This is a genomic window from Paraburkholderia caribensis (assembly GCF_002902945.1).
Taxonomy (GTDB): domain Bacteria; phylum Pseudomonadota; class Gammaproteobacteria; order Burkholderiales; family Burkholderiaceae; genus Paraburkholderia; species Paraburkholderia caribensis.
The window spans coordinates 2,469,512-2,582,894 of record NZ_CP026101.1 but is presented as its reverse complement, the minus strand read 5'-3'; the positions used below and the strand labels follow the sequence as shown (position 1 = coordinate 2,582,894).

The window sequence follows — 113,383 nt, the reverse complement described above, 5'->3', positions numbered from 1 at the left end:
TTCTGCGCATCGGCGAGCGGGGTGCCGATCCACACGCTCATCGAATCGCCGACCGTCACGGGTTTCTTCACGCGCGACATCAGATGCGGATGCGGCAGTTCCACCGCCTTCTCGGCCAGAATGAACGCGCGATACACGGCGTTCTTCAGTTCGCGCACGTTGCCGGGCCACGACCAGGTGCGCAGCGTTTCCATCGAACGCTTGCTGAACACCTTGTTCGTGCCTTCCTGGCGGTTGAGCTCATCGAGGAAATGCACCGCCAGCAGTTCGCGGTCGCCTTCGCGCTCGCGCAGCGGCGGCGCGCGCAGCGGGAACACCGCGAGCCGGTACATCAGGTCTTCGCGCAGGCCGTTTTCCTTCACCGCCACGGCGGGGTCGCGATTGGTCGCGGCGATCACGCGCACGTCGCCGCGAATCAGCTCGGTGCCGCCGACGCGATAGAACGTGCCCGTCTCCAGCGCGCGCAGCAGCTTCACCTGCCGCACGGGCGCCATTTCGGTGACTTCGTCGAGAAACAGCGTGCCGCCGTTCGCGTGCTCGAAGTAGCCGATGCGGCCCTGGACCGCGCCCGTGAAGCTGCCTTTTTCATGGCCGAACAGTTCTGCTTCGATCAGTTCGTCGGGTATCGCGCCGCAGTTGACGGCGACGAACGCGCCGCTTTTGCGCGCGCTATGGTCGTGAATCGTGCGGGCGATCAACTCCTTGCCCGTACCCGATTCGCCAATGATGAGCGCGGTCGCATCGGTCGCGGCCACGCGGTCGATCTGTTCGTAGAGATCCAGCATGACGGGCGATGAGCCGTACAGCGTGCCGTACGACTTCAGTCCCGGGACGTTTTCCGCCGCGCGTTGCTTCGCCGGAGACGCACCGCCGCCATCGGCTTCGGTGGCGGGCGAGTCCAGATCGGTTGACGACATAGGCAAGGGTGTCCTGTGCAATTTCGGGTGGGTGTCGTGAATGGCGCAGGCCAGTATCGAGAGCGTGGATGGCCTTGTAAGAGTGGTCCACTATCTCACAAAAGGCAATTTAACCACTCAGGCGCCATTTCCGGCAAGGCGCATGCTGGTCTGCCGTTCGCTGGCAGTTCGCAAACGTTAACGTACGATCGTGACGTGATGCGGAAAGATTTGCTCGGCAGCAAAGCGCGTCGGGAACTTTGCCCGCATCGTATCTGCCTGCGTCCTGTCCGGAGGACGCCCTGTTTTGCGGAACTCGATGGGAAGCCGTGCGTCGCACGAGGATGCCGGGAACGGCCGTTGCGACGCTCGGGACATGGCGCATGACGCCGGAGCGGTTCATCGACAGATGAGACAAATCCGGTCCCCGCGCCGGAACAGGAGATTGCAATGACGGAAACCACTGAACAGCTCGCGTTGGGGCGACAGAAACTTGTCCAGGATCTCAACGTGCTGTTGACTGATTCGGAAGAAATGCTGCGGCTTGCGGCAGCCGTGCCGGGCGAAGGCCTGGACGCGCTGCGTGAGCGGCTGCGCACGCATGTCGATTCCGTGCAGAACGCGCTTGCCGACGCGCAGACCTCGGCCCAGCGGCGCTATCGCAGCGCCACCGTCCAGACCGAGCGATACGTGCGCCAGAATCCGTGGCAGGCGCTGGGCATCGCTGCCGGCGTCGGCTTCGTGCTCGGCGTGCTTGCCGCGCGCTGAGCGGCGCCATTCCGGCATGGCGGCGGCGTGGCGGCCGTCGTCTCCATTCACGACAACAAGGAGTTCAACATGGCACGACCCAGAATCGGCATATTCGGCGCCCTGTTCGCCGTGGGCAGCGTCCTGGCATGGCGCTGGGTGCAAAAGCAGCGCGCCGCGCAGCCGCCGCTCGCACGTGATCTGACGCGCTGGGAAGGCGAGGGCGGCACGGTGACCGAGCCGGCGCAACCCGCGCCCGGCGCGCAGGTCGCGCCGGCGACGCATCTGCGCAATGGCAACGGTGCGGATCACGGCGACGCCTGGCCGTTTCCGCGCAGCTAGACGGGCACCGACCCGCACGGCGGAAAGGCGATTTAACACGACCGTGCCTGCCGCGTATGCGGGTTGATGCTTTTTCCATCTGAGGCTTTATAATGACCAAAAATCACAACAATAAGTGCTTTTAATAGCAAAATTTACAGTAATTGTTGCGCGGCCGCGTTAATTCGGAAAGTTTTCCCGGCTGAGGCGTTCGTCGTTGCGATGCGAGCGTATGCTTGAAGATCGCAGCGCGCGGGCGCTTTTGTCGTTCGCCAATTCCGGCGAAGCGCAGGCTGCGCGTATTCATGACCAGCACTTACGAGCTTTCCATACGCGATGCCACATGTATTGATTGTCGATGACGATCCGAGTACCCGCGAGGCGCTGGCGGCCATCATCGCTGAAGACGGGCTGACGACGGCCACAGCGGGCGATCTGCGCGAGGCCCGCATCCAGCTGGTGCGGCAAACGCCTGACGTCGTGTTCACCGATCTGAAGCTGCCCGATGGCTCGGGCGTCGATCTGTTCGAGGATCTCGATCCGCGCTCTGGCGTCGAGTTCGTCGTGATCACGGGGCATGCGACGGTAGAGTCGGCGGTGAGCGCGCTCAAGATGGGCGCCGCCGATTACCTCGTGAAACCGATCAACATGCAGCGCGTGAAGGCCATCTTGAGCCGCCTGCCGCGCGCGGGCGACCTGAAGGCCGAAATCGGCACGCTGCGCGGCGAGTTGCGCCGCATGGGCCGCTTCGGCCTGATGCTCGGCAACTCCCCCATCATGCAGCAGGTGTACGACCAGATCAGCCGGGTCGCGCCCACGGCCGCTTCCGTGATGCTGGTCGGCGAATCGGGCACGGGCAAAGAAGTCGCCGCGCAGACGCTGCATCAGTTGAGCCTGCGCCGTAAGCACGCGTTTCTCGCGGTCAATTGCGGCGCAATCTCGCCGAATCTGATCGAATCTGAGATGTTCGGCCATGAGCGCGGCGCGTTCACGGGTGCCGACCGTCAGCACAAGGGCTATTTCGAACGGGCGAACGGCGGCACGCTGTTCCTCGACGAAATCACCGAAATGCCGATCGAATTGCAGGTGAAACTGCTGCGCGTACTCGAGACGGGCATGTTCATGCGTGTCGGTACGACGAAGGAAATCGAAACCGACGTCCGCCTGATCGCCGCGACGAACCGCGATCCGGAGCAGGCCGTGCTCGAAGGCAAGCTGCGCCTCGATCTGTATCACCGTTTGAACGTGTTCCCGATCAGCCTGCCGCCGCTGCGCGAGCGCGGCAAGGATGTCGAACTGCTCGCGCAGGCGTTCCTCGACGATCTCAACGAGCAGCACGCCACCAGGAAGCACTTCCCGCCCGCCGTCAAGGAGATGCTGCTGTCTTACCCGTGGCCGGGCAACGTGCGCGAACTGAAGAACTACGTGCAGCGCGCGCACATCATGTCGGGCACGGATTCGGACAGCACGGCCACCGTGCCGCTGCAGATTTCGCTGTCGAAGCCGACCGCGGGCACGGCGATCACGATTCCGTTCGGTACGTCGCTCGCCGAGGCCGACCGTCAGCTGATTCTGGCGACGCTCGAACAGTGCGGCGGCGTGAAGACGCGTGCCGCCGAGATTCTCGGCATCAGCCTGAAAACGCTATATAACCGGCTCGTCGAATACGGCAACGATGCCGGACGTGCCGACGGCGACGACATCAGCGACGAGCCGCAGGCGCTCGGCAAGGCGGACGCGTGACATGAGGTAACGGGATGTCGGCCGCTGCTGCGGGGACAGCGGACAGCGGCACGAGGGCACATGCCTTGCTGGTTTGGTTCAACAGTCGCTTGCGCGCGAAGCGCTGGCGATATCGAACGAAAACAGGGAGCCCAACCATGCCGGACCATGACGCCGTCCACGCTGTCCACGACATCCACGCGCACCGTCCCGAACCCACTACGCCGGGCACGCCGCCCGAGCCCAATCAGCCCGATACGGTGCCCGATCCGACGCGCGAACCCACCGACCCCGATACCCCCGCTATCGGCGACCCGCCGTCGCAGCCATCCCAAACCCCGCATACGGGCGCGCGCATGACGCTGCTGCCCGAATTCTGACCTTTTCATTTCGACATGGCGCCTTTTGCAATCGACGGGCCCGCGCCCTGTACGCGTTACAAAACCGCCGAACTTTTTACCGGCAATTTACGTTCATCGGCCTAGACTAGTGTGATGCGGCCCGGGCAAACCCCGCCCGGGCACTGGCCTTCCCCTGGAGGCGTCCATCATGAGACATCCCGCATTGCGGCGCTCCGCGCGCCATTCGAAGCGCGACCAGCGCCCCGCCGGCGGCACGGGCAATCCACCCGTTGGACCGGACCCGGCGCAGCAGAACCGCGCGGCGCCCGGAGCGCCGCCAGACGGGGATCACAACCAGGGCGGCACGCGTCAGGAAGGGCTGGAATATCAGCGCGACCTGGGTTCCGAGCAGGACGCCTGAAGTCCGTTTTCCGGCCGGTTCCGGCCGAATCGTCGAGCGAAAAATCTACTGCGCGTGTGCCCGCGCGCAGTTTCTTTTTGCTCGTCTGTCACATTTACATACATTTTTATTCCGTCTTTTCGGGTGCGACGGCATGGGACTTGCGTGCCGTAAGGTGGAGTATCACCGCATGTACAGTCAACTGAATGAGGTGGAGCCGCAATGAGCAGATTGATCGTCGTTTCAAACCGCGTCGCGCCGACTCAGGAAGGACGCCCCGCAGCGGGCGGTCTCGCAATCGGAGTGCTGGACGCCCTGAAGGAAACGGGAGGCGTGTGGTTCGGCTGGAGCGGCGAGACCGTCGCCGAATCGTCGCCGCCCGTCATCGAGAAACAGGGCAATGTGACCTACGCTACCGTGGGGCTGACCAAGCGCGACTACGACCAGTACTACCGCGGTTTTTCGAATGCGACGCTTTGGCCGACCTTCCACTACCGCAATGATCTGTCGCGCTACGACCGGCAGGAATATGCCGGCTATCTGCGGGTGAACGTGACGCTCGCGAAGCAGTTGAAGGAACTGCTCAAGCCCGACGACATCATCTGGGTTCACGACTATCACCTGTTGCCGTTCGCACGTTGCCTGCGCGATCTCGGCGTGAAGAATCCGATCGGCTTCTTCCTGCATATTCCGTTTCCCGTGCCGGAAGTGATGCGCACCGTGCCGCCGCACGAAGAACTCGTGAAGTGCATGTGCAGCTATGACGTGGTCGGCTTCCAAACGGACGCGGACCGGCAATCGTTCGTCGACTATATCGAGCGCGGCCATCACGGCACGTCGAGCGACGAGAACATGATTCACGCGTACGGCCGTTTCCTGAAAGTAGCGGCGTACCCGATCGGCATTTATCCCGACGCGATCGCCAAAGCCGCGGAGCAGTTCACAGACCGCAAGCCGGTGCGCAGCCTGCGCGACGGCATGCGCGGCCGCAAGCTGATCATGAGCGTGGACCGGCTCGATTATTCGAAAGGGCTGGTCGAGCGCTTCCAGGCGTTCGAGCGGCTGTTGCAGAGCGCGCCCGGCTGGCATGGCCGCGTGTCGCTCGTGCAGATCGCGCCGCCGACGCGCGCCGACGTGCAGACCTATCAGCGCATCCGGCAGACGCTGGAAGGCGAGGCGGGGCGTATCAATGGCCGCTTCGCGCAACTGGACTGGACGCCTATCCAGTATCTGAACCGCAAGTACGAGCGCAATCTGCTGATGGCGCTGTTCCGCCAGTCGCAGGTCGGCTATGTGACGCCGCTGCGCGACGGGATGAACCTCGTCGCGAAGGAATACGTTGCGTCGCAGGACCCGGCCGATCCCGGCGTGCTGGTGCTCTCGCAATTCGCGGGTGCGGCCGAGCAGTTGCCCGGTGCGCTGGTCGTCAATCCGTTCGATCTGTCGCAGATGGCCGAGGCATTGGAGCGCGCGCTGTCGATGCCGCTCGCCGAACGCCAGGCGCGTCACGCGGACATGATGGCGCCGCTGCGCGAGAACAATCTGTCGGTATGGCGCGATACGTTCCTTGCCGATCTGCGCAACGTCGCGACCGCTTCGTCGGTGACGGAGAAGGCCGTCAAGCGCGCGGACGTGACCGTCTGAGACAACGTGAGGTGAGTCAGATTGCGCGGCCTCGCGGGACGCGCAGGTTCACGAACGGCAGCCCTTGCAGGCTGCCGTTTTCGTTTCGTGCAAGGCATCGCGCGAGCTGTCGAACGCGTCACGCCTGCTGCTGGTTCAGGTCGGTGAGCGGCACGGGCGTCTGGCGCGGATCGAAATCCGCCCATCTGCCGCGCTGCCAGTGACCCGTGGCGCGCTCGATATCGGCGCCGCCCGCTTCGCGCAGAATGCGCGCCGCTTCCATCTGGTTCTCCGGACTCACATGCACGGCGACGAGCACGCCCGAATTGCGCATCTCGTGATGCACGACGTCGTGATGCTCGTGCGGACCGCTCTGCGCATGCACCATCTTGCCGACCACCAGGCCGAGATATGCGCCCACGCCTGCCGCGATCACGACGACGGGCATCGACGCCGAAAACGCGGTGAACACGGCGGCGCCGATCACGGCGCCCGCGACGGCACCGATGCTCATCGCGCGGTGATGGCGATGGAGCGTCGGCGGCGGCGCGGATGAGATCGTGGGTGCGGCGGCGTGTTCGTCGAGCGGATGGCGCGCGTGCTGGCCGCGCGGATTGACGAAAAACAGCGTGACGTCTTCACCGGGAAAGCCGTTGTCGAAGAGCGTTTGGGCGGCGTCTTCGGCGGCGGGGAAAGTGGTGAAACGCCCAGCGACGATGAGTGACATGGTGCCCCCTATCGTTCAGAGGCCAGGTTCGAAGGCCAGAGCGAAACCCGCACCGGACGTCGCGACGCACGTCGGCGGTTGAAGGCTTCGTCTACAAGAATAGGCGGAAAGCGGGGCGTTGGAAGGGGTGCGTTACGCGGACCCCGGCGCGCTGTGCCGGACACGCATCGTGCTGACGAGCGCGCCCGCGCCCGCGAAGCACGCCGCCACGTAAAGCGCGAGCACCGGGCCGTGCTGCGGCGCGATGCCGAAGATCAAGGCGACCAGCGCCGAGCCGAGCGTTTGCCCCGTCAGGCGCGCGGTGCCGAGCATGCCGCTCGCGCCGCCGCTGCGATGGCGCGGCGCCGCCGACAGCATGGTCCGGTTGTTCGGCGACTGGAACATGCCGAAGCCGAGGCCGCACAGCGCCATGCGCCACACGATATCGAACGCCGTGGGGTGCGCGCCGAGCGTCGCGAGCAGCAACAGGCCGAGCGCCAGCGTCGCGAGTCCGAGGCCGCCGAGCCAGCCCGCCGACAGACGGTCCGACAGCACGCCCGAGAGCGGCGCCGCGCCGACGATCACGAGCGGCCACGGCGTCATCAGCAGCCCTGTCTCGACCTGGGACAGGCCCAGATTGTTTTGCAGCAGAAACGGCAGCGACACGAACGCCAGCATTTGCGCGCAGAACGAGCATACCGACGTGCCCACCGACAACGCGAAGATGGGAATGCGCAGCAGGTCGACAGGCAAGAGCGGCGCGGGCTGCGTGAGTTGCCGCCGCACGAAGAAGTAGCCGATCACGATCGCGCCGATCAATTCGGCGGCGACGAACCCGTAGCGCTCGCCGTGACCGAAGCCGTCGACGGCGAAGATCAGTAGCCCGAACACGAACGCGTTCATCACGGCGCCCGGATAGTCGTACGGCGACGGATGGCCTTCGTTGTGCGGCAGCGCACGCCAGCCCACGGCGATCGCGGCGACGCCGATCGGCACGTTGATCGCGAAGAGCCACGGCCATGCCGCGACGGCAAGTACCGCGGATGCCACCGTCGGCCCGACCGCGGACGAGATGGCCACTACCATCGCGTTGATCGCGACGCCGCGCCCGAGGTGCGCGGGCGGATAGATCATCCGCACGAGCGCGGTGTTGACGCTCATGATGCCCGCCGCGCCGAAGCCCTGGATCACGCGGGCGAGCGCGAGCGTCGGCAGCGACGTGGCGAGCGCGCAGCCGAGCGAGGCGATCGTGAACAGCGCCAGCCCGCCCATATAGACGCGCCGGTAGCCGATGCGATCGCCCAGCGACGACAGCGGCAGCAGCGAGATCGTCACCGACAGCTGATAGGCGTTGACCACCCAGATCGAGCTCGCGGCGCTCGCGCGCAGGTTTCGCGCGATGGTCGGCAGCGCGACGTTGGCAATCGCGCTGTCGAGCACGGCGAGCGTGATGCCCAGCGCGACGACGAGAATCGCCCAGTAGCGTTGCGGGATCGGCAGCCCGAGTTCGGGTTCGGGAGAGGCAGCAGGGTGGGACGCGCCCGATGGATGGCGGTTGGTCGACGAAGAAGCTTGCATTGTGTTGTTGTGATGAGCGGCGGGCGGGCGAGTCCAGAAGTGTGCTTCCCGTTGTCGCGACAGCTTGCGCGACAACGGGCAACCGCTTCGGCCCGCGGCACGGCACGCGCATCGCGCGGCTGCCATGGCGGGCCGTGGAGAGCGGAACGCCGCCCTTACTTCAGTTCGTACAGGCCCGTGTACGTGGCCGAATCGATTTCGTTCAGGTGCGTCATGTAGCGCGCGACGGCGTTCGTCGTGTCGGCGGTGAGCGGCAGGGTCGCCACCTTCAGCGCGTGAACGCGGAAGATGAAGCGATGCGGCTTGTCGCCGCGCGTGGGCGCTGCGCCGCCAAATCCCACCGTGCCGTAGTCATTGCGAAACTGCAGCGCACCCGCTGGCAACAGGCTGCCGTCGGCTTTGCCTGCGTTGCGCGGCAGCGAGCGTGTGTCGGCGGGAATGTTGACGACGACCCAGTGCCAGAAACCGCTGCCCGTGGGCGCGTCGGGATCGTAGACGGTCAGCGCCAGGCTTTGCGTGTCGGCGGGCGGCGCGTCCCATTGCAGCGCGGGCGACGCGTTCTCGCCCTCACCCGAGACGCCGAACGATTTGTCGTTCATCTCCTGGGCCTTCGACATGAAGCCGTTGGCGGGGAAGTCGTCCGACCAGATTCGAAAATCAGCCATCATGCGCCTCCTTCGGTGGATGGTTCCAGGATGGGCGGGAGCCGTGCAGAGACCGCTCGGAAGATAGCCTGGAGACTCCCGGTCAGCTAATCGAGTGTAGCACCGGCATCTTGCAAAATTCGCCGCATCGCTTGAAGACGCAACTGAAGACGCAACCTCATGCGCGTTCGTTATGCGCGCTCTTCATGCAGCGGCGCATCGCCGTGCAGCCAGTCGATCAGCCGTTGCAGCACGCCCTCGATGTCCCGGTTCGCTCCGCGCAAGGCGCATTCCCACACCGTCGCGACGCGCCAGCCGGCTTCGAGCAGCGCGGCTTGCGCCTTCGCATCGTTGGCGCGGTTGCGGCCGATCTTGTCGCGCCAGAACTCCGGACGCGTCTGCGGCCATTTGAAGAGATGGCAATCGTGGCCGTGCCAGAAGCAGCCGTGCACGAAGATCACCGCGCGATAGCGCGGCAAGACGATGTCGGGCCTGCCGGCCAGATCGCGCGCGTCGAGCCGGAAGCGGAAGCCGCGTCGATGCAGCAGGCTGCGGATCAGGATTTCAGGTTTCGTGTTGCGGCCGCGAATGCCGGACATCATCCGGCTGCGCGTGGCCGCATCGACGATATCGACCATCAGTGCGCGACCATCAGTGCGCGCGCCCCGCCGCGCTTTGTTCCTGCGCCGCGTGCGTGAGCGCGCGCACATGCGGCAGCATGATGCGCGCGACTTCGCGCATCACGGGCACCACGACGCTATTGCCGAACTGGCGGTACGCCTGGGTGTCGCTGACGGGGATGCGGTAAGTGTCGGGAAAACCCATCAGCCGCGCGCACTCGCGCGGCGTCAGACGGCGCGGGCGCTTTTTCTCGCCCTGATAGACGAGGATCTCCGAGCCATCCTTGTGATAACGCGCCGACAGCGTGCGCGTCACGCTTTGCGGATACGCCATGCCATAACCGAAGCCGTTGCCCGCCGCGCGATGCTTTTCCGCGTAATTCTGCAGGTAGGTCCAGAGCTTGGGCGTCAGCGTGTATTTGGGCTGCGTTTGACGCCCGGCATGATCGAAGAAACGGTCGCCGTCCCACGGCAGGACGGGCTCGCTGCCGTCCGTCCGATGCAGGATCGACGCGAGCCGCGGACCTTCTTCCGGCAGGCGCAGATCGTCCCAGGAGAACGATGTCTTGCCCCGAAACCCGACGATGATGATCCGCTCGCGATGCTGCGGCGTGAAATGCGCACCGTCGATCACGCGGTAATGCACCTCGTAGCCGAGTTCGTCGCGCAGCGTCTGAAGGATCACGTCGAACGTGCGGCCTTTGTCGTGCGACAGGAGGTTCTTCACGTTTTCGAGCAGGAACGCGGCCGGGCGGCGCGTGGCAATGATGCGCGCGACATCGAAGAACAGCGTGCCCTGCGTCGTGCATTCGAAACCGTGCGGACGCCCTAGCGCATTCTTCTTGCTGACGCCGGCGATCGAAAACGGCTGACACGGAAAGCCGCCGAGCAGAATGTCGTGCTCGGGGACGGCCTCGGCGGGAAACGTGACGATGTCGCCGATCAGCGCGTGCTGCGCGGTGCCGTCGCGGAAATTCTCCTGATACGTTTTCTGCGAGAAGTCGTTCCACTCGCTGGTGAACACGCATTGCCCGCCATGCGCCTCGAAACCCATCCGGATGCCGCCGATGCCGGCGAACAGATCGATGATGCGCGTGCCAGTTCCGTTGCCTGCGTGCGCGCCGGCGTTTCGTGTCGTGGCGGGATACAGCATGGCGTGCAACGCCGGTTCGAGCATCGCGGGGCAGGGCGTTTCGCCCTTTTCCCAGCGGCGCACCGTCTTGATGTCCTTGCCGACATGCGCGGCGATTTCTTTTTGTGTGAAGCGGGTGCGCGCCTGCTTCAACAGGTCAAGCGGTGAAGCCTGAGTCACAGGAATCCTTGCTGGGAATTTTTGCGGACATTATGACCTACGAATGTCCCTAATTTGCGATTCCGGCGCGTTCCGTGGGCAAATTTTCCTGGGTCGACTGGGCTCGACTGGGCACGAGAGTTCCGGGGAGAGGAAAGGCAGCCCCGGCGACGCGCCAGATCATCCTGTCGCCGTGTCGCCGGGTGTTCGCGCTGCTTGCTGCAGCATCGTGGAAGGACGCGCGGCGGGTCAATGAATGTTAAATAAGCGGCGCGTCCTGAACCGCGCGGCATGGCGCCGCCGCCGGGTGCTTCGGGTTTGCTCAGCGCTTGCGGCGCACGCGATGACGGTTCGCGTCACGCGACGCAGCGGGTCGCGTGGTCGTGACGGGCAGCGGCGCCAGATCTTTCGCGCATAGTTCGTCGAGCTGCAACAGCAGATCGTCGATCGAGCAGAGCTGCGAATTGGTCAGATGGTCGGCGTCGAGCAGTTCTAACAGGCGTTTGCGCCAGTAGGTGGCGGGGAGGATCGCCCCACCCAGGTCTCCATGCATCGAAGGCCGCATGACGCGGGCAATGTGCGCGATGTCCTGATCGATCAGAGTCGATTTGAACGATCCCGCCGACGAAGTGAGGTAATGGTCCATGCCCCGCACTACGGCAGGGTTTCGGAAAACTTTAGGGTCGGCTCGAAAATATTTTGTGCCGCGCCGGGCCTTATGCGGATGGGAACTGCGCGATACCGGTCCGGGCAGCGGGCGGTGGGCCGCGGGTTCGAGGCCCGCGAGCCGGTCGATTCACGTCAGCGCGAGCGCCAGGCTGCAGGCGAGCACGACGATCATCAGGCCGGCGGCGACTGCAAGGTTGTACGGGTAGGGCATCGGTCAACCTACTGACGTATCCGGGGAGTGACGAGATGATAAGAGGGCGTCGCGAGTCCGTCCGCAGACAAATGGTGCGTTAGGTGGGAGAGCGCACACTGGCTCGCGACCCTCGCGCGCAAGCCACGCGGGACGGCCTTCTGGCGTGTGCCGTGGCGTTGCTTCGTGTGGCTTTTTTGCGTCGCGCGACGCGTGCTGCGTCAGGCAGGTTGATCGGGGCTCGGCGCCGGCTTGGCCGCGCCTTCGAGAAAACGGCGCGTCGCTTCGAACGATTGCAGCATCTGGTCCGGCCACGGTGTTTGCAGCATGACGGCCTGGTGATTCTCGAAGGCGGTGCTCAGCAGCTTCGACAGCTCCGGCGAGTTCAAATGACGCAGCAGCACGCTGACGGCGATGGCCGTCGCCTGGCTGGCGCCCGCCGTTTGCAGTTCGGAAGTGGTGAGCGCGGCAAGTTGCTTGTTGATGTCCATGAATTGTCCTTCGATGTGCTGGCGTGTGTTGCGCGAAATGCGTGATTTTGTCACGGCCGGGCGAGGTCGGTCCGACCCGGCTGGTGCGGGAAAAGCTCGTCCGGCCGGGCCTCGCGGGCGCAGGCTCGATTCCCTTTCAAAAAAGCGAACTGTGTTTTGGCGATTCCGATGGTTTTCTTTGTTGAACGCGGGGGTACACTCGATTCAAACGTTTTCGCTCTGGAGTCGATCATGCTCGCTACCTTCTTTGTGCTCTGGCCGTTTGCCGCTGCGTCACTGTTCGCGCTGGCCAAATTTTTCGATCAGCGCGACCAGCAACTGGCCAGGGTTCAGGTGGTGGTGCGCCGCCACCGGTGAGCGGCTGATCCTTCTGGCTGTTGGCCGCGTTGTATTGCAATGAGGCTGTAGCAAACAAAAAACCCGCAAAGCGCGAGCTGTTGCGGGTTTTTCTATAGCGTCGTCCGTCGCCGATGTGGTCCCCCCGACAGGAATCGAACCTGTATCTAGCGCTTAGGAGGCACTTGTTCTATCCATTGAACTACGGGGAGAGCAAACTTTTCACGGGGTGCATCGATGCCTTGCTACTATTGGCTACGGCCTTAACCCGTGGGCGTCTCCAGCATTTTTGCTTCTTCCTAAATGAAGCGCCGTGACAGCCTGTGAACCGTAATTTACCGCCATCCCTGCTACACTTCTGCTACAAATTTACCCTGTAGCACCCAAAACTGATCTGGCACTGCTACAGTTTTTTCGGGACGGGGAAATCCATGGCTTCCATCTTGCCAGTTGGCAAGCGCTGGCGTGCCCAAGTGCGCAAGCGCGGGCAGAGTATAGCAAAAACGTTCAAGACCAAAAGTGCAGCGGAGGCTTGGGCTCGCGAGAAGGAGGTCGAGATCGAGAAGGGCATCAACGCTGCGAGCGCTGAGACGGTCACCGTCGGCGACCTGATCAAGAAATATCGCGAAGCCCGGACTGATTCGGGGCGACCCGTAAAGCCGAAGTCAAACGAGGATTACATCCTTTCCCGGCTGGATGATGCGTTCCAAAGTAACTTGGCGGCTAGGCTGACGACGCAGGATATCGTCAAGTTCGCCCAAGGCCGTCGCAATTCCGGCGCGGGCGGCTATACGGTTGATATGGATATCTCGAAGCTCGGGACCGTGATGCGGCATATGGCATCACTGCTGTCCATTACATTGCCGGATGCGATCGGTGCCGCCCGTCCCACGCTGCACCACCTTCGGCTCATCGAGCCGGGCAACAAACGCGACCGGCGACCGACAGCAGAAGAGATCGAGCAAATCTTCAGTTGGTTCGCGGAGCATCCGGAACGACAGCAGGCGATGCCGGATCTGCTACGCGTAGCGATACAGTGCGCATTCCGGCGCGGAGAGTTGTTCCGGCTGAGATGGGACGATGTCGACGTCGAGCGTCACCTTGCGTTGGTACGGGATCGCAAGCATCCCCGGCAGAAGATTGGCAACAACGAATGGATTCCACTGATCGGTGACTCATTCGAGGTCATCACGCGCCAACCGCGTTACCCGGTGCCAGATGGGTACGCGGCGAAGCGGGCAGCTGATCCAACATTACCGCCCCACAAGAACGAGTTTATTTTCCGTTTCTCGCCGAGCACGGCCAGCAAGTATTTCAAGGAGGCATGCGATTCGAAGGGAATCGTAGACCTGCACCTTCACGACTTACGCCACGAGGCGACGAGCGCACTTTTTGAGGCGGGCTGGGAGATTCCCGAGGTGGCCACTGTGACGGGGCACAAAGATTGGCGCAATCTGAAACGCTACACGAACTTAGACCCTGCGCAGATCGCAAAGAAGGGGCGAGTCAAACTGGTCAAGGTCGCGTAGTCTTGGGGTGCAGGCGTCCGATTCGAGCAAGCTAGCCTTAACTTGTCGTGATTAGGCTAAATTCGCAAGGCCGGGCGGGAGTCGCCCAATTCCGGTGGCTCTAGATATGCTTATGGCGCGCCACTTATGCACTGATGTCCCTATAATTGGCCCACTCTTACAAAACGAGGGCGCCAGTCGTGAGCTTTGAATACAAGCAGTTCAAGGATGCGAAACTTGACGATCCTTTTTTCGATTCCCTTCGAGCGGACTATCGAGAATTTGAGGATTGGTTTGGTCGAAAATCGGAAAACTGGGCTTATATTTTTGAGCAGGACGGCTCAAAGGCCATCGACGGTTTTCTTTACATGAAAATCGAAGATGGTGTTGTGGACGATGTCGTGCCGCCGCTGCCCGCCAAGAAACGACTTAAGGTCGGGACATTCAAGATCAACGCGCACGGCACAAAACTGGGCGAGAGATTTGTAAAGAAGATTTTTGACCACGCTGTGGACGGCGGCGTCGCTGAGATTTATGTGACAATATTCCCCAAGCATGCAGGGCTTGTAAACCTCCTGAATCGCTACGGATTTGAAAAGGCCGCTATCAAGACTACCGTGAATGGTGTGGAGGACGTTCTGATCCGCTCTATGCATTGGCGTGACAATTTAGATCGTGATAAAAACTATCCTTTGATTAAGATGGACGGTGATTTTTATCAGGTTGGGATATATCCAGATTATCATACACGGTTACTACCCGATTCGATTCTAAATAACGAAGACGTGGAAATTGTGAAGGATATTTCTCACGCGAACAGCATCAACAAGATCTATATCGCTGCGATGAAAGGACTGATGTCCTTAACGCCGGGTGATAAGATAGTGATCTATAGAACTGGTGACGGCAAGGGGCCGGCAGAATATCGTGCGGTTGCGACCTCCATATGCGTAGTCGAAGCGGTACGGACTTTGGATTCATTCGGCTCGGTCGATGCATTCCTGAATTATGCGCGTCCGCACAGTGTATTCTCCGATGCCGAGTTGTCTGGTTTTTATAAATCTAGAAGATATCCGTTTATTATTAGTTTTACGTATAATATTGCTCTACGACATCGACTCACTCGGCATCATTTGATAGAGAAGATTGGAATAAATAGGGATGCTTACCCGGGTTTTTTGCGGCTTACCCCGCAGCAATTCAAGCAAATCGTGATTGATGGAGGGGTCAATGAGAGTCTTATTGTCGATTAAGCCAGAATACGCCGATCGAATACTGAGTGGCGAGAAGAAGTTTGAATTTAGAAAATCCGTGTTCAAAAATGAGCATGTGAAGACGGTGGTTATATACGCGACAATGCCAGTTGGTAAAGTGGTCGGTGAGTTCGATGTCGGAAGTATTATCAAAGAACGACCGAGCAAGCTATGGTCCACCACCAAGGCATACTCCGGAATTACGAAAGCATTCTTCGAGGAGTATTTCAGGGGCAGGGAAGCAGGGTACGCAATCTCTGTAAAGACGGCACGGCGCTACGCGAAACCGCTTGATCTCGAAGCTTTAATGCCGGGATGTGTGCCTCCACAATCATTTCGGTATCTGGACGCGATTGCGTGAACTTCGTCGCCTCGTGGCCAAAGGCCGCGCGGCGACAGCTCAAATCGATAGTATCGCAAGGGCTTTTCAATATATGGCGTCGAGACCGTGCGCTGCAGCGTCGTGGGGTGCTCAGCGAGCCCCGCTCTGCTTATCTGTCGGGATCGGGAATGTCTCAGCACTTGCATTGGCATCTTTCCAGCGCCGGTGCCGCTCTATTACCTTCTCCGCTTCATAAAGGCGCCTGGCCCACTTGAGTTGGTCAGAAAGTAACTTTTGGGGTGGCCGGACGACTCGATTCGGTAATCGGGTCTAAACTGCCCGCCTCACATCGCTACAACTCGCGAAGGGTATGCAAATATATGGATAACACTACGCCCAGTTCCGCTCTGCACGAGGCTCGGGCGACTGCCAGTAAGTTACTTGACTTGATGGAGACACAGGTTCTTCCGGTGGAACAGTACCTTATGCTTGCGAAGCGATTGGCGCGGCTCGTTCGAGACACAGATGCGCAACTTTGGTTTGATCTGGAGATGCGCGGATACCCGGACAAGTTTCACGCCGCGCAGCTTGGAGATTGCGCGGGATATGCGAAGGGAGCAGGGAGACTTACCGATGACGGGCAGTATTATTTTGCAAGTCTGCCGAAACTGGAGGCGGATCTCGCGGCTCAGAAGGCGCGTCTCGATGCCGCAGTGCCGAAAGCGACTGGAAGCAGCGCGGTAGACTTCTCGGCGGCTAACGCGACAAAGAAGCTCTATGAGATGCAGCTATCGAAGCATGGCTCTTTAAAAGGCACGTACATCGCGGCGGCCGCCCAATTCGCATCGTTTAAGAGTGCAATACATAATTATGCGACGGATACGTTAATATCGATTCAGTTTGGCGACGTCGCGGAATCGATTTTTGATCAGTTGCGTTTTGAAGTCGACTCATTCGTGCGAAGGCGCGCTCCAGCTGCCGCAGCAAAGCTCCTTGCTATTGCTGAACGAATGGCCGAGGGGAATCCAGAGTCGCTCGCGGAAGCGATGACATCGTGCCGTCGGCTTCTCTTGACGCTGGCAGATTCACTTTTTCCTCCATCGCAAACCGAATGGCTATCGGCTAATGGAAAGCCGCGTAAAGTTGGTGTCGACCAATACAAGAATCGCCTGATTGCATTCATTGAAAAAAGCATTACCTCGGAAGGTACGAAGGTTTTGCTTGCTAACGATCTCGAGCATCTCTGCGCTCGACTAGACATAGTCTATGAAAAGACCAGCAAAGGTGTCCATGCAGATGTGACGTTAGATGAAGCGCGCTTAACTATCATTCAAGCGTATATCTTCATGGGCGAGCTGGCTCGCGTTGCGAAGGGGGAGGCTGCAGCGTAGAAGCATGCCGCACGGGCGACGAAGAATCAGGTCGCTCTGATCATGACGGAGCCTCCGTTGCCGACGTGTTCCAGCAGAATATGCGCGCGTCAGGCGATCTAGGATCGAATGGATACACATAGCTCGTTCGTCGCTTTTGTGCGCGCCTGCTCGGACATCCGATCGAGATATTCGGCGACTGCATCATAGGGCGCATAGCGAGCAGCACCTTCCTTGTATGTTGGTATGGGAAATGTCTCGGCGCTGACCTGATTGCGGATGGTCCCTTCGGACATGCCCAACAGGATAGCGAGCTGGCCCATCGTTAGGCGGACACCGAATTTTTCGAGAATGTATGCGCGGGTGAGCAGGCTCATTCCAACGCTCCGTAAAGCTGTGTCGCGTGTGTCTGCATGGCGGCCAATGTGGCTGCGGCAGGAGTCTTGAAGGTGGTTGGTCGTGCCGGTGACTGGCCCCAAAGGCACCAGTGTCCGTCCATCCGGCCACGTTGGCTGAGAGCTTGGTAACGCTCGACGACTTGCGCTTCGAGCAGCGCTGCGAGCTCCGTGTCGATTGCAGCCAGCGCCGCGCTGAGACCCGTGATGATGCGTTTCTTCGGCAACGCGCCGACGCGAGTCAGCAGGTCAACGATGTCGGCTTGCAAAGTTACTTGGTCGGCGATCCACAGGCGTCGACTGCCACCGTCGACGGGTACGTATCGCCCTTCGTTGCCCGCGAAAGGCCGCATACCGCGTGGCGTGAGTGCGCTGATGCGTTCCGCTTCGACTTTGCTGTTCTCGCTCATACGAATCCTCTAAAGTTTTCACGACGAGTGCCGATGTAGTGGCGATAGTCAACTTTGCGAGCAACGCAACCATGGATCGCGCAGAAGCCAAAGTCATCGTCGAAACGGCACATCAAGTGTTCGAAATACTCGCTGAAGAGCGAGGTATTGAGATCGAATCGCCCGAAGGCGATGCGCTGTACGACCAGATCGTCGTTCGAACTGTCCAGCGCAAGGCAAAGACCGCCAGCGACCTCGCGCTGATGTTGGAAGTCGCTTAACGCGATCACGCGTTATCCCCCTTCTCTGCGGCTTCCGCGATAGTGGCGCGATCGACGCGCTCAATCTCCGCGAGGATCAGCGCTGCGGCTTTGACGAGTCCGCGCCGAGGCTCGCCGGGCTTCCACCAGCGCGAGCTGAATGGCCAGAAGAGGGGTTCGTGCCGGTCAGCCGGATCTGTCCGTGCGAAGAGATCAAGTGTTTCACCGGCATCGAGCGCGTACGCCACTGCGGCGAATGCGAGCGCGCCTGACCGGTGCTCGTCGTCCTGTTCGGGCGTGAAGCCCTCCACCGCGATCTGACGATGTCGTTCCGCGAGGACGTCGAGTGCGGCATCGTCAAGTACACCGTCGCAGATGCGAGCAGCGAGATAAACCGCAACATCACCGTCGAGTTGGCTGGGCCCAAACTTTGCGCTTCGGAGATTGGCGTTGTGGCCGGAGCACAGCCGAGCAACCTCGTTCGCCGGCAGATAGCCTATCGGCGGATTAGCGGCCGCGTCGTCGAAGTGGAGCGCCGCCTGCAGGTACAGCCGCCAGAAGGCGTCGACGTCAGGTGTGAGCGTCCGGTCGATCTGTATAACGGCTGCGCAAGCATGTGCATGGATTGCTCGCAGTTTTTCTTCGTTCGTGATCATGGTCGTTCCTCATTTCCCTGTCGACCGCAGCGCGCGGTCGAGCATCGTGCGTCCGGTTTCAATCAAGATCGCGCAGTTGAATTAACGCTTCCTCGACGGTGCAGCAACTACCCCAGAGGTAGAACAGTTCCGCGCGCTCCTTGCCGGTAAACGCGCGTCTGACTTGTCGTTGAGCCTTGTCGAGCCAACATTCGAACTCGCCGGGTTGAACGAACTGTGCGTCGCAGAGCATGGTCTTCTCCTTTGGAAAAGCGGAGAGGATGCTTAAAACGCGGTGATACCGGGTGCCGACGGGCTGGGTCGTAATGACGCACATGTAGGTCGTGGTCATCGCCCCTCCTGCGAGTCAGCGTTGAGCGCACGATTGAGTTGCATCAAGCCGGTCTCGATGGATAGACGAGCCTGCTCGGCCCACGTGCGCGCTTCCTGTGCGGCTTTGTGCCGGCTATAGCTGCCTACCTCGTCGCGCATGAGGTCGAGCAGCTCAATGTCGGCGCCAAGGGCGATGACTTCGATCAGCTGGCGGATCTCGATACGAAGGGCTGTGATCCGCGCGAGGGTGGCCAGTCGGGAATCCGACTGGCCTTCGTTCGTCTGGATTGGTTTGCGCCGCGCGAGCGGCGCTTCGTCCTTTCGGATCGCTTTGATGGGCGTGAGCCCGCTGCTATTGACGTCGCCGTTCGATGTGTGCGCCGAAACGGCGCCAGCGACGGGACGCCGTGGGCGTGTTGCAGCGTGTTCCCGCTTACGCGGCAGCGGACATGGGGTAGAAGTGGCCGGGCGAACCATCACTTAGCCACCTCCGCTGCCATTTCCTCGGTCCAATCTGGATCGAGGGTCTGCCACAACCTGGTCAGCCAAGAATGAATTCCAGGCGCTTCCTTGGCGTTGCGTTTGCGCGGGTCTTCCATTTCACGCGTAATGTGCATTACGGCTGCGCGGATCGCTTGACCCCGCGTGGGGTAGGTCGGATCGCCGTCACGCAGGACACACGGGCTCGATCCACTCCCGTTGCCGATCGAATACGACGTGCTGAAGATCCATTGCCCTGTGGCGACATGGGCGAGATGAATCTCATACGGGTATTTGCCCGACCGTTTGAAAAGGGGTGCTTTGATCGTCTCGTGCCGGGTGTACACACCATGCTCGTTGGGAGTCGAAATCTTGCGATGCTTCGCTTTGGTCGGCAGTGCATCAAGCAGGTCCGTGAGAGGCGTTAGCGCCGCGTGCACGCCAGCTATCGTGCCGGGCGAGAGCTTCCCGAACAGTGGGTCGTGCAGAACGGACTGGAGAGCCTGCAAAAGTTGCTTTGCCTGCACCTCTGTGATCTTCTTTTGCGCTATGCCCGCTATGGGCTTTCCAAGATGCTTCTTGGTGACCTTGGTCTTGCCCGCTGCCTTCGCGTCGACGAGGCCTTTCTGGAGCCGTTCAAGCGCTTTTTCTCCTCCGTGCGCGCGGATCTCCTCGATGGCGAGTGTGGATGCGACGGCATTATCACGAACCAGCTTGTGAACAGCGGCGGGCGCATTCGCCAGCAGCAAGCAATCGCGGATGGTCTGTTCCGTGATCGTCAAGCGGGCGCAGATAGTCGCGTTGTCCTCACCGAGCGCCTGCAACTCGACGATCTTCTCGGCCAGCTGGAGGGGCGTGAGCTTCTCGCCGTCGTTGTTGATGATGCCGGCGTAAATCAGGTTCGAGCGCGTAACCGACTTTGCGTCGTCAATGACGAGCGGGAGGCGCTCGATGACCGTGCCCTCGCTGATCGCAAGCAAGGCTCCGTGGTACCGATGCTGGCCTTCATAGACAAAGATGCGATCTTCGCCACCTACCTTCCGGACAAAGCATCCGAGCGGCTTCTTGCGGTCATAGCCGTTCGCCTTGATCGAGTCTGCAACCTTACGTACGCGAGTGGGATCGAGCGGGCGGACATTGTCGCGCGGGTCGTAATGAATCTGATCAGGCGGGACGGTCCAGAGGTCGGACGACCCGCCGCCGGCTGCCTTGATCGCGGCCTTCGTATTGCCGGTAACGATCATCGCGTCGAGGACGAGGGGATGGGTTTTAACCATGGATTCCTCCAACATCAGCGAAGGTTGCGTCGGGGTAGACGAGACGGGTGTGATGGAAGGGGGCGACGCGTGCGCCGGAAAGCCAGTAGACGAGGCACTCGTCCTCGTAGCGCGCGGCTTGAGAGACAACGTCGACGCGAACAAGCATCTGCAGTTCGGAGCGTACGGCGCGGAGATCCGCACCGGGCAGTGCCGCCTCGATGTTGTCGATTGTCTGCGGCGTCGGCTCGCTGGCAAAGAACGAAATCAGCGCTTTGCAGATCGGGGAAAGTTCACTATTCATGACCTCTCCCGAAAGAGCTCACCGTACGCCGACGCAGTAGCGGGCGCAGGAAGCACACGGCGCAAAAGGCGGCGATGAGGGTGACCGCTGTTCTGCCGGACATGACGCCGGCGACGAGCCAAAGGATCGAATCGGTAAGGCCGAACAGGGCGCCTAGTGCCCGATCGGGCTGGCGAGCCGTGAGCAGCAAAGCCGTCATGCACGTGGCGATCGCGATCAGGGACGCGTAGATCATGCGGCCTCCGGCGCTGCCTCGTGCAGCAGTTGCCTGGCGAGCTCCTCGCTGCATTCCAGCTTGAGCCGGATGCGCGTCTTCGGACGGCGCAACAGGATCTTGGTATAGCGCCCTTCGAGCTTCGCGTCTTCGGCGATCCAATCGCGGGCAACAAGAGTCGAAACAAGGCGATCACCGTATTCGCCCCACATGCTGCAACCGAGGTACAGCGCTTTTTTCGTAACAGTACCTTTCGCTCCGTACCAGTCCTGGAGGTACATCGAATGGACGCCGGTGGAGTAGTAGATTCCTTGCGCGGTCAGTGCCGCGAGATCCTGCTCGATCGCGAGAATCATTTTCGCCGCCGCTCTCAGTTCGCCGATGCGCTTGGCGTGATCCCGATTGGCGGCCTCGACGATCTCTGTGTAGGTCGAGGGGTGCTTGTAGACGGGTAAGGGAGTGGTGCGCTTCATGCTGCCACCTTCGCGCGGCGAACTTTCGCCTTGCGCCCTTGCGCGTTGGCGATCACTTCATCCGCCGCCCGCTTTGCTGCAGCTGCGTTGCGTCGGCGGCTCATGGCCGTAGCACAGTCGCCTTCGCTGGGATGGGATATCCACGAAGCGACGACGTCGCCCCCATCCATCAGCATGTAGAGGGTGTAGATGCTGTCGAGCAACGGGCGCCGAGCAACGACGTATTTCCCGACCATGATCGGAGTCGTGGGGCGCGGCGCCATCGGATCGTAGTGAAAGCTCGTGCGCAAACCGATTGTGTCTCGGCGTGGGGGCTCGATCGGAGCCAGTTGATTGGATCTTTTCATGTGGCGTTATTCCTTATCGCCAGCGGCAAGACGTTTGCCGTCCAGCGTGGGTTCTTCTGGCAGCGTGCGTTTTTTGCGGAGCGCGGCACAGTTAGCTAGGCAGATGCGCAGCGCCGGGTTCGTGAGGGCGTCGGCAGCAGAGCCACGCAGGTGACGGAGGCGGTGTTCCCGAGCGATGTCGGCATCGGTGATGGGAATCCGCTTGGTCATCGCGCGGCTACACCGTGGGGCGGACGACTGCGTGCGTCGGCTTAGGCGTTGGATCGGGGCTGAGCAGGTTGAGGCCGATCACAAACGCGGCGACGAGGAACGTTAGGCGGAGGGCGAACGAATTTTCAAAGTCGCTTTGCGCAGGTTGCTGATCGATGGGGGATTGCTGTTGTTGCCGAAGCAATCGCTTGCGGACAGCTGAATGATGGTCATGGATGATCATGGCGGTAACTCACAAGTTGATGTGGTAACTACAGTTACCGGACTCTAGGCGTGTTCGTTTTGATTGTCAACTATAGTTACCGACCGAGCACAAAAAAAACCGAGCGGTTGTTGCCGTCGGTTTTTGTGTCGCTAGAAGACTAAATATTGGCGTGATCCGTCAGCGTATTGTGAGCGTCAGGTCCTCTTTGGGAACATGTAAATGACCGCTTCCTTACTGGAAGTTACTAACTGGCTTTCCTGCGCTGGTCAGCCTTATGCGCGTTTCGTGACGGCGTACAGCCAGCGACGAACGCATCCATGATCCGGTTGAGTTGTGCAAGGTCATGCGGTTTCAGGTTCTCAATGACATCAACGGGGACAGAGAACGGCCATTTGCTGTTCGGCTGTAGACGTGTCACTCCCTCTGAAAAACTAAAGCGCTGTTCTCCATATAACAGGTACTGAGGCTCAGTTTTCAGCGCGACTGCGAGCTTGTACAGGTTGTCCGCCGAGGGCGACTTCGACTGATCTTTCTCCAGTTTAGTGACGGCTGCGTTCGATATGCCCACTGCCTCGGCGAGCTGCCGAGTGGACATATTCAGGATCTCCCGCTGTCGTTGTATGCGCGTGCCTATCGTGTTCATGTAACTCAAGTTACCACTCTATGCACCAACTATGGTTGACTGCATAAGAAACTATAGTTACCATCGCCCTGCGAAAAGCGAGGGTGCCATGACCAAATCTGAACTCATCAACCGCGCAGGCGGGGTCGCGAGACTCGCCAAGCTCCTGTGCGTCTCCAGCCAGGCAGTGTCCAAATGGCCAGATGCCGGAATTCCGCCGCTACGTTTGTACCAACTGCGCGATCTGAAACCTGAATGGTTCGCCGGTCGTATGGAGCACGGGGCATCTCTCAATCCGACGCTGAATACCGTGAACAATCAAGAGGGGTAAGCGAGACCATGCACAAACCTGCACGCGCCGGCACCGTGCGTTCCAAGACCGCGCCTACATCTGACCACCAGCTAGATCCTGCTCTCATCCACACGACCGGTTCTTTGAAGACGCGCGTCTTCTTCGATCAGCCGGCGAGGCCGCTTGAGTGTGCGGGGTTCGTCAAGGCGCACGACGCGTCCGATCCGCGCTGGAAGACCAGGTAACGCCGCCTGCAACACGGCGAATTCCCTGTGCCGTCGAGTACGAATAGTGCAGCGTTTGACGCCGGGTAAACAGGATGAAACGCCGTATCCATAAAGAGCTACCGGGGATCATATGACCTGCAGATACAGCGGCACAGAATGGCTCGACGTGCTGTACACGTCAGTCCGCAGCACACCAGGGGGCGTAGCAGATGCTGCGGCATTCCTGACCAACCGCCGTGGGAAGAGCATCGGGGCCGAATCGCTCCGCCTGCGTTTGCGCGGTGAAGGCGAAAACCGCCTTTCCATGGAGATGTTCGAGCTGCTGATCGAGTGGATGGAAGAGAAGCGTCAGTCGCAATACCTGGACGCACTCTGCGCGCTCAACGAGCGCTTTGGTTTGAGCGCAAGTCCAACGCCCGGCGACGAGTCGGTCGATACAGTCAAAGCTGTTGCGGAGGCCGCATCGGAAGCCGCACGGCTATCGGGCGATGTGTCGAGCGTAGTGATCGAGGCGATCGAAGATGGTCGCATCACACAGCAGGAGGCCGACGACATTGCCGTGGCCGCTCGGGCTAATCAACGGTTGCTCGACCGGCTCCTGCGCACTGTGCAGGCTGTTAGCCGGCTCGGACGTCGCCAGGCATGAGGTTTTCCCCCGGAATGTCTTGCTGCAACCCGCAGCGCGAGCGGATTGAACTGTCATGCGACATCGATCAGCAGCTTGCGTGCGGCATGTCCAGGCTGCAATGGATCGCGGACAGCGATCCGGAGCGAATCTCGCACTTTCTGGCGTCGCTCATCAACACATTTCCCAGCAACCTCGCGCTGATTCGCCAGGCGGCACTGCGCGCGGCGGTTGTCCCCTTGTTCGTTACGCAGGCCGCGCTGATCTGTGCAGCCCTTGCGACAAAAGCCGAACGGCATGACTTCAGGCGCCAGCTGGAGGGCGGGCTCGCGTCTGCCGATCTGGAGCGCTTCGACCAGCTCATGGCGGCGGAATGGCGCCGCCTTCGCGGCAAGTAATCAGGAGATCACAAAGTGACTTTGCGCGGTGCGAGTTCCTTGCTTCGCCGTAGTAATCCTTCGTTCGGACGCTCGCCGTCCGGTTCTCAGGTGTACGTCGCAGGTCGTGCCGTCTGGCGCGCATTTTCCCATCTACGTGAACGTGAACGGAGGATTGCAGAATGCAATCGATCCGCGAATACAGGAGGATTGTAGATGTCAGACCTTGCGGGGATTGTTGGTCAATTGATGGCACACGGGCATCCAAAACTGCCCGATGGACATCCTGTAGCGGACGGCAAGCCGCACCGATACGGCCCGAAGAAGAAGCACTGGTATTCGCTCCACGAGGTCGTCAAGGCCGGCAAGGTGATCGGCTACACCGGGGCGTTCGGCTGCTGGTCAGGTAACGACAATGGCGCACAGGCGTTCGCCTGGCATGGCGAAGCGCTTTCGCCGGAAGACATCGCAGAGACGAGGGCCCGTCAGGATGCGCTCGCGCGTGAAGAGGAGCGAAAGCGTCAGCATGCGGCGAAGCTGGCCGCTAACCGCGCGCGGCAGCAGTGGCATGAGGGCAGCGACGTGGGCGAGTCTGACTACCTCGCGCACAAGCAGATCACAGCCGAAGGCGTGCGTTTTGCCGCTGACGGAGATGTGCTCGTGCCGATGTTCAACTATTCGGACGGTTACCGGCTCGCCGGTCTGCAGAAGATCACGTCCACGGGCGCGAAGCGCTTCAACAAGGGCATGGAGAAAAAGGGCGCGCTGTTCCTGCTCGGCGACATCAACGCCGACAGCAAGGTCGTGCTTGTCGCGGAAGGCTATGCAACGGCACGTTCGATCCGCATGGCGACGGACGGCGTGGTGCCTGTGATGGTGTGCTTTGACGCTGGCAACATCATGGCCGCTGCCCGCTATCTGCGCGATACGTATGCGGGCATCCACGTGATGTTCTGTGCGGACGACGACTGGCACATCGAGCGGCGCCTGCGCGATCATCTGGCGGAAGAATTCGGCTATGTCGGCGAGATCGAGATCGGCGGCGAGGCTATCCGCATCGAATCCAGCAAGACGTGGTACATCGTACGCATCACACGCGACACCGATCGCCACGGCGTCGAGTCCCTTACATTGACGTTCGGCAACGACGTGATCCCCGAGCGAACGCGTCGCTTTGAGAATACTGGCCTTAAGCATGCATTCGATGCGGCGTCGATGATCGACAACGCAAGCGTCATCTATCCGAGATTCAGCGCACGCGGTGACCGGAAACTAACCGATTACAACGACCTGCACGTCGACGAGGGGTTGCACGTCGTCAAATCTCAGATTACGGCAGCGATCCTGGCGGGCCTTACGCCAGCTGACATCAAACATCCTGCTGCCGAGTCGGCCGTCGACGCCGCTCAGGACCCGCTTTATGACAAGGCGGTCAGGCTCGTTTCCGAGATGAAGCGGGCGTCGATATCGGCCGTTCAGCGCAGTCTGCGGATCGGCTACAACCGTGCCGCAAGATTGCTTGACGCGATGGAGCAGGCCGCGATTGTCTCTCCGGCTTCTCAAAGCGGATCCAGGAAAGTATTGGCAGCACACCCAACGTCCGCTGGCGCTGCGCGCCAGACAGAGGACGATCCCCCTGATATCGAGGCGGAGAACGGCGCATACACCTGGATGCGCGATCTACGTCGTGCGGAGAAATCCGGCGCAATCCTGCCGACGATCGACAACGTTTTCCTGATCCTTTCGAATGACAAGCGCTGGTCGGGCGTGCTTGCATTCGAACAGTTTGCGCTTCGTATCGTGAAGCGCCGTGCGCCGCCTTTCGAGGGCGGAGAAGTCGGTGAATGGACTGATGCCGACGATTCTCGCCTCGCGCTATGGCTGGGTCAGGGATGGGGATTCAGTCCGCGTGCGGACATCATCGCGCAGGCGGTATTTCTTGTCGCCGATCGCAACCGCTATCACGAGGTGCGCGACTATCTCGACGGCCTGACGTGGGACAGCACGCCGCGTCTGCACTTCTGGCTACATCGATGGCTGCATGCCGAGGATACCGAATATGCAAGGCTCGCCGGCTTCAAGTACCTGCTCGGCGCTGTCGGCCGCGTCATGCAGCCCGGTTGCAAGATGGACAACGTGCTTATCCTCGAAGGCGCGCAGGATGGCGGCAAATCAAACGCGTTTCGCACGCTGTTCGGCGAACGGTGGTTCACCGACGCCAACATCGTCATTGGCGACAAGGATTCCTACGCAGTGATGGCTGGGAAGTGGGTCATCGAGCTCGCCGAGCTTGATGCACTCAACAAAAGCGACTCCTCCAGCTCAAAGCGATTCTTCACTGTCGCAGTGGATACGTATAGGCCGCCATATGCGAAGCGTGCCGTCGACGTGCCCCGTCAGAGTGTCTTTGGCGGCACGGTCAACTTCGATGTGTACCTGAAGGATGAATCAGGCGGCCGCCGCTATTGGCCCATCCGCTGCGGCGACGTTCTCGACATCACCGGCCTGGCTGAAAACCGCGATCAGATCTGGGCTGAGGCGGTGCACGTGTATCACCGATGGCAGCGTGAGAATGCCGAAGCAGGCGGCCAGATCTGGGCGCCGTGGCGCGTTACACATGAGGAGAAGCCGCTCTTCCAGGAGGAACAGGAAGCGCGCTTTGAGGGCGACGTGCTCGAGGTGAAGATCGCGCGCGAACTCAAGTACAGGCCACGCGTGACGATGGAGGAAGTCCTCGACGACATCCTCAAGATCGAGATCACGAAGCAGACGCCTGCCGAACAGCGGCGCGTTGGCAAAGCACTGAAGCGGCTTGGCTGGGCGCGACAGCGGGAGACGACAGGTGACCGTGAGTGGTATTACGTGCCGCCTCGGGAAAAGCCAGTCCAGATGCCGACCCGCGCCGCGTCGAGCGGCGGCAGCGAAGACGACGATGCGCCTCTCTGATCGCATCCACTTTCCCGCCACGAAATGGCGCGCCACATGCCAATCATCGGCGCGCCGTTGCTCGTCCCATGTCCCAACGTCCCAACGCATGCGCCTCGTGCGCGTAGGCCCGTATGTGCGCGACGTGCGGGTGTGGGCGCATGGGGGTGCGCACGTCGCGGATGCGCGCCCGCGCACACACAACCGAATTCGTTGGGACGTTTGGGTCTTGGGACGGAAGAACGTTCGGATCGACGAGGAGGAGCCGTGAACATCGACCTGAAAGAGCAAGCCGGTATTGCGATGAATGTTCGCGGACAGTTCTCCGATCCGATTGCCGATCCCCAAGTAACTTTAGGCGCACTCGCGTTCGCTGACGATCTCGGGCGTCTGTTATGGCGTATGAAATACGGGCAGGATGTGAAACGCTCGGGCTTGCATCGGGCGACGTTGCTTCTCGCCAATCGCATCCGATGGTCAGGCAAATATGCGCGAAAGAAATTCACTGGCCTCGATCAGGAGGAAGTTCGGTTGAAGCGAGCCGGCAAGAAAGTCGAGCGGGCACTCGCCGACATCGTCGAGCGTTTCGCTCGCCGCGTCATCATCGAATGGGTGGCGGATCTTTGCCCTGACTGCAACGGTAGTGGCGTAAAAGGTCGCGTGCAGCGGCAGCGTGCTCCGCTCGTCGTGACGGTTACGTGTCCGGCGTGTCATGGCACACGATTCAACGTGCTCAGCGAAGAACGCATACCATTCGCGCACAACGGACGCGCACCGATGGTGTTTCTCGAAACCCAGCGCTGCGACACATGCAACGGTGAAGGATCTACGCGCGTCGAACAGAAGCCGAAGCGTGATGGTAGGCAGATCTGCGACGCGTGCGGCGGCAATGGCCGAAGTGCGATCGACGAACCAGCGCGCGCGCTCGCGCTCGGTGTATCGCTCACGAGCTATCGCGCTCACTGGGCACAGCATTTTCGCGGGTTGCTTGCGTCTCTCGATGCAATTGACGGGCGAGCAACAGATGTCGTGCGTCGACAGGTGCAACGATGAAAAGCTTGCGTTCCAAGAGAGACCGTGTCTATACTTCGCGCCATCCTTTACTGTGTTACTGGATAAACGCAGCGCCCGCGCAAAGGTGGCGCAACCCTGTCCCGGCAGTCGCACAATATCGCGCGAGCGGCGTGATCAACGACAACAAAAGCCTGTCGGGAATCGTTCGGGAGGCGTTCGCCTTCACGAAACTCAAAGAACATCGAAGCCTCGAGTGCGAAAGCCCTCGGGGCTTTTTGCATTGGACGTCCGATGGCACGAAGCTCGTTTTCAATCACGATGGACAGGTCGCAACTGGATGCGGCGGTCGAAGTGAGCATCAATCGCCAGATGCCGTTCGTCATCTCGAAGGCGTTGAACGACACGGCGAAGAATGCGCGTGACGCATTGCGCACGGCAATGCCGCAGTACTTTGATCGGCCCACGCCGTACACGATGAACTCGCTGCGTATCACCTACGCGACGAAGTCCAGTCCGATCGCGACGGTCGGATACAAAGACGAGTCGTACAAGGGGACGCCGGCAACGAAGTATCTACTGCCAGAAGTGGAGGGCGGTAATCGTAACGTGAAGCGCATGGAGCAGAGCTTGCGCCGTATCGGTGTATTGCCCATCGACATGTACCTCGTGCCGGGATCGGCCGCGAAGCTCGACCAGTACGGCAATGTGTCGCGAGGCCAGATCGTACAGACCCTCGCGTACCTGCAGGCGTTCGGTGAGCAGGGCTATAGAGCGAACACAACAGCGAAGCGACGCGATCGGTTGGCGCGTGGCATCAAGGGGGCGCGAGGTTACAGCTACTTCGTGCTGGTTCGGCGCGAGGGCAAGCTGTTGCCTGGCATCTATCTCCGCCAGCACTACGGCAGCGATCCGCGCATCGCCCATCTGGCGTATGGCGCTGCGAAACCCGTGTTCATCTTTGTCAACACGCCCCGGTATCCGAAGCGCTTTCCGTTCGACGACATCGTGAACACGACGGTCGAGGAGAAGCTCGCCGCGAATGCGGCTGCTGCGTTCGCGCTGGCCATGTCGACCTCGCGATGATGAGCGCCGATTCGCACCATGCTGGTGTGGAATCAGCCGAACGACGGCTCGTGCCGTCGAAAACGTGGCAGGACCGGACGGGGAGCGAACCTCGGGGGGCTCTGCACTGCGATTGGGCTTGGGTCCTTCCGCGAGGTTGCGCGATGAGGGTAATTCGAGCCCCATTGGTCGTGCGGTCAAAGCAACTTTTCAGGGTAGCCACATCGGTAGCCGGGTAGCCGCTCCGGTAGCCATTCTGGTAGCCACGGAAGCTTCAGTCGTCTTTGACGCCGCGAATCTTCCAGTCTGTCTTTCCGGGTAGCCACATGAGCGAGATGAGCATGCGCGCATTCGCCCGTCATATGGGAGTGACCCATAGGGCGGTGCAGAAGGCGATCCAGGCGGGCCGCATTGCACTGAACGCCAACGGCAAGATTGATGCCGCGACTGCAGAGGCGGCATGGCGGCGCAATACCGACGAATCCCGTCGTTCGTTCACCGACCTGTCGCGCCCGTCACTAGCCAACGCGGGGTCGGCAGCCGCCTTGCCGCCGGCTGATCTCGACGATGACGAACTTCCGGCTGTCGCGAGCACGAGCGAAGACCCGCACATGATCGCGTATCGCGCTGCGCGTGCAGCGAGAGAACAGACGCGGCTGGAGCGCGAGCGCATGGATCTTGAGCGCGAGCGCGGAACCACGCTGTCGCTCGCGGAGGCACAGCGAGTTGCGTTCACCGCGTTTCGCACAGTGCGCGACAACGTGCTGAACATTCCGGTTCGCATGAAAGACGCACTCGCAGCGGAAACGGATCCCATACGGATCGAATCGATGCTCGAAGCGGAACTGGGCAGAGCGCTCGCATCCGTCGACGCGAATGCGTTGCTGAGCGAAAACGAAACGGATGATGCCGATGGGAGCGATCGAAGCATTCCTGAAGAAGATTGAGGAGGCGATACGGCCCGACAAGAGGATCGGAATCGCCGAGTGGTCAGAGCAGCATCGCGTCCTTCCCGAGAGCAGCCCCGAGCCCGGCAAATGGCGTAACGAGCGCACGCCCTATCTGGTCGGCATCATGGATGCGCTGTCAGGGATGTCCAGCACGGTCACGCGTTACGCCCACGATGACGATCGACAATTCGACAACAGCCGGGTCATCACTGTCGGCCTGATGAAGGGACACCAGCTTGGTGGCTCTGCACTGGGGGAAAACTTCATCGGGCGTGCGATTACGACGGCGGCGGGCAACATCCTCGCCGTATTCGCAACACTCGATGACGCGGAGAAGTGGGAGCTGGACCGCTTCGAGCCGATGCGCCATTCGACGAAGGCGTTGCGTCGGCGTGTTCGGGATAGCAATAAAAAGGGCAGCGAAAACACGAAGCTGCGGAAGAAGTTTCCGGGCGGCTTCATGAATCTGATCAGTGCGACGCGTGCTGGCCGGCTGAAATCAACTACGGTTCGCTATGCGTTGCTGGAAGAGATCGACGAGTACGAACTCAACGTCGACGGGCAGGGCAATCCAATCGACCTCGCGACGAACCGCACAAGTAACTTTGGCCGTCGCGCGAAGATCTTTGCGAACAGCACGCCGACGATCAAGCGCCGTTCCCAGATCGACAAGCTCTATCAACGCGGTGATCAGCGACGTTATTTCGTGTTGTGTCCGGATTGCCGTTCTCCGCAGTTTTTCGACTGGCACAAAGGCATGCGTCGCTCGCCAGCGGATCCTGGCGTCGTGCTGTACTACTGCCAGACAGGATGCGGCGCAGGCAATCCAGAAAGCGTGTGGAAGACGCGCGGCTTTGAGGGCGCGTACTGGATGCCGACGGCAGCCGGCGACGGGAAAACGGCGAGCTTCCACTTGAGCGCGTTGTATGCGCCACTCGGGTGGCGTCCATGGTCCGAGCTGATGGATGATTTCGAGGCCGCGCAGGGCGATACGGAAAAGATGATCGCGTTCGTGAACAACGCGCTTGCGGAATGCTGGGAAGACAAGAGCGCGGAGATGAAGTGGGAGACCATTAAGCGCCGCGCAGAGTCCTACAAACTGCGCACCATCCCGCTCGGCTGTTTGATCCTGACGTGCGCGGTCGACACTCAGAATGATCGCCTGGAAGTCGAGATCTCGGGCTGGGGGCGTGGCCTTCGCAACTGGACGATTGATCACGTTGTGCTGCGTGGTGATCCGGCTTTGCCCGATGTGTGGGAGAAGCTCGACAAGCTGCTCGATACACCGATCACGAACGCTTTCGGCGTGTCGATGCGAATTGAATTATGCGGCGTGGACTCGGGTGGTAGCCGTACGCAGGACGTGTACGACTATTGCCGGCTGCGTCGACATCGCGGCGTGTTTGCATTGAAGGGCGCGAAGGACAGACATAAGCCGATCATCGGGCGCCCGACTGATCAGGACGTAACGGTCAAGGGCAAGACATACAAAAACGGTGTGAAGCTGTGGCCGGTCGGTACAGATACGGCCAAGAGCCGGATTTTCGGCGCGCTCGTTGCCGACGATGAGCGCGACATTGTCGACCGCCGGATTCATTTTTCCGTGGATCTCGACGACGAGTACTTCGAGCAGCTCACGGCGGAAGCGTACAACCCGTCAAAAGATCGCTGGGACCGCCTGCGCAAGCGTAACGAAGCGCTTGACCTGAAGGTCTATAACTTCGCATGTGCCTACCACCCGCGCCTGCGCCTCAACACGTATTCCGATGCGGACTGGGCAGCGTTGGAGGCGGTCATTGAGCCACGCGTGCGGGACCTCTTCGCTGCTGTCCCGGTTGAGTCTGCCGACGCAGCGCAACCGGGTGGCGCGGCCCGTAGCGATCTGGCGAAGGGGATTCTGCGCGACGTCGCAGAGCGTCTCGGGCCGGATCATCCAAAGCATGACGTGTTGATTGGACTGGCGAACAAGCCTGCCGAAGATCCACCGCCCGTCGCGCCGGCGCCTGCTGTTTCTGAGCCGGTGGCGTCGCCGGGTGGGTGGATTCCACGGCGCGATAACTGGTTGAGGCGATAGATATGGCATTCACGCAGCAGAACCTTGACGCGATCGAGGCGGCGATCTCGTCTGGTACGTTGACGGTCGAGTACAACGGCAAGCGGATCACGTATCAGTCAACAGCGGATCTGATGCGCGTGCGCAATCTGATCAAGTCCGATCTCGAAAACCGGTCAGGTCTTGGTGGTTCGCGGTCGAGCATTGGCACCTATAGGCCGTACTGATATGAAAGCAAACATTCTCGATCATGCAATCGAATGGATCGCGCCTCGGCATGGCGCCGCGCGCATGCGGGCACGCATGGCGCTGGCGGCGGTGCGTGGATTCGATGGCGCGAAGCGCGGCCCCCGAGCGGCCGGGTGGCCGACGTCAGGGGCCAGTTCGCTGGCAAATCTGATGCCGTCGCTTGCGACCCTGCGCAATCGCGCCCGTGACCTTGTCGTCAACAACTCGCATCTGCGGCGTGCGCTGCGTGTCATGGTCGCGAATGCGATCGGCACTGGCATTCAGGCGAAGTTCGCATCGAAGCGTCAGCAGAAAGTGTTCAAGCGCTGGGTGAAGTACTGCGACGCGGACGGCCTGCTCGACTTCTTCGGCCTGCAAGCCAAGGCATACCGTGCGATGAAACTGTCGGGCGAAGTGCTGGTCCGCTATCGCCGTCGGCGACCGGGCGATGGTTACGAGGTGCCGCTGCAAATCCAGATCCTCGAAATCGATTATCTCGACTCGCTGAAGGTCGGGGAGGTCGACGGTGGGTTCGTTCTGGCCGGCGTGCAGTTCAATCTGATCGGGCAGCGCACTGGATACTGGTTGTTCGATCAGCATCCCGGCGAAGTCGCTCAGGTGCCCAGGAACATGATGAGTCGGTTTGTACCGGCGAGCGAGGTGCTGCATATCTTCGATGCGATCGACAGGCCGAACTCCGTACGTGGTTTCCCGTGGTTAGCGTCTGCCATATGGGCTGCGCGCGATCTCGACGAATATCAGGACGCAGAGCGCATCCGGAAAAAGATCGAGGCGTGCTTCGCGGTGTTCGTCAAATCGAACGACGAGCAGTTCCGCGCGGGTATGCCGGGTGTGGCCAGTCCCGGCGATGGCCGTCGGGTCGAATCTCTTTCACCGGGCATGATCGAGTATCTGCGAAACGATGAGGAGGTGCAGTTTGCGGCGCCGCAGACGAACGATGGCTATGAGGCTGGCGTGCGGATCGATTTGCGCGCGATCGCGGCAGGGACCGACACGACGTACGAACAGCTCACGGGCGACTACTCACAGGTCAATTTCACCAGCGGACGCATGGGCAAGATGGAGTTCAACCGGATGCTCCTGCAGGAACTGTGGTTGATCTTCATTCCGATGTTCTGCGAAGCAGTCGCGGGGCAGTTCGCTGCAACAGCATATCTCGCCGGAGTGACATCGTCGCCCGACTATGACGTGACCTGGTCGCCGAACCGGATCGAGATGATCGACCCACTGCGGGAAGCGAACGGCATGATCGCATTGATCGAGGCGCGGCTGAAGAGTCGGCATCAGATCATTCGCGATCTGGGCGACGATCCGGAAGAAACCGATGCAGAAATCAATGCCGATCCGCTCAATACGTCGGAGCCAGAGCCCGCCGGCACTCCCGATGCTGGCCGTATGTTCGAGCGGGTCATGGCCCGCCTTCGCCGCCTCGAGGTGCTGGTGATGTCGGCAGAACGATAGCCCGCCAAAGTGACTTTGACCATATAACGCCCGCTTCACGCGGGCGTTTCCATTTGGAGTGAATCATGCCCGTTCCAGCACAGGGGCATCGCGGCGGCGCCGGGGCGACCGCCGATTCGATGCCGCTACTTACGCGTCTGCAACCTGTTTCGTCGGTCAACGCGGAGAGCCGTTCCATCGCCGTGACATGGACGACCGGCGCGCAGGTGCAGCGTTACGACTGGTGGCGCGAACGCAGCTACCTCGAGGAGTTAAGCCCGGACCCGTCTGCTGTACGGATGGGACGGTTGCAATCGGGTGCAGCGCCTTTTCTGCGGGATCACGACACGTGGGACGGCATTGATTCCGTTCTCGGTGTTGTGGACAGCGCGACGCTCGACGCCGCGACGGGTACGGGCGACGCGATGTGCCGGTTTTCCGCGCGCGACGACGTGCAGCCGTACTTTCAGGACGTCGTCGACAGGATCCTGCGGAACATCTCGTTCGGCTACCGCGTGTACGCGATCGACATGATTCCGCCGGGTCAGGAGGGTAACGACACGTGGATCTACCGCGCGACCGACTGGGAGCCGTACGAGATTTCGCTTGTGTCGATTCCCGCTGACCCGAACGCAACTGTGCGAGGCGAGGGCGGCCAAGCCGTCGCGGCGCAGCAGCAACGTTTCTTCCCCTGCACCTTCACTGATCGCAGTGCAGGGGGTTCTTCTGACGGCGCACGCGCCGCGCACACTGACCAAGGAGCCGTAATGCCCGACGATGAAAACAACCAACCGACGTCCGCCACCCGCACCACGCCTGTTCAAAATCCGCCGGCGACACAGTCGCCTGCAGCGTCGACCGAAGCAACCGACGCCGCTCGTGCCGAAGCCGTTGCGTCGGAGCGTCAGCGTGTGATCGACATTCGCACTGCAGTCCGTGCGAGCGTGCTGGAAAACCAGCAGCAACTGATTGACGGCTTCATCGAGCGCGGCGTGACGGCTGACGCCGCCCGTATTGAAATCCTGCGCTTGCAGGCGGAGCGTTCGAACGCGAATTCGCAGCGCGGGGCGGCGGACATTCAGACGGTGCGTGACGAGGCGCAGACGCGTCGTGCCGCGATGACGGACGCACTGTTGCATCGTATCAACCCGCGCCACGAGCTCGACGATGCCGCTCGACAGTATCGCGGACTGAACCTGCGAGAGTTCTGCCGGGTCGGCCTCGAAGCGGTAGGTGTCGATGTGCGTGGTCTCGATGTGCGCGAGCTGGCTGGTATCGCACTGGGTATGCAGCAGCGTGGCGGCTTCAGCTCGACGTCGGATCTGCCCGTGGTATTCGGCAACGTGATCAATCGCACGCTGCGTGACGCCTACACGGCAGCGCCCCGCAGCTTCCAGTCGTGGGCACGGCAGGGCGTGCTGACGGACTTTCGCGCGGCGACGCGCGTGATGGTCGACGGCGCGATCAAACTGGAAAAGGTCAACGAGTCCGGTGAATACAAATACGGCCAGCTGGTCGACTCGGGCGAGACGATCCAGCTCGGCACGTACGGCAAGATTGTCGCCTTTACCCGCCAGATGATCATCAACGACGACCTGTCGGCGCTGGAGCGCGTTCCGCTGTTCTTCGGTCGTGCTGCCGCCAATCTGGAATCGGATCTCGTGTATGCCGCGCTCACGGGTAACCCCGTTATGGGCGACGGCAAGGCACTGTTCCATGCGGCGCATAAGAACCTCGCCGCCGCCGGCGGTGCAATCGGCGTCGACACGCTATCGACGGCACGTGCGGCAATGCGCGTGCAAGCCGCGCCGGGCGATGGCACGCCGCTGAACCTGACACCGACGTTCCTGCTGGTGCCGGCAGCGCTGGAGACGGTCGCGTATCAGTACACGAGCAACCAGTACACGCCGACGCAGGCCACGCAGCAGAACCCTTTCATCGGGACACTGACCCCGGTCGTCGAGCCGCGCCTCGATGCGAAGAGCACGAAGTCGTGGTACCTGGCTGCTGATCCGGCGATGGTTGATACGGTCGAGTACTGCTACCTCGAAGGCGAGCAGGGGCTTTACACCGAGCAGTCGCTTGACTTCGATGTCGACGGCCTGAAGGTCAAGGCGCGACTCGATTTCGCGGCGAAGGCGACCGACTATCGCGGCCTGTACCAGAACCCGGGTCAGTAGACGGCGGTGAGGTAAGGCGGGGGCGATCGTCGCGTCCGTTTCTCATTCAACAATTCAGCACAGGAAAATTCTCATGAAGAACTTTATCCAGAGCGGCAAGACGCTGACGGTGACGCTTGCCGCTGCTGTTGTTTCGGGCCAGTTCGTGCAACTGGGCAATGCAAAGCTGCCCGCCGTTGCGACGGCCGATTTCGCGGCGAATATGCCCGGCGAATATCGTCTCGATGGTGTGTTCGAGCTGCAGGCGGATGGTCCCTCGGTGGGGGCCGTTGGCGACTTCGCATACTGGGACCCGGCGAATGCTGTCGTGACATCGACCGTCGGGGCGAACGCGAAGGCTGGCGTCTATGCCGCACCGAAGGCCGCAAACGATCTTACGGCGCGAGTGCTGCTCTGCTCGCCGTCTGACCTTGCTTGACCTCCGCGTGTTCTGGCCGGCATTCGCGGCGGCAGGGATGCTGAAAAATGCGCAGGTCGAGCTGGGCGATGGCTCGGTTCGACCTGTGCAGGTCGGCTTCGAAACGCCCGACATGCTGGACCTCGGCGGGCGGGTGACGACTGCGGACTATCGGGTCGAGTATCAGACGGCCGATATGCCCGAGCTTGCTCGCGGTTCCATGCTGGAAATTGATGGCACACGCTACAGGGTCCGGCATCCACCCCGCAGGAAAGATGACGGTTACTTCAGCGTCGCCGATCTGGAGAAGGCTGTATGACGACGATACGTGAAACCTTCGTGTCTTCGATCATGGATGCGCTGAAATCTGACGCGCAGTTGCAGTCGAGCGGCGTCGTGGTCGAGCGGTCGATCTATGAGGCGGTGGACCGCGAAGAGCCGAAGGTCGTCGTCGTGAGCAGGGGCCGCGATATCGTCCTAGCGTCGACGATCGGGCGCACAACGCGTCAGTGCGATCTTCTCGTCTCGGCGGTCGTCCGCGATCCGGCGCCTGACCGGGCGGCGGACGTGATCTTCGAGCGTTCGCATCCGATCGTGATGGCGTTCGACGGCCCGGAAATTGTCGGCGTAGAAGAAGTGACAACCGACGAGCCGGAAACCGCCGATATTGATGGCGGCGTGGGCATCGTGACCATGCGCTACACCATCCAGTATCAGACGCCTCCCAACAGCCTGCTGTAAATCCAACGAAATCCAACGCGTACGCCGTGCGTCATGCAGGGTGTTTCGCGCCCTTTTGCCAAGGAGCAGACATGGGTGCAAAGTCCATGAAGAAGTCGGTCGTGCTGGCGGCGCTGCAGATCGCCATTGGCACGGCCGCCGTGCCGACGAGTGCGGCCGATGCGATGCTCGTCAGCAATATCTCCGCGAAGCCGGTCGCCGCCGATTACGTGTCGCGCGATACGATCCGGCCATACTTTGGAAACGATCAGCAACTTCCGGCGGGCTGTCATGCCGAGCTCGATTTCGAGATCGAGATTGCCGCATCGGGTGCGGCCGGGACGCCACCCGCGTGGGGCCGGCTGCTGGTGCCGTGTTATTTCTCGGAAACCGTGACCGAGGATACGAGTGTGGTCTATGCGCCGGTCAGCGATCAGCCGCAGACGCCGCTCACCATCTATTACTACCTCGATGGACTGCTGCACAAGCTGACCGATGCATACGGCACAGTGTCCGTCGACTTCACGGTCAAGCAGGTTCCCAAGCTCAAGTTCCATTTCATGGGTGTCTATAACCCCGTGACGGATTCGCCGGTTCCCGCCGGCACGGACTTCTCGAAGTTCCTGCAGCCGAAGATCGCGAGCACCCAGTTCACGACGTGGTCGATGCACGGTTTTACGGGGCCGCTGCAGGCTCTGTCGCTCGACGTTGCCAATACGCTCAACTGGGCGCAACTGATCGGCTACGAGCGCGCGGAAGTCACGGATCGCAAGCCGACGGGCAAGATCACCATGCAACTCGGGTCGGTGGCCGACAAGGACTGGTGGACGGCGACGAAGGATGCGCTCCTCGGCACGCTGACGATTACGCACGGTGTCGGCGCTGGCAATATCGTGCAATTCGACGCGCCACAGGTGCAACTGACCGATCCGTCATACACGGATCAGGACAACAAGGTCATGCTCGATGCGACGCTCACGGTCACGCCGCTCACCGGCAACGACGAGCTGGTCATCACGGTCAAGTAACTTTGCTGCAAACCGGAACGGGTCGCTGATGGCGGCCCGTCGTCATTTGAGGATCACAGCATGCCCTACGTTCTGGCAAAAAATCCGACCTTCAAGGCGAAGGTTATGGTCGTCGAGCCTGGCAACACCGACGATGGCGCAGTGGAGGCAAGTGAATTCACCGCCGAGTTCAAGCGCCTGAAACGCGACGAGGCAGAGACGCTGATGAAGGCGAATCAGCCCGTCTATGTTGCCTTGGCCGACGTGCTGGTCGGCTGGTCTGGCCTCAAGGGTGATGACGGTGGCGAGCTGCCGTTCTCTGCCGAATACCGCGATGCACTGCTGCAGATCCCGCACGCTGTCGTCGCACTGTGGGACACCTTCCTGCAAGGTACATCGGGAGCCACGCGAAAAAACTGATCGACGCGGCACGGCTATGGGCAGGCGTCGATGTCGACGAGAATCCGATCGATGCCGGTGTTGCTGATGCACTGGCCGCGTTCGGTGCGCGTGCGGAGGATGTCGCGCAGGCACGCACGCAGCAGAGCGAGCCCGAATTCGGGGTCTATCCCGAGAACTGGCCTACCGTTCAGGTGTTTCTCGCGCTGACCACGCAATGGCGCACAGTCGCTGTCTCCACATGGGGCAGCGCGAGACTCATTCAGACGGGCCTCGATTACAGCGCTATCGAGCCGGTCATGAAACTGACCGGTGTGAAGCCGAAACGCCGTGCCGCGATCTTCGAGAAAGTGCGGATCATGGAGGAGGCAGCGCTCGACGCGCTGTTCCCGACGTAGTCCGCTTGATAGTGCCCCGCTCACGCGGGGCTTTTTTATTGCGGGTTCGCTATGGCCGGAACGTCTAGATCGTTGGGGCAGCTCGTTGTACAGATCACCGCCGACCCGTCGTCCTATCAGGCGGCTGCGCGCAGTCTCCGATCAGACGCCCAGGGCGTCGGCTCAGCGGTCGGCAAGGCGGGCGACGACGGCGCGGCAGGCATGGACAAGATCGGCACGCACACCGCGAGCGCGCGTCGGGAACTGCTTGTCATGGCGCACGAACTTGCCACAGGCAACATCAAGAATTTCGGCGGTTCGCTGATGGTCTACGCCGAGCAGGTTGATTTCTTCGCCTTCGCGCTTTCGCCAGTCGGTGCGGCCATCTCGGCGGTAGTAGCCGGTCTCGGCCTGTTCGCGGTTGCTGCCTACAAGGGGCACGAGGAAGCCGATACGCTGACGAAGTCGCTGCAAACAACCGGTAATTATGCTGGCCAGACGGCGAGCAGCTTCGCTGCGTTGACCCAGGCGATCGCGGCAAGCACGGGCAACAGTCTCGGGACTGCACGTGAAGGGCTGCAGGCGCTTGTATCGTCGGGGCAGATCACCGGACAGTCGCTGCAGGTGCTCGGTGAGGATGTCGTGCGCATGCACGACCTGACCGGCGAGAAGCTCGAAGACATCGCGAAGGATTACGCGCGGATGCCGGAGGGCGTGGCGAAGTGGGCCGAGCAGCACAATCAGAGCATGCACTTCATCACGACGTCGACCTACGACTACATCCGTCAACTCGAGGATGCAGGTGACAGGCAGGGTGCGATGCTCGTGGTTGCGAAGGCACTCGACGACCACCTGCGCATGGAGTCGCTGCCTAACCTCGGTTACCTTCAGACGGCCTGGCACGGTGTCGGTTCGGCAATCCAGAGCGCGTGGGAATGGATGAAGTCGATCGGGCGGGCGGAGACGGCCGCCGAGCAGATTGCGAACGCAACGGCAGAGGTGCAGCGGCTGCAGAACGCGCTTAATGCGCCTTCTGGTGCGATGAACACTGACCTTCTGCAACCGCAATTGCAGGCGGCACAGGCAAGACTGGAATCGCTCAATCGGGACGCATTGCGCGAGCAGGACGCCGCACTCGACAAATCGCAGCAGGCTCAGGTTCAGCAGGCGGGCATCGCCGCTTCGGATTTTCTGAAAAAATTGCGCGACGAAGAGAAGGGCATCAACCGGGTCAACGATGCGCTCGACGACTACCGGCGCAGGGTCGCCGAATACAACCAGGCCAATCCGGGAAATGCCGTCTCCAAACAGCAGCAGGCAACCGACGAGGCTTACCTGCGCAAGCAATACACGGATACGTCGGGGGCGACGGAGGCGAACAAGGTCCGCAAAAGCCTGCTGGATGCCGCATTGCAGGACACGAAGAACGGTCTGGAACTGATCCAGTCGGCGTATAAAAATGCCGATGATCAGCTGCAGGCACTGCACAAAGCGACTTTGATTTCCGATCAGACGTTTTACACGGCGGAAATCACACTGGCCGATGACGCGGCTCAGAAGACTGTCGCGGCCTATGAGCAGGAAAGGTCGACGCTGCAGGCGGCGTACTGGAAAGCGCCGTTGCAGGACCGGATCAGGATCACCCAGGAGATCGGTGAGCTCGACACGAAGATCGCGAAGGCGCGTCAGGACAACGCCGCGAAGGACGCGGTCTATATGACGCAGCAGACGGAGGCGCAACGTAAGTATCAGAAGTCGATCGAGGATGCGCGCGATGCACTGCTGGCACAGTCGGGCGTCACGGTTCCGAAAGCCACCCACGATTTTGACGAGCGTAACCGGGGGGCGAGGTTGCAGGCGGCGACGACGGGGGATCTGGGCAGTGCGGCGTTTCTCGACCAGAGCCGGCAGCTCACGATTCTCAACGCGCAGTACAACGATATCGTCGCGCGGGCGAAGGATGCCCAGAACAGTATCTCGCTGGATCAGCAGGAAGGGCTGACCGGGTTGCTTGATGCCTTCTCGGCGTTGCGTTCCAATTCGGCGGAGACGGTGCAGTCGTTGCAATCTATCTATGACCAGGTGAACAGGCTGTCGTGGACCACCAGCGACGAAGGCGTGTTGCGCAGTCTCGACCAGTTGCGCGACCGGATTCGTCAGTCGATGCTCGACAGCCAGGGCTATCTGAAGGATTTCACGGACGCGGGCAAGACGGCGTTTTCGAGCCTGTTTTCGGACATCGTGTCGGGCACGCGGACGCCGGCGCAGGCCGTGCAATCAATGGTGTCGAGCATGCTCTCTTCGTTCGCTCAACTCTTCGCAAACAGGGTGTACGCGAGCATTACGAACAGTCTCTTCGGTGCGCTGTTTGGCTCGGCATCAGGCACGGGCAGCGCGGCCTACGGCTTCACGATGCCGGCATCGATCCAGGGCAGCGGCTCGCTGTTTGGCGTGGGTGCCGGCCTCGGCTTTGCGACGGGTGGGTCGGTATGGGGGCCGGGAACGGGTACAAGCGACAGCATCAATGCGCGGCTTTCAAACGGCGAATTTGTCGTGAAGGAAAGCGTCGTGTCGAAGCCGGGGATGCGCACCTTCCTCGAAGAGCTGAACGGGGACGGCAGGGTCAGCGGCCGCAACCGCTTCGCCAGCGGCGGATACGTCGGCGACGATTCGCCCGGCGCGGGCGCAGCCTCCGGCCCGAACATCGATCTGCATATCCATAACGCGCCGGCTGGTGTCGAGCAGGTGACGCAGTCGCGCCTGCCAGATGGCGGCCTGCGCATGGATGTGATTCTCGAAAAAGTCGACCAGCATATCGCGTCCGGTATTGCATCCGGGCGGGGCGCAACGGCCCGCACAATGCAACGCCGGTACGGTCTTAACCGAACCCTGGGGCAACCCTGATGGCAGAGCTACCAACGTGGCCGGCGACGCTGCCTGACCCGCGTGCGAACGGTTATGGCGTTCAGCCCGTGACGCCTTACGCGCGCACCGACATGGATAACGGTCGCGCGCGGCAGCGACGTCGCTTCACGAACGTTCCGTCTCACGTATCGGTGACGTGGCGATTCACCCATTCGCAGTACGCCCTTTTCGAAGGCTTTCTTGCCTACGAGATTAATCTGGGGACCGACTGGTTTGCTGTCGGCCTGCTCAACGGCATGGGCGTGAATCAGGTGCAGGCGCGGTTTATGGATGACCCGCCATATAAAAGCGCGATCAGCGACTCGCGGGCATGGTTTGACGTGACCGCGACGCTGGAAGTCAAGGCGCTGCCGTTGCCGTCGCGCGACGAGTACGACGTGCTGCTAACGTATGTGGCTGCGGACATCGCCGCAATGGGCGATTCGCTACACCGGCTGATTCACGAGAGCTTGCCTGGACCAAAGAGGTGGGATTGATGGCGACCATTACTGAGGCGCTGGCGGAGGTGTATGCCAGCAATCCGCAGGGCGAAGTCGTGCTCGATACGCTCGAACTGCGGCATTCATCGTTTATCGACGGGAGCGGTAATCCGGCACCCATCCGTGTCGTTGCAGACTATATCGATCTGACGGCGCGGCTGGAGTTCGATGCACCGCTCGATGCCGGCAAAAACGTGACCTTCCTTGCGGTGGCGTTCCAGTTCAGTCTGCCATCGATGGAAGAGGGGCAGGCGCCGCAGATCGATATTGTCATTGATGGTGCGAGCGCGGAGATCATTGGACATCTCGAGAGTGCGGTGACGCAAACAGAGGAAATCGAATGCACGCATCGGCGCTTCCTCGCATCCAATTCCGGCGCTGGTCCGCAGGACGGTGAGCCGCTGACGCTGTATATCGCGAGCGCCAAAGCAACTTTGACGCGCGTGACGGCCACGGCGACCCTCACGGATATCAATAACAGTCCGTTCCCGTCGAAGGTCTACAGCCCGAACGTTTTTCCGGGGCTCGTGCGATGACGGCAGACGACGCGAACCAGTACATCAATCGGCCCTGGACAAGCGGCGCACGTGGGCCTGAATCATTCGACTGCTGGGGACTGCTGGCGTGGGTGCAGCGGCATCATTTTGGCATCGTGTTGCCGGACCTGCCCGATGTTCCGGACGAGAGGCGTGATCTGTACCACGCGCAGATGGAAGCCGGCGCATGGCGAGTTGTCGACCAGCCAGTGCACGGATGCGGTGTGTTGCTGCGAGGTGGCGACAGGCCGCATGTCGGCGTGTATTTGGATCTCGATGGCGGTGGTGTGTTGCATGCGATCGAAGGCGTTGGCGTCGTTTTTACGCCGCGACCACAACTCAGAATGATGGGGTATCCACGTGCCAGCTGGTACAGCTTCCTATAGCGCGACAATCGTGCGCGCGGTGAATCCATATTGTCATGCGCAGGGGCGGCAGGTCTGTCAGATCGAATCGCCGATGTCGCCCGCGCAGTGGGGAAAACTTGCCGGCGTCGACATGCAACAATCCATCGTATGCGTCGACAATGACTTCTGGCTGCGAGCCGACTGGTCGAAGCCAATTCCTCACGGTGCCATCGTTCATTTCATTCCGGTTGCCCAAGGTGGCGGCTCCAATCCCCTGCAGGCAGTCCTGATGATCGCGATCGCAGTGGCTGCCGTCTATACGGGCGGGGCTGCTGCGGCGGCCTATGGCGCGGCGTCGGGTGTGGCGGCTGGCACAGTGACGGCTGGCATGATGGCGGTGCAGGCGGGCGTGTCCATGGCGGTGATGGCCGCCGGCTCGATGCTCGTGAATGCCATCGTTCCGGCGAAGACGGCGAACGTCGCACAGGGCACGACAACCAGTCCGACCTATGCGCTCGGATCGAGCGGTAACACCGCCCGTCTGCTTGAGGCGATTCCTGTGCTGTATGGCCGGATGAAGCTCACGCCCGATCTCGCGTCGCAGTCGTACACCGAATATGCGGGCAATGAGCTGTACCTCTATGAGCTCTTTTGTATCACGCAGGGCGAGCTGGAGGTCGAACAGGTGCTGATCGGTGACACTGACATCGGCAACTTCAGCGAGATCGAATACGAAATCGTTGGGCCGAACCAGCCGGTTACGCTGTTTCCGGACAATGTCGTGACGAGCAATGCGGTAAGCGGTATCGAGTTGCAGGCACCGAATGACAGTGGCGACTGGGTGGGGCCGTTCGTGGCCAATCCGGCGGGCAGCGCGGCCAACTTTATCGGCGTCGATATCACCTTGCCGTCCGGCCTGTTTTATGCGGCCGACGACGGCTCGCTGCAGTCGCTGTCGCTGACGTTCGAGGCGCAGGCGCGGCTGATCGATGATGCAGGGCATGCGCTGGCGGACTGGATCGCGCTCGACGTGCGCACGGTCAGTATGGCGACGGCGCAGCCGCAGATGGTGTCGTATCGCTATCCTGTCGCAGGCGGGCGCTACGAGGTGCGCATGCGGCGCACATCCAACCTCAATGAAGACTCGCGGGCGCAGAACCGCATCCAGTGGGCAGCACTGCGTGCCTATCTGCCGAGCGCGCGTTACTACGGCAATGTCACGCTGCTTGCGATGCGCGCCCGAGCGACGAACTCGCTGAATTCGAGCACCGCGCACGACGTGCACGTCATCGGAACGCGAAAGCTGCCTGTCTGGACGGGCAACGGATGGAGTGCGCCGCAGCCGACCAGGAGCATTGCATGGGCCATTGCGGATGCCGTACGCAACACGGATTACAGTCTCGGTCTTCCAGACCGGCGACTCGATCTCGACGCGCTGGTTCGACTGGATGCCGTGTGGGCGTCGCGCGGTGACGAGTTCAATGGTGTGTTCGACTCGAAGGGATCGTTCTGGGACGCGCTCACCACCATCTGCCGCGCGGGCCGCGCGATACCGATGTACTTCGGCGGGGTCGTGAGCGTTGTCCGCGACGAACTGAAGACGGTGCGAACGGCGATGTTCACGCCGGACAACATTGTCGCCGGCTCGTTTGAAGCGGACTACGGCTTCTTTAGCGTCGATTCGCCGGATTACGTCACGGTCGAGTATATGGATGAGACCACGTGGAGCTGGCAGGATGTCGCCTGTATCCCGACTGGCTCGCCCGCGCTCGTCGAGAAACGCGTGCAGATGGTCGGGCCGACGAAACGCGCGCAGGCATTTCGCGAAGGCATCTATATGGCGTACGCGAACCGTGACCAGCGCAAGACGGTGTCGATTACCGCTGAGCTCGACGGACTGATTCCGCTGTATGGAGACCTCGTCGGCATCTCGCACGATCTGCCGAGGTGGGGGATTTCTGGGGTGGTGGAGGACGTCGAGGGCTCGCATCTCTATGTGAGCGAGCAGCTTGAATGGACTGCGGGTGCGCAGCATTACGTCTACTTCGCGCAACGCAACGGGATGCCGACGGCAGCGTTGAGGGTCGTGCAGCCTGACGCCGACGATGGTCTCTCGATGCTGCTGATCGATCCGCTGCCTGAGTTTTTCGAGTTCAGTGACGGGCACCTGGAAGAGCCGACCCGGTTCTCCTTTGGTCCGGCGATCGACAAGGTGTCACAGGATGTCCGGTTGATCAGGGCGGTGCCGCGCGATGGGAAGGTGGAACTCACGTTTGTCAACAATGCAGCCAGTCCGCACACGGCTGAGACGGGCCTGAGTCCGCCCGCTCCGACGTCACCATCGTTGCTGCCAACCGTGGTACACGCGCCGATCATTGCCCAGGTTTCTGCGAACTGGCAGATCACACCGGGGCGCGTGTCCATCACGGCTACGCCGGCGGCGGGGGCGCTACTTTACGAATACTGGGGCAGTTCTGATGGTGGTGTCACGTGGGCCAAGCTCGGCGCGACGGGTTCAAACGTGCTCGATGTGCCCGTTGCAATCGGTACATGGAGGTTCCGCGTGCGCGCTTTCGGTGCGAGTGGCTTGCCGGGGCCGTACACGACATGGACGGGTACAGTAACGGAGTTCAAATATCCGCCTGCGCCGCCGACGCTCTCACTGCGCGAGCCTTTCGTCGGCAACCAGCTGTCGATCGAAATCCAGCGACGCGCTGACGTGGATTATTTCCATGTCGATGTCGTCGTGGGCGGTGTCGTCAAATACGGAGCCGATATTACTGCGCAGAACTTCACGTGGACGCTGGATCAGGCGCGGCAGTATGAAGCACTGGCAGATACGTTCGATGTCCGGGTCGAGGCAGGCAATATCGCCGGGCTCGGGAATCCCGCGACGATCATTGTCAAGAATGCGCCGCCGCCAGCTCCATCGGTCAGCGTTTCCGGCGCAGCACCCACAGTGACTTTGACGATGTCAGTAGCGGGCTACGCGAACGTCACCGGGTATCGTGTGCGCGACAACTCAGGCGCGGTTGTATATGAAGGCTCCGCAGCCACCTGCACGGTCGCGGCAGGCGGAACTTATTTCATTACGGCATACAACGACTGGCTTAGCGAGTCATTGGCGACGGTTGTGACGGCAACGCCCGCCGACCCGGACTCAGGGGGGGGCGGCGCTGGAGACCACTGAGTTCAATGAAGTTCTGTATTGCAAACGAGGCCGCGTCATCGCGGCCTTTTCAATTTCAGACGGGGAAATTCTCAAATGGCGCTTTCGACAATCCAGAAGATTGATCGCCTTTCCACGGATAGCGATCTGTTTCACTCGATCGTCCATGGGCTCGCTACTCAAACGATCGTGACGGAAGGCGGAGAGATCCCAACGGCGGCGAACGCGATTACTTCGCTCAAGGCATTCAATGTACGGGGTGACTGGGAAGCGGGAATCCTTCTGTCGATGAAAGACTTGGTGACGCACGCGGGGATTGCATATGTGGCAATCTCTCCGAGCATGTTCGTCTCGAACGACATTGCGGCTGATATTGCGGCGGGCCGGATGACAATCCATCAAGGCGCAACAGTCGAGTCTCTGGCAGCCCCTGCTGGTGCATCGCTAATCGGATTCCGTCAAAGCGGTACCGGGGCGGTTCAGCGTACCGCGCAGGACAAACTCCGGGAATCATATAGCCTGTACGATTTCGGATTGGTCGGAGCCGGGGATGAGACCGCGCTGTTCCAGGTCGCCATGGACGCGGTGTCGAGTGCCGGTGGAGGTCGGCTGCGAGTCCCTGCGGGGAAGACGTTTAACGTCACTAAATTCATCTGGCGTAACGGTGTTGTCTTGGTCGGTGACGGAGTCATAACGGAGACGAGTGCGTTCAGTGGCACGAGTGTCATTGCGCTTGCGGGGGAGGGCGTCATCGGCTATACGGCATCGCGCGTGTCCGGGGCTGGAGCGATCGGGGTCATCTTTAAAAATACCGCCGTTACGGCAGGTAACGCACGAGGTGTCTGGCTTGGAAAGGATTCGACTTTAGGTCTCGGTATCGTACCGTTTCCAGAATATGCTGCCCTTCCTGATCATTTGGCTGGCAAGTTCACTTTTGAACAATGCCTTTTTGATGGATTCAGGCAGGAAGCGTTTTTTCAAGAGAATGGATCCTCTTTGCGGATGACGAATTGCTTCACGCAAAACTGCCTGAAGGACGATGCGTATCTTTCGGTCCAGAGAGCCGCCGTCTCGCTCTATTCAAACGACGCGCATCTGTTCAATTGTGAATTTAGCTCACGACCCAACTTCAATAACGGAGCAGTCACGAGTGCCAGTCTGTTCGCAGCAGCGGTGTTGATGGGCGGTGACACGGCCCGCGCGAATAGCTTCATCACGAACTGTGTCGTTGAGGGGTCTGACGTCGGCCTTGTGCTGAACCAAAAAGGTGTGCGCGTAAATGGAGGACGGGCAGATCGAAACAATGGCCACGGCATCGTAATCCGCTCTGCGAACTGCGTGGTTGACGGGACGCACGCGTGGAACAACGGTATCGCCGCTGACAACACGTACGACGCCATCGTTATCGAGTCCACAGGTAAGGGAGCCAAAGTGTGGGCGGATGTCGTAACGGAAACCGTATTGACGCGACATAGATATGGAGTTCGAGACGAGGTTGGTGCGGCGTCGGATCCTGCCGACAAGTCGGATATAGATGTCAAGGTAAAAAACTTTGGCACAGCCCCTGTTTATCAATCACAGACAACGTCAGGAGGTGTCCGCTATAACTCAGGGGCTGGAATCACCTTCGGCGACGGTGCGACCGCTCCGACCGTAACTGGATACGAAAACTTTCGCACCAACAACTCGACACCGACGGCTATTTCTGACTTTGTCGGTGGTACTCGTGGACAATGGGTTCACCTGCTGGTTGGTGACAGCAACACGTCCATTGTGAATAGCGCAACACTCAGGACCCGCACGAATGCGAACATGCAACTGACCGTAAATTCTGTGTATTCATGGCGCCGCGAAGGATCGACCTGGTACATGGCAGGTTAAGCGCGGCACGGGCGCCTATGGGTTCGCACGGAGCGGGTCGTTCTCAGGTCGGCCTATGGCGGGATGGTGCCGCCGCTACTGGGCGCCGTGAAGCGAGTCGTCCGTTCGCGATGTCACCGATTATTCCGGTTCGGTCGAGCAACCATGCGAGCGTCGCGAGCAACACCGCCTGCAACACAAACGAAAGCCACCAAAGGTTGGCGTTAATGTGATCAAGGAGATGCACTACGGCAGCGCTCACGACATAGTTGAAGCCGAGAATGGGGACCGTATGGGTGCCAAGCCATCGCAATAAATCAGATCGAGGCAGCGATGTTGCTAGTAAGAAAAAGGCCAATGTTCCGAGAAACGATGTGACGACATTCTGTGCTATCGAGAACGGGTAAGAGCCGAAGAAGTTATCAGACATGCTGATTGGCTCACGCATGAAATGCGCACATGCGAACCACCCGAGGACTATCGTTCCGACGATCGCGAACCGGCTCAATGATGATGTAGCTAGGGCCTCAAAGGTCCAACCAGTCGAATGTCGTATTGCTGTGCCGAGTCCGAAATAGAGCAACGCACCTAGCGCAACATGCATGTCAAATGGAATGAAACGCAACCTCGTTGAAAATCCTATCGCTGTCACGCCGATGATGCACATTGCAATGGCGCTTGATCGACCCCTGATCTTACACACGATCCCGGTTGCTATCGCTTCAACGCAAAACAGGCAGAAGAGGAACCATAGGGGAGTGGTGAGGAAGTTCCCGTCCGCGCGAGGAAATCCGACGAATGTACCGAAAAGGAGATGAATGAACGCTAGAGCGGTGATCTTATGAGCGACCAGTTTCAATAAAAATAACAGCCCGCAAGTCGCACCAATAAACCAGGCGGGAACGATCAACCGTCTGAATTTCTCTGTCAGATAACTGAGCGCATTTCGACTAGCCTTGTCGCTGTTGAAGAGATACCCGGAAAGTACGAAGAACGCCGGCATGTGAAATGAATATACAAGCCGGTGCAGTTCATCTGGCAACCCCTTCGTATGCCCAAATACGACAAGAATGATGCCGAGTCCCCTGGCGATATCGATGCTGTCATTACGACTTCCGCTCATGCGTCTGCCTCCAAACGTTTCAGTCCGGTGATTGGTCGAAAGGAATATGGCCCAGCGTAAAGCGCGCCCGCGCGCTAATGTTACGTGTAGATAGATCTTCAGCCGTGACAAAACATTGTCTGTTCCGGAAAGACGATGGTTTAGCTGTTTCTTCTTGCGATGCTGAGTTTTGGTGAGCCGCCCATTGGGCGGCTTTTTTATTGGCCGCCACTTCGCGGCCTTTTTTTTGACATCCCGGGGTGCTCATGAAAAAAGAGGAGTTGTTTACGATTTTTAAAGGGTTGGCACCACCTGCCATTGCGGTATTTCAATCGATCACTGAATGGCTTCCGGTCTGGACTATGTGGATGGGCGGCATTTACGCGACCCTGCATCTCTATGTATTCGTGCGTGACCGTTTCCTCCGCAGTTCGTCCGGAGGTGGCAGTGCCTAATCTCGGGAAAAAGTCACTTGTTGTGATCATCGGTGCGACAGCCACTGCAGGTCTTATCGCGCTTACGGGCTCGAGCGAAGGCGTGAGCTTGGAGCCGTACAGCGACACGATCGGCGCACACGTGCAGACGGTTTGCTTCGGTGAAACGAACGTGCCGATGCATCGATACACGCTGGCCGAGTGCAAGAGGATGCTGGCAGGGAGCCTCGCCGGATACGCCGATGCGGTGCGCGCTTCGACACCTGGCTTCGACACCTTGACCGATGGGCAGAAGATTGCCGCGATCGACTACGCATACAACAGGGGCGTCGGCGCCTGGCGAGCGACCGACACGAGGGTCGGCCCCGACGTGCGTGCCGCGTATGTCGCGCGCAACTTTCCTGACGCGTGCGAGATGTTCGTCAAGTGGGCGAAGGTAAGGCGCAACGGGGAGTGGTTCGACTGCGCGATCCGCGCAAACGGCTGCTATGGCATTTACACACGACGCCGCGCCGAGCGCGCGGCTTGTTTGGGAGAGTAACCCCATGAGTCCATACCTGATAACAGGCGTCGCTGCGGGCCTGCTCGGCATTGCCATTGGCGCGGGCGGTGCGTACACGTACGAGAGCCGTGCCCTCGCGATTGAGCGGGCCGCGCATGCGCACGACGACGAGCAGCACGCCAATGACCTGAATGCGATCTCGAAGGCGGCGCTCGACGCCGAACAACGCGCGATCGACGCACACACCGTCGCGGAGGGAATGATTGCAACCCTCGACGACCAACTGACCAAGGAGAAGGAAGCCCATGAAGCTGACAACGCCCGCAATCGCGCTGCTATTGCTGACGGCTCTCGCCGGCTGCGCATCGCAGTGTCGAACTTCCGTCCAGCCGGTGGCGGCCAAGCCGATTCCAGCTCCGGCACCGGCAGCGTGGGCGATGGTACCAGTGGCACAGCCGAGCTATCACCAGCGTTTGGAGTCGCTCTTTTCGGGATCGTCGACGACGGCGACGGCGACGCCCGCGCCAAAGCGGATTACCTTCAGCGATTCGTCTGCGTCCTCCAGCAGCAAGGAATGATCGAGGGAGCTTGCAGCTTGGCTCAAGACCACTGATAGCGTTCAGAGCCGGGAAAAGTACGGCCCGCACTTGCGGGCCGCGATATCTCTGACGTGAAAGGTCTTCATCTGCATTGGCGAACTACGAAGAAAGTAGTGCGGAGGCGACCATTGCTGCTACTCCCAGCGGTAGCGCAACGATGGCGCCCCAGAGCATCCGTTTGAGCAGAGCAGCTTTTTTCGTCTCAGTTCGTCCCCGCGCCCGACGTGGTTGGAATTCGAGATGAAAGTATTCACCGGCATGTCGCGCGCTTACCCATCTGGCGGACCACTCGCTGAAAACGAGGTAGGCGACGACCCACGCAAAGCAAAGCTTCGAAACAATCGATAAAGCGGTGCTCATATATCCCCGGCAAACTCTGTCCCGACTCCAGAACCGGGTCGGTTGATTTGCAGGGAGTCTAGACAATCACCCATGTCATTTGTCGACAAAATGTGGACGCCATCCGTCGTGGCTCTTTCCAATCATTTCACTTCCCGCTGGTTCAATGGGATCGGCTCCATTCACGAACACCGGCAATATTGAGTCACGGCCGGCTTCAGGTTGGTCTGTTCGATGCGGAGCAATTCCTGCAGGATCCGCGCTTCAAGGGTGCGAAGCGGTGACGCCGCGTCGATGGCGAGAGGATCAGTATGCCGCGCGTCTGCGATGCCGGCGGTGCTCAAGGCGCGCATCTGAAGCAGCGTCTGGCGTTGGTGCTGGACTTCCAGAATCAATCGTTCGACGTCCGTCACACCTCGATGCGTGCACCACAAGGCGCGCAGTTCTTCGAGCGGCGGCGGTGTGAAATCGGTTAATGACATAGGCGCGCATGGGCTGGTTACTGTGTAAACATACAGTAAATCGACCCATTGTGTTTGAAGCGCATTCTCGTCCCTGCGCGTCATGCATGGGGAGAGACAGGGCGACCAGCGACGTGCGGGAACACGTTGCTGATCGTCTTTCCACTGCACACGCCAGTGAATCGGCCAAGGCCCTGACACCTACCGGTAGGCGGGCCGAATTCTAACTTATCCAGAAAAGGCAATCACTATGGCGAGTCCAATTATTCCTTGGATCGGGGGGAAACGTCGTCTCGCAGATCATCTGATCCCGCGATTTCCCAAGCATGAGTGCTATGTCGAGGTCTTCGCGGGTGGGGCCGCGTTGTACTTCATGCGTCCGCCGGCTGCCGTCGAGGTTATCAATGACGTCAATGGCGAGCTGGTCAACCTGTATCGGATTGTGCAGCATCACCTCGAGGAGTTTGTGCGGCAATTCAAGTGGGCGCTTTCCAGCCGTCAAGTTTTCAAATGGCTGCAAGACACGGTGCCCGAAACGCTCACCGATATCCAGCGCGCAGCTCGTTTCTACTACCTGCAGCAAAGTTGCTTTGGCGGCAAGGTGGAGGGGCAGACGTTTGGGACCGCGACGACAGCGCCGCCGGGACTCAATCTGCTGCGGCTTGAAGAAAACCTCTCGGCGGCACATCTCCGGCTCTCCAGCACGTACATCGAGAACCTCGATTGGAAATCGTGTATCGATCGCTACGATCGCTCTCATACGCTGTTCTACATGGACCCGCCGTACTGGCAAACTGAAGGCTATGGTGTACCGTTCCCATTTTCGGAGTATGAGGAAATGGCTGCCTGCCTTCGATCGCTGAAAGGTAAGGCAATTGTCAGCCTGAATGATCATTCAGAGATCCGACGTGCGTTCAACGGCTTTTATATTGAGACCGTCGACATAAAGTATATCGTCGGAGGTGGCGGCCGAGAGGCATCGCGGAAGGAGCTAATCATCTTTAGCTGGGACGACGCGGCCGAGCCTGCGGGCTTGTTCTAACCGTCTGTCCGCGCGCAGGGCTGGCCTCTCACCGGTCCTGCGGTTCGGCGGCAAGAATCCTAGGGAAAACGTGCAGGGCTGGCGAACATTTTGCGACGGATACTGCATCGGCATCCATCGAGGGGCATCTCATGACTTTGTCAGACTTCATAGAATCGGACCTGGACGGGCTGATTGACGATTGGATCGAGTACGCCCGTACGATCAGCGCGGAGGATGTCCGTCTCGACGACGCGCAATTGCGCAATTCTGCGCGCGAGCTTTTAACCGGCATCGCGGCGGATATGAGGGAGAGCCAAACTACCGAGCAGCAGCGTCAGAAGTCACACGGCCAGCGGCTCGACCGAGATTCGGCGTTCAACAGGATCGCGCGCGGACACGCGGATGACCGACAGTCACACGGTTTCGACATCAATGGAGTTGTAGCGGAATACCGTGCGCTGCGAGCGAGTGTCCTGCGACGATGGCAGGAGGCGTGCCAACTCGACGCTACGGCGGTTCAGGAAATGATCCGGTTCAACGAGGCGGTCGATCAGATGATTGCCGAGTCGGTGCGAGAATTTTCGTCGATTACAGAGCGTATCCGGGACCTCTTCACCGGCGTCCTTGCACATGACCTCCGCTCGCCGGTGGGCGCGATTCTGAATTCGACGCGCGCCATCTTGGCTGACCAGAACCTGTCACCTACAAGCCTGCGGGCAGGTACCAACCTGCAACGTAGCGCCATACGAGTAAAGTTACTGGTCGATGATCTGTTTGTCTTCACGAGTACGCGCCTCGGAAACGCGCTTCCAGTGCAGTTCGACGACTGCGATGTTGAGCGCATATGCCACGACGCGGCCGACGAGGTGTGTACCACACATCCGGATGCGCATATTCGGGTTAAAGCGAGGGGCAGACTTACCGCCACTTGTGACGCCGAGCGGATGCTCCAACTCATCGTCAATCTGGTTGCAAACGGTGTCCAGCACGGTTCCGGTCGCGTCGGCGTAGAAGCTGTTGGTGACAACGAGTGGATTACGATTGCCGTCTCCAATGGTGGTCAGCCCATACCGGCGCGCGCACTACCCACGCTTTTCGACCCGTTAACGCGCGCGCAACCGTCGCCAGAATCTAGGAAGGCTTCGCCGGGCATGGGCCTCGGCCTATATATCTGCCGCTGCATTGCTCACGCTCACAATGGAACGATTGAAGTTGAATCTAGCGAGAGCGGGACCGTTTTCACAGTGAAGATACCTCGGGTCGCGACTTGAGGGTTCGGTTGCTTCATAGCAGCATCGGCGTGCTCGTCGCTGGACGGGTGCCCGCTCTGCCGGCAGGCGGACCGCTTACGAGCGGCAAGCGCACTGCAGCGTGCGCGGCACCGTGTCGACGAATTGCCTCTTCTCGACCGGTTTGCTATCGCCGCCGGGGAAGGCTCGGCAAAGTCACTTTGACCATCCCGGCTCGACCCATTCCTGTCATTGCTGCGGCAATCCCGTCAACGGCGGCTTCCAGCAGTGAAAGCGACACTAGGCCATAGCTGGGCAAGCGCTGGTTTAGAATTGAATAGCGATAGCTTAGATGAAAGAAGAGGGCGAGCCTTGGCCCTCGCGAGCGATATTCGCCAATACAATCTCCTCGGCCTGCGCTCCCGCATCCCGGATTTGTGTCTGCAACTTAGTGGCCATATCAGCCGTTGACAACTGTAAATGAGCAGGTGAGACCGAAGTCATATGTACTTAAAAGAAATCTACGTTGAGAACAACGGGGTGATCGAACGCCTGCACCTTTCGCCCGGCTTCGCGCAGAACGGGGAACCAAAACCATTTGTATTGGTGGGTGGCAACGGCAGCGGAAAGACAAATGTTCTGTCCATGGTTGCAGACGCTCTCTTCGAGGCTGCAGCTGGCCATTACACCGACGTAACCCCATCGAGTGGTCAAGGTGGAAGAGCGTGGTTCAGATTAGTGGGCAATACCACTGTAAAGGCTGGCTCTCCCGGTTCGGCCGCGATATTGCGCCTCGCACATGGAGATTCCGAGTTCGCCTATGTTGAGAAGGCCGGTCGACTCATTGCCGCTGATGTTCAGCAACGAGTTCCGGCCTCGCTTCGGCACTTTGTAGCGTGGGAAACCGATGGAAATTCGAAAGCATGTGCCATCTCTTCGGATGTCGCTAAACGCAGCTACGAAGAAGGAGCGTATGTTTACTTTCCATCGAGTCGTTCGGAAACGCCATATTGGTTGAATCAGGGGAGCCTTCCTCCTACAGGATTCGATCTTACGCAGCGATATACTCAGCAGCTTAACAAGCCGATCTTTGTCGAAAAGGGCCTAGAAAAGCTCAAGCAGTGGTTGCTTTCGGTGTTGCTCGACGTCCGCGCTGATGTGCAGCCTCTGATCGCGAACAACCAAGTACATTGGATCGCAGCTGGTAATACGGCTCAGATTGGACCTGCACATGCACTGTGGGGCAACCTCAACGCGATCCTGCGAACAATCCTTGATAGCCCGACCGCGCGGCTGACGTGGCTCGGACGATATAACAAGGCGGCCATTGGATACGCGATGACGGACCACTCCCCGTCGCTTCCACTGGAGTCGTTGTCCGCCGGGCAAGGAACCCTTTTCAACATCTTTGGCACGCTAATGCGATATGGCGATGGCACAACTGCCGGAGGAATTCCGGTGTCTGGCAACATCGCGGGTATGTGCGTAGTGGACGAAATCGATTCGCATATGCACATCGATCTTCAGTATCGTGCGATCCCTGCCCTGATCAAACTGTTTCCGAAGGTTCAATTCATCCTGTCCAGCCATTCCCCGCTGTTCGTCCTAGGCATGGAAAAGGTTTTTCCGGAAGGGGCATTCGACCTCTTTGATATGCCCTCTGGCGAACCGGTGCAAGCGGAGGCCTATACGGAATTTGGGCGCGCGCTTGACATCTTGCAAGAGACGCATGCTTTCAACGATCAAATTCGCAAAGTCGCAAATGAGCCCGGTAAGCTTTTGGTTCTCGTCGAAGGCGAAACGGATCCTCTTTACATCAAGACCGCCATTGAATTGCTGGGCTTCGCCAGTCTTCTTGATGCCGTTGAGATTGAGTGGATCGGTGCGAAGGATCCAAAGCGAGGAGAAGGCTTCAATACTGGCAAAGACTCCCTTAATTCGGCTTACAACTTCCTTCGCGCGAAGCCGGAACTGATCAAACGGCCCGTCTGCTTCTTATACGACAACGACGCTCGAAAAGCCGATGTGGAGGACGGTCAACTTTCAATCCGAACTATCCCAACCAACCCGGATAACGCAGAAATGCGTTTTGGGATTGAGAACATGCTCCCCTTGGGCGTTTTTACAGAACATGTCTTTGACACAAAACAAAATAATAAGGGAAATGGAACGTATACGACCATTCGTTCTTTGAACAAGATGCGCCTTTGTCAAAAAATCTGCGCAGAAGATCGTAACAGCGAACACTTCCAGGGATTCGTTCCGTTGCTTCAAATTATCGCCAACGTCGCACATAGTTCGACCGGGTATGAAATCCCTGCTGAATTGAAGCGTATTGACGGCAACGTAAATGTCGTGGGCAATGAATCTCCTTCAGCAGATGCCGCATCGTAGTTTCGCAACAGGCCTATTTGTGGCCGCTATCCGCATGTCGGTAAAAAGTGCCAGTGACTAGTTCCGGTTCATGCGGACCCAGCGCTCGTCCGGTCTCTGGGGCATAGCCGACGTTAGAGTGTCAATTCACCGTACAGGTGAAGGGCCGCAGCTGGCCGAAGCCCGTCGCATGCGAGCGCGAGTCCGGGCCACGAAACAGCCGATTATTGCTATGAGTGGAAGTTTTGCGTGCTACAGATCTGCTATAGCAGGGGTGGGAATTCATATCTGACGGGCTTTGCACCTGTCATTCCACCCCCTGAACTACGGGGAGGGCCGCCGACGAGCGCAGAGTATAGCAAATCGCCCGTTGACCAAAGCGGCTTTCGAAGCAGGCATCGCGCGCCAGCACGGTGGCGGCTGGCGCGCCACACGGCTACCATCGGCGGATGGCCGAATCTCATTACACCGATCCGCGGCTCGTCGCGCTCTACGACGCGCTCAACCCGTTCTCCGCCGACACCCGCTTTTATCTTGACCTGGCCGCCCGCACCGACGCTACGCACGTCGTCGATATCGGCTGCGGCACGGGGCTGCTCGGCTGTGAGCTGGCCCGGCGCGGCCATCGGGTGACAGGCGTCGATCCGTCGCCGGCGATGCTCGACGTTGCACGCCGACGGCCGGGCGGCGACCAGGTGGAGTGGATCGCAGGCGACGCGGCGCAACTGGGCGCGAAGTCCGCCGATCTCGCCGTGATGACAGGCCACGTCGCGCAGGTTTTCCTCGACGACGCGAGCTTCGACGCCGTTTTGGACGCCGCACGAGCCGCGTTGCGCCCCGGCGGTCTACTCGCTTTCGAAAGCCGTAATCCATCCGTGTCGCCCTGGGCGGCGTGGACGCCGGAACTGTCGCGCCGCGTGATCGACGACCCGCGCTACGGCGCCGTCGAAATCTGGCAGCAACTCATCGAAGTGCGGCAGGAACGCGTCCGCTTCGACACTCACTATCACTTCCTGCGAGACGCCGACACGGTCGTCGCGTCCAGCGAGCTACGCTTTCGCACGCAGGCCACGCTCAGCGGCGCGCTCACCAAAGCGGGTTTCAGCGGCCTGGAATGGTTCGGCGACTGGTCCCGATCGCCCATCGATCACGCGAGCCGCGAACTGATCGTCGTGGCAAGGCGCGACTGACGGGGACGGGACGGGCCGCCAAAAGCAAAGCGGTCCGCAGGCGTTCGACCCGCGGACCGCTCTCGACGAACGACGTTTCTCTAACAGAACCGCCGATCAGAACTCCACGACTGCAAATTCGGCCTTGCCCACATCGCACAGCGGGCAGCGCCAGTCCACGGGGATATCGGCGAAACGCGTACCCGCTTCGATACCTTCCTCGGGCAAACCTTCCTCTTCGTTATAGATCCAGCCGCAAATCAGACAGACCCAGCTCTTATATTCGATCACTTCACTCACGACACACGCTCTTCATTGATTCAATGCAAAATCCGCCAATCTGCCCCTTTTTAGTGCATTTGGCGGCGACCCGCAATATTACCGGAATTCGTCCGAAGACCCACGCCGCCCCAGCGGTTTACCGTTTCGGATCAACACGAAGCAGCGTCCATCCCGGCGATTCGACGTCCTGCGAGCCCGGCGCCAACGTGTATTCTTTCAGTGCGATGTGGCGTGCGCGAACGCTGACGTGCGCCGTGCCCATCGAGCCGCTTTAGCCAAGGAGAAAACGATGCTGAATAACAGATGGTTGGCCGGTGCAGCGTGCGCGGGCATGCTGGTCTTGTCGGGCGCGGCGCACGCCGCGGGCGTCTCGTTCGTCGAGCCGAAGGACGGCGCGACCGTAAGCAATCCCATCCACGTGAAGTTTGCCGTCGAAGGCATGAAGATCGTTCCCGCGGGCACGATGACGGAAGGCACGGGGCATCATCATCTGATCATCGACGGGCAGCCGCTGCCGAAGGGCGAGGTCATTCCCGCCAACGACAAATCGCTGCATTTCGGCAAGGGCCAGACGGAGACGGAGATCACGCTGCCGCCGGGCGATCACACGCTGACGCTCGATTTCGGCGACGGCGCGCACCGTTCGTATGGCCCGGAGATGAGCAAGACGATCACGATTCACGTGAAGTGAGGCGGGCGCACTTGCTGCGCTCTTTTCTCGCACAGGTTCTCTTCATCGAGTGGTTTGCCGGTGCGAACGCCGACGCCGGGACAGGCGTTCGCGTTCTCGCCCGGCCGTGCGCGGCATGCGTCATTCGTCCTATGCCATCCTGCCGGGCCGCATCCCGTCAGTGTTCGGGCCGCCGACCGGTACAATGAGCGCTTCCGACTCATCGCTGGTTCTTCCTTTCCCATGTCGCTTTACACCATCACGGGCGCGCAACTGGCGTTCGGCCACGTCGCGCTGCTCGATCACGCGGATTTCTCTCTCGAAGCCGGCGAGCGCGTCGGGTTGATCGGCCGCAACGGCGCGGGCAAGTCGTCGCTGCTGAAGATCGTCGCCGAGCTCGCCAGACCGGACGATGGTCTCGTCACGCGCCAGCAGGATCTCGTCACCGTGTATGTGCCGCAGGAACCCGAATTCGACGCGGACGTAACGGTGTTCGACGCTGTCGCGGCGGGCCTCACGCACGCGAGCGCGCTGCTCGACGAATACAACACGGTCGCGCACGAGCTGGCGGAAACGCCGGAAGGCGCGCAGCACGACGCGTTGCTTGCGCGCATGAACGCACTGCAATCGTCGCTCGATGCCACCGACGCATGGAACTGGCGCACCCGCGTCGCCACGACGCTCGCGCAGATCGGCCTCGATGGCGACGCGCGGGTCGGCTCGCTGTCGGGCGGCATGCAAAAGCGCGTCGCGCTGGCGCGGGCGCTCGTCGTGCAGCCGGACGTGCTGCTGCTGGACGAGCCGACCAACCATCTGGACTTCGACGGTATTCGCTGGCTGGAAGAACTGCTGATCGCGCAGCGCGCCGGTTTGCTGTTCATTACGCACGACCGCGCGTTTCTCGATCGGGTCGCCACGCGCATCGTCGAACTGGATCGCGGGCGTCTGCTGTCGTATCCGGGCAATTTCTCCGCCTATCAGACGCGCAAGGCGCAGCAGCTGGAAGTGGAGCGGGTCGAAAACGAGAAGTTCGACAAGCTGCTCGCGCAGGAAGAAGTGTGGATTCGCAAGGGCGTCGAGGCGCGGCGCACGCGCAGCGTCGGGCGCATTGCGCGGCTCGTGCAGATGCGCAATGAACGCGCCGAACGACGCAATGTGCAAGGCAACGTGAAGCTCGACGTCGGGCAGGGCGAGAAGTCAGGCAAGATCGTCGCCGAACTGACGGACGTGACGAAGCGTTATGGCGAGCGCACGGTGGTCGACCGTTTTTCGGCAACGGTGATGCGTGGCGACAAGATCGGCTTCATCGGTCCGAACGGCGCGGGCAAGACGACGCTGCTCAAGATGATTCTCGGCGAACTGCAGCCGGACGAAGGCAAGGTGCGCATCGGCACCAACCTGCAAGTCGCTTACTTCGACCAGATGCGCGCACAACTCGATCTGGAAAAAAGCCTCGGCGACACCATCAGCCCCGGCAGCGACTGGGTCGAGATCAATGGCCAGAGAAAGCACGTGATGAGCTATCTCGGCGACTTCCTGTTTGCGCCGGAGCGTGCGCGTTCGCCTGTGAAGTCGCTGTCGGGTGGCGAGCGCAACCGTCTGCTGCTCGCGCGTCTCTTTGCGCGTCCGGCGAACGTGCTGGTGCTCGACGAGCCGACCAACGACCTCGACATCCCCACGCTCGAACTGCTCGAAGAGCTGCTGACGGACTACGACGGCACAGTGCTGCTGGTGAGCCATGACCGTGCGTTTCTGGACAACGTGGTGACGTCGGTGATTGCGTCGGAGGGCGAGGGCAAGTGGCGCGAATATGTCGGCGGCTTTACCGACTGGCAGATCCAGCGCGAGCGTTCCGAGCAGATCGCGCAACAAGACTTGCCGAAAGAGGCGCCGAAGGAAGCCGCCGCCAAGGACAGCGCGGCAGGCCGTAACGCGCAGCGCACGGTGAAGCTTTCATTCAAGGAACAACGCGAGCTGGAGGCGCTGCCTGAGAAGATCGCCTCGCTAGAGGCCGAGCAGAAGGCGATCGGCGCGCAGATCGAGGACGGCTCGATCTTCGTGAAGGACGCACAGGAGGGCGCGCGGCTGACCGAGCGCTACGCGGCCATCGACGAGGAACTGCTCGTGGCGATTGAACGGTGGGATGAGTTGGAGAGTAAGCGGAAGTAGCACGTCCACTGGGGATAGAGCGCTTTCTGGGCCTATCCGTCATTTTGTGGGCGAGGCATATCATGAGAGGTAAAAGTCATGGATATGCCAATGAAGAAGAAACGCACGGTGGCGTCTCAGGCAGCGGCCCGAGGGCCGCTGCCTGAACTGCCCAAAGCACTGCTGGACGAGCTGGTCAAGGGGCCGATGACGCCGACCGAGGTGCAGGATCTGATGCTGGCGTTTAACAAGGCGATTATCGAACGCGCGATGGGTGCGGAGATGAATCTGCATCTGGGGTATCCACCGGGCGAATCCAAACCCGCTGGCCAGGCCAACGAGCGCAACGGCGCCAGCCGCAAGACGGTCATCACCGATCGTGGCGTCGTCCGGGTCGAGTTGCCGCGCGACCGCGACGGCAGCTTCGAGCCGATCCTGATCCCCAAACACGAACGCCGCTTCACCGGCTTTGACGAGCGCATCATCGCGATGTACGCGCGTGGCATGAGCGTGCGCGAGATCCAGGCCTTTCTGGCCGAGAGCTACGGCACCGAGGTGTCGCCCGATTTCATCAGCTCGGTCACCGACGAGGTGATGGCCGAAACGCTGGCCTGGCAGAACCGTCCGCTCGAGACGATGTATCCGGTGGTCTTCTTCGACGCGTTGCGGGTCAAGATCCGCGATGACGGTGTGGTCAGCAACAAGGCGGTGTATCTGGCTCTGGGCATTCAGGCGGACGGCCAGCGCGATGTGCTGGGCCTGTGGATTGAGCAGACCGAGGGCGCGAAGTTCTGGCTCAAGGTGTTCAACGAACTCAAGAACCGCGGCTGCCAGGACATCCTGATTGCGGTCGTTGACGGCCTGAAGGGGCTGACCGACGCGATCGGCGCAGCTTACCCGAAGACGGCGGTGCAGACCTGCATCGTGCATCTGATCCGCAACAGCCTGGAATACGCTGGCTGGAAGGACCGCAAGGCTGTCGCCCAGGCGCTGCGTCCGATCTACGCAGCTGCCAGCGAAGAGGCAGCGAAGCAGGCTCTGCAGGCCTTTGCTGATGGGCCATGGGGCGCGAAATACCCGACTATCGTGCAGTCCTGGCAGCGCGCCTGGGAGCACGTCACGCCGTTCTTCGTGTTTCCACCCGAGATCCGGCGGGTCGTGTACACCACGAACGCCATTGAGAGTCTGAACATGCAGTTGCGCAAGATCATCAAGACCCGCGGTCACTTCCCCAATGACGAGGCTGCAATCAAGCTACTCTGGCTGGCATTGCGCAACGTCCTGGCCAAAAACGTGCGCTCAGCCTTCGACTGGAAGTCAGCCATGAACCAGTTTGCTATTCTGTTTGGCGATCGATTTACGCAGGCGCGCGGCTAACGATTCCTTTAACCGCCTCGCCCACAAAAATGCGGACAGGCTCCGCTTTCTTGCTAACCGTCCTACGCCCTTCATCTAAATTGCCCCGCGCATCGAAATCAGTAAAATACCCGCGAACCTGCTTCCCACGGTCGTTCCAGCGCATTGCCCGAAACCGGGCTCGCAGGAGGGCCGCGGAAAGCAGACAAGGCAAACCGTAACTGCTGCACGCAAGTCGCGCAGCGCACACACTCCGTTGTTTCGTTTCGCTTTTTTTGAAAACTCAACGCATTGTCCACGCACCTGTCCACAGGACATGTGGACAACGATGAACCGACGGACCCGAGCAAGCCATGTCAACGAAAAAGCCTAACGCCGCGTATAGCGAAGCATCGATCAAGGTGCTCAAGGGCCTGGAGCCGGTCAAGCAGCGGCCCGGCATGTACACGCGCACCGAAAACCCGCTGCACATCATCCAGGAAGTCATCGACAACGCATCCGACGAAGCGCTTGGCGGCTACGGCCGTCAGATCACCGTCACGCTGCATGCCGACCATTCCGTGTCCGTCGAAGACGACGGGCGCGGCATTCCGTTCGGTATGCATCCCGAAGAGGGCGTGCCCGTCGTCGAAATCGTTTTCACGCGCCTGCACGCAGGCGGCAAGTTCGACAAGGCGGCAGGCGGCGCGTACACCTTCTCGGGCGGCCTGCATGGCGTCGGCGTCTCGGTGACGAACGCGCTGTCCACGCGCCTCGACGTCACCGTATGGCGCGACGGCAAGGTCGCCGAACTGAGCTTCTCGCATGGCGACGTCGTCAAGCAACTGCAGGTGCGCGCCGCGGCGAAGGGCGAGAAGAAGTCCGGCACGCGCGTCACCGCATGGGCCGATGCGAAATATTTCGATTCACCGAACCTGCCGCTTGGCGAGTTGCAGCGCCTGTTACGCTCGAAGGCCGTGCTGCTGCCAGGCGTCGAAGTCGTACTCGTCAACGAAAAGACGGGCGAACGCCAAAGCTGGAAATACGAAGACGGCCTGCGCGGCTATCTGATGGAAGGCATGGCGGGCAGCGACCTGCTGATCCCCCTCTTCGAAGGCGAGCGCTACGCGGAAAGCTCGCGGTCCAATGAAGAGACCTTCGCCGAAGGCGAGGGCGCGGCGTGGGTCGTGGCGTGGAGCGAAGAAGGGCCGCTTACGCGCGAGTCCTACGTCAATCTGATTCCGACGCCCGCTGGCGGCACGCACGAAGCAGGCTTGCGCGACGGTCTGTTTCAGGCCGTGAAGAGCTTCGTCGAACTGCACAACCTGCAGCCGAAGGGCGTGAAGCTGCTGGCTGAAGACGTGTTTGCCCGCGTGTCGTTCGTGCTGTCCGCGAAGGTGCTCGATCCGCAGTTCCAGGGGCAAATCAAAGAACGTCTGAATAGCCGCGATGCCGTGAAGCTGGTGTCGTCGTTCGCGCGGCCCGCGCTCGAACTGTGGCTCAACCAGCACGTCGAGCACGGCAAGAAGCTCGCCGACCTCGTCATCAAGCAGGCGCAGGCGCGCACGCGCGCCGGCCAGAAGGTCGAAAAGCGCAAGAGTTCGGGTGTCGCCGTGCTGCCTGGCAAGCTGACCGACTGCGAATCGACGGAAATCGGCCGCAATGAACTGTTCCTCGTCGAGGGCGATTCTGCGGGCGGCTCCGCGAAGATGGGGCGCGACAAGGAGTATCAGGCCATCCTGCCGTTGCGCGGCAAGGTGCTGAACACCTGGGAAACCGAGCGCGATCGTCTGTTCGCCAACAACGAAGTGCACGACATTTCTGTGGCGATCGGGGTCGATCCGCACAACCCGGACGACAAGGTCGATCTGTCCAATTTGCGCTACGGCAAGATCTGCATCTTGTCCGATGCGGACGTCGACGGATCGCACATCCAGGTGCTGCTGCTTACGTTGTTCTTCAAGCACTTCCCGCAACTGATCGAGCGCGGTCACGTGCATGTCGCTCGTCCGCCGCTGTTCCGGGTCGATGCGCCCGCGCGCGGCAAGAAGCCCGCGCAGAAGCTGTACGCGCTGGATGAAGGCGAACTCGAAGCGATTCTCGACAAGCTGCGCAAGGACGGCGTGCGCGACTCGCAGTGGTCGATCAGCCGCTTCAAGGGCCTGGGTGAAATGAGCGCCGAGCAGCTGTGGGACACGACGATGAACCCGGACACGCGGCGCCTGTCGCCCGTCGCGCTCGGCCAGCTCGACTTCGACGCGACCGTCGCGCGAATGACGATGCTGATGGGCAAGGGCGAAGCGGCGTCGCGCCGCAGCTGGCTCGAGGACAAGGGCAACCAGGTCGAAGCGGATATCTGAGCGCCGCCGCGCTTCGTGCCAGCGAACCCATGCAACGCATGGGAAGCACGGAGCGCGCGCCGCCGAACAAGGACACGGAATCTAGATGGACGACAACACTCCCGATCTTTTCACCGAGCCGGCCGCGCCCGAAGGCGATGTGCTGACGCTGGGCGATTACGCTGAAAGCGCGTACCTCGAATACGCGGTGAGCGTGGTGAAGGGCCGCGCGCTGCCCGACGTCTGCGACGGTCAGAAGCCCGTGCAGCGCCGCATCCTGTACGCGATGAACGAGATGGGTCTCGCCGACAACGCGAAGCCGGTGAAGTCCGCGCGCGTGGTCGGCGACGTGCTCGGTAAGTATCATCCGCACGGCGATCAGTCGGCGTACGACGCGCTCGTGCGCCTCGCGCAAAACTTCTCGATGCGCTATCCGCTGATCGACGGGCAGGGCAACTTTGGCTCGCGCGATGGCGACGGCGCGGCGGCGATGCGCTACACGGAAGCGCGCCTGACGCCGATCGCGAAACTGCTGCTCGACGAAATCGGTCAGGGCACCGTCGATTTCATGCCGAATTACGACGGCTCGTTCGAAGAGCCGAAGCTGCTGCCCGCGCGTTTGCCGTTCGTGCTGCTGAACGGCGCGTCGGGCATCGCGGTCGGCCTGGCGACGGAAATCCCGTCGCACAACCTGCGCGAAGTCGCGGCGGCCGCCGTCGCGATGATCCGCCATCCGCACATCACGCACGCCGAGTTGATGCAGCATGTGCCCGGTCCGGATTTCCCGGGCGGCGGCCAGATCATTTCGAGCGAAACGGAAATCTCGCAGGCGTATGAAACGGGCCGTGGCAGTCTCAAGGTCCGCGCGCGCTGGAAGATCGAAGATCTCGCACGCGGGCAGTGGCAGCTCGTCATTACCGAGTTGCCGCCGAATACCTCCGGCCAGAAGGTGCTCGAAGAGATCGAAGAACAGACGAATCCTAAGATCAAGCTTGGCAAGAAGTCGCTGACCCCGGAACAGTTGCAGACGAAACAGACGCTTCTCGGTCTGCTCGACGCCGTGCGCGACGAGTCGGGCAAGGATGCGCCCGTGCGTCTCGTATTCGAGCCGAAGTCGCGCACCATCGATCAAGCCGAGTTCGTCACCACGTTGCTTGCGCATACGAGCCTCGAGTCGAATGCGACGTTGAACCTGGTGATGGTCGGCGCGGACGGCCGTCCGCGTCAGAAGGGACTTGGCGAGATCCTGCGCGAATGGGTCGGCTTCCGTTTCGCGACCGTCACGCGCCGCACGCGGCATCGTCTCGGCAAGGTCAACGACCGGATTCACATCCTCGAAGGCCGGATGATCGTCTTTTTGAATATCGACGAAGTCATCCGCATCATTCGCGAATCTGAAGAACCCAAGGCGGCGCTCATCGAAGCGTTCGGCCTGTCCGATCGTCAGGCGGAAGACATTCTTGAAATCCGGCTGCGTCAGTTGGCGCGCCTGGAAAAGATCAAGATCGAGAAGGAATTGTCCGAACTGCGAGACGAGAAGGCCAAGCTCGAAGAACTGCTCGGCAGCGAATCGGCGATGAAGCGCCTGATCATCAAGGAGATCGAAGCCGACGCGAAGCAATATGGCGACGATCGCCGCACGCTGATCCAGCAGGAAAAGCGCGCAACGTTCGAAGCGCGCGTCGTCGACGAACCGGTGACGGTGGTCGTGTCGCAAAAGGGCTGGGTGCGCGCGTTGAAGGGCCACGGGCTCGATCCCGCCGGCTTCACCTTCAAGGCGGGCGACGGTCTCTACGCCGCGTTCCAGTGCCGCACACCCGACACGCTGATCGCGTGGGGCAGCAACGGCCGCGTGTATTCCGTCGCGGTCGGTCAGTTGCCGGGGGGACGCGGCGACGGCGTTCCCGTCACGTCGCTGATCGAACTGGAATCGGGCACGCATCTGATGCATTACTATGCGGCGTCGGCGGAACAGGCGCTGTTGCTGGCGTCGTCGAATGGTTTCGGCTTTATCGCGAAGGTCGGCGATATGGTGAGCCGCGTGAAGGCGGGCAAGGCCTTCATGACGATCGACGAGGGCGCGACGCCGCTCGCGCCGATGCCGATGCTGCCCGACGCGACGCAAGTGGCGTGTCTGTCGGGCGGCGGGCGTCTGCTGGTGTTCGGCCTCGACGAGATGAAGACGCTCTCGGGCGGCGGACGTGGCGTGATCCTGATGGCGCTCGATCCGAACGAAGCGCTGACGCAGGCGCTCGCGATCAACAACGCGGGCGTCGTGCTGGAAGGCATGTACCGCAACAAGCCAGCGGAAGAACAATTGTCGGGCGCCGCGCTTGCTCCGAATGTTGGCAAGCGTGCTCGCAAGGGCCGCGCGCCGGATACGAAGCTGAAAGAAGTGACGTCGCTGCGCCCGGTGTTGGGCGCATAGAGCAGGCGATGCAGGCAATCGCCGTGAGCGGGGTGTCTCACGGCGCGACACGAAAAACAACGAAGAAAATAGCGCAGCGAATGAACTGCGCATGATGTCACGAGTCGAACGCGGTCATTGGCGCATGTCAATGCCGCGTGTTTCGACAGGACATAACGGCAGCGCGCTACATCGGCAAAGGAAAACAACTATGAACAAGGCGATCGAACTCGCGCTCTTTTTGCATCTGCTGGGTGTCGCCGTGTGGATCGGCGGTATGGTATTCGCGCATTTCTGCCTGCGTCCCGCACTTGAGGATCTCTCGCCGCAATTGCGGTTGCCGCTATGGGAATCGGTGTTTGGCCGGTTCTTCAACTGGGTCGGCGTGTCAGTGCTCGTCATTCTGCTGACGGGCGGTTTCCTGCTGATGCAGTTTGGCGGCGGCCACGCCACATGGCAACTTCACGCGATGGCCGGGATCGGCATTGTGATGATGCTGATTTTCGGACATATCCGCTTCGCAGTGTTTCCCCGCATCCGTCGCGCGGTGCAGGCGCAGAAATGGCCCGATGGTGCGCGCGCCGTCGCGACCGTGCGGCGTCTGGTCGTCGTCAATCTGGTCCTGGGTGTCGTGACCATCGGCGTAGCAGCATTGTCGCGCGGGTTCTGAAGGCGGCGACGTGTCGGCAGCCCCGCATGAGCGCCGCTTTCGCGGCGCTTTTTGTTTAGTGCGCGGCAGATGGGCGCGGCCAATTACCGGCATCTCGAATCATAAAACTGCCAATGCGGTTTCTGAAAATATCAGTACGGTATCCAAATTAACGTCACGTATCGTTACAGTGCGACGCGCCACAGTCGGGGAAGGCAGACGGCGTTACCTCATGTGCCCGACGAACAGCCACACGCCGCATGCGACAGCGACCGTCCCATACACCGCATAGACGGGCAGCTTCAGCTTTGCGAAACACACGCCCGAGAACACGGCTGTCAACAGATACGCCGGCTCTAACGGCACGTTGCGCACGATCCGCAGCACCGCGACGGCCAGAAACGCAGTCGTTACCGCGCGCAGCACGCGCATGCCGTGCTCGAAACGCGGGTTCGTCTTCAATTGATGCAGGTGGCGTTGAGCGAGCACGACAAGGCAGCCCGACGGCACGAACAGCGCGATCGTCGCGATCAGCGCGCCGCGCCATCCTTCGACCAGATAGCCGAAGAACGGCACCACGTTCAGAAGCGGTCCCGGCGACAAGGGCGATAGCGAAAACGCCAGCGTGAAGTCGTTGTCTGTCACCCCGACAATGGGCGTGACGAATAGCGTCTTCAACACGGGCAACGCCGAGAAGCCGCCGCCGAACAGCGTCAATCCCGCACCTGCGAGACGCGGCCACAACAGCGCAAGTTCATAGCGATGCGGAAGCGGCACCGCGAAAATCAGCAGCAGCACGCACAGGCCGATCAGCAGGCGCCAGTCACCCGCGCTGAGCGTGGTCGAGAGGCGCGCGCCGCGCGCGTCGCTGCGCACCCAGCCCGACATGAACGCCGCGCCAAGAATGCCGATATAGGCGGCGGGCGTGTGCGCGCCGACCAGCGCGATGCTGCCGAGCACGGCCGCCGTCCATTCGAGACGCCCGCGTACGAGCGCGCGGGTTTGCTTGTACCAGGTGACACCGATCAGCGTCGCGAGCACGACGCTGAAATGATTGAGCAGCGTCTGCGAGGCGACTTCGCGCACGATCGGCGTGCGGTAGAAGATCGCGAAAGCCGTCATCAGCATGAAGAAGGGCAGGACGCTAGCGACGCCCGCCACCCACGCGCCCGCGCGACCGCGCAGCACATGGCCGAGTTGCACCGCGACGTTGCAGCCGACGGGCCCCGGCACCATCCACGCGAGCGCGACGATGTCGGAGAACGCGAGACGCGTGAGACGCTCCTCGCGCTCAACGTAGTGGTTCTCCAGTTGCGCCATCAGCGCGAGTCCGCCCCACGACAGCGCGGACAATCCAAACACGACGCGAAAGAGCGTCCAGAGCGGCTCGCGCTCGTGGCATCGCGTGACTTCGTCTCCCGTCGACGCATCGAGCGCCGTCATGTGCTGAGCTGGACGCATGTGAACACCTGTTGGGCTGGTTTCTTATCTCGCACGCGCCCACGATGGCCGCGGCAGCGCACGCTGAGGTCATGCGAGGTCGAGCGCGTTCGCCCGATATGTGTCGATACCGCTTCTCGGCTGCCGGCGCAATGTCTCGTGGCCGTCCTTGCAGCAGCAAAGCCGCGCGCAAGGGAGCCGCTCCCCTCAGGCCGATTCGTTGCTGGTGCTGGTGCTGGCGGCGTCGCTGTTGTCGACGTCGCGTGCGTGCGCATGAAGCGCGGTGCCGCAGACGCCGAAACGTTCGAGCAGCGCGGGAATGGCATCGGCGGGCACGGGCCGCGAGAACAGAAAACCCTGCGCTTCGATGTGCCCCAACGCCGCGAGCCACGCAATCTGTTCTTCCGTTTCCGTGCCTTCGACCACCACCGTCAATCCCAGCGAGCGCGCGAGATTGACGATGGCCGTCACCATCACGCACACGCTGCGGTCGCCGGGAATGGCCTGCACGAAAGAGCGGTCGACCTTCAGCGTGTCGACCGAGAAGCGGTTCAGATACGACAGCGACGAATAGCCCGTGCCGAAGTCGTCGAGCGCGATGCGCACGCCGAGCCGCTTCAACGCGAAGATTTTTTCGGAGACGAGATCGGGATACTCCATCATCGCCGTCTCGGTGATTTCGAGTTCGAGACGCCGCGCGGCGATACCCGTTTCCTCGATGGCCTGCGAGATCGTCTCGAACAGATCGCCGCGCCAGAACTGTACGGCCGAAATGTTCACAGCGAGTGACAGCGTGTCGTAACCCTGTTGCTGCCATTGCGCGAGTTGCCGGCACGCGGTGCGGATCACGAAATCGCCGATGGGCACGATCAGACCCGTCGATTCCGCCACGGGGATGAACTCGTTCGCTGGAATCAGGCCGTGCTGCGGATGATTCCAGCGCACGAGCGCCTCGAAGCCCGTGATGCAGCGGCGCGCGAGATCGATCTTCGGCTGATAGGCGAGGAACAGTTGCTGGTCGGCGAGCGCGACGCGTAACTGCTGTTCCCACTTCATCAGATGGTCCGCGCGATGCGACAGATGCGGCGAGTAGAACTGATAGCAGTTCTTGCCCGCGTCCTTCGCGCTGTACATCGCGAGGTCGGCTTTCTTCAGCAGGTCGATTTCACTTTCGTTCGCGACCGAGTAGAGCGCGATGCCGATGCTCGCGTGCAAGACGAACGAACTGCCGCGCACTTCGAACGGTTTCGCGAACACGTCGGCGATCGCTTCCGCGAGCGTCACCGAGCGCTTCTCGACATCTTCACCCTTGATCACGACGACAAACTCGTCGCCGCCGATACGCGACAACGCGCCCGCGTCGGCGACGGCATCCGCGAGACGCGCGGCCGTCATCTGCAGCACGATGTCGCCGGCGTTGTGGCCGAGCGTGTCGTTGACGGTCTTGAAGTTGTCGAGGTCGATGAAGAGAATCGCGAGATGCCCGAGGTTGGCGGGCTGCGTTACGTCGTGACGCAGGCTCTGCAACGTCGAATAGCGGTTGCGCAGACCCGTCAGCAGATCGAACTCGACGAGATGCGTCATCTCGCGCTCGCGGCCGAGCAACTTGCCGATCAGCCCCGTGGCGACGGCGAAGAAGCCGAGCATCGCGAGCGAGATAAAACTCGCCATCAGCAGATAGACGTTGCGTGTGTGGTTGTAGTCGGCGAACTCTTCGGCTTGCGACAGGCCGACCAGCACGCCGAGCGGGTAGCCGTCGATATGCCGGTAGGACACGATGCGCGTGACGTTGTCGATCGAATCGACGTAGGTGCCCGACACATGCTCCGAGGTCGGATAGACGCCCGTCGCCGTAAACACGCCTTGCGCATGGTCGGCGTTGCCCGTGCGGCGCGCGAGCACGGCGCCACTGTCGGAGATCACGGCGATCACGCCTTCGCGTCCGATCGCTGCGTTGTTGTAGAAGTCGCTGGTGAAATAGCTCGGGTCTTCCGACACCACCACGACGCCCGCGAACGAACCATCGGGGTGATTCAGGCGGCGCGTCATCTGCAAGGTCCAATGGCCCGAGACGCGGCCGAGCACGGGCTTGCTGATGAACAGCTGGTCATCGTTCTCGTGCTCGTGCACCTTGAAGTGTTCGCGGTCCGACAGGTCGATCGGTTTTGGATTGGGGTCGGCCGTGTTCGCGATGAGCTTGCCGTGCTCGTCGATCAGCGAAACCTGCACGAGCGTTTCGCTTTGCACGACGCCTTTTTCGACCGTGCTGCCGAGATCGAAATGCCCCGGCGTTTTTTCGAATTCGAATTTGACGAAGCGCGTGATCTGATCGACCTGGTGAATCGCCTTCACCGTGTGCTGTTCGAGTGCCGCCGACAGAATCGCGGCCGAGGCCATCGCTTCGCGATACGTCGTTTCCTTCTCAACCGACAGCCGCGCGAAGATAACCGTCCACAGCAGCACGAGCACCAGCACGCCGAGCGCGGGAATCGCGAGCAGCGCGCGTCGGCGTGTTCCCGCCGGATCGAGGCGGTGCCTGACGTCGCGGGCGGAAGCGTGGCGGAACTGATTCATCGGCTGGACCGTGACCCTGTGCCTTGCGGCTGTACTTGTGTTGCGGTGTTTGCGTTCAGGTTGACTGCGCGAATGTTAAAGCAACCGGCTGCTTTGACAATTGACACGCCGCAGTGGCGGCGTGGGTGCAGGGGCGCGGTGGCGAGCCAGACCACCCATCGGTCATCGGTTACGATTTGATATTACTGAATGGGCAATAATTAAGGAAGGGCTGGCGCATCGGGTATACGCTGTCCCTGGCGGGCATACGGGCAACGTTCGCGCGGTCGCGTGCGTAGCCCGAACAGGCGCATCAGGCGGGCGTTTGAAAGATTTTGTCGAAACCGCGGAAAGGATGGTCGAATGCCGCAATGATAGTTCGACAGCCATCATGGCAATGCGGCCATTCATGCTGTGTGCATGAATGGCCGCATTGGCGTTGGATTGGGGCATGTTATCGGTGCGCATCTGGTGGATTTTTAGAACATCCAGGTGACGCGCAAATGTCAATTCAGTCGCCGCCCATTCCCACCCATTGCATGTGCAGATTCACGGCAAACGGAATGTGCCGTCGATGATCGTCACCGATGCGCCGCCTATCCACGTTTTGCCCGCTGCGTCGTCATAGCGCACGTGGACATCGCCGGCGCGGCCGATCGCGGTGCCTTGACGCACCGTGTACTGATTGCCGGGCCGCGTGTTCTGCGCGGTGAGCAGTCCCGCGACGGCGGCGTTTGCGCTGCCCGTGACAGGGTCTTCCCCTACGCCGAGGTTGCCGCCCAATAGCAGGCAGCGCAGCTCAAAGGTCGCCGGGCCATCTGCTTCATGGGGACCGTAAGCCGCGAGGCCGGACGCGCCCGCCGTTTGCGCAACACGCCGCAGCGCTGCCGCATCGGGGTCGAGCGCGAGACATGCGCTCGCCGATTTCATACGGACCACGAGCCATTTCGGACCATTGTCGACACCGCACGGTTGCGCCGTGTAATCGATTGCATCGCTGCGCAACGCGTCGGCGAGCGCGGCGTACTCGCTTTGCGCGAGCGGCGTCACGCGCGCCGGCGGTGCAGCGAATGCCCACACGTTGCGCGCGCTATCGTCTTCCGTCAGTTCGATCAGGCCCGCCGCGCATTGCTGGACGAGGCGGCCCGGCTGCTTCGGCTGGTTGCCCGCTTCGCGCCACGCGTGCGCGCTGCCGAGCGTCGGGTGACCGGCGAACGGCAACTCGCCTCCCGTCGTGAAGATACGCACCCGGTAATCGGCCGACGGGTCGGTCGGCTTTAACAGGAACGTCGTCTCCGACAGATTCGTCCAGCGCGCAATGGCCTGCATCTGTTCGGTGTCGAGTGTGTCCGCATCGAAAACCACCGCGAGCGGATTGCCTTTGAACGGCACGGACGTGAATACGTCCACCTGTTTGAAACGGACGGTGTGCTCTTGCATCGTGTGTCTCTTTTCGGTGTATGACCTGGGGTTTGTGCGCAGTGCGATGTTCGCGTGTCGTGTTGTGACGGCACAACGTCGATGCGAATGCGAAGTCGAACGTCGATAAAAAAACGCCGCCGATGACGCTTTCACATCATCGACGGCGCGTTAGCGTCGGGGCGGGTTTGCGACGACAAAGGCGTTCGCAACGACGAACGCCTCACGCGTGGTTCCGCGCCGCTTATTGGACCTCGGCGATCAGTTCGATCTCGACGCATGCGCCAAGCGGAATCTGCGCGACGCCGAATGCCGAACGCGCGTGCTTGCCGCGCTCGCCGAACACGTCGGCGATCAGCTCCGACGCGCCATTCGTGACGATGTGCTGCTCGGTGAAATCGAGCGTCGAGTTGACGAGGCTCATCACCTTGACGATGCGCGTCACGCGGTTCAGGTCGCCGACATGCGCGTGCAAGGTGGCGAGCAGATCGATCGCGACCGAACGTGCGGCCGTCTTGCCTTCTTCTGTGCTGACGTTGTCGCCGAGCTTGCCGGCCCACACCTTGCCGTCCTTCTTCGCGATGTGACCCGACAGGTACACCGTGTTGCCGCTTTGCGCGCTCATCACATACGCGGCAGCGGGCGCGCCCGCGACGGGCAGTTCGATGCCCAGTTCCTTCAGCTTGTCATACACATTCGATTGAGCCATGACGGGTCCTCGTCGATGAATGGAAAGAGTCGTGAAGCGTGCGCGCGACCGATGGCGATTCGCTGCTGGCCGCGCGCTCGCGCCGGGAGAGGCGCGCGATGGCGCATCTTACCGTGGGTGTTCAGACACGCGCGCGGATGAGTTCCGCGAGACGCGCGACGCCTTCGTCGATTTTCGCGGGCGGCACGGTCACGAACGACAGACGCAGCGTGTTGTGCTGTGCTTCGTTCGCGAAGAACGGACCGCCCGGCACGAACGCGACGTTCTGCGCGACGGCTTCTTCGAGCAGCTTCATCGAATCGATGTGCTTCGGCAGCGTCACCCAGATGAACATGCCGCCTTCCGGCCGGTTCCACGTCACGCCTTCAGGCATGTAGCGTTCGAGCGAGCCGAGCATCGCTTCGCACTGGTCGCGATAGAGCGCGCGAATCTTCGGCACGTGGGTATCGAGGAAGCCGTCTTTCACGACTTCATGCACGATGCGCTGCGTGAAGCTCGGCGTGTGGAGATCGGTGGCCTGCTTGGCCTGCACGAGCTTGAAGTGCAGTTCCTCGGGCGCAATGATGTAGCCGATGCGCAGACCCGGCGCCAGCACCTTCGAGAACGAGCCCAGGTGGACGATGTGATCGGGCGCCATCGACAGCATGGTCGGCAGCGGCTCGCCGCGGTAATCGAGCGCACCGTAGGGATCGTCTTCGATGACGGGGAAGGGCGCCGACTTCGCGAATTCGGCCAGCGCGCGGCGGCGCTCGATGGGCAGGCGGCGGCCCGTCGGATTCTGGAAGTTCGGTTGCGCGTACAGCAGGCGCGCGCCCCTGGTCAGCTCGGGCGTGAGGCTTTCGGGGATCAGGCCGTTATCGTCCGTCGGCACCTGAACGTAGCGCGGCTCGTACATCGAGAACGATTGCAGCGCGCCGAGATAGGTCGGCGTTTCGACCAGCACCGGGCTTTCCGGGCAGACCAGCACCTTGCCGAGCAGATCGAGCGCCTGTTGCGAGCCCGTCGTGATCAGCACCTGCGAAGGACGGATCTGCGCGCCGTTCACCGAATAGCGTTGCGCGACCCATTCACGCAGCGGCAGATAGCCTTCCGTCGCGCTGTACTGGAGCGCGGCGGCGGGCGAATCGCGCAGGATGCGGTCGGAGGCCGCGCGCATTTCTTCGGCCGGGAACGTGGCCGGCGACGGCAGACCGCCCGCGAACGAAATGACCTCGGGCCGCTCGGTGACCTTCAGGATTTCGCGAATCGCCGAGCTGGTCAGCTTGCGAGCGCGTTCGGACAATTGCCAGGTCGGGGCATTGAGGTCGCTTTGATTCATGGTCTCCTCGTCGGTGTAGCGGGAACAGGTGGTCGGTCAAAAGAAGGATTATCGCGCGAACTCGTCAGGCCGCGCGAACCGGCCGCACGGCCGTATGCACGGCGGCCTTGCGGCCCAGCATCACGGTGGCGATCACGGCCGCCGCGAAAATCCACGTGATGGGCGCGACGTTCTCGCCGAAAAAGAGCGCGGAGAACGCCATCGTGAAGAAGATCTGCAGCAGTTGCACCTGGCCGACGCGCGCCGTCCCGCCCATGGCGAGCCCCGCGTACCACGCGAAAAAGCCGATGAACTGCGAGAACACCGTGACATAGCCGAACGCGAGCCATGTTTGCAGCGCGACGGGGCCGGGATGCGTGACGTGCTGTTCCCAGCCGAGCCACGCGACGGGAATCAGCAGGAACGGCGCGGACACGACGAGCGCCCAGCAGATCACCTGCCAGCCGCCGATCTGCCGCGCGAGGCGCGCGCCTTCCGCGTAGCCGAGCGCGCCGATACCGACGGCGACCAGCATCAGCAGGTCGCCCGCCTGCAACGCGCCGCCGCCCGCCTGCAAGGCGAACGCGATGACGATTGCGCTGCCCGCGACGGCGCTCGCCCAGAACGCCTTCGACGGACGCTCGTGCGACAGCCACGCCGCGTAGATGGCGACGCACAGCGGCTGCAAGCCATTGACCACTGCGCCGTGCGAAGCCGGCACACTCTTCATCGCCCACGCGGAAAACACCGGAAACGCGACGATCACGCCCAGCGACACGACAGCCAGGCTTTTCAGTTGCGGCCACGTCGGCAGCTTTTCGCGGCGGACGGCGAGCAGCACGGCGGCGGGAACGGCGGCGGCGAGCGCGCGGCCCAGGCCGTTCAGCAGCGGGCTGAATTCGGCGACGACGATGCGGGTCATCGGCAGCGTCAGACTGAAAATCACCACGCCGATCAGGCCGAGCAACATGCCCTGGGTTTCGCGCTTCATTGCTTCTGTCTCTCTATGTTTGGGGTTATTCGAGCGTACGCAGTCCGCTCGGGGTTTCGATTTCAGCCGCCAACGCGGGCGCGCCGTCCGTGCTTTCCAGCACGATCAAAGGGGCAGCGCCGAGCCATTGCAGCTGCTGCGCGACGATGTCCGCCTGCCGATGCCAGCCTTTCAGCGCCTTCAACGCGAGGCCCGTTTCCGGCATCAGGTCGGACGGATGGCGCGGCGTGTCCCACTGGATCAGCGACGGCACGACACCGTCGCCCACGCCTTGCCAGCACGGGAATGCGCCGTCGTCGGCGACCGTCAGGCTCCAGGTGAAATCGCCGCGCGTCATCGGCACGACGGTCGAAATACGCTCCGGATACTGCTGTTGCCACAGCGCCAGATTCTTCGGCCGATCGACGCGCGCGACCCAGTGCGACAGATACGGACCCTTCGCGAGGCGTGCCTGCACGGCGGGATCGTCGAGCGCGAAGAGCCGGGGACGGGCCTCCGCGGATGGCGCCGCGTCGGGATCGATCGCGATTACTTCCAGATACGCGCCGCCCCACAGGTTGAGCAAGCGGTTGTGCGTACGCATCGACGGATGCGCGCCGCCGCCCGACGGCGCGATGCCGAGCGTGTCGGCGACGTATTGCGTGCCTTCGTCGAGGGTGCGGGCGGAAACAACGAGGTGATCGATGCGTAGCGTGTGTGCGGTCATGGCTGCAAGTGGACGGTCGTTCTGCTGAAGGCCGCAGCGGCAGGCAACTGTCTGTCGCGTGCCGGCGGCCAGGCTAATCCGAAAGGATACCGTTTGGCTTGCGGCCGGACCATGCGCAGTGCGGCACGGCCGGTACAGCGGGCTTTGCGCTGCGTCGGATGGAGCGCGCAAATGAGGCAAGAACGGGTCGAAAACGGGAAAAAACCGGTCGGAAAAAGCTGAGCGTCGATTCAAATGTACCGACAGTGACCGGCACAGTAACGGTACAATCGCTTCGATACTGTTCGGTACAGTTGTCCGCGCGTCTGATAGACATCTGTCCTCGCAACGGGTATAGCCCGCTGCGCGCCGCTTCCGACGTTGCCCTTGCAGCACCCGCTGGAGATCGCCATGTCCGTCCCGCTCGACCTGATTCCCGCTCCTCACGACGCTTCGGCGCTGACGCTCGTCGATCAGCTCGTCCAGTGGGCGCGCCGCCGTATCGAGGAGCGCGTGTTCCGCCCCGGCATGCGCATGCCGTCGATCCGCAAGCTCGCGCTCGACAAAGGCGTGTCGCGCTTCACGGTGGTCGAGGCGTACGAGCGGCTGGTCGCGCAGGGTTATCTGGATTCGCGGCGCGGCTCGGGCTTTTACGTGCGCGAGCGGCTGGCGGCCGGGCCGCTGCCCGTCGAGCGCCGCGCCGCCGCGCCCGACGCGGCGCCCGCGCCAAGCACGATCGACGTTGTCTGGCTGTTGCGCAACATGCTGCACACCTCGACGCGTCCCGAGCGCGGCCCCGGCCTCGGCTACCTGCCGTCGCGCTGGCTCGACGGCGAGCTGATCACGGGCGCGCTGCGCACGCTCGGCCGGCAAAGCGGCGCCCAGATGCTCGGCTTCGGCACGCCGCAAGGCTTCCTGCCGCTGCGCCAGCAGTTGCAGACGCGGCTGGAGGAACTGGAGATCGGCGCGTCGCCGGAGCAGATCGTGCTCGTGTCGGGCATCACACAGGCCATCGACCTGATCGCGCGGCTCTACGTGCAGCCGGGCGATGCCGTGATCGTCGGCGATCCGGCATGGTTCCAGATGTTCGGGCGCTTCGCGTCGCAGGGCGCGCGGCTGGTCGGCATGCCTTACACGCCGGAAGGCCCCGACCTCGACGCGTTGGAAACGCTGGTGCAGACGTGGCGGCCGAAAATGCTCGTGCTCAACTCCGTGCTGCAAAACCCGACGGGCACGTCGCTGACGGCGGCGCAGGCGTTCCGCATCCTGCGGCTCGCGGAGGCGTACGACTTCATCGTCGTCGAAGACGATATCTACGGCGATCTATGCCCGCCGGGCTTTCCCGCGACGCGGCTCGCGAGCCTCGACCAGTTGAAGCGCGTGATCTATCTCGGCAGCTTCTCGAAGACGCTCGCGGCAAATCTGCGGGTCGGTTTCATCGCTTCGTCGCTGGACGTCGCCAAGGCCGTCACCGACCAGAAGATGCTGGTCGGCATGACGACGCCCGAACTGAACGAGCGCGTGCTGTACAAGATTCTGACGGAAGGGCACTACCGGCGGCATGTCGAGCGGCTGCGCGCGCGGCTCGACGGGGTGCGCGACAAATCCGTGCGCATGCTCGAAAAGACGGGCTTGCGCATGTTCCAGACGCCCGCGGCGGGCATGTTCGTGTGGGCGGATACCGGCGTCGATGCCGACGCGCTGGCGGCCGCCGGCCACGAGGAAGGCTTTTTGCTGACACCGGGAAGCCTGTTTTCGCCGCAGCAGTCGCCAACCACGTGGATGCGCTTCAACGTCGCGAACTGCGGCGACCCGGCGCTGCCCGCATTCCTGTGCCGTTATCTGGACGCCGTCGCGCGGCGGGCTTCCTGAGGGGCGCATGAAGGGCCACATGGGGGCCGCATGAAGCCCCTTGAATTGGCGTCGCCTGCCCCCATTTGACCCGGCAACGTCTGAAAGCGCGCCGCGCTTCCAGACACATTCAGCTTCGAATCCACGAATCAACCTGCAATAGAAGGGGAACACTGACCATGGCACAAGAAACCATGAGCTTTCAGGCAGAAGTGAAACAGCTTCTGCACCTGATGATCCATTCGCTGTACAGCAACAAGGAAATTTTCCTGCGCGAACTGATCTCGAACGCGTCGGACGCGGCGGACAAGCTGCGTTTCGAAGCGATCGAAAACAGCGCGCTGTACGAGAACGATCCGAACCTGCGCATCCGCGTGTCGTTCGACAAGGCGGCGCGCACCATCAGCATCGACGACAACGGCATCGGCATGAGCCGCGACGAAGCGATCGCGAACCTCGGCACGATCGCGCGCTCGGGCACCAAGGAATTCTTCGGCAAGCTGTCGGGAGACCAGCAGAAGGACGCGGCGCTGATCGGCCAGTTCGGCGTTGGGTTCTATTCGGGCTTCATCGTCGCGGACAAGATCACGGTGGAGACGCGCCGCGCCGGTTTGCCGGCGTCGGAAGGCGTGCGCTGGACGAGCGCGGGCGAGGGCGATTTCTCGGTCGATACGATCGAGCGCGCGCAGCGCGGCACGACGATCACGCTGCATCTGCGCGCCGACGAAGACGAGCTGTTGTCGTCGTACAAGCTCAAGTCGATCATCCAGAAGTACTCGGATCACGTCGCGCTGCCCATCCTGATGCAGAAGGAAGAGTGGGACGCCGAAAAGAGCGAGATGGTCGCGAAGGACGAAGACGAGACCGTCAATCAGGCGAGCGCGCTGTGGACGCGCGCGAAGAGCGACATCACCGACGAGCAGTACAAGCAGTTCTACCAGCACCTGTCGCACGACCACCAGGACCCGCTGACGTGGACGCATAACCGCGTGGAAGGCCGCAGCGAGTACACGCAGTTGCTGTATGTGCCGTCGCACGCGCCGTTCGACATGTGGAACCGCGATCATCGCGGCGGCCTGAAGCTGTACGTGAAGCGCGTGTTCATCATGGACGACGCCGAGCAACTGCTGCCCGCGTATCTGCGTTTCGTGAAGGGCGTGGTCGATTCGGCGGATCTGCCGTTGAACGTGTCGCGCGAACTGCTGCAGGAAAGCCGCGACGTCAAGGCGATCCGCGAAGGCGTGACCAAGCGCGCGCTGTCGATGCTCGAAGAGCTGGCGAACTCGGAAGAAGCCGCCGAAAAGGAAAAGTACGCGACGTTCTGGAAGGAGTTTGGCCAGGTGCTGAAGGAAGGCATCGGTGAGGACTTCGCGAACAAGGAGCGCATTGCAAAGCTCGCGCGTTTTGCGTCGACGCATGAAGACTCGTCCGCGCAGACGGTGTCTCTCGCGGACTACGTTGCGCGCATGAAGCCCGAGCAGTCGAAGATCTACTATGTCACGGCCGATACGTATCAGGCCGCGAAGAACAGCCCGCACCTCGAGGTGTTCCGCAAGAAGGGCGTCGAAGTGCTGCTGCTGACAGACCGCGTCGACGAATGGATGCTGTCGTTCCTCAACGAGTTCGACGGCAAGCCGCTGCAAAGCGTCGCGCGTGGCGATCTCGATCTGGGCCAGCTGAACGATGAAGAGAAGCAGGCGCAGGAAAAGGTCGGCGAAGAACTGAAGCCGCTCGTCGAGCGCATGAAGGAAGCGCTCAAGGACAAGGCGAAAGATGTGCGACTGACGTTCCGCCTGACGGATTCGCCGTCGTGCCTCGTCGCCGATGAAGGCGATATGAGCGGCTATCTGCAGCGCATGCTGAAGGCGGCAGGGCAGAACGCGCCGGCGTTCCATCCCATTCTCGAGGTCAATCCGGAGCACGCGCTGGTCAAGAACCTCAGCGCGGACAATACCCATTTCGATGACTGGTGCCATCTGTTGTTCGATCAGGCGCTGCTCGCGGAAGGCGGTTCGCTGGAAGACCCGGCGAGTTTTGTGAAGCGGACGAATGCGTTGTTGTTGGCGCGGTGATCGGCGTGGCCGGCTAGCTCACTTTGGATGATGAAAATGCGCTGCTTCGGCAGCGCATTTTTTTGCTCGCGGTTTTCGCGCCGGGCGAACTCAACGCTCGGGCGAGCCGCCGCCGAGCTTGCGTACCTGAGAGAGCACCGAGCCCGCCAGTTCTCTGGCTTCCGCGCATGCGTGCGAATCGCCGAGTACGTGTCCGGCCACCTTGCCGATCCGCGCGCTCGTGTGTTTACTGGTGTGATGCTGAGCGAGCGCAGAACCTGCGAGTTCCTTTTCTGTCTCCGATACGGGCTTTCGCTTCAGAACTAGCGCGGCGAGATGGGCAATACGATCCGAAGTGGCTTTGTCATGAGCGGTCATACGAACCTCCGAGGTGCAAGTGGGATGAGTGAGCGATTGCCATCGACGGGATGGATCGACTCGCCGTTATCTTCAACGGCGGCTTTTCGCACGGGTAGCAGTCCGTTCTGAACTGCATACGGGAATCGTCTGCGCGTGAGTCAGGAGATTTCGAGCCGAAAGGAGCGGATACGCCGCGCGTCCTATAATGCGGGCCATGCCTATCCGTTTCGATGCAGCCGACGCGCATTGGCGCGTTGCCCCCCTTCCCGGTTTCTCGCCCGATCAAAAAGACTGGCTCACACGCGGCGGTTCGCTGACGGCGCACTTGCGCACGCTCGGCGCCGTCGCGGTGCGCGTGACGCGCGAGGCCGTCGATTTGCCCTTCGACGACGAATACACCGCGCTCGCCATCGCGCCGCGCACGCCCGTGTGGGTGCGTGAAGTGGTGCTATCGGTCGATGGAAAGCCGTTCGTCGCCGCGCACAGCATCGTGCCGCTGGCTGCGAGCACGGGCGTGTGGCAAGCGATGCGCCGTCTGCGCACGCGGCCGCTCGCGGAACTGTTGTATAGCGACAGCAGTGTGTCGCGCTCGTCGCTGGTCAGCCGGCGCTTGACGGCGCGGCATCCGTTGTATCGTCTTGCTTCGCGTGAAACCGCAGACGCACCCGTTCACGCGTTGCTCGCGCGACGTTCCGTATTCGAGCGCTACGGCGAGCCGTTGATGGTTACGGAAGTGATGCTGCCCGCGCTGTGGACGTGTCTCGCGATGCGCGGTCACAAGCATGCGGCGGCGCATCCCGTGCCGCGCGATCATGGACAGGCGCTCGATCACACGGCATCGCGGGCCGACGTCAATGCAAAGCGCGTCGGCAAGCAAGGCGAGGTGCGCTGATGCTGCGCGGCTTTCCACCCGTCGTCGCCGAGAGCACGCATACGCTGATACTCGGCAGCTTTCCCGGCGAGGCGTCGCTGGCGGCGACGCAGTATTACGCGCATCCGCGCAACCAGTTCTGGCGTTTGCTCGGCGCGGTGATCGGAGAGCCGCTGCACGAATTCGATTACCCGACGCGGCTTGAGCACGTGCTGAAGCACGGCATCGGCGTGTGGGACGTACTGGCCGCATGCACACGCGAAGGCAGCCTCGATGTGGCGATCCGCAACGCGACCCCGAACGACTTTGCATCGTTTCGCGAGTACGCGCCGCAGTTGAAGAAGGTCTGCTTCAACGGCAAGACGGCGGGGCGCTTTGCACCTGTGATCGCCGAGGCGGGCTACCAGACGCTGGTGCTGCCGTCCTCCAGCCCCGCCAATGCTATGCTCTCGTTCGACCAAAAATTGCGCTTGTGGCGCGAGATCCTCACATGACGAAACTGATCAAGCGCGCTTCGGCCGAGGCGCGTGCTTTCCGCAACAAGCAGTCCGCTGCACCCGCGCAACGCATTTCGCGCGCAAAAACCCGCGCATCGCGCGATGAGGACGACTTCAGCGACGTCGCGAAAGCGTCGCTGATCGAAGCGCCGCGCAAACCGCGCTTCGCGCCCGTCACGTTCTCGGAAGAGGGTGGCGTGCGCTATCTGCACTTCGGTACGGAGTGGGTGCAAGGCGCGATGCGTCTGTCGAAGCCCGATCACATCGAACTCGAATACGCGCAGCAGATGATGGCGTGGCTGCTGTTCCTCGAAACGCCGAACCGCATCGTGCAGCTCGGCCTCGGCACCGGCTCGCTGACGAAGTTCGCGCACCGCTTCCTGAAGCGCGCGCAGGTCGAAGCCGTCGAATTGAATCCCGCCGTCGTGATCGCAGCGCGCACGATGTTCAGCCTGCCCGCCGACGACGCGCGCCTCACCGTGCGCGAAACCGACGCATGGGAATTCGTCAACGACCGCGCGAACCACGGCACGATTGGCGCATTGCAGATCGATCTGTACGACGCGACGGCGCGCGGCCCGGTGCTCGACAGCGTCGCCTTCTATCGCGCCGCGCGCGCGTGCCTGACGCAAGCGGGCGTCGCCACGATCAACCTGTTCGGCGATCATCCGAGCTTCGTGCGCAACATGAAGCGCCTGAACGAAGCCTTCGATGGACGCGTGATCGCGCTGCCCGAAGTGCACGACGGCAACCGCATCGCCATCGCATTCTCGGGCCCGGCGATCGACGTGCCGTTCAAGCAGTTGCAGGAGCGCGCGAAGCTGATCGAGGCAAAGCTCGCCTTGCCCGCGCGCAAGTGGGTCAAGGGCCTGCAGGAATCGACGGGCCAGAGCGACACCTTCGCGATCTGACAATCCCCGCGCTGGTGCAACGCCGGCGCTTGCGCAACCGCCGTGCCCCGCTCGGCACGGCGGGCTCGACGTTCATTCAGCCGGCATCGCGCCGCGCGTCTCAACGAAGCAGCGGAGATGTCCGCTTTCGTATCCGATCTCGCACTCTGCGACGTTTCGTCTATTGACAACACCGTTGCGTTTAGGGTCAGCCCTGCTTGACCGGTCGTTCGCCACTCCGATACTCTTTCGGGGCTTTCGGGGCGCCCAGTCTGTTATCCGCAGCCGGGTCCATCTGCCCGCCAGACGCGGGACACAATTCAATAATAGGTAAGAGGAGACGTCATGGCTCACGACGCCGACGCCAACAAGGCCAGCAAGCACTGGCTGTGGCTGTTGCTGTTACCCTGGATCGCGATGATCTGGGTGCCGTCCTACAACAAGATCGAACCCGTGCTGTTCGACTTCCCGTTCTTCTACTGGTATCAGCTCCTGTGGGTGCTGATCAGCGCGGTGATTACGGCCGTCGTGTACTTCAAGACCAAAACCCGCTCGAAGGGAGGTGCATGATGAACGCCACCGCAACCTTCGTCTTCGTTCTGTTTTTTATCGGCGTCACGATTCTCGGCTTCATCGCCGCGCACTGGCGTAAGGGCGATCTCGCGCATCTGGAAGAGTGGGGACTCGGCGGCCGGCGCTTCGGCACCATCGTCACATGGTTCCTGCTGGGCGGCGACCTGTACACCGCCTACACCTTCATCGCCGTCCCGGCACTCGTGTTCGGCGCGGGCGCGACGGGCTTCTTCGCGCTGCCTTATACGATCCTGATCTATCCGTTCGCGTTCGTCGTGTTCCCGAAGCTGTGGAGCATCTCGAAGCGTCAGGGCTACGTCACGTCCGCCGACTTCGTCAGCGCACGCTACGGCAGCCGCATGCTCGCGCTTGCCGTCGCCGTGACGGGCATCGTCGCGACGATGCCGTACATCGCGCTGCAGCTGGTCGGCATCGAAGTGGTGATCGGCGCGCTCGGTTTCGACACGAAGGGCTTCGTCGGCGATCTGCCGCTGATCATCGCCTTCGCGATTCTCGCCGCGTACACGTACACGTCGGGTTTGCGCGCGCCGGCCATGATCGCTGTCGTCAAGGACGTGCTGATCTACATCACGATCGCCGCCGCGATCATCGTGATTCCGCCGCAACTGGGCGGCTTCGGTCATATCTTCGGCGCGGTGCCGCCCGCCAAGCTGCTGCTGAAGGCGCCGGACGTGTCGAGCCTGAACGGCTATAGTGCGTACGCGACGTTGGCGATGGGCTCGGCGCTCGCGCTGTTCCTGTACCCGCACTCCATCACGGCCGTTCTGTCGTCGTCGTCGGGCAACACGATCCGCCGCAACATGGCGATGCTGCCCGCGTATTCGCTGGTGCTCGGTCTGCTCGCGCTGCTCGGCTTCATGGCACTCGCCTCGGGCGTGAAGGACATGCCGGAGTTCGCGCCGTACTTCAAGGCATTTGGCCCGAACTTCGCGGTGCCCGCGCTGTTCCTGCACTTCTTCCCGTCGTGGTTCGTCGGCGTCGCGTTCGCGGCGATCGGCATCGGCGCGCTGGTGCCCGCCGCGATCATGTCGATTGCAGCGGCGAACCTGTACACGCGCAATATCCACAAGGAGTTCGTGAACCGCAACATGACGCACGAGCAGGAGACCAACATCGCCAAGCTCGTGTCGCTGATCGTGAAGGTTGGCGCCGTCGCGTTTATTCTCGGCCTGCCGCTCACGTATGCGATCCAGCTGCAACTGCTCGGTGGCATCTGGATCATCCAGACGCTGCCCGCCATCGTGCTCGGTCTCTACACCCGCGTGCTCGACTATCGCGGCCTGCTGCTCGGCTGGGCGGTGGGCATTGCCGTCGGCACGTGGATGGCGATTTCGCTGAAGCTCGCGGGCTCGATCTACACGATCCATATCGGCGGCCTGGCAATTCCGGGTTATGCGGCTGTGTGGTCGCTGATCGTCAACCTCGTGGTGTCGATCGTCGCCAGCCTCGTGGTGCGAGCAAGCGGCATGAAGCATGCTGAAGACCGCACGCGTCCGGAAGATTATCTGGACGTGCACGAAGCCTGATCTCGCGTCGGCTGATTGCCGGAGAAAAGCCCGCAGCGCATGCTGCGGGCTTTTTTTCTGGCGCGGCGCGCTGCATCTGCCTGCATCTACGGACGCGAACGGCCGTATGGCTGTGCTGTGCTCGCGCGACATCGTTTAAGCTCGTGTGTTCGCTGCCTTTGCCGCGCAACCGCAACCTGGGATGACGGATGGCTCTCTCCGACCCGCAACCGAAGCCGCCGCGCAAGCCGGTCACCGGCACGCCGCCGGGACCCAACGACGCCGTCGCCGCGCGGCTCGCACCGCGCCGCACGCGCATCGGCCGGCTCGCACGCGCGGTCACCTCGCCGTATTACCGCTATCGGCACGCCAAGTTTTTTCATAGCCTGCGCGTCGGCCTCGCGATGCTCGTGTCGATCCTCGCGACGACGGGCATCGATATTCCGCACGGCATCTGGTCGTCGGTGACGCTGCTGGTGGTGATCGGCGGGCTGCAGCATCACGGCAACATCCGCAAGAAGGCGGCGGAGCGCGCGGCGGGCACGCTGCTCGGCGCAACGCTCGGGCTTGCGCTGATCCTGCAGCAGAACCTGTTCGATTCGCTGACGCTCACCTACGTGCTGATGTCGGTGATCGCCGCCGTCTGCGCATGGTTTGCGATCGGCAGCGCGGGTTACGTGGCGCTGTTGACGGCGATCACGATGTGCATCGTCGCAGGACACGGCGACAACATGATCGACACGGGGCTCTGGCGCACACTGAACGTACTGATCGGCATCGTCATTGCGCTGGCGTTTTCGTTCGCGCTGCCGTTGCACGCGACCTACTCATGGCGCTATCTGCTCGCCGACAACCTGCGCGAATGCGCGCGCATCTACACGCGGATGACGACGGGCGTGCCCGTCGGCAGCGACGAGCAGATTGCCACGTTCATCCGCATGGGCAAGCGGCTCGTGCAGTTGCGTTCGCTGATGCCGTCGGTCGCGAAGGAGATCGACCTGCCTATTGCGCGGCTCGACGAGATCCAGCGCTTGCATCGTTCGATGCTCAGCGCACTGGAAATGCTGTCGACGGGCACGCTCGCGCATCCGGAGCGGCGCGATGCGTTCGCGCAGCGGTGCGGCGCAGAGGCGAACGCGGTGCGCCTGACGCTGCTCGCCACCGCACGTGCGTTGCGCTTCGCGGGTGCGACGCAGTTTCGGATGCCGGACGCGGCGACCTGGTCGTCCAGGCTGGAAGCGGAGCAGGGCGCGCGGTCGCCATGCGAAGACATGGCCCCTGATTTACAGGGGCCGTATTGGCTCGCTCAGCGCTTTGCCGAACAGGTGGAACGCTTGCGCGCGCTGCTTGCGGCGAGCGAGACGAACTGGAACATCGAACGCGGCGCGAGCGATGCGCCCGAACGTCAATGACGAATCAGCTCGGATGCTTGTCGCCTTCGTGCGGATTGGTGACCATCCACATCACGCCGAACTTGTCGACGACCATGCCGAAGCCCGTGCTCCAGAATGTCGCCTGCCACGGCATCACGATGTTGCCGCCTTCGCCGATCGCGTTGAAGGTCTTCTCGCCTTGCGACGGATCGTCGACGGTGATCGACAGGCCATAGCCCGTGTGCGTGCCGGACGTCTCATCGCAGTTACCGTCCGACGCCATCAACTCCGTCGCGCCGATCTTGACCGACGCGTGCATGATCTTGTCTTCGGTGCCGGGACGAATGGGTTGCTGCGGGTTCGGCGGCGCGTCCCTGAAACGCATCTGGAACAGCACTTGCGCGCCGAGCTTCTCGCCGTAGAACTTCAGCGCCTCTTCGCAACGGCCATTGAAAAACAGGTAGGGCTGGACTTGCATCGTTGTCTCCCGTCAATTGATTTGGGACGTCGTTTCGCGCGAACGCGCAGTGACGGAGTGCGACCGAACGTACGCGTGCCGACGATTGTAGTCGCCGTTACAGCGTCGAATGTGAAACTGTGTTGACCGAAGTAAAACCTGCCGAAGCGCAGAAAGCACGCTTACATATTGGGAAAAGAATGCGCGCGAAGCGGTAGAGAGGCGGCGCAAAACGAGCGGCAACAAAAAAGCGCGCGTGGCCTTGCGGGCCACGCGCGCCTTGCTTGCGCGGTGAATGAGGTGAACCGGTCTTAACGCAGACCTTCGATCACCTTCTCCAGCTTGATCGCATCTGCAGCGAACACGCGGATACCTTCGGAGAGCTTTTCGGTGGCCATCGCCTCGTCGTTGACGAGGAAACGGAACGACGCTTCGTCCGTCGGCACGCGGGCGATGTCGGCATTCTTGCTGGCTTCCGGCGACAGCTTGCGCTCGACCTTGTCGGTGCTCTCCTGCAGCTTTTGCAGCAGGTCGGGGCTGATGGTCAGCAGATCGCAGCCCGCCAGTTCGAGAATCTGGCTGGTGGTGCGGAAGCTCGCGCCCATCACTTCCGTCTTGTAGCCAAACTTCTTGTAGTACGCATAGATGCGGCGCACCGACTGCACGCCCGGATCGTTTGCGCCGCCATCGCGCGCTTCGTCCCAGTTGCTGCCGGCGTTCTTCTTGTACCAGTCGTAGATACGGCCGACGAACGGTGAAATCAGTTGCGCGCCCGCTTCCGCGCATGCAACGGCCTGTGCCAGCGAGAACAGCAGCGTCATGTTGCAGCGGATGCCGTCCTTCTGCAGCACTTCAGCGGCGCGGATGCCTTCCCACGTCGACGCGAGCTTGATCAGCACGCGCTCGCGGCCGATGCCCTTCGCCTCGTACATCTTGATCAGTTCATGTCCTTTCTCGATCGACGCCTTCGTGTCGAACGACAGGCGGGCGTCGACTTCCGTCGACACGCGGCCCGGCACGATCTTGAGGATTTCGGTGCCGAAGGCGATCAGCAGGTTGTCGATGATCGCGCCGACCGGCTTCGACGCGTGATCGCGCACGGTCTTTTCGAGCAGCGGCTTGTACTCGTCCTTCTGCACGGCCTTCAGGACCAGCGACGGGTTCGTCGTGGCGTCCTGCGGCTTGTATTGCGCGAGTTGCTGGAAGTCGCCGGTGTCCGCGACGACCGTGGTGTATTGCTTGAGTTGATCGAGTGCAGTAGTCATGTCGAGCCTTCGCTTCGAGGCGCACGCGCGCCATGGTCCAGGAAATGATGACGCGGCCCGAGGCCGCCGTCCGTCGCGCGTTGCCACGGAAGCGCCCGCGCCGGCGCGTCATCTGCGATGTCCACGTCTGAAACCGGGGATGTTACCGTGGAACGCCGCCCGATACTTCTATTCTATGGCGGATCGGATGATGGTGGTTTGACAGGGACCCCCTCCGTCCGTTCGCGCCATGTCGCCAGGCGCTTTCCGCCTTTCGTTTTGCCGCTCACCCGTTGCCTTCGTCAGCCGCGCCGCGCGTTCAGCACGCCGTGCGTCACCAGCCCCGCGACCAGTCCCCAGAAAGCCGAGCCGATCGACAGCAGCGTGAGACCGGATGCCGTCACCATGAACGTGACGAGCGCGGCTTCGCGCTGGCGTGCGTCCTGCATCGCGTTGGTGAGGCCGCTCATGATCGAGCCGAATAGCGCGAGCGCCGCCACCGACACGACCAGCGCCTTCGGCAGCGAGCCGAACAGCGCGGCGATCGTCGCGCCGAAAATGCCTGCGATCAGATAGAACACGCCGCACCAGACAGCCGCCATGTAGCGCTTGTTCGCGTCTTCGTGCGCTTCGCGTCCCGTGCAGATGGCCGCGGTGATCGCCGCGAGGTTCACGCCGTGCGAGCCGAACGGCGCGAGCAGCAGCGAAGCGGCGCCCGTCGTCGCGATCAGCGGCGCCGAAGGCGTCTGATAGCCGTCCGCGCGCAGCACGGCGATGCCCGGCACGTTCTGCGACGCCATCGCCACGACGAACAGCGGAATGCCGATGCTGATCACCGCCGACAGTGAAAACGCAGGCAGCGTCAACACAGGCACGGCGAACGCGACTTGAAAGCGGCTGAAATCGAGTAGCCCGAGCGCGCCTGCAACGGCCGTGCCGACGATGAGCGTCGCTGGAATCGCATAGCGCGGCACACAACGCTTGATGACGAGATAGGTAAAGAACATCGCCAGCACGAGCCCGGTCTGGAATTGCGCAGCGCGGAAAATCTCGATGCCGATCTCGAACAGGATGCCCGCCAGCAGCGCGGCTGCAATGCCCGCCGGAATCCGCTTCATCAGCGTGTCGAACCAGCCGGTGAGGCCGATCAGCGTCAACAGCAGCGCACACACGACGAACGCGCCAATCGCTTCCGGATAGGCGACGTGCGGCAGCGACGAAACGAGCAGCGCCGCGCCCGGCGTCGACCACGCGACCACGATGGGCGCCCGAAACCGCAGCGACAGCCCGATCGTGCACAGCGCCATGCCCATCGACAGCGCCCAGATCCATGAAGAAATCTGCGCATCGCTCAGATGCGCGGCGCGGCCTGCCTGGAACATCAGCACGAGCGAACTGGTGTAGCCCGTCATCATCGCGACGAAACCGGCGACGAGCGCGGACAGGGACGTATCGGCGAGTGGCCGCAGCGGTGTGCGCGCAGCACGCGAGAAGTCGGGGGAAGAAGAGGTCATCCTGCGTGTCTCTATGTAGCGTAATTGGTGTCGTGGTGCCTGCCGGGGCGCATGCGCAATGCCGCTGCGGCCGCCGGCAATGTGCCGCGGCTCGTCGGACAGACAGGCAAAGCCGGGATCTTACTTGCTTAGCATGCGCATCGCCGTTTCGAGGCCGGCGAGCGTGAGCGGATACATCCGGTGGCCGAGCACCTCACGGATAACCGAAACCGACTGCCGGTATTCCCACAAGCCTTCCGGTTCCGGGTTCAGCCACGCATGATGCGGGAAATGGTCGGCGAGCCGCCGCAGCCACACGGCGCCCGCTTCGGCGTTGTTGTATTCGACCGAACCGCCCGCCTGGAGGACTTCGTAAGGGCTCATCGTCGCATCGCCGACGAAGATCAGCTTGTAGTCGGGCGTGAACTTGTGCAACACGTCCCACGTCGCGATCCGCTCGACATGACGGCGGCGGTTGTTCTTCCACAGGAAATCGTAGACGCAGTTGTGGAAGTAGTAGAACTCGAGGTGCTTGAACTCGGCTTTGGCCGCCGAGAACAGCTCTTCCGTGCGCTTGATGTGATCGTCCATCGACCCGCCCACATCGAGCAGCATCAGCACCTTCACGTTGTTGTGCCGCTCCGGGACCATCTTGAGGTCGAGCCAGCCGGCGTTTGCGGCCGTGCTGCGGATCGTGTCGGGCAGATCGAGTTCTTCGGCGGCGCCTTCGCGTGCGAAACGCCGCAGGCGGCGCAGCGCGACCTTGATGTTGCGCGTGCCGATTTCGACCTGATCGTCGTAGTCGCGGTAGGCGCGCTGATCCCACACCTTGGTGGCCGTCCGGCTGCCCGACGACTCGCCGCCGATCCGGATGCCTTCCGGGTTGTAGCCGCCGTTGCCGAACGGCGACGTGCCGCCCGTGCCGATCCATTTGTTGCCGCCTTCGTGACGGCCTTTCTGTTCGTCGAGCAGTTCCTTGAGGCGCTCCATCAGCTTGTCGAGGCCGCCCATCTTTTCGATCTGCGCTTTCTCTTCCGGGCTGAGATCGCGTTGCAGCTTCTTTTTCAGCCAGTCGAGCGGCACATCCAGCGCGAGATCGGCCTTCTGCGCGACGCCGTTGAAATAGGCGCCGAACGCCTGATCGAACTTGTCGAAATACTGCTCGTCTTTGACGAGCGTCATGCGCGCGAGGTAGTAGAACTCGTCCAGCGACGGCTGGATGACGCTTTCCTTCAACGCTTCGAGCAGCGTCAGGTATTCCTTCACGGAAACGGGCAGCTTTGCGGCGCGCAGCGTGTAGAAAAAGTCGATCAGCATGCCGGTGTCTCCGTCCGTGTTCGCCTGTCTTGACGGCGCAATCAGCGGTTATTGCGATTCATGAATACGAGCCGCTCGAACAGGCTCACGTCCTGTTCGTTCTTCAGCAGCGCGCCGTGCAGCGGCGGCACGATCTGCTTCTGATCCTTCGAGCGCAGCGCTTCGGGCGGAATGTCTTCGGCGAGCAGGAGCTTGAGCCAGTCGAGCAGTTCGGAGGTGGACGGCTTCTTCTTCAGGCCCGATACGTTGCGCAACTCGAAGAAGCTTTCCATCGCGGCGCGCAGCAGTTCCTGCTTGATGCCCGGATAGTGGACTTCGACGATCTGCTGCATCGTCGACGGATCGGGGAACTTGATGTAGTGGAAGAAGCAGCGGCGCAGGAATGCATCGGGCAGTTCCTTCTCGTTGTTCGACGTGATGATGACGAGCGGCCGGTGCTTCGCCTTGACGAGTTCGCGCGTCTCGTACACGTAGAACTCCATGCGGTCGAGTTCGCGCAGCAGGTCGTTCGGAAACTCGATGTCGGCCTTGTCGATTTCGTCGATCAGCAGCACCGATTGCTCGTCCGACTCGAACGCCTGCCACAGCACACCCTTGACGATGTAGTTGCGAATGTCTTTCACCCGCTCGTCGCCGAGTTGCGAATCGCGCAGGCGCGATACGGCGTCGTATTCGTACAGACCCTGCTGTGCCTTCGTGGTGGACTTGATGTGCCATTGCAACAGCGGCATGTCGAGGGCCGCCGCGACTTCCTCTGCGAGCATCGTCTTGCCCGTGCCCGGCTCGCCTTTGATCAGCAGCGGCCGCTTGAGCGTCATCGCGGCATTGACCGCGAGCTTGAGGTCGTCGGTGGCGACGTATTGCGATGAGCCTTCGAAACGCATGACAGGACGCTCGTTCGGGAAAAATTCCAGTATAAGTCAGAAGCCCTGTTGCGCTCCGCGGGGCGCGCGTAAGGTGTCAGCCGCATCGGACGGTATGCGCGGCGCGCGCAAGAGGCGGATTTCCGCATGCGGCAATCCGCCGCGCCCGGACGGATGGCCGTTGTGGCTGTCCCATTTCGGCATTTCGCGCGATGCCTTGTGGCGCGGCGCTCTGCCGGGGCAGGGCGCGGGTCCGGTCCGGTGGACGCCCCGCGCGGCGTCGCGGTACAATTGGGCCGATTTTTTTGGCCTGCGTGGCAACCCAGACAAGTAAAACGGCGCAGGCCGTAGCCTTTTTGGGCGCCCGTTCCCCCTCAAGCCAGGTTAAAAGAGCTATGAACAAATTCGTTGGCAAACATGTCGTGGTCGCTGCCATGTCGGTGGCCGCGGGTTTTGCGGCAACTTTGGCGGCAACTGCGCAGGCAGCGGATATCGTGGGCGACGCCAAGGCGGGCCAGGGCAAGGTCGCGATGTGTATCGGCTGTCACGGTATTCCCGACTACCGCACGGCTTATCCCGAGGTGTACCGGGTGCCGATGCTGGGCGGCCAGAACCGGACCTACCTCGAAAACGCGCTGCATGCGTACAAAAAGGGCGACCGCCATTTCGACACAATGCACGCAATTGCCGTGACGCTGACCGACCAGGACATCGCCGACATCGCCGCGTATTACTCGGTGCAGACGGCCTCTTCGAAGAATAATCCCGACAAATGAATGGCGGCGCGCGCCAGCGCGTCATCGGCTCATTCAGTTCGCGGCGCAACCAGTTTGCATGGGACGGCGGTAGGCGCTAAAGCGCAAACGTCCGTCGACACAGGAGAATCCATGAAGAAGCATCCCCACGCACTTCATACGGTGGTCAAGGCTGCATGCGCGACGCTTGCGCTGGCCGGTTTTGTCGTCGCATCGAACGCGCACGCGGCGGATGTCGCCAACGGCAAGGCGCTCTCCGAGAGCCACAACTGCGCGGCCTGCCACGGCCCGAACCTGAACAAGCCCGTGACGCCCGAGTATCCGAAGCTCGCCGGTCAGCACGCGGATTACGTCTACTGGGCGCTGCGCCAGTATCAGATGGGCACGGGCAACCCGCATCTCGGCCGTAACAACGCGATCATGCAGGCGCAGGTGCAAAGCCTGTCGCCGGGCGACATGAAGGACATCGCCGCCTACATCGAATCGCTCGATGGCGACCTCGTGCAGAAGAAGTAAGCTGCTGCACGCCCGCTGACGGCTCACGACCAACACCCCGCCACGGCGGGGTGTTTGTTTTCCTGTGGCGGATTCTGGCTGGCGCGAAACGTCGCGCCGTCAGTCAGTCGCGCGACGCGCGGCGCTCGATGCGCTGCAGATAGGCGTCCGTATCGGGCGGCGTGTTGGTGCGCTGCGCTTCCCAGATCGTTTCGCCCAGACACTCCATGATCGCGTGCTGCGCGTCGTGCGTGGAGCCGAGGCGCGCGGCGAGCCGGTCGTGCGCGGCGCGAATGCCGGGCGGCTGATCGATCGACAGTTGCTCGCTGATCGCCAGATGCATGGACAGATGCAGGAACGGATTGGTCTGCCCGCGTTCGGGCGAGTAATCCTGCGCCGAGGCGGCTTCGGCGTCCTTGAGTTCGGCGTGATACTCGGGATGCTCGATGATCCAGTCGGCGGCGATCGCTTCGAGCGGCGTCAGGATTTCACCCGCGCGCTGCTTGCGCCAGGTGTCGGTGAAAAAACGGCGGACTTCGTCGCGGCTGGGATTGAACATCGATGGACTTCGGACGGTGACAAGCGAGTGGGGCAGGCTGTTTGCGCCTGGCAGGCTTGCATTTTACGCCGCGCCTGCAGCGCGCGCAGACGGATGACCCGACGCCCGGACGCGCCGCTGCGCTTCACAGATCGGGCGGCGGCGTCTTCGGCTTGAATTCGCACAGCGGCTCGATGACGCAATGCCAGCATTCCGGCCGGCGCGCCTTGCACACATAGCGTCCGTGCAGAATCAGCCAGTGATGCGCGTCCTGCAGGAACTCGGCGGGCGTGAATTTTTCCAGCGCCAGTTCGACGGCGCGCACGTCCTTGCCTGGCGCGAGCCCGGTTCGGTTGGCAACCCGAAAGATGTGGGTATCGACGGCGATGGTCGGCTGGCCGAACGCCGTGTTGAGCACGACGTTCGCCGTCTTTCGGCCGACGCCCGGCAGGCTCTCCAGCGCTTCGCGCGCGTCGGGCACTTCGCCGCCGTACTGGTCGAGCAGGATGCGGCACGTGGCGATCACGTTCTTCGCCTTCGTGCGATACAGGCCGATCGTCTTGATGTAGTCGGCGACGCCTTCTTCGCCGAGGTCGAACACCTTCTGCGGCGTATTCGCGACGGGGAACATCCGGCGCATCGCCTTGTTCACCGAGACGTCCGTTGCTTGCGCCGACAACATCACGGCGATCAGCAACTCGAACGGCGTCGAGTATTCCAGTTCGGTCGTCGGATGCGGGTTCAGGCTCTGGAGCGTGTCGTAGATCGCCCGTCGTTTGGTCGCGTTCATGCGGCTGGGTCAGGACTTTTTGGGTTGATCGACGTCTTGCGTGGGAACGGATTCGGAACTGTCGTCAGTCATGCCCAACCGGCGACGGCGTGCCTCGGCTTCATCGATCTGCGCTTGCGTTTCCGCGCTGATATGGGTCGTGTTCCTCGGGCCGAGACCTTGCGCGGCGTTTTCCGCTTTCTTCGCGCGCGCGCGTTCGAGCGCGGCCTGGATGATCGCGCGTTTCCTGGCTTCGGCGTCGGCGACGGGCGCGGCGGCTGTTTCGACTGTTGCCTCTGTCGGGGCGGGGCCAGCGGCGGGCGCCGCCGGAACCGGCGAACTGGCCGATACCGCCGCCGCGCGTTTGGCCGCCGCGCGCGCCTCGGCCGCTTCGCGCTCCGCAGCGAGGCGGGCGCGGCGACGGTCGTGTCGCATGCGCGCGGCGTCGGCCTGTGGCTGACTCCACGCATCCCAGCCTGTCTTGTCGCCCGTGACGGGGATCATCTCGATGCAGTCGACGGGGCAGGGCGGCACGCACAGGTCGCAGCCCGTGCACAGTTCGGCGACCATCGTGTGCATCTGCTTCGGTGCGCCGACGATTGCATCGACGGGGCAAGCCTGCATGCACAGCGTACAGCCGATGCACAGGTTTTCGTCGATGAACGCGACTGGCCGTGCCCGCTCGACGCCATGATCCAGATTCAGGGGAATCACCGGCTTGCCGAGCAGCTTCGCGAGCCGCGCGACGCCTTCCGCGCCGCCGGGCGGGCACTGGTTGTAGCTGGCCTCGTCTCGCGCGATGGCTTCGGCGTAAGCGCGGCAGTCGGGATAGCCGCACTTCGTGCATTGCGTCTGGGGCAGCAGATCTTCGATGAGATCCGCGAATGTTCTGGATTCTGTCACGGTCAAGACGTGGGGGACATGCTGTTGCCGTTCACCGGCGTGGCGAATGCGTGTGATCGAATGGATGCGGTTTGAACCGCACCCTGGTGCGCGCCAGGCAGGATTCGCAGACATTGCGCAAACCGCGTGGAGTGCCGGGCCGCCAAGGTGACCGTGCGATCGGTCAAATGCGTATTATCGCCGATTTCCCCAGTTGTTATTACCGAAGCATGTGCCATAATCGAAGCGCTTTTTTGTAAGACCGCAGGACGGTGATCCCACCAACCAGCCCCGCGCAGCGCCGCCGTTGCAAGGCCAGGCAATTGGACGGCGAGCGATCCGGATAACGCGGCTCACGAAGCACATGCCACCATGAATCAGCCGAAAATCAAAAGAGATCCTGAAGGCACCCGTCGCCGCATTCTGCTCGCGGCGGCCGAAGAGTTCGCGAATGGTGGGTTGTTCGGCGCACGCGTCGACCAGATCGCCCGCCGCGCGGAGACCAATGAACGCATGCTCTACTACTACTTCGGTAGCAAGGAGCAGCTTTTCACGGCAGTCCTCGAACACGCGTTCAGCGCGCTCACGGAAGCCGAGCGCACGCTCGATCTCGCAGGCGTCGCGCCTGTCGAGGCAGTCACGCGGCTCGCGCATTTCGTGTGGGATTACTATCGCGATCACCCCGAATTGCTGAGACTCGTGAACAACGAGAATCTGCACGAGGCGCGCTATATGCAGAAGTCCACGCGCATTCGCGAAATGATCTCGCCGATCGTTGCCACACTGGGCTCGATACTCGAGCGCGGCCAGCGCGCCGGGCTGTTTCGCACGAACGTCGATCCGCTGCGCTTCTATGTGACGCTGTCGGGGATGGGCTACTACATCGTGTCGAACCGCTTCACGCTCGAGGCCACACTGGGCCGCGACTTCAGCGCGGCCGCCGAGCGCAGCGAAGTGATCCAGATGAACACCGAAATCCTGCTCGCGTATCTGATGCGCCGCTAAGCGTGATCGCCTGACGGACAAACGGCCTCGCAAGAGGCCGTTTTCGTATCCGCTGGAATGCGTTGGATGCAGGCGCAACATTTGGCTGCGCCCGCCGCACGCGGCTTGCGCCGCCGTGCGCCTATGCCTCGACGCGCTCTTCCGTCTTGCGCGTGGGCGCTTTCGGCGTGTGCTCGAGGATGAAGTCGCGCAGCTGCGGATAGATAATGGTGCGCCAGCGACGGCCCGAAAAAATGCCGTAGTGGCCGCACTTTTCCGCCGTGAAGTGACGGCGGTCCTTCTCCGGGATGCCCGTGCACAGCTCATGCGCGGCGCGCGTCTGGCCGCTGCCGGAGATGTCGTCGAGTTCGCCTTCGATGGTGAAGAGCGCGGTCTTCCTGATGTCCTGCGGGCGCACCAGTTCGCCGTTCACTTCCCACGTGCCTTCGGCGAGGCTGAACTCCTGGAACACGACGCGGATGGTCTGCAGATAGTATTCCGCGGCCATGTCGAGCACCGCGTTGTATTCGTCGTAGAAACGGCGGTGTGCTTCCGCATCTTCTTCGTCGCCGCGCAGCAGGCTCTGGTAAAAGTCCCAGTGCGAAGCCGCGTGACGTTCCGGATTCATCGCGACAAAGCCCGTGTGCTGCAGAAAGCCCGGGTACACCTTGCGGCCGAAGCCCGGATAGTTCGGCGGCACGTTGTAAATGACGTTGTTCTCGAACCATTCGATCGAATGCTGCGTCGCCAGCGAATTGACGGCCGTGGGGCTCTTACGCGCGTCGATCGGGCCGCCCATCATCGTCATGGTGCGCGGCGTGTCCTCGCCTCGGCTCGCCATCAGCGAAATGGCCGCGAGCACCGGGACGGTTGGCTGGCACACCGAGATCACGTGCAGATTCTTCGCGCCGATGTGGCGGATGAATTCCTGGATGTACGCGATGTAATCGTCGAGATCGAACGTACCGTCTTCGATCGGCACCATGCGCGCGTCGATCCAGTCCGTGATGTACACCTTGTGATCCTGCAGCAACGTCTTGACGGTGTCGCGCAGGAGCGTGGAATGGTGGCCCGACAGCGGTGCGCACACCAGCACGACGGGTTCTTCCTTCAGCTGCGTCACGGCATCGCTGTCGTCCGAATAGCGCTTGAAGCGCATCAGCCGGCAAAACGGCTTTTCGACGATCGTCTGCTCGACGATGGGAATGTTGTGGCCGTCCTTGACGATCTGGTGCAGGTTGAACTCGGGCTTCTCGTAATCCTTGCCGAGCCGGTACAGCAGTTCGTAGCCAGCGGACAGGCGGGTGGCGCCCGGCACATAGGCGAGCGGACTGGCCGGATTCGCAAACGATTTCGAGGCAGCCTGAGCCCAGGCGGTGAGCGGGCTCAACAATGCCCGCTGGAATTCGTGAATTTGATAGAGCATGGGTGCTCCAGCTATAACGGTTCGCGCAGGGCAGCGTGTCTGAACGCGCAGCGACGAGGCGGGCCGGTTCTGGTTACGTGTGGAATTGTTGGTGGTGACGATTATCGGCCGTCTGGTTCGGGTGATGATATAGAAGGCATACGATTTGTGCAATGCAACAACAGTGCGTTAGCACACTCACGGATGTCATATCCACGTCATCGACAATTCGCCCGTTTTCTTTAGGCGACGGGAGGTGCCGAGATATCAGCATCAGGCGTGCCAGAGGGCGGCGCAGCAGCTTGTCCGCTCTCGCCGTCATGCGGCGGCTGGCCAGTCGCATGTGCCATCTCTTGCTCGTGTTTCATCAGATTCAGTCCGGTGTGAACAAGGGCCACATGGGAAAACCCCTGTGGGAAATTCCCGACAAGCCGTCCGCCGACGGGATCGTATTCCTCCGCGAGCAGCCCGACGTCGTTCGCGAGCGACAGCAGCCGCTCGTACATGGCGCGCGCGTCGTCGATGCGCCCCTGCAGCGCGAGGTTGTCGACCATCCAGAAGCTGCAGGCGAGAAACGTCCCTTCGCCGGGCGGCAGGCCGTCGTCGAACTCGGTGGTGCGATAGCGCATCACGAAGCCGTCGTGCATCAGGTTTTTCTCGATCGCGTTGACGGTGCCGGCGATGCGCGGGTCCGAGGGCGGCAAAAAGCCGAGCAGCGGCAGCAGCAGCACGCTCGCATCGAGTTCGTCGCCGCCGTAGATCTGCGTGAACGCGTTCAGCTGCGCATTCCAGCTTTTCGCGCAGACGTCCGAGTGAATCTGCGCACGCACCGCGTACCAGTGTTCGAGCGGCGCGGGCAGATCGAATTTTTCCGCCGATTTGATCGCACGATCGAATGCGACCCATGCCATCACCTTCGAGAACGTGAAATGCTGACGGCCGCCGCGCGTTTCCCAGATGCCTTCGTCGCGTTCCTGCCAGATCGTTTCGAGGTGCCGCAGCATCTCGCACTGCACGTTCCACGCGGTTTCGTCCGCCTGCAAACCGCCGACACGCGCCAGATGCAGCGCGTTCATCACTTCGCCGTAAACGTCCAGTTGCAATTGCCCGACCGCGTTGTTACCGATACGCACGGGCTTCGAGTTCTCATAACCCGGCAGCCAGTCGATTTCGAACTCGGGCAGCCGCCGCTCGCCCGCGAGGCCGTACATGATCTGCAACTGCTCGGGCGAGCCCGCCATCACGCGCCCCAGCCACGAGCGCCACGCGCGCGCCTCTTCGTAGTAGCCGCCGCGCATCATCGCGAGCAGCGTGATGGTTGCGTCGCGCAGCCACACGTAGCGGTAGTCCCAGTTCCGCGTGCCGCCGATCTTCTCGGGCAGCGACGTGGTCGGCGCAGCGACGATGCCGCCCGTCGGCTCGTAGGCGAGCGCTTTCAGCGTCAGCAGCGAGCGGCGGATGGCGCTCGCGTACTTGCCCTCGACGGTGCCGCGCGACGACCACTCCAGCCAGTAGTTCTCAGTGCGGGCGAGGGCCGAGTGCGGATCGCGCGCGGGCGGAATGTTCAGGTGCGACGCGGAGTAAGTCAGCGAAAACGGCACGCGTTCACCTTCCGAGACGGTGAACTCGGCGACTGTCTTCATGTTCTCGCCGCGCAGATCGACAGGCGTGCGCAGCGCGACCGTGTCCGGTCCGGCGATCGCCTTGATGCCGCTTTCGCGCGCGAGGCGGCTGACCCAGGGAATCGAGAAGCCATAGTCGAAGCGCAGCACGAGTTCCATGCGCATCTTCACAGTGCCGCGCTTGCCGACGACGATCCGGACCATCTCCGACCAGCCGTTGCCGGGCGGCATGAAGTCGATCAGCGTGACGGCGCCGTCGGGTGTCTCGAAGTCGGTTTCGAGGATCAACGTTTCGCCGCGATAGCGGCGGCGCGTGGCGCGCGCGAAACCCATTTTGATGCCGGGGTTGCCTGCGTCGCCTGCGTCGCGGGCGGCCGATGCGTCGCGTGCTTCCGCCTGAGCCGCTTCAGTCGCGCCTTCGCGCGTCGCCGTGCGCGCGGCGCCCGGCTTGTCTGCCTGGCGCGGCACCGGCTTGCTGCAGGGTTCTGCGCGCCCTTCCTCGCGCGTTTCTTCCTGCGACGCAGACGGGGCATCAGCGGCATCTTCGGCTTGATCGTCCAGTGCGGGCGCAATCAGCCAGCGGCCGTTGTCTCTCGTGCCGAGCAGCGCGGCGAAGCAAGCGCCCGAGTCGAAACGTGGCCAGCACAGCCAGTCGACGGAACCATCGCGCGAAACCAGCGCGGCCGTGTGACCGTCGCCGATGAGTGCATAGTCTTCGATAGAGGCAGACATGGTAAAGCCGTCGGTCACCGTGTAATTAGTACGTTCCTGCGCGCGCGAAACGGTGCGCGAGCGTCGTAGTTACCGGGCTTGCGCGGTGCATTCTGGTGCATACGCGTGCGAGCATCCGGGCGTATTGCCAATCCAATTTTTTGATGCTTACAATCGGATTCAAACGTGAGTTCTGATGAATCGCAGCCCACCGGCGGCCGGTGTTGCAGCATGCAGCCACGGCGCCGTTTTCGAGGATAAGCCATGCTGAACCCGTCGAAATCCGACTGCATCACGATTCTCTCCGCCGCGAGTCAGTTGCCTGACGATTCGCTTCTTCCACTCGACTTCCGCACGCTCGGCATCTCGCGCAACGGGATGGAAACCGCCGCTGCATTTCTGATCGAACGCGCCTGTTTCAAGCGCTATAGCGAAGCCGACGGTCATTATGCCGTCGGTGGCCTGTCCTTGCAGGGGCGCTTGCGTCTCGATCAACTGTCGAACGGCTGACGCGACGCGCGTTATCCCGAACGAGCACGCTTCCAGTCAAACACGCGCAGCGCCGCGCGGACCGCGACAAGCGGCCCGCGCGGCGCTGCGCGTGGGTTCGTGAGCGTCTGACATGCCGGAAGCGCCGTCACGCGGCGCGTTCAACACCAATGCAATGCGCAGCGCGCCTGCGTGGACGCGTCCGTGCACGCGCGTCAGAAGTGCGCCGTGCCGCCGACGCCGAACAGCCCGATCAGCCCAATGATGATCAGATAAAGCGCGACGATGAAGTTGAGCAAACGCGGCACGATCAGAATGAGAATGCCGGCGATCAGCGCGACGAGCGGGCCGAGCGTGAGATGGATGTTCATGGCGACTCCTTTTGTTGGAATTGACGACGGAAAGAGACAACCTGTCGGATAGCCTGGGTTCGCGGATCAGACTGTGCTGGCGCGGGCAACGCTCTTATACTTGCCCCAAATACGACATCGACGATCAGCGGCGGCCGGGCCACGAGGGCGCACGACGCGCACGCTGCGATCGTCATGCATCCGTTACGACAACGGCACGCTCCGATCGAGCCGCGCGGCAGACCAGCGACACACACGAACCGAATAACCCGTCTCGCCAGGAGGTCGTCATGCAGCGTCGTACCCGAGCAGTAGCGTGTGCCGTGCCACAGTCTTTCAGTTTGCGCGTGAATCCGCGCTTGTCCGCCCGTTCGATCATAAGAGGTTTGACACTGATGGTATCGATTGCCGCCACGCAGTCTTTCGCTCAAGGCACGACCGCCGCACCCGCCGACGGCGTCTACGATCTGATCGTCGGCACGTACACCGGTCCGAAGAGCGAAGGCATCTATGTCTATCGCTTCGACACGAAGTCGGGCGACGCGACACAGGTGGCGTCTGCGAAGACTGACAACCCGTCGTACGTGATCGCGTCGCGCGACGGCCGCTACGTCTATTCCGTCAACGAGCAGCCGGGCGACAACGGCCCCGCCGGGCAGCGCGGCGGCATCAGCGCGTTCGGCTTCGATGCGAAAAGCGGGCAATTAACGTTCCTGAACCGCGTGTCGTCGGACGGCAACGATCCGTGCTATCTGAGCATCTCGCCGGACGGCAAGTATCTGACGACGGCCAACTACTCGGTCGCCGCGAACCCGGGCGGCAGCTTCGCGGTGTTTCCGTTGCTGGCGGACGGCCAGGTCGGCGCGTCGGTGCTAACCGTGCATCATGAAGGCGGCGGTCCCGTGAAAGGACGCCAGGACAACGCGCACGTGCATTCGACCGTGTTCTCGCCCGACGGCAACTATCTGTTCGCGCAGGATCTCGGCACCGACAAGCTCTACGCATACCGCTACACGCCCGACGGCAGCCGCGGCCTGTTCGGCCCGACGGACAAGCGCTATACCGACGTGAAGCCCGGCTCGGGCCCGCGCCATCTGGTGTTCAGCGCCGACGGCAAATACGCGTATCTGACGAGCGAGCTGACGGCGACCGTCACGGCATTTCACTACGACGACGGCAAGCTCACGCAACTGCAGGTCGTGCCGATGACGAAACCCGGCTTCAAGGGGCAGGTAGGCGCAGCCGCGATCCATCTGTCGCCGGACGGACGCTTTCTGTACGCCAGCAATCGCGGCGATGCGAATGAAATCGTCATCTATGCGGTGGATCCCGGCAACGGCCATCTCCGGGAAGTCGGCCGGCAGTCGAGTCTTGGAAAATCTCCGCGAGAGTTCTCCATCGACCCTACGGGACAATGGCTGATCGTCGGCAATCAGAACAGCGACACGGCGTACGTGTTTCGTCGCGATCCGCAAAGCGGGCTGCTGGAAGCGAACCCGAAACGCATCGAGATCGGATCGCCTGTCGACTTCAAGTGGGTGTCGCCGTCGTGATGACGGCAGTGTGAAAGAGGCGGGTGTCGCCGCTGCGTCCGGCTATTGTCGTTCTCGCAGCGGCGCTGTTCCATTCTGGAAGCGGCTCATTCCGCCGGCCCTGGCGCGAGCACTTCGCGGCTGCCGTTGATGCCCATCGCCGACACGAGGCCTGCCGTCTCCATCTGTTCGACGAGCCGCGCCGCGCGGTTATAGCCGATGCGCAACTGCCGCTGCACGGCCGAGATCGACGCGCGGCGCGTGCGCACGACGAACGCGACGGCTTCGTCGTACAGCGGATCGGCTTCCGCATCCGGCGTTTCGCCGAAGAGGTCCTGCGCGCCGCCGCCATCCGTCGCCGGGCCGTCGAGAATCCCTTCGATGTATTCCGGTTCGCCGAACTGCTTCAGATGCTCGACGATCCGATGCACTTCCTCGTCGGCGACGAACGCGCCGTGCACGCGCTGCGGATAGCCGGTGCCGGGCGGCAGGAACAGCATGTCGCCCTGGCCGAGCAGCGACTCGGCGCCCATCTGGTCGAGAATCGTGCGCGAGTCGATCTTCGACGATACCTGGAACGCGACGCGCGTCGGGATGTTCGCCTTGATGAGACCCGTGATCACGTCGACGGAGGGGCGCTGCGTCGCGAGAATCAGATGGATGCCCGCCGCACGGGCCTTTTGCGCGAGCCGCGCGATCAGTTCTTCGATCTTCTTGCCCGCGACCATCATCAGGTCGGCCAGTTCGTCGATCACGACGACGATCAGCGGCAGCGGCGACAGCGGCTCGGGCGCGTCGGGCGTCAGCGAGAACGGATTGCCGATTTTCTTCTCTTTCGCGGCGGCGTCGCGGATCTTCTGGTTGAAGCCTTGCAGGTTGCGCACGCCGACGGCCGACATCAGCCGGTAGCGCTTCTCCATCTCGCCGACGCACCAGTTGAGCGCGTTCGCGGCGAGTTTCATGTCCGTCACGACAGGCGCGAGCAGATGCGGAATGCCTTCGTACACGGAAAGCTCCAGCATCTTCGGATCGATCATGATCATTCGCACATCTTCGGGCGTCGCCTTGTACAGCAGCGAGACGATCATCGCGTTGATCGCCACCGACTTGCCCGAGCCCGTCGTCCCGGCGACCAGCATGTGCGGCGCCTTCGCGAGATCGGTGACGACCGGGTGGCCGGTGATGTCCTTGCCCATCGCCAGCGTCAGATTCGACGCGGACTTCTGATAGACGTTGGCTTCGAGAATTTCGGAGAGACGGATCGTCTGACGCTTGGCATTCGGCAGTTCGAGACCCATGCAGGTCTTGCCGGGAATCGTCTCGACGACGCGGATCGACGTGAGACCGAGACCCCGCGACAGATCCTTCATCAGCCCGACGATCTGGCTGCCGCGCACGCCGAGCGCCGGCTCGACTTCGAAGCGCGTGATGACGGGTCCCGCCGATGCGCCGACCACCGTCACGGGTACCTTGAATTCCTGCAGGCGCTGTTCGATCAGCGCGCCCGTTTCGGCGAGCTTTTCTTCGCTGACGGGCTCGGCGTCGGACGAGGCGGGCGCGAGCAGATCGAGCGCCGGCAGTTCGATGTGCGAGGCGGCAGGCGCGTAAAACTCGAAAGCGGGACCGCTGTGGCCGCGCACGGCAGGGCGGGGCGGGGTGGCGGCAGGCGGCGCCTGTTGCGCGTCGACGGGCTCGTCTTGCGTCAGGTCTGGCTCGAATTCGTCGGCCGCGTTCTGTTCAGGCGCTGGCGCAACGAGGGACGGGCCCGGGAAGCGCACGATGTTCGAAGCTGCTTCGGGTGCGGTCTCGTTCGATGTGCCGTCGAGCGCGGTCGACGCGTCGACAGGTTCACGAGGCGTGTCAGCTTCGCCGTATGCAGGCGCGTTCGACACCGATGCATGATGCGCCTGTTGTCCCGTTGGACCGGTTGCCGAAGCCACACGCATGAGCGACACGGATTGCGTGATCGCATCCCATGGCGCAAGCGGGGTAGGGGCGGTCTCAGTCTGTTCGGCGAACTCGGGCTCGTCCGCTGCGGGCGAGGCAGTGTCGCTCGCGATGTATGTTGACGGCGCAACGGGAGCTTCAGCGGCGGTTGCGGACTCGACGGCGTGAGCGACAGTCGCTGGCTGCTGCGCGACGGCGGTTGGCGCTGGCCATTCCGGCTGGCTCGCTGCCGTTTCGTGCGCGTCGAACTGCGTCGAAGCGAGTTGTGCGGGCGTTGCGATTGCATCGGCGGGCGCGGATTCGACGGCGGGCGTCGATGCCTGCGTCGAAGGCGCCGCCGGTTGCCCGGATGATGCGATGCTGGTCGCCGGTTCGGACGGCGTGGAGGTCGGGACAGCGGCCGCCACGTGTTGCGCGATCGCTTGTGTCACGATCTGTTCGGCAACGGCCTGCCGTTGCGGTTCAACTGGCTCGGACACAGCCGTTGCAACGGCCTGTTCAATCTCCTGCGCGGCGTGAGTCTGCGTGTGCGGCTCGACGGGAATTGCGCTTGCCGTCACATCGCTGGCAATTGCGCTCGGCTGAGCGGGCGCAACCGCGGGCTCCACGCGAGCCGAATCCGTTTGCTCGGCGGCGGCGGTTTGCGCTGGCGGCTCTGCCCCCGCGACCTGCGATTGCTCAACAGCCGACGGCGTCACGGATGGCGCGGCCACAAGCGCTTGAGCCGCCTCTTCGTTGCGCTCGGCTGCGTTTGCTGATTCCGAAGGCGCAACTGTTTCCGCAGCGGGCGTCGTGTGCGTGGCAATGGCAGCTTCGAGTGCGGACACGGCCTGATCGACGGCAGCGACGGCCGCCGCGCCCGATACGCCCGACACGCCCGACACGCCCGATACGCCCACCGCGCTCGCGGAACCCATGGAAGCCTCGACCGCCGTGCCGCTAGCGGACGGCGTCTGCGCATGCACTCCATCGGCAGGAACCGGCATGCTGCGCGTGTCGACGACCTTCGCCGGATCGCTCGCCGTGCGCCGGGCGAGACTCGCACCCGCGAGGGTCGTCCAGCGCGCCGCGTTTTCCTCGATGCTGCGCAGGGTTTCCTGCACGCTCGACGCGGGCGCGACGGCTTGGGCGGGTGGGTTGGCGCGCGTGTAGGCGGGCACTTTGAGATTCGGCGTGTCGCGGCGCATGCCGGGCGAAGCGGACGGCGCGACGGCTCGCCGCGTCGGCGCGGCGGGCGTTGCCGCGCCGACCGATGCCGTCTGACGGCTCTGCGCGAGCGTCGCGCCGCGCAAGGCCGCCGAGCGCGCCGACGCGACGGCGGGATTCACCGACGGGCCGCGCGCCCCGGCATTGGCCGCCGCGGCTTTCGACGATTGCAGGGCCGCCGTGCTGCCGAAGACCGTCGGCGGCGTGGCCGCGACGCGCGCGGCTTCCATCAGCGGAGCCACCGTGTCGCGCGAATGCGCGCGCGGCGTGTCGGTGTTGAGCCAGCCGGAGGGCGCGACCGGTTCGGCGGGCGTCCACGGCCTGGGTGCGCCCGGCCGATGGACGGAGGCGGGGCTTGCTTGCGCACCGCCCGCCGCATGGCCGCCGGCGTTGCGTACGCCGCCGCCGCTACCCACTGCCGAGCCACCCGGCATGCCCATCGCTTCGCCCGCCGCGACGGCGGCGCTCGTAGCGCTCGCGGCGCGCGTCGTGGAAGGCGGCCGCCACACGGTCGGCCGCGCATAACGCCCATTGGCTTTTGGCGCCATCGTATTGATCGGCGCGCTGCTATGGGACGGCGCCGACTCGACGGCACGCGAGGCGTGGCCGCGCGGTTCGTCTTCGCGCGCGCTACGCGACAGGCCAAGACCGAATGCCTCGTTGGCCCAGGCGAAGAACGACGGCCATCTGAAACCGATGAGCCACGGCAGCGAAACCGCGAACAGGCCGAGCATCACGAGCGGCGTCGCGACGCGCCCCATCAGATGCGTGAGACCCGCCGACAGTCCATGCCCGAAGCCGTCGAGCCCCTGCACGTTGACGAGCGACGCCTCCAGCGTGCAGCTCGCGATCAGCACGCAGACGAAGCCGAGCCACAGCCGGATCGTGCCGGGACCGCGCAGGCCCGCGCCGCCCGGCAGCACGGACTTCACGAGACGCCACAACAGGGGAAGAAACCAGACGGCGGAAGCGCCGAACCAGCCGAAAACTACCGTTTGCATGCTAGACATCAACGAATGACGGATGCGCGAGCGCGCGATCCATCGAGTTTAACTGGGCAAAGCGGGCCGTATCCGCGAGCGAATGCCGCGCGGCGCGCGGCGTCCCGATACAGTTGACGTTCGCCGGCCACGCGGTCATTGACCGCGCCGCGCGAACACGAGCGTGTCGCCGTTGTCGAGGATCAGCTCAAGTTGTTGCGGCTTGCGCATGTCGACGCCCGAGCGCTCGACATGCGCAAGCGCGGCGAGATACGCGCCTTCGATCTTGCCGCCCGGCGTCGCGCATGCCATGCGCGTGCCCGCGAGCGGCCCGAAGCTCAGCTTGCCGTCCTTCAGCATGTACGTGCCCGTATAGCGGTTGCAGCCGGAGAAGCCGCTGGCGCGGCGCTGGCCTGTTTGCGTCGACAGTTGGAGCGTGATGGGTTCGCCGCTCGCGCCGTCCGGCACTTCGCGCGTGCTGCCCGACGTGAGCTTCCAGCCGCTGAGTTGCCATTCGGTGTTGTCGAGCAGTTGCGTGGCCGCGGGGTTGAACGGATCGGGCGGCGGGGCTTCCGTGTCGGGATGTTTCGGCATCGAGCAGGCGGCGACGAGCAGGGACAGTGACGCGGCCATCGACACGACGGCCAGCGCATGACCCGCGCGCCGGCGCAGCGACACGCGCGCAGCCGTGTCAGGTGCATGCGACGATGCGTCGGGGGTGGCGCTCGAGCGTGCGTCGCGTTGCGTGGCAGACGTGGGCTGCATATCGTCGTTCCTCTCTAAACTGGCGAAGGCGTAAGGGTATCGCACTACGCTTGCCGCATGCGAGCGCAAACGCGGGTGAACAAAAGGTATAGGCGGTAAGGCGGGTACAGGCGGCATCGGCAAAAACGCAGGGTTGCCGCGACCACGCCGTTCGCCCCGCGGTTGCAGTCCGTTGCGCAACGGTTTCACCGGCATGGCTCGCCGCCGCCCCAGCCGCCTGACAGCACGCCCGGCAAGGTCGCCCGCGACGCGCTCCCCACACGGGTTATCGGCACGCGGCGGGCGCAGCCGCAGGGGCCGCGCATGTTAACATCGGCGCAGTCATTCATTCCACCCGCTTTTTGTCACAAATTCTCTGGAGCTTCCATGATGATCGGCCAACGCATCGGCACACCTCTTTCGACCTCGGCTACGCGCGTCATGCTGCTCGGCGCGGGCGAACTGGGCAAGGAAGTGATCATCGCGTTGCAACGGCTCGGCGTCGAAGTGATCGCGGTCGACCGCTACGCGAACGCGCCGGGGCATCAGGTCGCGCACCGTTCGCACGTGATCGACATGACTGACGCGAAGGCGTTGCGCGCGCTCGTCGAAAAAGAGCGCCCGCATCTGATCGTGCCGGAAATCGAGGCCATCGCCACCGACGCACTGGCCGCCATCGAAACGGAAGGCGTCGCCGAAGTGATCCCGACCGCGCGCGCGACGCAACTGACCATGAACCGCGAAGGCATCCGCCGCCTCGCCGCCGAGGAACTCGGCCTGCCCACGTCGCCGTACGCGTTTGCCGATTCGATCGACGAACTGAAGGCGGGCATCGCGAAGGTCGGTTATCCGTGCGTCGTGAAGCCGGTCATGTCGTCGTCAGGCAAAGGGCAGTCCGTTCTGCGCAGCGACTCCGATGTCGAACCGGCATGGCAATACGCGATGGCGGGCGGGCGCGTGAATCACGGGCGCGTGATCGTCGAAGGGTTCATCAACTTCGAATACGAGATCACGCAGCTGACCGTGCGCGCGATCGATTCCGCCACGCAGCAGACGGCCACCAGTTTCTGCGAGCCGATCGGCCACGTGCAGGTTGCGGGCGACTACGTCGAATCGTGGCAACCGCAGCCGATGAGCCCGCGCGCGCTCGAACGCTCGCGCGACATCGCCGACAAGGTGACGACGTCGCTCGGCGGCCGGGGCCTGTTCGGCGTGGAACTTTTCGTGCGCGGCGATGACGTATGGTTCTCGGAGGTCAGCCCGCGTCCGCACGACACCGGGCTCGTGACGCTCGCGTCGCAGCGTTTCTCCGAGTTCGAGTTGCACGCGCGCGCCATTCTCGGCTTGCCGGTTGATACGACCTTGCGCGCGCCGGGCGCGTCGGCCGTGATCTACGGCGGGTTGGACGAAACGGGCATCGCCTTCGAAGGCGTCGCGCAGGCGCTCGCCGTGCCGGGCGCGGACCTGCGCCTGTTCGGCAAGCCCGAGAGCTTCGTCAAGCGCCGCATGGGCGTGGCGCTCGCAACGGGCAGCGATATCGGCGAAGCGCTGCAGCGCGCCAAGCAGGCGGCTGCCGCTGTCAAGCCGGTGTCGGCGAAGTGAGAGAACGGATGGCGATTCGCACGTCGCCGCTCGAGGCGGGTAGATCGCGGGGCGGACCAGGAGCGGAGTGCGTGTGAAAGCTAGACAGTCAGGCAGCAAGGTCGCGCGGCGTATCGCGTCGCTGGCAGCGTCGATTGGGTTGATGGCCGCGTTGAGCGGCTGCGGGCTGGCCGCTGCGCCGTGCCGCATCGCCTCGGCGGGACTCAAGATCGTTCCCGTGGTCGGCCACGTGGCCGCCGCGCCGACCGACGCATGCGCCGACGTGATCGATCCATGAGCCGCAAACTTCGGCCGGGTCGCGTAGTCATAACAAAAGAGCGTCACGAAGCGAGGCATTCAATGAGCAGACGGTGGGTTGCATCGGTGGGCGTGCTGGCGTTCGTCGCGGCGTCGGGCGTGGCCCGCGCCGCCGGGTTGTCGCCGTTGCCCGATATCCGCACTTCGCACCGCGTGATCCAGAAGTACACCTGCGCGACGGGGCGCATCCTGCAAGTCACCTATCTGAACGCAACCAACGGTCAGAGCTTCGCGGTGCTGCCGGTGAAAGGCCGGCAGATGCTGTTCGTCAACGTGCTGTCCGGCTCCGGCGCGAAGTATCAGGCGGGTAGCTACACGTGGTGGACCAAGGGCCCGCAGGCCACCCTCTATGACGCGATGCAGGGCGAGGACGCGCCGCCGTTGCTGTCCGACTGCGTGACGATCGTCCGCTGATTTTTTTGCCGTTTCGCAGTTCCAGTCTCTCTCGCTGGTCACGCGGCTCGCCGCGCATCCCCACCGCCTGCGCGTGAAGCAACACGTTTTCGCCTCCGGTAGTAAGCTGTGTGCCACGCACAGGCCGCGCCCCGTCTCGATGCATCGGCGCGGCTGTCATCGTCTCCGATCATCCTTGTCCGCGTGCCGCTGCATACGTCGCAGCGGCCCGGTCTGCGTTCGTTCGTCAAGCGAGACTCCCCATGAAAGCATCGGATCTGTTCGTCAAATCGCTGGAGGCTGAAGGCGTCGAGTACGTGTTCGGCATTCCCGGCGAAGAAAATCTCGATCTCCTCGAATCGCTGCGCCGCTCCAGAATCAAGCTCGTGCTGACCCGCCATGAACAGGCAGCGGGCTTCATGGCCGCGACCTACGGCCGTCTGACGGGACGCACGGGCGTGTGTCTCGCGACCCTCGGGCCCGGCGCGACCAACTTCGTGACGGCCGCCGCGTATGCGCAGCTCGGCGCCATGCCGATGCTGATGGTCACCGGCCAGAAGCCGATCAAATCGAGCAAGCAGGGTCATTTCCAGATCGTCGACGTGGTGCGGATGATGGAGCCCCTCACCAAGTACACGCGGCAGATCGTGTCGGTTGCCAACATTCCCGCGTCGGTTCGCGAGGCGTTCCGTCAGGCCGAGGAAGAGCGGCCCGGCGCGACCCATCTCGAACTGCCCGAAGACGTCGCGCATGAAGAGGGTGACGGCAAGCCGATTCCAAAGAGCTACAGCCGGCGTCCCGTTGCCGAGGAAAAGGCGGTTGCGCACGCGGTGAAGGCGATCGTCGAGGCGAAGCATCCGCTGCTGATGATCGGCGCGGGCGGCAACCGCAAGACCACGCGCAAGATGCTGCGCGAATTCGTCGACCAGATCGGCATCCCGTTCTTCACGACGCAAATGGGCAAGGGCGTGATCGACGAATCGCATCCGCTGTGGCTCGGCAACGCGACGCTGTCGGACGGCGACTTCGTGCACCGCGCGATCGATCACGCCGACTGCATCATCAACGTCGGTCACGACGTGATCGAAAAGCCGCCGTTCTTCATGCGCGGCGCCGACGCGGGCGAGAGGACCGTGATCCACGTCAACTTTCTCGGCGCGGAAGTGGACACCGTGTACTTCCCGCAGATCGAAGTGGTCGGCGATATCGCCAACGCTGTCTGGCAGTTGAAAGAAGCGCTGCAAGGCAAGGGCGAGCATTGGGATTTCGCGCGTTTCAAGGAGATCAAGGAGCATTTCGAAGCGCATCTTGCGAAGGGCCAGCACGACGACCGCTTTCCGATGTACCCGGTGCGCGTCGTCCATGACGTGTACGAGACGATGCCCGTCGACGGCATCATCTGTCTCGACAATGGCATGTACAAGATCTGGTTCGCGCGCTATTACCGTGCGCACGAGCCGAACTCGCTGCTGCTCGACAACGCGCTCGCGTCGATGGGCGCGGGGCTGCCGTCGGCGATCGCGACCAAGATCGTTCATCCCGAGCGCAAGGTGATGGCCGTGTGCGGCGACGGCGGCTTCATGATGAACTCGCAGGAACTGGAGACGGCCGTGCGGATGAAGCTCGATCTTGTCGTGCTGATCGTGCGCGACGACGCGTTCGGCATGATCCGCTGGAAGCAGGAGAACATGAACTTTCCGGACTACGGAATGACGCTGAGCAACCCCGACTTCGTCGATTACGCGAAGAGCTATGGCGCGCAGGGGCATCGCGTCGCGTCGGCGGCGGAACTCGCGCCGCTCGTGCGTGAATGCTTCGCGACGCCGGGTGTGCATGTGATCGACGTGCCGATCGATTACTCCGATAACGAGCGCGTGCTCAACCGCGAGATCAAGCGGCTTTCGGCGCAGCTTTGAGCATCGCGCCGTCTTCGTCGGCGCGCGGCGCGGCCGCTGCGGAATGGTCCTTGCTGCCCGTGTTCGCTGCGCAAGCCGATTGCAATCAAGGAGAACGAGTCATGTTGCAGAAGAGCTACCCGTACTACCTCGCCAACGTCGCGGTCGCCGCGAACACCGATCTCGAAGTCACCGACAAGTTCAGCGGCGAAGTGGCGACGCGCGTGGCGCTCGCCGACGCGCAGGCCATCGACCGGGCGATCGGCCTCGCCGCCGACTCGATGCCCGCGATGCGCGCGATCCCGCCGTTCAAGCGTCAGGCCGTGCTCGAACATTGCGTGAAACGCTTTCGCGAGCGCTTCGACGAGATGGCGATGGCGCTATGCATCGAAGCGGGCAAGCCGATCAACGATTCGCGCGGCGAGGTCACGCGGCTGATCGATACGTTCAAGGTCGCGGCGGAAGAGTCGGTGCGCATCGACGGCGAAATCGTCAATCTGGAAATCTCGCCGCGCGCCAAGGGCTATCACGCTTATGTGAAGCGGGTACCGATCGGGCCGTGCTCGTTCATCTCGCCATTCAATTTCCCGTTGAATCTGGCCGCGCACAAGGTCGCGCCCGCGCTGGCGGCGGGCGTGCCGTTCGTGCTGAAGCCCGCGAGCCGCACGCCCATCGGCGCGCTGATCATCGGCGAAGTGCTGGCGGAAACCGACCTGCCGAAAGGCGCGTTTTCGGTCTTGCCCGCCCATCGCGACGGCGCCGATCTCTTCACCACCGATGAACGCTTCAAGCTGCTCTCGTTTACCGGCTCGCCCGCCGTCGGCTGGGACCTCAAGGCGAAGGCCGGCAAGAAGAAGGTGATTCTGGAGCTGGGCGGCAACGCCGCCGCGATCGTCGATGGCGACCAGCGTGACAAGCTCGATTACGTGGTGGACCGGCTCGCGTTTGGCGCGTTCTACCAGTCGGGCCAAAGCTGTATCGGCGTGCAGCGGATTCTCGCGCATGCGTCGCTGTACGACGCGCTGCGCGAAAAGCTGATCGCGAAGACGAAGTCGCTGAAGATGGGCGATCCGAAGGACGAAAAGACTTTCGTCGGGCCGATGATTTCGGAGTCGGAGTCGCGGCGCCTCGCGGGCTGGATGGAAAGCGCGGTGAAGGCGGGCGCGCAGATAGTCGCGGGCGGCAAGGTGGACGGCGCAATGTTCGAGGCGACGTTGCTGGAAAACGTCGGGCGCGACACCGATCTGTATCGCAAGGAAGCGTTCGGGCCGGTGGCGATCCTCGAAAAGTTCGACGACTTCAAAACGGCGCTCGCGACCGTCAACGACAGCGACTTCGGCCTGCAGGCGGGCATTTTCACGGATTCGCTCGCGCACGCGCATCAGGCCTGGGATGAACTCGAAGTGGGCGGCGTGGTCATCAACGATGTGCCGTCGTTCCGCGTCGACAATATGCCGTATGGCGGCGTGAAGGACTCGGGGCTTGGGCGCGAAGGCATCCGCTA

110 protein-coding genes, 1 tRNA gene and 1 pseudogene (2 of these 112 cut by a window edge) are annotated in these 113,383 nt (G+C 62.1%); 65 read left to right on the top strand and 47 right to left on the bottom strand.

The features are described 5' to 3' along the window. Positions 1–917: the 5' portion of a sigma-54 interaction domain-containing protein gene (locus C2L66_RS11520; RefSeq protein WP_054929961.1), read on the bottom strand. It extends 139 nt beyond the left edge of the window; the window shows 917 of its 1,056 coding nt (coding positions 1–917); it begins with the start codon at positions 915–917; its stop codon lies beyond the left edge, outside the window. A gap of 429 nt (positions 918–1,346) precedes the next feature. Here C2L66_RS11520 and C2L66_RS11515 point away from each other — a divergent pair, with 429 nt between their 5' ends. The 6 genes from C2L66_RS11515 to otsA all read left to right on the top strand — a co-directional run bounded on the left by C2L66_RS11515 (position 1,347) and on the right by otsA (position 6,071). Beyond that, positions 1,347–1,664, top strand: coding sequence for a DUF883 family protein (locus C2L66_RS11515; RefSeq protein ID WP_060600031.1), 318 nt, complete (start codon positions 1,347–1,349; stop codon positions 1,662–1,664). A gap of 69 nt (positions 1,665–1,733) precedes the next feature. Beyond that, complete coding sequence (locus C2L66_RS11510; RefSeq protein ID WP_054930030.1) at positions 1,734–1,985, top strand: hypothetical protein; 252 nt, start codon at positions 1,734–1,736, stop codon at positions 1,983–1,985. Positions 1,986–2,300: 315 nt separating this feature from the next. Then, positions 2,301–3,707, top strand: coding sequence for a sigma-54-dependent transcriptional regulator (locus tag C2L66_RS11505; RefSeq protein WP_054929963.1), 1,407 nt, complete (start codon positions 2,301–2,303; stop codon positions 3,705–3,707). 137 nt (positions 3,708–3,844) lie between these two features. Beyond that, positions 3,845–4,066 (top strand): hypothetical protein, encoded by a 222-nt coding sequence (locus C2L66_RS11500; RefSeq protein ID WP_054929964.1) that lies wholly within the window; start codon positions 3,845–3,847, stop codon positions 4,064–4,066. A gap of 169 nt (positions 4,067–4,235) precedes the next feature. Continuing rightward, positions 4,236–4,448 carry a hypothetical protein gene (locus C2L66_RS11495; RefSeq protein ID WP_036003553.1) on the top strand — a complete coding sequence of 71 codons (213 nt, stop codon included), beginning with the start codon at positions 4,236–4,238 and terminating at the stop codon, positions 4,446–4,448. 201 nt (positions 4,449–4,649) lie between these two features. After that, positions 4,650–6,071, top strand: a complete 1,422-nt coding sequence (gene otsA / locus C2L66_RS11490) for an alpha,alpha-trehalose-phosphate synthase (UDP-forming) (RefSeq protein WP_036003556.1) — start codon at positions 4,650–4,652, stop codon at positions 6,069–6,071. A gap of 118 nt (positions 6,072–6,189) precedes the next feature. Here otsA and C2L66_RS11485 read toward each other — a convergent pair whose 3' ends face one another. From C2L66_RS11485 to C2L66_RS11455, 7 genes are all read right to left on the bottom strand, one after another. Continuing rightward, complete coding sequence (locus C2L66_RS11485) at positions 6,190–6,777, bottom strand: glycine zipper domain-containing protein (RefSeq protein ID WP_060600033.1); 588 nt, start codon at positions 6,775–6,777, stop codon at positions 6,190–6,192. A gap of 132 nt (positions 6,778–6,909) precedes the next feature. Beyond that, complete coding sequence (locus C2L66_RS11480) at positions 6,910–8,334, bottom strand: MFS transporter (protein WP_082670318.1); 1,425 nt, start codon at positions 8,332–8,334, stop codon at positions 6,910–6,912. 155 nt (positions 8,335–8,489) lie between these two features. After that, positions 8,490–8,999 (bottom strand): YbhB/YbcL family Raf kinase inhibitor-like protein, encoded by a 510-nt coding sequence (locus C2L66_RS11475; RefSeq protein ID WP_054930032.1) that lies wholly within the window; start codon positions 8,997–8,999, stop codon positions 8,490–8,492. 170 nt (positions 9,000–9,169) lie between these two features. Beyond that, a complete protein-coding gene (locus C2L66_RS11470) occupies positions 9,170–9,616 on the bottom strand; it encodes a very short patch repair endonuclease (RefSeq protein ID WP_036003565.1) in 447 nt (148 codons plus the stop codon). Between the two features lie 13 nt (positions 9,617–9,629). After that, positions 9,630–10,910 carry a DNA (cytosine-5-)-methyltransferase gene (gene dcm, locus C2L66_RS11465; RefSeq protein ID WP_060600034.1) on the bottom strand — a complete coding sequence of 427 codons (1,281 nt, stop codon included), beginning with the start codon at positions 10,908–10,910 and terminating at the stop codon, positions 9,630–9,632. A 301-nt stretch (positions 10,911–11,211) separates the two neighbouring features. Next, positions 11,212–11,535 carry a hypothetical protein gene (locus C2L66_RS11460; RefSeq protein WP_054929967.1) on the bottom strand — a complete coding sequence of 108 codons (324 nt, stop codon included), beginning with the start codon at positions 11,533–11,535 and terminating at the stop codon, positions 11,212–11,214. A gap of 434 nt (positions 11,536–11,969) precedes the next feature. Further along, the gene (locus C2L66_RS11455; RefSeq protein WP_054929968.1) at positions 11,970–12,239 is read right to left on the bottom strand and encodes a hypothetical protein; all 270 of its coding nucleotides are present in this window, start codon (positions 12,237–12,239) and stop codon (positions 11,970–11,972) included. A gap of 231 nt (positions 12,240–12,470) precedes the next feature. Between C2L66_RS11455 and C2L66_RS42140 the strand changes: the two genes are divergently transcribed. Continuing rightward, positions 12,471–12,596: a hypothetical protein gene (locus tag C2L66_RS42140; RefSeq protein ID WP_257722139.1), complete on the top strand. Its 126-nt coding sequence runs from the start codon at positions 12,471–12,473 to the stop codon at positions 12,594–12,596. A gap of 116 nt (positions 12,597–12,712) precedes the next feature. On the opposite strand, the gene C2L66_RS11445 is transcribed toward C2L66_RS42140, so the two are convergent. After that, positions 12,713–12,787, bottom strand: a tRNA-Arg gene (locus tag C2L66_RS11445). 219 nt (positions 12,788–13,006) lie between these two features. On the opposite strand from C2L66_RS11445, the gene C2L66_RS11440 reads away from it, so the two are divergent. The 4 genes from C2L66_RS11440 to C2L66_RS11425 all read left to right on the top strand — a co-directional run bounded on the left by C2L66_RS11440 (position 13,007) and on the right by C2L66_RS11425 (position 17,049). Next, positions 13,007–14,104, top strand: a complete 1,098-nt coding sequence (locus C2L66_RS11440) for a site-specific integrase (RefSeq protein WP_060600037.1) — start codon at positions 13,007–13,009, stop codon at positions 14,102–14,104. Between the two features lie 179 nt (positions 14,105–14,283). Beyond that, complete coding sequence (locus C2L66_RS11435) at positions 14,284–15,336, top strand: hypothetical protein (RefSeq protein ID WP_060600039.1); 1,053 nt, start codon at positions 14,284–14,286, stop codon at positions 15,334–15,336. Beyond that, positions 15,314–15,697, top strand: coding sequence for an ASCH domain-containing protein (locus C2L66_RS11430; RefSeq protein ID WP_060600041.1), 384 nt, complete (start codon positions 15,314–15,316; stop codon positions 15,695–15,697). Before C2L66_RS11435 ends, C2L66_RS11430 begins: the two co-directional genes overlap by 23 nt. A 341-nt stretch (positions 15,698–16,038) precedes the next feature. After that, on the top strand, positions 16,039–17,049 hold the full coding sequence (locus tag C2L66_RS11425) for a hypothetical protein (protein WP_060600042.1): 1,011 nt from the start codon (positions 16,039–16,041) through the stop codon (positions 17,047–17,049). Between the two features lie 98 nt (positions 17,050–17,147). Here C2L66_RS11425 and C2L66_RS11420 read toward each other — a convergent pair whose 3' ends face one another. Then, positions 17,148–17,405, bottom strand: a complete 258-nt coding sequence (locus C2L66_RS11420; RefSeq protein WP_060600043.1) for a MerR family transcriptional regulator — start codon at positions 17,403–17,405, stop codon at positions 17,148–17,150. Next, positions 17,402–17,833 (bottom strand): hypothetical protein, encoded by a 432-nt coding sequence (locus C2L66_RS11415; protein WP_060600044.1) that lies wholly within the window; start codon positions 17,831–17,833, stop codon positions 17,402–17,404. Before C2L66_RS11415 ends, C2L66_RS11420 begins: the two co-directional genes overlap by 4 nt. Before the next feature lie 71 nt (positions 17,834–17,904). On the opposite strand from C2L66_RS11415, the gene C2L66_RS11410 reads away from it, so the two are divergent. Continuing rightward, the gene (locus tag C2L66_RS11410) at positions 17,905–18,093 is read left to right on the top strand and encodes a hypothetical protein (RefSeq protein ID WP_103323702.1); all 189 of its coding nucleotides are present in this window, start codon (positions 17,905–17,907) and stop codon (positions 18,091–18,093) included. 5 nt (positions 18,094–18,098) lie between these two features. On the opposite strand, the gene C2L66_RS11405 is transcribed toward C2L66_RS11410, so the two are convergent. The 11 genes from C2L66_RS11405 to C2L66_RS11365 form a co-directional block, all read right to left on the bottom strand. Further along, on the bottom strand, positions 18,099–18,728 hold the full coding sequence (locus tag C2L66_RS11405; RefSeq protein WP_063803353.1) for a hypothetical protein: 630 nt from the start codon (positions 18,726–18,728) through the stop codon (positions 18,099–18,101). Between the two features lie 58 nt (positions 18,729–18,786). Beyond that, the gene (locus tag C2L66_RS11400; RefSeq protein ID WP_060600046.1) at positions 18,787–19,059 is read right to left on the bottom strand and encodes a hypothetical protein; all 273 of its coding nucleotides are present in this window, start codon (positions 19,057–19,059) and stop codon (positions 18,787–18,789) included. Next, on the bottom strand, positions 19,056–19,517 hold the full coding sequence (locus C2L66_RS11395; protein WP_322789544.1) for a hypothetical protein: 462 nt from the start codon (positions 19,515–19,517) through the stop codon (positions 19,056–19,058). The genes C2L66_RS11400 and C2L66_RS11395 overlap by 4 nt, the downstream gene beginning before the upstream one ends. Next, entirely contained in the window at positions 19,517–20,797 is a 1,281-nt protein-coding gene (locus C2L66_RS11390) for a ParB/RepB/Spo0J family partition protein (protein ID WP_060600047.1), read from the bottom strand. The genes C2L66_RS11395 and C2L66_RS11390 overlap by 1 nt, the downstream gene beginning before the upstream one ends. Continuing rightward, complete coding sequence (locus tag C2L66_RS11385; RefSeq protein ID WP_060600050.1) at positions 20,790–21,080, bottom strand: hypothetical protein; 291 nt, start codon at positions 21,078–21,080, stop codon at positions 20,790–20,792. The genes C2L66_RS11390 and C2L66_RS11385 overlap by 8 nt, the downstream gene beginning before the upstream one ends. After that, positions 21,073–21,315 carry a hypothetical protein gene (locus C2L66_RS11380; RefSeq protein WP_060600052.1) on the bottom strand — a complete coding sequence of 81 codons (243 nt, stop codon included), beginning with the start codon at positions 21,313–21,315 and terminating at the stop codon, positions 21,073–21,075. The genes C2L66_RS11385 and C2L66_RS11380 overlap by 8 nt, the downstream gene beginning before the upstream one ends. After that, complete coding sequence (locus C2L66_RS11375) at positions 21,312–21,767, bottom strand: hypothetical protein (protein ID WP_060600053.1); 456 nt, start codon at positions 21,765–21,767, stop codon at positions 21,312–21,314. Before C2L66_RS11375 ends, C2L66_RS11380 begins: the two co-directional genes overlap by 4 nt. After that, positions 21,764–22,114 carry a hypothetical protein gene (locus C2L66_RS11370; RefSeq protein WP_060600056.1) on the bottom strand — a complete coding sequence of 117 codons (351 nt, stop codon included), beginning with the start codon at positions 22,112–22,114 and terminating at the stop codon, positions 21,764–21,766. Before C2L66_RS11370 ends, C2L66_RS11375 begins: the two co-directional genes overlap by 4 nt. Before the next feature lie 6 nt (positions 22,115–22,120). Next, entirely contained in the window at positions 22,121–22,324 is a 204-nt protein-coding gene (locus tag C2L66_RS40615) for a hypothetical protein (protein ID WP_060600058.1), read from the bottom strand. A 7-nt stretch (positions 22,325–22,331) separates the two neighbouring features. Beyond that, complete coding sequence (locus C2L66_RS40610) at positions 22,332–22,547, bottom strand: hypothetical protein (RefSeq protein ID WP_060600060.1); 216 nt, start codon at positions 22,545–22,547, stop codon at positions 22,332–22,334. A 226-nt stretch (positions 22,548–22,773) separates the two neighbouring features. Then, positions 22,774–23,172: a helix-turn-helix domain-containing protein gene (locus C2L66_RS11365; protein ID WP_103323701.1), complete on the bottom strand. Its 399-nt coding sequence runs from the start codon at positions 23,170–23,172 to the stop codon at positions 22,774–22,776. An 88-nt stretch (positions 23,173–23,260) separates the two neighbouring features. Here C2L66_RS11365 and C2L66_RS11360 point away from each other — a divergent pair, with 88 nt between their 5' ends. The 23 genes from C2L66_RS11360 to C2L66_RS11240 all read left to right on the top strand — a co-directional run bounded on the left by C2L66_RS11360 (position 23,261) and on the right by C2L66_RS11240 (position 48,782). Further along, positions 23,261–23,482, top strand: coding sequence for a Cro/CI family transcriptional regulator (locus tag C2L66_RS11360; RefSeq protein WP_060600064.1), 222 nt, complete (start codon positions 23,261–23,263; stop codon positions 23,480–23,482). 318 nt (positions 23,483–23,800) lie between these two features. Further along, positions 23,801–24,316, top strand: coding sequence for a phage regulatory CII family protein (locus C2L66_RS11350; RefSeq protein WP_060600068.1), 516 nt, complete (start codon positions 23,801–23,803; stop codon positions 24,314–24,316). A gap of 14 nt (positions 24,317–24,330) precedes the next feature. After that, the gene (locus tag C2L66_RS11345; RefSeq protein ID WP_082670321.1) at positions 24,331–24,693 is read left to right on the top strand and encodes a hypothetical protein; all 363 of its coding nucleotides are present in this window, start codon (positions 24,331–24,333) and stop codon (positions 24,691–24,693) included. A gap of 195 nt (positions 24,694–24,888) precedes the next feature. After that, complete coding sequence (locus C2L66_RS11335; RefSeq protein ID WP_060600071.1) at positions 24,889–27,618, top strand: VapE domain-containing protein; 2,730 nt, start codon at positions 24,889–24,891, stop codon at positions 27,616–27,618. Positions 27,619–27,864: 246 nt separating this feature from the next. Beyond that, positions 27,865–28,650, top strand: a complete 786-nt coding sequence (locus C2L66_RS11330) for a hypothetical protein (RefSeq protein ID WP_322789543.1) — start codon at positions 27,865–27,867, stop codon at positions 28,648–28,650. Between the two features lie 252 nt (positions 28,651–28,902). Further along, entirely contained in the window at positions 28,903–29,694 is a 792-nt protein-coding gene (locus C2L66_RS11325; protein ID WP_063803354.1) for a hypothetical protein, read from the top strand. Positions 29,695–30,014: 320 nt separating this feature from the next. Continuing rightward, positions 30,015–30,620, top strand: a complete 606-nt coding sequence (locus C2L66_RS11320; RefSeq protein ID WP_233444911.1) for a hypothetical protein — start codon at positions 30,015–30,017, stop codon at positions 30,618–30,620. Then, a complete protein-coding gene (locus tag C2L66_RS11315; RefSeq protein ID WP_060602542.1) occupies positions 30,586–32,697 on the top strand; it encodes a phage terminase large subunit family protein in 2,112 nt (703 codons plus the stop codon). The genes C2L66_RS11320 and C2L66_RS11315 overlap by 35 nt, the downstream gene beginning before the upstream one ends. A 2-nt stretch (positions 32,698–32,699) precedes the next feature. Beyond that, entirely contained in the window at positions 32,700–32,903 is a 204-nt protein-coding gene (locus C2L66_RS11310; RefSeq protein ID WP_060600077.1) for a phage head-tail joining protein, read from the top strand. A 76-nt stretch (positions 32,904–32,979) separates the two neighbouring features. Next, positions 32,980–34,386 (top strand): phage portal protein, encoded by a 1,407-nt coding sequence (locus C2L66_RS11305; RefSeq protein WP_233444910.1) that lies wholly within the window; start codon positions 32,980–32,982, stop codon positions 34,384–34,386. 65 nt (positions 34,387–34,451) lie between these two features. Beyond that, a complete protein-coding gene (locus tag C2L66_RS11300) occupies positions 34,452–36,545 on the top strand; it encodes a prohead protease/major capsid protein fusion protein (protein ID WP_060600081.1) in 2,094 nt (697 codons plus the stop codon). A gap of 73 nt (positions 36,546–36,618) precedes the next feature. Next, the gene (locus tag C2L66_RS11295; protein ID WP_060600083.1) at positions 36,619–36,963 is read left to right on the top strand and encodes a DUF2190 family protein; all 345 of its coding nucleotides are present in this window, start codon (positions 36,619–36,621) and stop codon (positions 36,961–36,963) included. 7 nt (positions 36,964–36,970) lie between these two features. Then, positions 36,971–37,261 carry a head-tail joining protein gene (locus tag C2L66_RS11290; protein WP_233444909.1) on the top strand — a complete coding sequence of 97 codons (291 nt, stop codon included), beginning with the start codon at positions 36,971–36,973 and terminating at the stop codon, positions 37,259–37,261. Further along, complete coding sequence (locus C2L66_RS11285; RefSeq protein ID WP_060600087.1) at positions 37,258–37,683, top strand: hypothetical protein; 426 nt, start codon at positions 37,258–37,260, stop codon at positions 37,681–37,683. Before C2L66_RS11290 ends, C2L66_RS11285 begins: the two co-directional genes overlap by 4 nt. Positions 37,684–37,754: 71 nt before the next feature. After that, positions 37,755–38,690 (top strand): phage tail tube protein, encoded by a 936-nt coding sequence (locus C2L66_RS11280; protein ID WP_060600089.1) that lies wholly within the window; start codon positions 37,755–37,757, stop codon positions 38,688–38,690. Positions 38,691–38,750: 60 nt separating this feature from the next. Beyond that, on the top strand, positions 38,751–39,089 hold the full coding sequence (locus C2L66_RS11275; protein WP_060600091.1) for a hypothetical protein: 339 nt from the start codon (positions 38,751–38,753) through the stop codon (positions 39,087–39,089). Next, the gene (locus C2L66_RS11270) at positions 39,041–39,466 is read left to right on the top strand and encodes a DUF1799 domain-containing protein (RefSeq protein ID WP_060600092.1); all 426 of its coding nucleotides are present in this window, start codon (positions 39,041–39,043) and stop codon (positions 39,464–39,466) included. Before C2L66_RS11275 ends, C2L66_RS11270 begins: the two co-directional genes overlap by 49 nt. Positions 39,467–39,538: 72 nt before the next feature. Further along, positions 39,539–42,349: a phage tail length tape measure family protein gene (locus C2L66_RS11265; RefSeq protein WP_233444908.1), complete on the top strand. Its 2,811-nt coding sequence runs from the start codon at positions 39,539–39,541 to the stop codon at positions 42,347–42,349. Positions 42,350–42,417: 68 nt separating this feature from the next. Beyond that, a complete protein-coding gene (locus C2L66_RS11260) occupies positions 42,418–42,846 on the top strand; it encodes a hypothetical protein (protein WP_148654567.1) in 429 nt (142 codons plus the stop codon). Further along, positions 42,846–43,385 carry a DUF1833 family protein gene (locus tag C2L66_RS11255; protein WP_060600096.1) on the top strand — a complete coding sequence of 180 codons (540 nt, stop codon included), beginning with the start codon at positions 42,846–42,848 and terminating at the stop codon, positions 43,383–43,385. The genes C2L66_RS11260 and C2L66_RS11255 overlap by 1 nt, the downstream gene beginning before the upstream one ends. Continuing rightward, complete coding sequence (locus tag C2L66_RS11250; protein WP_082670323.1) at positions 43,382–43,771, top strand: NlpC/P60 family protein; 390 nt, start codon at positions 43,382–43,384, stop codon at positions 43,769–43,771. Before C2L66_RS11255 ends, C2L66_RS11250 begins: the two co-directional genes overlap by 4 nt. A gap of 112 nt (positions 43,772–43,883) precedes the next feature. Further along, positions 43,884–46,922, top strand: coding sequence for a host specificity factor TipJ family phage tail protein (locus tag C2L66_RS11245; protein WP_148654568.1), 3,039 nt, complete (start codon positions 43,884–43,886; stop codon positions 46,920–46,922). Positions 46,923–46,997: 75 nt separating this feature from the next. Beyond that, positions 46,998–48,782: a hypothetical protein gene (locus tag C2L66_RS11240; protein ID WP_060600102.1), complete on the top strand. Its 1,785-nt coding sequence runs from the start codon at positions 46,998–47,000 to the stop codon at positions 48,780–48,782. Positions 48,783–48,825: 43 nt separating this feature from the next. Here the strand turns inward: C2L66_RS11240 and C2L66_RS11235 are convergent, their stop codons facing one another. Beyond that, positions 48,826–49,884, bottom strand: coding sequence for an acyltransferase family protein (locus C2L66_RS11235; RefSeq protein WP_060600103.1), 1,059 nt, complete (start codon positions 49,882–49,884; stop codon positions 48,826–48,828). Positions 49,885–49,903: 19 nt separating this feature from the next. Further along, positions 49,904–50,182, bottom strand: coding sequence for a hypothetical protein (locus C2L66_RS40605; protein ID WP_148654569.1), 279 nt, complete (start codon positions 50,180–50,182; stop codon positions 49,904–49,906). Positions 50,183–50,274: 92 nt separating this feature from the next. Between C2L66_RS40605 and C2L66_RS11230 the strand changes: the two genes are divergently transcribed. Beyond that, a complete protein-coding gene (locus tag C2L66_RS11230; protein ID WP_158660356.1) occupies positions 50,275–50,838 on the top strand; it encodes a glycoside hydrolase family protein in 564 nt (187 codons plus the stop codon). A 4-nt stretch (positions 50,839–50,842) separates the two neighbouring features. Then, positions 50,843–51,412: a lysis system i-spanin subunit Rz gene (locus C2L66_RS11225; protein ID WP_060600108.1), complete on the top strand. Its 570-nt coding sequence runs from the start codon at positions 50,843–50,845 to the stop codon at positions 51,410–51,412. Between the two features lie 507 nt (positions 51,413–51,919). Here the strand turns inward: C2L66_RS11225 and C2L66_RS11215 are convergent. After that, complete coding sequence (locus C2L66_RS11215; protein ID WP_060600110.1) at positions 51,920–52,219, bottom strand: hypothetical protein; 300 nt, start codon at positions 52,217–52,219, stop codon at positions 51,920–51,922. A 229-nt stretch (positions 52,220–52,448) separates the two neighbouring features. Between C2L66_RS11215 and C2L66_RS11210 the strand changes: the two genes are divergently transcribed. The 4 genes from C2L66_RS11210 (at position 52,449) to C2L66_RS11195 (ending at position 58,014) form a co-directional block, all read left to right on the top strand. Then, entirely contained in the window at positions 52,449–53,240 is a 792-nt protein-coding gene (locus C2L66_RS11210) for a DNA adenine methylase (protein ID WP_060600112.1), read from the top strand. 131 nt (positions 53,241–53,371) lie between these two features. After that, positions 53,372–54,493 (top strand): sensor histidine kinase, encoded by a 1,122-nt coding sequence (locus C2L66_RS11205; protein WP_060600114.1) that lies wholly within the window; start codon positions 53,372–53,374, stop codon positions 54,491–54,493. A 462-nt stretch (positions 54,494–54,955) separates the two neighbouring features. Then, positions 54,956–56,845, top strand: coding sequence for an AAA family ATPase (locus tag C2L66_RS11200; RefSeq protein WP_082670326.1), 1,890 nt, complete (start codon positions 54,956–54,958; stop codon positions 56,843–56,845). Between the two features lie 428 nt (positions 56,846–57,273). Then, positions 57,274–58,014: a class I SAM-dependent DNA methyltransferase gene (locus tag C2L66_RS11195; RefSeq protein ID WP_082670327.1), complete on the top strand. Its 741-nt coding sequence runs from the start codon at positions 57,274–57,276 to the stop codon at positions 58,012–58,014. A 96-nt stretch (positions 58,015–58,110) separates the two neighbouring features. Here C2L66_RS11195 and C2L66_RS11190 read toward each other — a convergent pair whose 3' ends face one another. Next, complete coding sequence (locus C2L66_RS11190; protein ID WP_007587908.1) at positions 58,111–58,293, bottom strand: rubredoxin; 183 nt, start codon at positions 58,291–58,293, stop codon at positions 58,111–58,113. A gap of 271 nt (positions 58,294–58,564) precedes the next feature. Here C2L66_RS11190 and C2L66_RS11185 point away from each other — a divergent pair, with 271 nt between their 5' ends. From C2L66_RS11185 to C2L66_RS11160, 6 genes are all read left to right on the top strand, one after another. Then, the gene (locus C2L66_RS11185) at positions 58,565–58,966 is read left to right on the top strand and encodes a DUF4399 domain-containing protein (protein WP_054929970.1); all 402 of its coding nucleotides are present in this window, start codon (positions 58,565–58,567) and stop codon (positions 58,964–58,966) included. 222 nt (positions 58,967–59,188) lie between these two features. After that, positions 59,189–61,114 (top strand): ATP-binding cassette domain-containing protein, encoded by a 1,926-nt coding sequence (locus C2L66_RS11180; RefSeq protein ID WP_060600120.1) that lies wholly within the window; start codon positions 59,189–59,191, stop codon positions 61,112–61,114. Positions 61,115–61,198: 84 nt separating this feature from the next. Next, positions 61,199–62,470, top strand: coding sequence for an IS256 family transposase (locus C2L66_RS11175; protein ID WP_409372571.1), 1,272 nt, complete (start codon positions 61,199–61,201; stop codon positions 62,468–62,470). A gap of 332 nt (positions 62,471–62,802) precedes the next feature. Continuing rightward, positions 62,803–64,788 (top strand): DNA topoisomerase IV subunit B, encoded by a 1,986-nt coding sequence (locus tag C2L66_RS11170; protein ID WP_054929972.1) that lies wholly within the window; start codon positions 62,803–62,805, stop codon positions 64,786–64,788. A gap of 85 nt (positions 64,789–64,873) precedes the next feature. After that, positions 64,874–67,195, top strand: a complete 2,322-nt coding sequence (gene parC / locus C2L66_RS11165; RefSeq protein ID WP_054929973.1) for a DNA topoisomerase IV subunit A — start codon at positions 64,874–64,876, stop codon at positions 67,193–67,195. 190 nt (positions 67,196–67,385) lie between these two features. Continuing rightward, positions 67,386–67,844, top strand: coding sequence for a CopD family protein (locus C2L66_RS11160; RefSeq protein WP_054929974.1), 459 nt, complete (start codon positions 67,386–67,388; stop codon positions 67,842–67,844). 204 nt (positions 67,845–68,048) lie between these two features. Here the strand turns inward: C2L66_RS11160 and C2L66_RS11155 are convergent, their stop codons facing one another. From C2L66_RS11155 to C2L66_RS11125, 7 genes are all read right to left on the bottom strand, one after another. Then, on the bottom strand, positions 68,049–69,266 hold the full coding sequence (locus C2L66_RS11155) for a chromate transporter (RefSeq protein ID WP_060600122.1): 1,218 nt from the start codon (positions 69,264–69,266) through the stop codon (positions 68,049–68,051). Between the two features lie 204 nt (positions 69,267–69,470). Continuing rightward, positions 69,471–71,837 (bottom strand): bifunctional diguanylate cyclase/phosphodiesterase, encoded by a 2,367-nt coding sequence (locus tag C2L66_RS11150; RefSeq protein ID WP_054929976.1) that lies wholly within the window; start codon positions 71,835–71,837, stop codon positions 69,471–69,473. 528 nt (positions 71,838–72,365) lie between these two features. Further along, positions 72,366–73,256 (bottom strand): PhzF family phenazine biosynthesis protein, encoded by an 891-nt coding sequence (locus C2L66_RS11145; RefSeq protein ID WP_060600124.1) that lies wholly within the window; start codon positions 73,254–73,256, stop codon positions 72,366–72,368. 223 nt (positions 73,257–73,479) lie between these two features. Then, a complete protein-coding gene (locus tag C2L66_RS11140) occupies positions 73,480–73,944 on the bottom strand; it encodes a RidA family protein (RefSeq protein WP_054929978.1) in 465 nt (154 codons plus the stop codon). 121 nt (positions 73,945–74,065) lie between these two features. Beyond that, positions 74,066–75,262 (bottom strand): aminotransferase-like domain-containing protein, encoded by a 1,197-nt coding sequence (locus tag C2L66_RS11135; protein WP_060600125.1) that lies wholly within the window; start codon positions 75,260–75,262, stop codon positions 74,066–74,068. A gap of 64 nt (positions 75,263–75,326) precedes the next feature. Continuing rightward, the gene (locus C2L66_RS11130; RefSeq protein ID WP_054929980.1) at positions 75,327–76,232 is read right to left on the bottom strand and encodes a DMT family transporter; all 906 of its coding nucleotides are present in this window, start codon (positions 76,230–76,232) and stop codon (positions 75,327–75,329) included. A 25-nt stretch (positions 76,233–76,257) separates the two neighbouring features. Beyond that, positions 76,258–76,938, bottom strand: coding sequence for a VOC family protein (locus tag C2L66_RS11125; protein WP_060600127.1), 681 nt, complete (start codon positions 76,936–76,938; stop codon positions 76,258–76,260). Between the two features lie 390 nt (positions 76,939–77,328). On the opposite strand from C2L66_RS11125, the gene C2L66_RS11120 reads away from it, so the two are divergent. Both C2L66_RS11120 and htpG read left to right on the top strand, forming a co-directional pair. Beyond that, a complete protein-coding gene (locus tag C2L66_RS11120; RefSeq protein ID WP_060600129.1) occupies positions 77,329–78,789 on the top strand; it encodes an aminotransferase-like domain-containing protein in 1,461 nt (486 codons plus the stop codon). Positions 78,790–78,947: 158 nt separating this feature from the next. Next, on the top strand, positions 78,948–80,840 hold the full coding sequence (gene htpG / locus C2L66_RS11115) for a molecular chaperone HtpG (protein ID WP_060600131.1): 1,893 nt from the start codon (positions 78,948–78,950) through the stop codon (positions 80,838–80,840). Between the two features lie 90 nt (positions 80,841–80,930). Here the strand turns inward: htpG and C2L66_RS11110 are convergent, their stop codons facing one another. Continuing rightward, on the bottom strand, positions 80,931–81,197 hold the full coding sequence (locus C2L66_RS11110) for a hypothetical protein (RefSeq protein ID WP_054929983.1): 267 nt from the start codon (positions 81,195–81,197) through the stop codon (positions 80,931–80,933). Positions 81,198–81,393: 196 nt separating this feature from the next. On the opposite strand from C2L66_RS11110, the gene C2L66_RS11105 reads away from it, so the two are divergent. From C2L66_RS11105 to C2L66_RS11080, 6 genes are all read left to right on the top strand, one after another. Then, on the top strand, positions 81,394–82,071 hold the full coding sequence (locus C2L66_RS11105) for a chorismate--pyruvate lyase family protein (RefSeq protein WP_060602544.1): 678 nt from the start codon (positions 81,394–81,396) through the stop codon (positions 82,069–82,071). After that, positions 82,071–82,544, top strand: a complete 474-nt coding sequence (locus C2L66_RS11100) for a DNA-deoxyinosine glycosylase (RefSeq protein WP_054929984.1) — start codon at positions 82,071–82,073, stop codon at positions 82,542–82,544. Before C2L66_RS11105 ends, C2L66_RS11100 begins: the two co-directional genes overlap by 1 nt. Further along, positions 82,541–83,458 carry a class I SAM-dependent methyltransferase gene (locus C2L66_RS11095; protein WP_054929985.1) on the top strand — a complete coding sequence of 306 codons (918 nt, stop codon included), beginning with the start codon at positions 82,541–82,543 and terminating at the stop codon, positions 83,456–83,458. The genes C2L66_RS11100 and C2L66_RS11095 overlap by 4 nt, the downstream gene beginning before the upstream one ends. A 324-nt stretch (positions 83,459–83,782) precedes the next feature. Next, positions 83,783–84,007 (top strand): DUF3311 domain-containing protein, encoded by a 225-nt coding sequence (locus C2L66_RS11090; protein WP_054929986.1) that lies wholly within the window; start codon positions 83,783–83,785, stop codon positions 84,005–84,007. Further along, positions 84,007–85,557, top strand: coding sequence for a monocarboxylate uptake permease MctP (gene mctP, locus C2L66_RS11085; RefSeq protein WP_054930035.1), 1,551 nt, complete (start codon positions 84,007–84,009; stop codon positions 85,555–85,557). Before C2L66_RS11090 ends, mctP begins: the two co-directional genes overlap by 1 nt. A 188-nt stretch (positions 85,558–85,745) precedes the next feature. Next, positions 85,746–86,948, top strand: coding sequence for an FUSC family protein (locus C2L66_RS11080; RefSeq protein ID WP_060600132.1), 1,203 nt, complete (start codon positions 85,746–85,748; stop codon positions 86,946–86,948). A 4-nt stretch (positions 86,949–86,952) separates the two neighbouring features. On the opposite strand, the gene C2L66_RS11075 is transcribed toward C2L66_RS11080, so the two are convergent. The 5 genes from C2L66_RS11075 to C2L66_RS11055 form a co-directional block, all read right to left on the bottom strand. Next, positions 86,953–87,387 (bottom strand): VOC family protein, encoded by a 435-nt coding sequence (locus C2L66_RS11075; RefSeq protein WP_060600134.1) that lies wholly within the window; start codon positions 87,385–87,387, stop codon positions 86,953–86,955. 290 nt (positions 87,388–87,677) lie between these two features. Next, positions 87,678–88,631, bottom strand: coding sequence for a transaldolase (gene tal, locus C2L66_RS11070; protein WP_054929989.1), 954 nt, complete (start codon positions 88,629–88,631; stop codon positions 87,678–87,680). Between the two features lie 281 nt (positions 88,632–88,912). After that, positions 88,913–90,124: a benzoate/H(+) symporter BenE family transporter gene (locus tag C2L66_RS11065; protein WP_060600136.1), complete on the bottom strand. Its 1,212-nt coding sequence runs from the start codon at positions 90,122–90,124 to the stop codon at positions 88,913–88,915. A gap of 120 nt (positions 90,125–90,244) precedes the next feature. Then, a complete protein-coding gene (locus C2L66_RS11060; RefSeq protein ID WP_060600138.1) occupies positions 90,245–91,420 on the bottom strand; it encodes a vWA domain-containing protein in 1,176 nt (391 codons plus the stop codon). A 41-nt stretch (positions 91,421–91,461) separates the two neighbouring features. Beyond that, complete coding sequence (locus C2L66_RS11055; protein ID WP_007583382.1) at positions 91,462–92,304, bottom strand: AAA family ATPase; 843 nt, start codon at positions 92,302–92,304, stop codon at positions 91,462–91,464. A 374-nt stretch (positions 92,305–92,678) separates the two neighbouring features. Here C2L66_RS11055 and C2L66_RS11045 point away from each other — a divergent pair, with 374 nt between their 5' ends. Together C2L66_RS11045 and C2L66_RS11040 are read left to right on the top strand one after the other, a co-directional pair. Next, a complete protein-coding gene (locus tag C2L66_RS11045) occupies positions 92,679–93,059 on the top strand; it encodes a c-type cytochrome (RefSeq protein ID WP_007583383.1) in 381 nt (126 codons plus the stop codon). A gap of 111 nt (positions 93,060–93,170) precedes the next feature. Beyond that, entirely contained in the window at positions 93,171–93,554 is a 384-nt protein-coding gene (locus C2L66_RS11040) for a c-type cytochrome (protein ID WP_036003647.1), read from the top strand. A 103-nt stretch (positions 93,555–93,657) separates the two neighbouring features. Here the strand turns inward: C2L66_RS11040 and C2L66_RS11035 are convergent, their stop codons facing one another. From C2L66_RS11035 to rsxB, 3 genes are all read right to left on the bottom strand, one after another. Then, a complete protein-coding gene (locus C2L66_RS11035) occupies positions 93,658–94,092 on the bottom strand; it encodes a DUF1841 family protein (protein WP_036003650.1) in 435 nt (144 codons plus the stop codon). 124 nt (positions 94,093–94,216) lie between these two features. Next, positions 94,217–94,861, bottom strand: coding sequence for an endonuclease III (gene nth / locus C2L66_RS11030; protein WP_060600141.1), 645 nt, complete (start codon positions 94,859–94,861; stop codon positions 94,217–94,219). A 9-nt stretch (positions 94,862–94,870) separates the two neighbouring features. Continuing rightward, positions 94,871–95,749 (bottom strand): electron transport complex subunit RsxB, encoded by an 879-nt coding sequence (rsxB, locus tag C2L66_RS11025; RefSeq protein ID WP_176056949.1) that lies wholly within the window; start codon positions 95,747–95,749, stop codon positions 94,871–94,873. Between the two features lie 345 nt (positions 95,750–96,094). Here rsxB and C2L66_RS11020 point away from each other — a divergent pair, with 345 nt between their 5' ends. Then, on the top strand, positions 96,095–96,727 hold the full coding sequence (locus C2L66_RS11020) for a TetR family transcriptional regulator (protein WP_007583389.1): 633 nt from the start codon (positions 96,095–96,097) through the stop codon (positions 96,725–96,727). 121 nt (positions 96,728–96,848) lie between these two features. Here C2L66_RS11020 and C2L66_RS11015 read toward each other — a convergent pair whose 3' ends face one another. Further along, positions 96,849–98,132, bottom strand: coding sequence for a polyhydroxyalkanoate depolymerase (locus tag C2L66_RS11015; RefSeq protein WP_054929995.1), 1,284 nt, complete (start codon positions 98,130–98,132; stop codon positions 96,849–96,851). A 292-nt stretch (positions 98,133–98,424) separates the two neighbouring features. Further along, positions 98,425–100,465, bottom strand: a pseudogene (locus tag C2L66_RS11010) (glycoside hydrolase family 15 protein); the annotation flags it as partial. A gap of 243 nt (positions 100,466–100,708) precedes the next feature. On the opposite strand from C2L66_RS11010, the gene C2L66_RS11005 reads away from it, so the two are divergent. Then, positions 100,709–100,954, top strand: a complete 246-nt coding sequence (locus C2L66_RS11005) for a hypothetical protein (protein WP_036003661.1) — start codon at positions 100,709–100,711, stop codon at positions 100,952–100,954. Positions 100,955–101,148: 194 nt separating this feature from the next. Here the strand turns inward: C2L66_RS11005 and C2L66_RS11000 are convergent, their stop codons facing one another. Continuing rightward, positions 101,149–101,304 (bottom strand): DUF3096 domain-containing protein, encoded by a 156-nt coding sequence (locus C2L66_RS11000; RefSeq protein ID WP_007583393.1) that lies wholly within the window; start codon positions 101,302–101,304, stop codon positions 101,149–101,151. 374 nt (positions 101,305–101,678) lie between these two features. On the opposite strand from C2L66_RS11000, the gene C2L66_RS10995 reads away from it, so the two are divergent. Beyond that, a complete protein-coding gene (locus C2L66_RS10995) occupies positions 101,679–102,836 on the top strand; it encodes a lactonase family protein (protein ID WP_060600143.1) in 1,158 nt (385 codons plus the stop codon). Positions 102,837–102,922: 86 nt separating this feature from the next. Here C2L66_RS10995 and C2L66_RS10990 read toward each other — a convergent pair whose 3' ends face one another. Both C2L66_RS10990 and C2L66_RS10985 read right to left on the bottom strand, forming a co-directional pair. Continuing rightward, entirely contained in the window at positions 102,923–106,969 is a 4,047-nt protein-coding gene (locus tag C2L66_RS10990) for a DNA translocase FtsK (protein WP_060600145.1), read from the bottom strand. Between the two features lie 135 nt (positions 106,970–107,104). Continuing rightward, a complete protein-coding gene (locus tag C2L66_RS10985; RefSeq protein WP_060600147.1) occupies positions 107,105–107,713 on the bottom strand; it encodes an META domain-containing protein in 609 nt (202 codons plus the stop codon). A 366-nt stretch (positions 107,714–108,079) separates the two neighbouring features. On the opposite strand from C2L66_RS10985, the gene purT reads away from it, so the two are divergent. From purT to C2L66_RS10960, 5 genes are all read left to right on the top strand, one after another. Continuing rightward, entirely contained in the window at positions 108,080–109,294 is a 1,215-nt protein-coding gene (gene purT, locus C2L66_RS10980; RefSeq protein WP_054929999.1) for a formate-dependent phosphoribosylglycinamide formyltransferase, read from the top strand. Between the two features lie 112 nt (positions 109,295–109,406). After that, complete coding sequence (locus C2L66_RS10975) at positions 109,407–109,571, top strand: DUF6726 family protein (protein ID WP_318248436.1); 165 nt, start codon at positions 109,407–109,409, stop codon at positions 109,569–109,571. Between the two features lie 62 nt (positions 109,572–109,633). Continuing rightward, on the top strand, positions 109,634–110,005 hold the full coding sequence (locus tag C2L66_RS10970; RefSeq protein ID WP_054930000.1) for an MliC family protein: 372 nt from the start codon (positions 109,634–109,636) through the stop codon (positions 110,003–110,005). A 242-nt stretch (positions 110,006–110,247) separates the two neighbouring features. Beyond that, positions 110,248–111,900 carry an acetolactate synthase large subunit gene (locus tag C2L66_RS10965; protein ID WP_054930001.1) on the top strand — a complete coding sequence of 551 codons (1,653 nt, stop codon included), beginning with the start codon at positions 110,248–110,250 and terminating at the stop codon, positions 111,898–111,900. Between the two features lie 101 nt (positions 111,901–112,001). Then, positions 112,002–113,383 carry the 5' portion of an aldehyde dehydrogenase family protein gene (locus C2L66_RS10960; protein WP_060602554.1) on the top strand. It continues 55 nt past the right edge of the window, so the window shows 1,382 of its 1,437 coding nt (coding positions 1–1,382); its start codon is at positions 112,002–112,004; its stop codon lies off the right edge, out of view.

Excerpts from the sequence above, each read along its gene's own strand:
- C2L66_RS11130 (WP_054929980.1), bottom strand. The coding sequence starts at position 76,232 with ATGAAGCGCGAAACCCAGGGCATGTTGCTCGGCCTGATCGGCGTGGTG.
- C2L66_RS11175 (WP_409372571.1), top strand. The coding sequence starts at position 61,199 with ATGCCAATGAAGAAGAAACGCACGGTGGCGTCTCAGGCAGCGGCCCGA.
- C2L66_RS11090 (WP_054929986.1), top strand. The coding sequence starts at position 83,783 with ATGGCTCACGACGCCGACGCCAACAAGGCCAGCAAGCACTGGCTGTGG.
- C2L66_RS42140 (WP_257722139.1), top strand. The coding sequence starts at position 12,471 with ATGCTCGCTACCTTCTTTGTGCTCTGGCCGTTTGCCGCTGCGTCACTG.
- htpG (WP_060600131.1), top strand. The coding sequence starts at position 78,948 with ATGGCACAAGAAACCATGAGCTTTCAGGCAGAAGTGAAACAGCTTCTG.
- C2L66_RS11360 (WP_060600064.1), top strand. The coding sequence starts at position 23,261 with ATGACCAAATCTGAACTCATCAACCGCGCAGGCGGGGTCGCGAGACTC.
- C2L66_RS11515 (WP_060600031.1), top strand. The coding sequence starts at position 1,347 with ATGACGGAAACCACTGAACAGCTCGCGTTGGGGCGACAGAAACTTGTC.
- C2L66_RS11475 (WP_054930032.1), bottom strand. The coding sequence starts at position 8,999 with ATGGCTGATTTTCGAATCTGGTCGGACGACTTCCCCGCCAACGGCTTC.
- C2L66_RS11485 (WP_060600033.1), bottom strand. The coding sequence starts at position 6,777 with ATGTCACTCATCGTCGCTGGGCGTTTCACCACTTTCCCCGCCGCCGAA.
- C2L66_RS11215 (WP_060600110.1), bottom strand. The coding sequence starts at position 52,219 with ATGTCATTAACCGATTTCACACCGCCGCCGCTCGAAGAACTGCGCGCC.
- C2L66_RS11335 (WP_060600071.1), top strand. The coding sequence starts at position 24,889 with ATGTCAGACCTTGCGGGGATTGTTGGTCAATTGATGGCACACGGGCAT.
- C2L66_RS11020 (WP_007583389.1), top strand. The coding sequence starts at position 96,095 with ATGAATCAGCCGAAAATCAAAAGAGATCCTGAAGGCACCCGTCGCCGC.
- C2L66_RS11440 (WP_060600037.1), top strand. The coding sequence starts at position 13,007 with ATGGCTTCCATCTTGCCAGTTGGCAAGCGCTGGCGTGCCCAAGTGCGC.
- C2L66_RS11155 (WP_060600122.1), bottom strand. The coding sequence starts at position 69,266 with ATGACGGCGCTCGATGCGTCGACGGGAGACGAAGTCACGCGATGCCAC.
- C2L66_RS11400 (WP_060600046.1), bottom strand. The coding sequence starts at position 19,059 with ATGACCACGACCTACATGTGCGTCATTACGACCCAGCCCGTCGGCACC.
- C2L66_RS11410 (WP_103323702.1), top strand. The coding sequence starts at position 17,905 with ATGGATCGCGCAGAAGCCAAAGTCATCGTCGAAACGGCACATCAAGTG.
- C2L66_RS10970 (WP_054930000.1), top strand. The coding sequence starts at position 109,634 with ATGAGCAGACGGTGGGTTGCATCGGTGGGCGTGCTGGCGTTCGTCGCG.
- C2L66_RS11430 (WP_060600041.1), top strand. The coding sequence starts at position 15,314 with ATGAGAGTCTTATTGTCGATTAAGCCAGAATACGCCGATCGAATACTG.
- C2L66_RS11145 (WP_060600124.1), bottom strand. The coding sequence starts at position 73,256 with ATGCAAGAGCACACCGTCCGTTTCAAACAGGTGGACGTATTCACGTCC.
- C2L66_RS11015 (WP_054929995.1), bottom strand. The coding sequence starts at position 98,132 with ATGCTCTATCAAATTCACGAATTCCAGCGGGCATTGTTGAGCCCGCTC.
- C2L66_RS11315 (WP_060602542.1), top strand. The coding sequence starts at position 30,586 with ATGGGAGCGATCGAAGCATTCCTGAAGAAGATTGAGGAGGCGATACGG.
- C2L66_RS11280 (WP_060600089.1), top strand. The coding sequence starts at position 37,755 with ATGGGTGCAAAGTCCATGAAGAAGTCGGTCGTGCTGGCGGCGCTGCAG.
- C2L66_RS11065 (WP_060600136.1), bottom strand. The coding sequence starts at position 90,124 with ATGACCTCTTCTTCCCCCGACTTCTCGCGTGCTGCGCGCACACCGCTG.
- C2L66_RS11180 (WP_060600120.1), top strand. The coding sequence starts at position 59,189 with ATGTCGCTTTACACCATCACGGGCGCGCAACTGGCGTTCGGCCACGTC.
- C2L66_RS11345 (WP_082670321.1), top strand. The coding sequence starts at position 24,331 with ATGTCTTGCTGCAACCCGCAGCGCGAGCGGATTGAACTGTCATGCGAC.
- C2L66_RS11375 (WP_060600053.1), bottom strand. The coding sequence starts at position 21,767 with ATGAAGCGCACCACTCCCTTACCCGTCTACAAGCACCCCTCGACCTAC.
- C2L66_RS11395 (WP_322789544.1), bottom strand. The coding sequence starts at position 19,517 with ATGGTTCGCCCGGCCACTTCTACCCCATGTCCGCTGCCGCGTAAGCGG.
- C2L66_RS11195 (WP_082670327.1), top strand. The coding sequence starts at position 57,274 with ATGGCCGAATCTCATTACACCGATCCGCGGCTCGTCGCGCTCTACGAC.
- C2L66_RS11205 (WP_060600114.1), top strand. The coding sequence starts at position 53,372 with ATGACTTTGTCAGACTTCATAGAATCGGACCTGGACGGGCTGATTGAC.
- C2L66_RS11390 (WP_060600047.1), bottom strand. The coding sequence starts at position 20,797 with ATGGTTAAAACCCATCCCCTCGTCCTCGACGCGATGATCGTTACCGGC.
- C2L66_RS11150 (WP_054929976.1), bottom strand. The coding sequence starts at position 71,837 with ATGAATCAGTTCCGCCACGCTTCCGCCCGCGACGTCAGGCACCGCCTC.
- C2L66_RS11480 (WP_082670318.1), bottom strand. The coding sequence starts at position 8,334 with ATGCAAGCTTCTTCGTCGACCAACCGCCATCCATCGGGCGCGTCCCAC.
- C2L66_RS11095 (WP_054929985.1), top strand. The coding sequence starts at position 82,541 with ATGACGAAACTGATCAAGCGCGCTTCGGCCGAGGCGCGTGCTTTCCGC.
- C2L66_RS11110 (WP_054929983.1), bottom strand. The coding sequence starts at position 81,197 with ATGACCGCTCATGACAAAGCCACTTCGGATCGTATTGCCCATCTCGCC.
- C2L66_RS11235 (WP_060600103.1), bottom strand. The coding sequence starts at position 49,884 with ATGAGCGGAAGTCGTAATGACAGCATCGATATCGCCAGGGGACTCGGC.
- C2L66_RS11170 (WP_054929972.1), top strand. The coding sequence starts at position 62,803 with ATGTCAACGAAAAAGCCTAACGCCGCGTATAGCGAAGCATCGATCAAG.
- C2L66_RS11455 (WP_054929968.1), bottom strand. The coding sequence starts at position 12,239 with ATGGACATCAACAAGCAACTTGCCGCGCTCACCACTTCCGAACTGCAA.
- C2L66_RS11320 (WP_233444911.1), top strand. The coding sequence starts at position 30,015 with ATGCGCGCATTCGCCCGTCATATGGGAGTGACCCATAGGGCGGTGCAG.
- C2L66_RS11035 (WP_036003650.1), bottom strand. The coding sequence starts at position 94,092 with ATGTTCAATCCCAGCCGCGACGAAGTCCGCCGTTTTTTCACCGACACC.
- C2L66_RS11365 (WP_103323701.1), bottom strand. The coding sequence starts at position 23,172 with ATGAACACGATAGGCACGCGCATACAACGACAGCGGGAGATCCTGAAT.
- C2L66_RS11200 (WP_082670326.1), top strand. The coding sequence starts at position 54,956 with ATGTACTTAAAAGAAATCTACGTTGAGAACAACGGGGTGATCGAACGC.
- C2L66_RS11505 (WP_054929963.1), top strand. The coding sequence starts at position 2,301 with ATGCCACATGTATTGATTGTCGATGACGATCCGAGTACCCGCGAGGCG.
- C2L66_RS11160 (WP_054929974.1), top strand. The coding sequence starts at position 67,386 with ATGAACAAGGCGATCGAACTCGCGCTCTTTTTGCATCTGCTGGGTGTC.
- C2L66_RS11005 (WP_036003661.1), top strand. The coding sequence starts at position 100,709 with ATGCTGAACCCGTCGAAATCCGACTGCATCACGATTCTCTCCGCCGCG.
- C2L66_RS11420 (WP_060600043.1), bottom strand. The coding sequence starts at position 17,405 with ATGAGCCTGCTCACCCGCGCATACATTCTCGAAAAATTCGGTGTCCGC.
- C2L66_RS11080 (WP_060600132.1), top strand. The coding sequence starts at position 85,746 with ATGGCTCTCTCCGACCCGCAACCGAAGCCGCCGCGCAAGCCGGTCACC.
- C2L66_RS11415 (WP_060600044.1), bottom strand. The coding sequence starts at position 17,833 with ATGAGCGAGAACAGCAAAGTCGAAGCGGAACGCATCAGCGCACTCACG.
- C2L66_RS11470 (WP_036003565.1), bottom strand. The coding sequence starts at position 9,616 with ATGGTCGATATCGTCGATGCGGCCACGCGCAGCCGGATGATGTCCGGC.
- C2L66_RS11460 (WP_054929967.1), bottom strand. The coding sequence starts at position 11,535 with ATGGACCATTACCTCACTTCGTCGGCGGGATCGTTCAAATCGACTCTG.
- C2L66_RS11275 (WP_060600091.1), top strand. The coding sequence starts at position 38,751 with ATGCCCTACGTTCTGGCAAAAAATCCGACCTTCAAGGCGAAGGTTATG.
- nth (WP_060600141.1), bottom strand. The coding sequence starts at position 94,861 with ATGAACGCGACCAAACGACGGGCGATCTACGACACGCTCCAGAGCCTG.
- C2L66_RS10995 (WP_060600143.1), top strand. The coding sequence starts at position 101,679 with ATGGTATCGATTGCCGCCACGCAGTCTTTCGCTCAAGGCACGACCGCC.
- C2L66_RS40610 (WP_060600060.1), bottom strand. The coding sequence starts at position 22,547 with ATGATCATCCATGACCATCATTCAGCTGTCCGCAAGCGATTGCTTCGG.
- C2L66_RS11240 (WP_060600102.1), top strand. The coding sequence starts at position 46,998 with ATGGCGCTTTCGACAATCCAGAAGATTGATCGCCTTTCCACGGATAGC.
- C2L66_RS10985 (WP_060600147.1), bottom strand. The coding sequence starts at position 107,713 with ATGCAGCCCACGTCTGCCACGCAACGCGACGCACGCTCGAGCGCCACC.
- C2L66_RS11225 (WP_060600108.1), top strand. The coding sequence starts at position 50,843 with ATGAGTCCATACCTGATAACAGGCGTCGCTGCGGGCCTGCTCGGCATT.
- C2L66_RS11255 (WP_060600096.1), top strand. The coding sequence starts at position 42,846 with ATGGCGACCATTACTGAGGCGCTGGCGGAGGTGTATGCCAGCAATCCG.
- C2L66_RS11305 (WP_233444910.1), top strand. The coding sequence starts at position 32,980 with ATGGCGCTGGCGGCGGTGCGTGGATTCGATGGCGCGAAGCGCGGCCCC.
- C2L66_RS11425 (WP_060600042.1), top strand. The coding sequence starts at position 16,039 with ATGGATAACACTACGCCCAGTTCCGCTCTGCACGAGGCTCGGGCGACT.
- C2L66_RS11285 (WP_060600087.1), top strand. The coding sequence starts at position 37,258 with ATGACGACGATACGTGAAACCTTCGTGTCTTCGATCATGGATGCGCTG.
- C2L66_RS11140 (WP_054929978.1), bottom strand. The coding sequence starts at position 73,944 with ATGGCTCAATCGAATGTGTATGACAAGCTGAAGGAACTGGGCATCGAA.
- C2L66_RS11250 (WP_082670323.1), top strand. The coding sequence starts at position 43,382 with ATGACGGCAGACGACGCGAACCAGTACATCAATCGGCCCTGGACAAGC.
- C2L66_RS11495 (WP_036003553.1), top strand. The coding sequence starts at position 4,236 with ATGAGACATCCCGCATTGCGGCGCTCCGCGCGCCATTCGAAGCGCGAC.
- C2L66_RS11295 (WP_060600083.1), top strand. The coding sequence starts at position 36,619 with ATGAAGAACTTTATCCAGAGCGGCAAGACGCTGACGGTGACGCTTGCC.
- C2L66_RS11045 (WP_007583383.1), top strand. The coding sequence starts at position 92,679 with ATGAACAAATTCGTTGGCAAACATGTCGTGGTCGCTGCCATGTCGGTG.
- C2L66_RS11210 (WP_060600112.1), top strand. The coding sequence starts at position 52,449 with ATGGCGAGTCCAATTATTCCTTGGATCGGGGGGAAACGTCGTCTCGCA.
- C2L66_RS11125 (WP_060600127.1), bottom strand. The coding sequence starts at position 76,938 with ATGACCGCACACACGCTACGCATCGATCACCTCGTTGTTTCCGCCCGC.
- C2L66_RS11000 (WP_007583393.1), bottom strand. The coding sequence starts at position 101,304 with ATGAACATCCATCTCACGCTCGGCCCGCTCGTCGCGCTGATCGCCGGC.
- C2L66_RS11120 (WP_060600129.1), top strand. The coding sequence starts at position 77,329 with ATGTCCGTCCCGCTCGACCTGATTCCCGCTCCTCACGACGCTTCGGCG.
- purT (WP_054929999.1), top strand. The coding sequence starts at position 108,080 with ATGATGATCGGCCAACGCATCGGCACACCTCTTTCGACCTCGGCTACG.
- mctP (WP_054930035.1), top strand. The coding sequence starts at position 84,007 with ATGAACGCCACCGCAACCTTCGTCTTCGTTCTGTTTTTTATCGGCGTC.
- C2L66_RS11135 (WP_060600125.1), bottom strand. The coding sequence starts at position 75,262 with ATGAATCAAAGCGACCTCAATGCCCCGACCTGGCAATTGTCCGAACGC.
- C2L66_RS11060 (WP_060600138.1), bottom strand. The coding sequence starts at position 91,420 with ATGCTGATCGACTTTTTCTACACGCTGCGCGCCGCAAAGCTGCCCGTT.
- C2L66_RS11300 (WP_060600081.1), top strand. The coding sequence starts at position 34,452 with ATGCCCGTTCCAGCACAGGGGCATCGCGGCGGCGCCGGGGCGACCGCC.
- parC (WP_054929973.1), top strand. The coding sequence starts at position 64,874 with ATGGACGACAACACTCCCGATCTTTTCACCGAGCCGGCCGCGCCCGAA.
- C2L66_RS40615 (WP_060600058.1), bottom strand. The coding sequence starts at position 22,324 with ATGACCAAGCGGATTCCCATCACCGATGCCGACATCGCTCGGGAACAC.
- C2L66_RS11510 (WP_054930030.1), top strand. The coding sequence starts at position 1,734 with ATGGCACGACCCAGAATCGGCATATTCGGCGCCCTGTTCGCCGTGGGC.
- C2L66_RS11075 (WP_060600134.1), bottom strand. The coding sequence starts at position 87,387 with ATGCAAGTCCAGCCCTACCTGTTTTTCAATGGCCGTTGCGAAGAGGCG.
- otsA (WP_036003556.1), top strand. The coding sequence starts at position 4,650 with ATGAGCAGATTGATCGTCGTTTCAAACCGCGTCGCGCCGACTCAGGAA.
- C2L66_RS11185 (WP_054929970.1), top strand. The coding sequence starts at position 58,565 with ATGCTGAATAACAGATGGTTGGCCGGTGCAGCGTGCGCGGGCATGCTG.
- C2L66_RS40605 (WP_148654569.1), bottom strand. The coding sequence starts at position 50,182 with ATGGCAGGTGGTGCCAACCCTTTAAAAATCGTAAACAACTCCTCTTTT.
- C2L66_RS11370 (WP_060600056.1), bottom strand. The coding sequence starts at position 22,114 with ATGAAAAGATCCAATCAACTGGCTCCGATCGAGCCCCCACGCCGAGAC.
- C2L66_RS11380 (WP_060600052.1), bottom strand. The coding sequence starts at position 21,315 with ATGATCTACGCGTCCCTGATCGCGATCGCCACGTGCATGACGGCTTTG.
- C2L66_RS11385 (WP_060600050.1), bottom strand. The coding sequence starts at position 21,080 with ATGAATAGTGAACTTTCCCCGATCTGCAAAGCGCTGATTTCGTTCTTT.
- C2L66_RS11500 (WP_054929964.1), top strand. The coding sequence starts at position 3,845 with ATGCCGGACCATGACGCCGTCCACGCTGTCCACGACATCCACGCGCAC.
- C2L66_RS11100 (WP_054929984.1), top strand. The coding sequence starts at position 82,071 with ATGCTGCGCGGCTTTCCACCCGTCGTCGCCGAGAGCACGCATACGCTG.
- C2L66_RS11055 (WP_007583382.1), bottom strand. The coding sequence starts at position 92,304 with ATGCGTTTCGAAGGCTCATCGCAATACGTCGCCACCGACGACCTCAAG.
- C2L66_RS11040 (WP_036003647.1), top strand. The coding sequence starts at position 93,171 with ATGAAGAAGCATCCCCACGCACTTCATACGGTGGTCAAGGCTGCATGC.
- C2L66_RS11105 (WP_060602544.1), top strand. The coding sequence starts at position 81,394 with ATGCCTATCCGTTTCGATGCAGCCGACGCGCATTGGCGCGTTGCCCCC.
- C2L66_RS11405 (WP_063803353.1), bottom strand. The coding sequence starts at position 18,728 with ATGATCACGAACGAAGAAAAACTGCGAGCAATCCATGCACATGCTTGC.
- C2L66_RS11325 (WP_063803354.1), top strand. The coding sequence starts at position 28,903 with ATGGCACGAAGCTCGTTTTCAATCACGATGGACAGGTCGCAACTGGAT.
- C2L66_RS11310 (WP_060600077.1), top strand. The coding sequence starts at position 32,700 with ATGGCATTCACGCAGCAGAACCTTGACGCGATCGAGGCGGCGATCTCG.
- C2L66_RS10990 (WP_060600145.1), bottom strand. The coding sequence starts at position 106,969 with ATGCAAACGGTAGTTTTCGGCTGGTTCGGCGCTTCCGCCGTCTGGTTT.
- C2L66_RS11350 (WP_060600068.1), top strand. The coding sequence starts at position 23,801 with ATGACCTGCAGATACAGCGGCACAGAATGGCTCGACGTGCTGTACACG.
- C2L66_RS10965 (WP_054930001.1), top strand. The coding sequence starts at position 110,248 with ATGAAAGCATCGGATCTGTTCGTCAAATCGCTGGAGGCTGAAGGCGTC.
- C2L66_RS11245 (WP_148654568.1), top strand. The coding sequence starts at position 43,884 with ATGCAACAATCCATCGTATGCGTCGACAATGACTTCTGGCTGCGAGCC.
- tal (WP_054929989.1), bottom strand. The coding sequence starts at position 88,631 with ATGACTACTGCACTCGATCAACTCAAGCAATACACCACGGTCGTCGCG.